Origin of the sequence: Massilia sp. Root133, from assembly GCF_001426525.1 — a bacterium.
Lineage (GTDB): Bacteria > Pseudomonadota > Gammaproteobacteria > Burkholderiales > Burkholderiaceae_D > Telluria > Telluria orientalis.
This window is the reverse complement of sequence record NZ_LMEW01000006.1, coordinates 1-115,343: the sequence shown is the minus strand read 5'-3', so window position 1 is coordinate 115,343 and position 115,343 is coordinate 1. Positions and strand designations below refer to the sequence as shown.

Genomic DNA, 115,343 nt, shown 5'->3' with positions numbered 1-115,343 from the left:
CGTCACGACGCTAAAAGGGGTGTCTGTACGCCCGCTGGTTTTATTGTACGGAGCAGTGCGATCGTTACCACTATGGCTTCTTTACGCTCTGGCATGCCAAAAACATATAAGACGATTCGCACTGCATGTGCTTCAGTAGTTGACCGCGTAATCCTTCGGGAACGCGCGGCCTGCAAAGGCCTTCTTCTGCGTCCAGTCCTGGGCAGGGCTCGTCCAGTAGGAGTCCGTCGCCGGCAAGCCCAGCGCGAGCAGGCTTTCGGAGGCGATGTACATGCTGCCGTTGTTCGAATAGATGTCGGCCAGCTCCGGGTGGTGGCCGACGAAGCCGAGGGTCAGGTAGCCGTCTTTGGTGAAATTCGTCGGGTCCGACCACACGGCCTCGTGCACCGCCTGCATGGCCGCCCTGACCTGCCCTTCCGGCAGGCTGGCCGGCAGCTGCTTGCGCCAGCCCAGCAGCGCGAGCGGCTGGAACACGGCCGTGCGGTACGTGAGCGAGCGCCCGATCGGCGGATACGTGCCCGTCGGCGAAATAAAGCGCTCCAGGTGCTCGCCGTAGCGCTGCATCCGCTTCATGGCCTGGACACGCAGGTCCGCCGGCTTGCCGTTCCAGAACGGCGCGTTGTGCCGCTCCAGCACCTCGAGGATCTCGACCAGCATCGGGTACATCACGTACGAGTTGTAGTAATCGAAGTGGAACGTCTCGCCATCCTTGATCCAGCCGTCGCCCACATACCACTCGTTCACCTTGCGGATCGCGACGTTCGTGCGCATCGGGTCCGCCTGCTCGCCCACCGACAGCAGGAACGCCTCGTTCATCGCCGCGAACAGCATCCAGTTGATGTACGGCGGCTCCACGCGGCGCAGGCCCTTGATCTCGGTGACGATGCGCTGCTTCGTCGTGGCGTCGAGCGGATCCCACAAGGCCTTCGGCGCACGCAGCAGCGCGTTCGTGAAATAGGACGAGTCGACCAGCGCCTGGCCATGCTCGCGCCAGGACAGGTAGTCCGGGCTGCTCGGATCCACGGCATGCGCGTACGACTGCAGCGCGAGCTGGCGCAGGCGCGCGCGCAGGCGGCCTTCCGGCGTCGCGTCGTCGGGCAGCGCCAGCCACGGCGCGATGCCCGCGATGAGCCGGCCGAAGCATTCCAGGTACGCGACCTGCGGGCTGCGGCCGTCCCACGTGGGGCTCAGCTCCAGCGCGAAGCGCTTTTTCAGCTCGCCCTTCGCCATCGCTTCCAGGACCGGCTCGGCCATCCGGCGCAGCAGGTTCAGCATCCACTCGCGGTCGTTCCCCGTGCGTGGCGCCGGCGTGGCCGCGTCGGCGCTCTTCAACCCCATCGCACCGGCGGCGGCCGCGAAGCTGCCCATGAAGTGTCGTCGTTTCATGCGTCTCCTTCGTTGATTATTTGTCCACCACCAGGGTATCGCCCACGTAGGCGCGGAAGTGGCGGATGCGTCCCGGCGTGCCGTCCGGTCCCTGGCGCGGCACGTAGCGCAGGCCGGCCACGTCCATGCTACGTCCCAGGTCGATCACGAGGCGGTGCGGGTACGCGGCCTTGTCGGCCGTGATCCAGTAGTCGCTGTTCTGGCCGTTGATGGCATTCAGCGCGCCGCCGTCTTCCTTCGTCGCTTCCTCGCTGTCGACCCAGGCGATGGTCCAGTTGGACTGGTCCAGCGTCTTGCCGTCCTTGTCCAGCAGCGACAGCTCCGCCACGGCCGCGAACGGCTTGCCGTCGAAGGCGTCGAGCGACTCCAGGCAGAACTGGCGGCCTTTCACGGCCGCGGCAAAGCGCACGTCCTGCGTCTGCGAGCCCGGCGCGAATTCGCCTTCGTGCGCCGGTTTGACGCCATCCAGCTGCACGCGCGCGGTGCTGGGAGGGCGCGGGAAATCGCGCTCGCGATGCAGCTGGTCGAGGATCGGCGTCGTGAGACCCGCGATCGTCGGCGTGCCCTGCCCGCGCGGCCCCGTCAGGTCCAGCACGACGACCTCGTTGCGGCCCTTGCGGATCCACGGTCCCGGCAGGTACATCGTCTGCGTGGGGCCGATGCTCCAGAACCTGCCGAGGCAGCGGCCGTTGATCCAGACGACGCCCTGGCCCCACGCGGACATGTCGAGGAACGTGTCCTCCGTGCGCGCCGCGTCGAAGCCGCCGCGGTAGAACGCGCCGCCCTTGCCGCGGCCCTTCCTGAACGCCAGCTTCGGCAGCACGCCGTCCGCGTCGAAATCGAGCGCGCGGATTTCCCAGTGTTCCAGCGGCTGCGCACTGCCGCCTTTCGGCGTGAACGTGACCGGACCATGAATGCCCTTGCGGTCATGGACCTCGGGGCCGAAGTTCACACGCGCGATCGTGTACAGCAGGATGTCCAGCGTCGCCGGCTTGCTGCGCGCGGGCACGTCGACCTTGTAGCGGCGGTAGCGCGTGTCGAAGGTGCCGAGCTGCTTGCCGTCGAGCGTGATCCACGCCAGGTCGCGCGCACGGGCCACTTCCACGACGCCCGCGGGGCCGGCCGGCAGGGTCACGCGATACGAAACGAGGCCGCGGCTGATGTCGTACTGCTCGATCGGCCGCGGCGAGACGTCCTTGATGACGCGCGCCGGCAGCGCGGACTTCACGGGCACGGATTCGGCCAGCGCGAACGGGGAAATCGTCATCGTCGCCATGCGCGGCGGCGGCTCCGGCAGCTTTTCGCCCGGCGCCAGGAACGGCGTCATCGCCGCGCGGTACGCGTCGAACTTTTCGCCGATCCAGCCCGCCTCGCTGATCGGCGCATCGTAGTCATAGCTCGTCGTATCGGGCCGGAACGGGCGGTCGCAGCCGCCCCACAGGCCGAACGTCGTGCCGCCGTGCGCCATGTACAGGCTGAACGACCCATTCGCCTTCAGCATCGCGGCGATGTCCTTCGTCGCCCCTTCCACGCCGCCGCGGCGGTGCGGCGATCCCCACGTGTCGAACCAGCCGGAGTAGTACTCGCCGCACATGCGCGGACCCTTCTGCACGGCGTCCAGCGCCTTGAAGCCGGCGGCCGGGTCGCTGCCGAAGTTCGCCACCGAGAAAAGTTCCGGAATGTGCGTACGCGCGACGGCGTTCGTCGGATTGCACTGGAACAGCGGCACGTCGAAGCCCGCATCCAGCAGCGCCTGGCGCAGCACGCGCAGATAGCCCACGTCGTCGCCGTAGAAGCCGTACTCGTTCTCGACCTGCACCATCAGGATCGGACCACCGTGCGTGACCTGCTGCGGGCCGAGCACGCGCCCCACCTCCTTCAGCCAGCGCCGCGCCGGCGCCAGATACGCCTCGTCACGCGTGCGCAGGAACGCGTCGCCGTCGTGCTTCAGCAGCCACCACGGCAGGCCGCCCATCTCCCACTCCGCACAGGCGTACGGACCGGGACGCAGGATCACCCACAGGCCTTCCTGCTGCGCGAGCCGGCAGAACTCCGCGGCGTCGCGCTGGGCGGCCCAGTCGTAGCGGCCCTCGCGCCATTCGTGGTAGTTCCAGAACAGGTAGGCGCACACCGTATTGAGGCCCATCGCCTTGATGGTCTTCAGGCGGTGCGCCCAGTACTCGCGCGGCACGCGGGCGAAGTGCATCTCGCCGCAGCGGATCTGGATCGGCTTCCCGTCCAGCAGGAAGTCGTGGTCGCCGATCGCGAAGCGCCGGGAGGCGGCCGCGTGCAGGGTACCCGTGAAAGGCAGCAGGGCCGCGCCCTGCAGCAGGCGGCGGCGTTGGAAACTGATGGTCATGTGGTCGTCGATCGTAAAAATTAGAGCTTGCCGCGCAGGCCGAACTTGATGGTGCGGCCGTCATACTTCGCATAGTCCATGCGGGTGCGGTGGCCGTCGCCGTACTGGCCCGTCGCATCCTCGAAGTAATCGTACGACAGCGTGTTGGTCAGGTTCAGCGCGTCGAGACGCAGTTCCAGGTTCTCGGTCAGCTTGTAGCTGATGGTGCCGTCCAGGTAACCGCGGGCGGCGCGCCAGCGAATCAGGTCGTCGCCATTGTTCTTCGGATTGTCGCCGTGCAGCGAACGGCCCTTGTAGTTGTACGACAGGCGCATCGCCAGGGGGCCGCGCTCGTAGTAGGTCGTGAAGCTGTACGCGTACTTCGGCACCGAGTTGACTTCGATTTCCTTGCCCGCGTTCGTGATCCACTTCTGGCTGTTGAACGGGTCGATGTGCGTGTAGCTGGCCAGCGCGCCCAGGCCCTTGAACGGATCGGGCAAGAAGTTGAAGTCCTGCTGGTACGCGAGCTCGTAGCCTTTCAACGTCTGCTGGCCGGCATTGCCGTAGGTGCGCAACGTCATCGGCAGGTTCGGATCGACGTGGCCGTTCTTGTCCTGGAAGATCGCGCCCAGCGCCGTATCCGGCAGGCCCAGTGCGCCGAACGTGGTCTGCGTCGTGCTCGACACGGTGGCGTCGGTCAGCTCCTTCTTGAAGTACGCGGCCGACAGCAGGCTGCCCGGCTTGAAGTACCACTCCAGGCTCGTGTCGAGGTTCTTCGACTGCTGCGGCTTCAGGTTCGGATTGCCCGCGGTGGCCGTGTTGTCGAACGGATTCGGGATGACGGTCTGCGCGGCGATGATCGACAGCGACGCGCGGCTGATCGTCTTGCCGTACGACGCGCGCCAGATCAGGTCTTCCGTCAGGTCGTACGCGGCGCTGACGGCCGGCAGCACGTTCGTGTACTTGCCGTGTTCCTGGTTCGGCAGGTAGGCGCCGCCCGTGCCCGACTTCTTGTAGTTGTCGATGCCCAGCTTCGTCTGCGCCCAGCGCACGCCGGCGTTGATGCGCAGTTCGCGGGCGAGCACTTCGCCCTTGAAGTCGGACTGCACGAAGCCGGTGGTGACCTTCTCTTCCGCGCCGAAGCTTTGCGCCGGCGTGAAGGCGGCAGGCGTGTTGTAGGCCAGCGGATCGTACGTGGAATACGTGTAGCTGCGCGTGAACGTGCCGAATTGATGCGGCCAGCCGTCGCCCATGTCCAGGTTCGAGATCGGCAGGGCCGACACCATGTTGCTGCGCAGGCCCGCGTCGCCGAACGATTTCAGCTTGGCCACCATGGCGGTCGTGCCGTTGCGCTTCTCGATCGTCTTCGTCGTGTCGACGTACACGAGGCCGCCCTTGAAGTGGCCCGTCCAGCCGCCCCACAGGTCGTAGTCCTGGTCCAGCACGAGGCGCGCCTGGCGGCCCTTGTCCGTCTCGCGCGTCCAGCCGGTGTTGATGTCGAAGCCCGTGAAGTTGGCGGGGTTCGTGTAGTCGACGTTCGACGACATCGACGGGTACACGTGGTCCGAACCGTAGTCGATGGTGGAATCGACGCCGAAGATCTGGCCCGACAGCGTGTCCTGGTAGCTCTTCGCGTCGCTGTTGTTCGCGGACAGCTGGCCGGTCAGCACGGTGCCCTTCTTCACTTCCCAGCGGCCGTTCAGGGCGAGGTAGCCGAACTTCGTCTTGTCCTCGCCGTACGTGACGCCGCTGCTGTACGACGTATTGCCGAAGGTGCCCGTCAACAGGTTCGACGCCGGGTCGATGTGCACGTCCAGCGGCACCAGCCCGTTGTGGCCCGCCTGGCCGGCCGGCGCGTCGCGGTTCGTCGTCTTGCTGTTGCGGATCAGGATGCCGTAATACAGTTCGTCGCGGCTGTTCTTCAGTTGCGAAGCGAGGCCGTCCAGGCTGATATTCAGGCCACCTTCCTTGTACTGCAGCGACGTCACGAGGCCGTCGCGCGTGCGGCGGTTCTGCGAGCCGTAGAAGCGGTAGATACGGGGCAGCAGCGCGTTGTCGACCTGGTCGCGGGTATAGCCGGACAGGTTCGCGCGCGGATCGTCGTAGTCCAGCTGCAGCGCGAAGTTGCCCAGCACGGGCGATGCGCTGCCGCGGCGCGAGCTGTTGTAGCCGCCCGTGGCCTCGAAGCCGGAGCGGTTGTTGACGGCCTTCGAGTGCGACGCGCCGGCGAGGAAGCCCCAGTTGCCCCACGTGTTCGAATACAGCGCGAACAGGTTCGGATCGGTCTTCTCCGACATCGTGTTGTAGGCGGCCGACACGCCGTAGCGGACGGTGCGCTTCGGATTGTCGAACGGGCGCGGCGTCTGCAGGTCGACGACGCCGCCCATGCCGCCTTCCGGCAGTTCGGCCAGCGGGGATTTGTAGAAGTCGACGCGGCCGAACAGTTCGGATGCGAACACGTCGTAGTTGAAGCCGCGCGCCGCGCTGCCGATCGTGCTCGTCGACGTCGTGTTGACCGGCGCGCCGTTCAGCGTGGTCACCGTGTATTCGGTCGGCAGGCCGCGGATCGAGATGCGCTGTCCTTCCGCCGAGCTTTCGTCGCGGTTCAGGATCACGCCGGGCACGCGCTGCAGCGACTCGGCCACGTTCGCCTCGGGGAATTTACCGATGTCCTCGGCGACGATCGAATCGCGCACGCCGATGGCCTGCTGCTTCAGGTTCAGCGCCTTCTGCAGGCTGGAACGGAAGCCCGTCACGACGACGGTGGTCGCGGCGGGCGCGTCGGCCGGCGGCGGTGCCGGCTCGGCGGTCGGAACGGTCGTGGGTGCGGCCGGTGCGGACGCATCCTGTGCCAGGGCCTGGTTCCCATAGGCGGCGGCCAGCGCCACCGGCAGCAGCGTGGCGAGCAACTTCTTGTTCATCTTGTCTCCATTCTTGTGTCGTTATTGGAACATGGGTGCCGGTCTGGGGCACGACTAACGGTGGTCTTTACGCCGGCTGGTGGTCACGTTACCACAAGCGATTATTAAAGAGCAATAGTGCGCTCACGAATCAAATCATCGAACAAGTCATTGTTTTTAAAGGATATACAGCACAGTTTTGACAGATTTTGTGTCGCACAACCACGACAGGCATGCCAAACGGTCATACCTTTGACGAATTTTGTGATGTACGTTGTCTCATTTTTCCGTCAGACTTCGACCCATGCGTAAAGTCAGCAAACTCAGTGAAGTCGCCCGGCTCGCGGGCGTGGCCCCGATCACGGCATCGCGCGCGATCCGCGGCGCAGGTTATGTGTCGGCCGAGACGCGCGAGCGCATCATGGCCGCGGCCGCCCAATTGCATTACACGCCCGATCCGCTGGCGCGCCGCATGCGCGGGGACCGCAGCCGGCTGCTCGGCGTGTTCGTCAACAATTACGGCCCCGTCGTGCTGCACGAGATCATCCGCGCGTTGAGCACGCACGCGCGCGCCCAGGGCTACGACCTGCTGCTGTTCAACGCGGAACGCTTCGACAGTCCGGACCGCATGGCGACGTGCGACCTGCTGGGCAAGCTGTGCGACGGGTTGATGGTCGTGATGCCCGGTGCGGACGACCGCTTCCTGGACGCCATCGAGCGCCAGCAGGTGGCCAGCGTCGTGATCTGCTTCGATGCGCGTCCCCTCGCGGTGCCCGTCGTGGCGGCGGAAAACCGCCTCGGCGCGCGCGTGGCCGTGAACCACCTGCTGGAGCTGGGCCACCGCCGCATCGCCTATATTGCCGGCAATCCGGGCACAGGGCAGAGCGCCGAGCGCGAACGGGGCTACGTCGATGCGCTGCAGGCGGCCGGCATTGCGGCCGACCCGGCGCTCGTCGTCAACGGCGCGTTCGTGCAGCCGGGCGGCTATGCGGCGACGGAACAGCTGCTCGCCCTCCCCGTCCCGCCGACCGCCATCTTCGCCGCGAACGACGAGATGGCGTTCGGCGCCATCGACGCCATCAACAGCCGCGGCTTGAAGGTCCCGCACGACATCTCCGTGATCGGCTTCGACGACATCCCGACCGCCAGCTGCGTGTTCCCGAAGCTGACGACGATGCACCAGCCGTTCGATACGATCGCCGCCTATGCCGTGCGCGAAGTGGTGGGCATGATCGCGGGCCAGATGACCGGCCCCGCGCGCATCGCCTTCCCCGCCAGGCTCACCGTGCGCGATTCGACGGGACCGGCGCCGCAGGCGGCGTCTATGCCGACGACGCCGCGCCGACCCGCCCGCGCGCGGCGCGTGCCAGTGTCCGGAACATGACCAGGCTGGTCCCCGCCAGCAGGCCGCCGACGAGCAGGGTCAGGCCGTAGAAGTGGCCCGTCGCGTCGAGCAGGGGACCGAGCAGGAAGCTCAGCACGATGTTGGACGTGGAGAACAGGAAGCGCTTGGCGCCGTCGAACTGCAGGAAGCGGGCGCGCGGGAACAGCACCATCGGCAGCGAGGCGGACGCCGTGTAATACGTGCCCGCCACGACCGCATGCAGCACGTAGACGATCGCGAAGCTCTGCAGGTCGTGCACGGCGAGGAAGCCGCCGGCGCCCACGCACAGGTACAGCCCCATCGCCCACACCGTCACGCTCGCGGCGCTGTAGCGGTCGACGAGCCAGCCGATCACGGACGACAGCCCGATCGACAAGGTGTACGACAGGGCGAGCAGGCGGCCGAGGGTGGCCTTGTCCATGCCGATCGATTCCGCGTACAGCTGCGAGAACGTATTGAACGGCATGAACGTCAGCTCGGACGCCGTCAGGGCGAAGAACACGAGCAGGAAGTAGCGGTCCGACAGGCATTCGCGCCAATACGCGCGGCCCATCGCGCGCCACGTCACGGCATCCTGGCCATCCACCGACGGCGGGCCATACTCTCCCTCCTTGAGGCGCAGGCACATGAGCATGACGGCGACGCCGAAGAACAGGCCGATGCCGAGGAAGACTTCGCGCAGATGGTGTTCGGTCAGGCGGAAGAACCACAGGTTGAACAGGATGCCGGCGACGAGGCTGACGATGCGAAACGCCGCGTAGAATCGTCCGAGCACGGGGCGCGGCACGATGTCGTTGACGAGCCCCGCGTACAGCGCAAGCGTGACGAGCGCGACGCCTTCGAACACGGTCCAGAACAGGCAGAACCACGCGAGCACGCACGCATCCACGCCGGGCGACAGCGTCCCGAGCACCTGGTCGGTCACGCGGCCGAACGTGGCGCAGTTGCCGAGCGCGATCAGCACGAGCGCGGCGACGGGCGTGATCCCCATCAGGAACGGCAGGCGCCTGCCCCAGCGGCTGCGGAAACGGTCGGAGCGGAAGCCGACGATGGGGACGAGCACGGCGCCCAGCAGCGCCGGCAGCGCGGACACGAGCACCGCGATCATCGTATCGCTGGCGTGGTGCTGGCGCAGCAGTTCCATGACGCCCGGGATGGCCGAGCGGTCGCGGAAAGCGATGGCGAACTCGCCGAACAGCAGCCAGAACATGACGATGGCGAGGCCCGCCGTCGTATAACGCAACGTACCGACGGCGTGGGCGCTTTTGTCTTCCAACATGGACGCGTTTCCCACTAACAAGAGCTAAAGCATCGCCGCAGCTTAAAAAAAGCGCAAGCTTTTAATTTCCCAAAACCGGGGTCTGACCCCGGTTTTGGGAAATTGGCAAAAAAAAAGACCTGCCATCCCTGGGCAGGCCGAACACGGGCACGGTGGCCCGCGAAGGAGAGAAATCAGTGGGTCAGTTTCGCCATTTCGGACGCGACCAGCAGCACCGCGCCCACGCCGAAATGCGCCGTCGAGTTGCGGTCCACCACCTGGCCGGGAATCGCGCGGTCGCCGATCGGCTGTACGTAGCCGACCTTGCCGTCGGCCTGGATCGCGGTGCGGGTCAGGTAGTCCCAGCCCTTCGCCGCCACCGGCAGGTACGTGCCGCGGTCCAGCAGACCGTTGTTGATACCCCACAGCATGCCGTAGGTGAAGAACGCGGTGCCGCTCGTTTCCGGGCCCGGCGCGTGGGCCGGGTCGAGCAGGCTCCGCGTCCAGTAACCCTCCGGCGCCTGGATGCCTTTCAGCGTCTGCGCCATCGCGCGGAAGCGCTCCTCGAACATCGGGCGGTACGGATCGTCGCGCGGCAGGTCCGCGAGCACCTTGGCCAGCGCGGCGAACACCCAGCCGTCGCCGCGCGCCCAGAAGTCCTTCTTGCCGTTCACGCTCTGGTGCTGCGGGTAGACGTAGCGCGCGTCGCGGTAGTACAAATGCGTCTCGGGGTCGTACATCAGGCTGTTCGCGTACTCGAAATACGCGACCATCTTGTCGAGATAGCGCCGGTCGCCCGTCAGGTGGTACATCTTCGTCATCACGGGCATGACCATGTACAGGCCGTCCGCCCACCACCAGTAGTCGACGCGGTCCGTGCCGATCTCGTGGCCCATCACCTCGCGCGCGCGCGCGATGCGGCGCGGGTCCTGCGGGCCGAGGCGGTACAGGTCGATATAGCTCTGGAAGCAGACCTGCCAGTCGCCGAACAGCACGTGGTCGTCCGTCTCGCCGTACGTGAGCTTCCACTCGGCCTTGTTGTCGGACTTGGCGCCCTTCCAGCCGTTGTACTCGGCCCACCGTTCGGAATACTGGCGGTACGCTTCGTTGTGCGTGACCTCGTAGGCCGCCAGGTTGCCCGTGTGGTAGACGGCCACGTTCCAGAACGACCATTCCGTCGGCGGCGTCGTGCGCTGCCAGTAGCCGTTCACCTTGTCGATGACGGCGAGCGCTTCGGCCCGCGTCGGGATCGTGGTGCGCGCCTCGTGTGCCGGGGCGGTGGCGCGCTTTGCGCTCATGCCTGCGCTCATGTCCACGCAGCCGGCCAGCAGGAGCATGCCGCCCGCCAGGATGGCCGCCATCGTTCGCTTCTTCATGTGAATCCTTCAGGTGTCAAGTCGCTATCGCTACGTTCAAGTCGCCGCTGCCGAGCGGCTGCGCGGACGCCAGCCGGATGCGGTACAGCGCGTCGCCCCATTCATGCTTCAGGCCCGCGTCGTCCAGCGCCAGGCGTTCGACGTCGGCACGCAGCGCGCGCGGATCGAACTTCAGGTGCACCGTCCGCCCCCCTGCCACGGGCAGCGCCACGACGCCAGCCTGCGCCGCATCGGGCTTGCGCGGCGTGACGAAGACGAGGGCCACGGGCGCGGGACGGGCCAGCGCGAACGTCTCGCGCAGGTTCACCGTGCCGGCGGCGCGGTCGAGCGCGACGCGCCGTTCCCACGTCCTGATGCCCGCCTCGGGGCCGTACGCGGTTGCCAGGTCCATCGTCATGCCCATATCGTCGACGCGCACCCGGCTCGCGCGGTCGCGCGCATCCCGCCCGACCTGCATCCGGCCGCCCACGAGCGGCAGGTTGTGCCAGCCCGACTGCATGGTCCAGATGGTGTACCGGTCCTTGCTGAACGTCTTCGCCGTATAGGCTTCGACGCCGGGGTCCACGAACACCGGCTGGCCGTCGTGGAACACGATGAAGCTGCCGGAATCGTGGTGGCCGTGGCTGCGCGCGTTCGACGCCGCCTGCGCGGCCAGGAAGAATCCCTGCGCCGAGCCGCCCTGCGCGCGCGCCGTCATCAGGCCGAGGGCGGGATACCAGGACGCGCGCTGCAGGGCGTCGCGGCCTTGGGTCGAACGCATGCGCGCGACCTCCAGCACGTCGGCCACGTCGCGCGCGAGCCGGCCCTGGTCGGACAACGCGATGCCGCGCGCGGGCGCACGGAACGCACCGAACGCGGCCAGGTCGGCGTCCCCCGTGGCGCGGCCGAAGCGGTACAGCAGCGGCGGCGAATGATGCACCTTCGCGTGCGCATCGCCATAGTTCACGTACCAGTCGCCCGCCACGTGCACGTCCAGCACGTAATGGCCCATGCGGCGCACGAACGGGTCGGCCGTGAGATTCACCGCCGCGCCGGTCGCGGAGTCCAGCGCCATCAGGCTGTCGAGGTAGGGACCGGCGGACAGCGTCCAGTAACCGGGGCCCTCTTCGCATGCGCCGTCGTCCGAATAGTCTTCCAGGAAGCCGTCCAGGCAGCGGCAGATCTTCAACGTGGCCGCGATGCGGCGCGCCGGATCCGGCTCCAGCAACAGGTTCGCCTCCAGCCAGCTGGACGCGATCCACGACGTCCAGTTGTTCAGCGGTTCCTTCTTGTCCTTCAGGCCCATCCACTTGAAGTCGTCGCGCGTAAAACCCGGATCGAGGATGCGGCGCTTCACTTCCGCCGCGATGCGCAAGGGGAGCAGCGGCGACACCGCGCGCAACTGCTCGCCCACGAGTTCATGGACATAGGCCAGCGTGACGCCCGTCTCCGCCGCGAACAGGTCGATCACGGGTTCGTCCGCATCGGGCAGGCCGACGCCGCGCTCGAACATGCCGCTGTGGGCCGGCAGGCCCCAGAAGGTTTCCTCGCACACGTGCCAGACGCCGTCCGCGATCGCGTGCAGGTAGCGGCCCTGCCCCTGCACGCATTCGGCCAGCACGAAGCCCGCCAGGCGGCTGCGGCGCTCGAAATAGCGTTGTTCGTAATGCGTGCGGTTGCCGGTTTCCGCGAATTCCAGGAACAGGCTGGCCGGCAGTTGCGGCCACTCGGTGCCCAGCCAGGCGTCGGCGCGGGCGATCAGCGCCGCGGCCACGTCGGCCGGCACCTGCGCCCACGCGGCGCGGTCGCCCGCCCGCGGATACGGATGCCACGCCCCGGGCGGCAACAGGCGGCGGCGCAGCAAGGCCTCGTCGACGACGGCACGCAGGTAGCGCTTGGGCACGCGCGGCGCCGGGGCCGCGCCGCCCTGCTCTCCCGCCGGTCCGGCCGCCGCGCGCAGGCCGGGCGTGCCCAGCAGCGCCAGCGCACCCAGTCCGCGGGTCAGCGCATTCCTTCGGTTCATGTCGTCTCCCTGATGAGTTGTGACAACGTTACCACTCACGTTCGCAAAAGACAATAGGGTTTCGCTCAACCTGGTGGTCGATTCAGAGAGCGCGGTGGGGTGGTAACGATGCCATCGGGGCCGTCAGCCCTTCGGTGCAGGCCCCGTGGAATCGCGGATGACGAGGCGGGCCGGCAGCTCGATGCGGAAGCCCTCGGCCCGGCCGTTGCGCATGGCGTCGACCAGTTCCGCGACGGCGCGCACGGCGATCTCGTTCAGCGGCTGGCGCACGGTGGTGAGCTTGGGGAAGACGACAGCCGCGCGGATCACGTCGTCGAAGCCGACGACGGAGAGATCGTCCGGCACCTTCAGCCCGGCGTCGGAAATGGCGTCCATGGCGCCGAACGCCATCGCGTCGTTGGCGGCGAAGATCGCGGTGGGCGGTGCCGGCAGTTCAAGAAGGGCCTGGGTCTCCGTAAATCCGCTGGCATCGTTGAAATCGCCCTGGCGCAGATAAGCCGGCTCGAGCGCGATGCCGGCCGCGCGCAGCGCATCCTCGTAGCCGCGCTGGCGTTCCTCGCTCTGGCCCGTGAACGACGTACCGGCGATGAAGGCGATGCGGCGGTGGCCCAGCCCGAGCAGGTGCTCGACGGCGCTCTTCGCCGCCATGCGGTTGGAGCCGAGGACGACGGGCAGGTCGATCGGGCGCGCCGCGAAGCTCACCAGCACGCACGGGGCGTGCGCGCGTTCCAGCTTGTCCAGCAGGCCGTCGTTCGCGTCCGGCAGCAGCAGGAGCAGGCCGTCGCACAGCTTGCGCAGCATCTCGGCCGTGCCGGCGCGGCGCGCATCGTCGAAATGGTCGGCGTTGAAGACGATGAGGTCGAAGCCGAGCCGGCGCGCCTCGTCGTTGATGGCGCTGAGCAGCTCGTGCATCACGAGCGAGCGGAAGCCGTTGACGAACACGCCGACGAGGCCCGAGTTCCCGCCCCGCATCTTCTGCGCGAGCATGTCCGGCGTATAGTCCAGCTTCGCGGCCGCCGCGAGCACGCGTTCGCGCGTCTCCTTCGCCACCCGCCCCACGCCGCGCAGCGCGCGCGACGCCGTGATCAGCGATACACCCGCCTCCTCGGCCACTTCCGTCAACGTACTTGTCTTCTGCATTCCGATCCCATTTTCCGCGCCGCCAAGGTCGCACGCCTGCCACGTTACCTAAATCGTTCTGAATAGGCAAGACGGCGCGGGCGCCGCTCAGAACCGGTGGCGCACGCCGAATGCATACGTTCGTGCCCGGCCGGCTCCGGCGAGCCTGTCGGTCTGCGCCACCGCGTACAGGTCGGTGCGCCGCGACAGGAGCCAGTCGTAGCCCGCCGCGCCCGTGTCGCGCCGGGCCGCGGGCGACCCCGGCGAACGGGTCGTCGTGCGCGCCCACGATGCGAGGACGTTGCCGCGGCCCGCGGGCAGCGCCGCACCCGCCTGCCACGTCTTCGCCGCCAGGTCGGGCGCGCTGCCGTCCGCCTTGTCCCAGGACGCGTACAACTTCATGCCGCCCAGGTCGTAGCTGCCGCCGGCGAAATACGTCTTCTGTTCCGAGCGGCCGATCTGCGCGAGGCCGGGTCCGACCCGCACGCGCTGCACGCTGACGGTGGCCGCCACCGGACCGGCGCCGTACGTCAGCGTGGCGTTCAGGTTGTTCGTCGCCGTGCCGGCCCGCGTTTCGCCGAGGCCGGCCATCACGGTCGCCTTCACGCGGCCCATGGATGGCGTGGTGTACGCCACGACGTTGTCCCAGCTCGTGTCGCCCGCCACGGCGCGTCCCATCGGCACGGACCAGATCTGGGCCAGCAGCGGTGCCAGGCGGATCGATCCGCCGAACGGATTCGCCTGCGCCGTCGCGACGAACAGCGGGTTCAGGATGCGCCCGAGCCGGATCTCGCCCGCGGCGCCCTGCAGGCCCACGAAGGCGTTGCGCGCAAACATCGCGTCCGTGGGCGTGCGCCCGGCCGCGCCGGTGTCGACCTGCAGGTAGCCTTCGATGGCGTAGATCGCCTTCATCCCACCCAGGTCCTCGCTGCCGCCCAGGCCCCAGAACGACGTCTGCATGCCGCCGTTGCCGACCATCGTGGTCGCAGGCCCGCCGGCGCTCGTTTCCGAGCGCCCGGCCCACACGTCGAGCACCCCGTACACCTGCACCGCCGACTGCGCACACGCGCCGCGCGCGAGCACGGCCGTCACCGCCAGAACCGCCGCCTTGCCAATCCGTTTCATACCGTCTCCTTGTCATTGATGTGTATTTAGATTATCGTTCGATCACTTAGTTTTGTATACCTGCGGCGCATCGGGCGCGAAAAAACGTCTTAAGCGTTGCAGGAATGCGAAACCGAGGGGAAAATCACAGAACAATTGATGATCGATCTATCACCAACGGAGACAGCAATGACGAATAGAAGACAGTTTCTCGGACAAGGCGCGGGCACGATCGGCGGCATCCTGCTCACCGGCTGCGGCGTGCTGGGCGCCGCGCGCGCGGCCGTGGCGCCGGCGCAACGCGCGCCCGGACGCCCAGTGGGCGCGCCCCGCACGATCGACGTGCACGCGCACTGCGTGATCCCGGCCGCGCTCGCGCTGATGGGCATGGACGTGTACGCGCTGTATCCGCAGACCATGAAGGGCGGCCGCGAATGCGTGATCGTGGTCGACGAACGGATCGCGGCGATGGATGCGCAGGGCGTCGACATGGAGGTGTTGAGCATTAACCCGTTCTGGTACACGCAGGAACGCAACACGTCGGCGCGGATCGTCCGCCTGCAGAACGAAAAGCTGGCGGAACTGTGCGCGGCCCGGCCCGACCGCTTCGCCGCGTTCGCGTCGCTGTCGCTCCAGCATCCCGACCTGGCCGTACGCGAACTGGAATACGCCGTGCGCAAGCTCGGGTTGCGCGGTGCCGCGATCGGCGGCAGCGTGGCCGGCGCCGACTTCGCCGACCCGCGCTTCCATCCCGTGTGGGCGAAGGCGGAAGAACTGGGCGCCGCCCTCTTCGTCCACCCGACGGGTGTGCCGGAACTGGCCAAGCGCTTCGAAGGCAACGGGTGGATGGCGAACGTGATCGGGTATCCGCTGGAGACGACGATCGCCCTGCAGCACATGATCTTCGAAGGGGTGCTCGACAAGTTTCCCGCGCTGAAGATCTGCGCCGCGCATGGCGGCGGCTACGTCGCAGCGTCGGCCGCGCGCATGGACCACGGCTGCTTCGTCAACCCCGGCGCGTGTTCGCACGGGCCGGCGCTCAAGAAGAAGCCGGGCGAGTACGTGAACCAGCTGTATTTCGACAGCCTCGTGTTCACGCCGGAAGCGCTGGGCAATCTCGTGCGCCAGGTCGGCGCGTCGCAGGTCGTGCTCGGGTCCGACCATCCGTTTCCATGGTCCGACAAGCCCGTCGACCACGTGCTGGCCACGCCGGGCCTGACGGACACGGACAAGGCCGCGATCCTGGGCGGCAACGCGCGCCGCCTGCTGGGACTCGCATAACGGATCGAATGCGCGGGCGGCCGCCCGCGCATGCCGCCTAGGCCTTGCGGATGCGTTTCAGCACGGCGGGCGCGCTGTCGAGGAACGCATGGACGTGCTGGTCGATCAGGCGGTCGAGGTCCTTCGGCACCTGCAACCCGTAGACCCATTTGCGCACGCCGACATAGAAGATCGCCGCGTGCAGGCCCCAGATGAATTCGATCTCGTCCTCGTACTGCTGCGGCGTCGGATCGGCGATCTTGTACTGGCGCCGCAGTTCGGCGAGGATCACGTCGAAGATCCGCTCGCGCAGGCGCGCCAGGTAGCGGTTGTTGATGCCTTCGCGCGTGAGGCCGGCAAAGATGAAGATGCGGATCCAGTCGCTCTTCAGGATCACGCGGCCGTACTGCTGGTAGAACTCGAGCAGGCGGTCCGCCAGCGGCCGCGCGCGGTCCCTGAGGATGTCTTCCCAGTCCGGATTCCAGCGCGACAGGTACACCTCCTGGAACACGCGGTCGGCCAGCGCCTCCTTGTTCGGGAAGTAGCGGTACAGCAGCGGTTGCGAGACCCCGATTTCCTTCGCCAGGTCGCGCGTGCTGGCCCCGAAGCCGTACGTGGCGAAGTACTTGATCGCCTTCTGCACGATCAGCTGCTCGCGGTCCTCGCGCGCGAGGCGGCGCGTGCCTTCCGGGGCGGCCGCCGCGCCGGCCGCCTGTTTCGCGCGCGTCTTCTTCTCGATACTCGAACTCATACTGGCCCTTTTCCGTGTGGATCGAGTATAGGGGCTCGGTTATCGTTTGACAACTTAGCCGGCAGCCGCATGCGCGCCTGCCTCGTCGAAACGGGGCGGTACCGCCGTCTCGCGCATGACGGCGTCCGGAGTGCGGTAGCGCTCGGCCATCCGCATCTCGTGCTCGGTGGCCAGCTGCGCCTGCATGTAGGCGCCGAGATGGCGCGCGTGGGCGACGATGCGCATGCCGTACGCCACGCGCTCGCGCGAATAGGCTTCCAGCGCGGGCCCGACCGGCAGCCGCGCCAGCCAGTCCGCCAGCGCCTGCGCGTCGCCCGCCGCCTTGGTCACGCCCATGCCGCAATGGGGCCGCGCGACGAACGCGGCGTCGCCCAGCAGCGCCACCCGCCCGAACGCGAGCCGCGGCGATTCGAGGTCGTAGATCGGCTGGAAGAACGGCTGGGCGGTGCGGGCGACGACTTCCGCGAATTGCGGCGCCAGCGACTGTCCGGCGACGGCACGGATCTCGCGCAGCACCGACCCGGCGATCAGCGGCGGCGGAATCCCCTTTTCGTACACGCGGCCCGCGTCGTCCGTCGACAGGCGCAGCACCTCGGCCTCGTCGGCGGGGCGGTACCACACGAAGTTGTAGCGCCGCCGTCCCGGCTCCATCGCGTTGCCCGCGCCGGCCACGGGATAGCCCAGCATCTGTTCGCGCGGCGGCAGGCAGAAGCCGAAGTGGCCGAACAGGCGCGCGTGCGTTTCCGCGCTGAGGGCGCTCTCGTCGACGAGGCCGCGCCACGCCACGTAGCCGGCGTACCTCGGCTGGACGTCCGGCGCCAGCAGCTGGCGCACGGACGAGCGGATGCCGTCGGCCGCGACCAGCAGGTCGGCCGTCGCGCGCGTCCCGTCGGCGAAGCTGGCCGTCACGCCGTGCTCGTCCTGGTCGACGCCGACGAGGTGCTTGCCGCTGTGGCAGCAGGCGTCCGGCAGGGCCGCGCGCAGCAGCGCATACAGCCGCCCCCACGCCGTGAGGACCTGGGGATGCGCGTGCTCGCCGACCACCCCGCCGTCCCGATCCAGCGTCAGGCGCGACGCGACTTCGACGCCGATGTCCGCGTCGTCGATGCCGAGCGCCGCGAGGACGTCGAACAGTTCCGGATGGGTGACGACGCCGGCGCCGCGTTCCGCCAGCTCCTCGCTCACCCGTTCATACACATTGACCTCCCAGCCCGCGCGCAGCAGCAGGTTGGCCGCGAACAGCCCGCCCAGCGAGCCGCCGATAACGGCCACGGTTCCCTTCGTCATGATCATCTCCTTTGTCGTTGTATCGGATGGGCGGGCGTCAGGCCAGCCCGAGTGCGCGCGCTTCGTCGTGCGGATAATTCAGTTCCACCGTCACGCCGCTGGGGTCCGCGACGAACAGCTGGTACAGCCCGAGCGACGGCACGGTGCGCTCCGTGAACGGCGCGCCACGCGCGGCGAGCCGCGCGCGCATGCCCGCCAGGTCCGTCGCGAGGAAGGCGACATGGTCGACGGCGCCGCTGCCGGTCAATGCCGCCTCCTCCTTGTCGCCCAGGTAGTCCTTCAGTGCCTGCGGATCGTCGCGGTCGATGCCGATGATGTGGACGACGCCAAAGTCGCCCTCGTCGCCGCCCAGGTACAGCCAGATGCCAGGAAACCTGAAGGGAGGACGGAAACCCTCCTTCATGCCGAGCACTTCCGTGTAGAAGCGGCGCGACGCTTCCAGGTCGCCGGTGCGGATCGAATAATGACCCAGTTTACGTATGCCCATCGTCTCCTCCTTCGTGTCGAATGATCGAAATATAGGTGATCAATCGATCATTAGCAAGCCAATTTTTTAGCGAATTCTGTTGACACGCCAAGACTAAGATCCGATTATTGATCACACGATCACTTAAAAACGGAGACATCATGAACCGAACCACCACGCTTGCCGGTGCCGCGTGCATCGCCCTCGCCGCCTGGTGCGCCCCCGCGGGCGCGCAGACGGGCCCGATCAGGATCGGATTGCCGGTGCCCCTCACGGGGCCCTACGGCGCCGAGGCGCAGGACCAGGTGCGCAATGCCGAACTGGCCATCCGCGAATTCAACGACGCCGGCGGCCTGGCCGGGCGCAAGGCCGAGCTGCTCGTGCGCGACGACAAGCTCAACCCGGCGGAAGCCGCGACGCGCGCGCTCGAGCTGATCGAGAAGGACCACGTCGACTTCATCGTGGGCAGCCTGTCGGCGGCCACCCAGCTTGCCGTGAACAATGTGACCAGGCAGCGCAAGGTGCCGTACATCTCGATCAGCCAGTCCGATGCGATCAACGAGGCGGCCGACTTTTCGCGCTACACGTTCCACGAATCGCTGAACCCGCACATGACGACGCAGGCCGTGGGCCGCTATGCGTTCCGGAAGGGGATGCGCATCGCCTTTCTCACGGCCGACTATGCGTACGGCCAGGAGATGACGCGCGGGTTCACCCGCGTGGCGAAGGAAGTCGGCGCGACCGTCGTCGGCGAGATCCGCCATCCGCTCGGCGCCACCGATTACTCGCCCTACCTGCCGCGCCTGATGGCATTGCGCCCCGACGTCGTCGTCTTCAACAACTTCGGACGGGACAACCAGATCTCGATCAAGCAGGCCGGCGAGTTCGGCCTCAAGGGCCGCACGAAGTTCGTGACGCCGGTGCTCACGTACACGTCGCGCGTCGCCGCAGGTGCGCGCGTGTACGACGGCGTCGTGGGCGGCAGCTCCTACTACTGGGCGATCGAGTCGACGACGCCGTCGGCGCGCGCGCTGAACGACCGCTACCGCCGCGCCTACAACGGCGCCGTGCCGTCGGACTACGGCTCGATGGCCTATTCCGCCGTCCGGTCGCTGCTGCAGGCCGTGAAGGCGGCCGGCACGAGCGACACCGAGAAGGTGGTCGACGCGCTCGCGGCGCTGCGCTACGACACCTACAAGGGGCCGCAGTCCTACCGCGCATGCGACCACCAGTCGATGCAGTCGGTGCTCGTGATCCAGTCGAAGGCGGCGCCGCAGGGCTCGCCCGACATCTTCTCCGTGCTGCAGGTCGCTCCCGCGTCGGCCGACGCGCTGCGCAGCTGCGCGGAACTGGGCTTCAAATAAACCGCGGAGGTCGTCATGGATGGCATCACACCACAGCTGGTCGCGCTCCAGCTGTTCACCGGACTGGCGCTCGGCGCGGTCTACGTCCTGCTCGCGGTCGGCCTGTCGCTGATCTTCGGCATGCTCACCGTCGTGAACTTCGCCCACGGCGCATTCTTCATGGTCGGCGCCTATGCCGGCTACGCGCTGTACCAGGTCGTGCCCAATTTCTGGCTCTGCCTCGTGCTCGTGCCCCTCGTCGTCGCCGCATTCGGCATGGCGGTCGAGCGCACGCTGATCCGGCCGTTGTACGGACGCGGCATCGACTATCCGCTGCTGCTCACGTTCGGCCTCGCCTACGTGATGGTCGAAGCCGTGCGCATCGCGTTCGGCAAGCAGGGCTTGCCCGTCGACACGCCGGAACTGCTGCAGGGCTCGGCCGACATCCTCGTCGGCGAATTCCCGCTGTACCGCCTGTTCGTGATCGGCGTGACTGTCCTCGTGCTGGCCGGACTGTGGCTGTTCATCGAAAAGACCTCGTTCGGCCTGATCGTGCGGGCCGGAGCGCGCGACCCGCAGATCGTGCGCATCCTCGGCATCGACGTGGCGCGGGTCTGGCTGATCGTGTTCGGCCTCGGCACGGGCGTCGCCGGCCTCGCCGGCTTCCTCGCCGCGCCCATGCAGGGCATCAGTCCCGAGATGGGCGGCTCGGTGCTGACCGTCGCCTTCGTCGTGACGGTCGTGGGCGGCATGGGATCGCTCGTGGGCGCCATCGTGGCCGGCGTCCTCGTCGGCGTCGTCGAGAGCCTGGCCGTGCTGTTCGTGCCCGAAGCGGCCAAGGTGTCGATGTTCGTCATCATGGCGCTCGTGCTGCTGGTCCGTCCGCAAGGCCTGTTCGGCCGCGCGGGCCTGATGAATTGAGGGAGGAATCATGAATGCACATTCCGATGCGCTGTACGACGTGGCGGCGCCGCGCCGGACGTTCGCGCACATCCGCACGCACCGCGTGCTGGCCAGCGTCCTCGTGCTGCTGGCCCTGCCCTGGCTGATCCCGAACCAGTCGGTGGCGACGAACATCCTGATCTACGGCCTGTACGGGGTCGGGTTCAACCTGGTGTTCGGCTACATGGGCATGCTGTCGTTCGGCCACGCCGCGTTCTTCGGCGTCGGCGCGTACGCGGCCGGCATCCTGATCGCCCAGGCCGGGGCGCCGTGGTGGGCCGCGCTGCCCGCCGCCGTGCTGGTCGCCGGCGTGCTGGCGCTGGCGATGGGATTGCTCGCGATCCGCACGCGCGGCATCTACTTCGCCATGGTCACCCTCGCGCTGGCGCAGTGCGTCTACTTCCTCGTCTACCAGTTCCCGCTGTCGGGCGGCGAAAACGGTTTGCGCGGCGTGAACGTGGCGCAGGTCCATCTGCCCGGCCTGACCGTCGACCTGCTCGATCCGACGGCGAAATACCTGGCGTTCCTCGCCGTCGTGGCGGTGGCGCTGCTCGCCGTCTCGCGCGTGCTGGCGTCGCCGTTCGGCGGTGCCATCGAGGCGATCCGGGAAAACGAGGCGCGCACCCGTGCGTGCGGCTTCAACGTCGAGCACACGAAGCTGATGGCCTTCGTGCTATCCGGCGCCCTGTGCGGTCTCGCGGGCGCGCTCGCCGCGATCCACCTGTCCAGCGTCGCCATCGAGAGCCTGCATTACGAGACGTCGGGTCTCGTCGTCATGATCTGCCTGTTGGGTGGCATGGGGACGTTCTTCGGCCCGTTCGTGGGCGCGGCGCTGTTCCTGCTGATCCAGGACGTGTTCTCGCTGTGGACCGAGCACTGGCAACTGTATGCCGGCGCGATTTTCATGTTCTTCGTGCTGTTCTTCCCGAAAGGCGTATGGGGCACGATCCTGGAGAAGACCCATGGCCGCTGACATCATCCTCCGTACCGAGCGCCTGACCCGCCGCTTCGGCAAGTTCACGGCGCTGAACGACGTCTCCGTCGAATTCGAACGGGGCAAGCTCACCTCGATCATCGGCCCGAACGGCGCCGGCAAGAGCACGTTCTTCAATCTCCTGTCGGGCAGTTTCGCGCCGTCGTCCGGCCGCGTCGTGTTCGACGGGGTCGACGTGTCGCGCCTGCGCCAGCACCATTACGCGCGGGTCGGCGTGGCCAAGTCGTTCCAGATCACGAACGTGTTCCCCGCCTTTACCGCGCTGGAGAACGTGCGCGTCGCGCTGCAGGCCGGCGTCGCGCGCCTGAACTTCTGGGGCCGTCGCGACGCCCTCGGCCTGGAGCCGCGCGCACGCGACCTCCTGCAGCTCGTCGGCATCGCCCAGCACGCGGCGCGCCCGGCGCGCGAGCTGGCGCACGGGCAGCAGCGCGCGCTGGAGATCGCCATCGCCCTCGCGGCCGACCCGAAGCTGCTGCTGATGGACGAACCCACCGCGGGCATGAGTCCGGAAGAGACGCGCACGATGATGGCGCTGATCGAACGGCTCGCGTCCGAGCGCACCCTCGTGCTCGTGGAGCACAAGATGAAGATGGTGATGGGCATCAGCGACCGCATCGTCGTGCTGCACCACGGCGAACTGCTCGCCGCCGGCACGCCCGCCGACATCCGCGCCAACGACGAGGTGCGCCGCGTCTACCTGGGAAAACACTGAGGACATCATGCTCAAGATCGATAAACTGAACGCCTGGTACGGCACCAGCCACATCCTGCAGGACGTCAGCCTGCACGTGGACCGCGGCGAGGTCGTCTCGCTCCTCGGACGCAACGGCGCCGGCAAGACGACGCTGCTCAAGAGCGTCATGGGCCTGCTGAAGAAGACGGCCGGCGCCGTGTCCTTCAAGGGCGCGGACCTGCTGGGGCTCCCCGCCCACGCGCGCTACCGCCACGGGCTGGCCTACGTGCCGGAAGAACGGCGCATCGTGCCGGGCATGACCGTGCTCGAGAACCTCCGCCTCGGGATCATCGCTTCCGGGAAGGCGAAGGACGAACGCGCGATCATCGAACGGATCGCCGCGACCTTCCCGCGCCTGAAGGAAAGGCTGGGCCAGGAAGCCGTGACCATGTCCGGCGGCGAGCAGCAGATGCTCGCCATCGCCCGCGCCACAGCGGCCGGGCCGGACATGATCCTGCTCGACGAGCCGTCGGAAGGCATCATGCCGGTGCTCGTCGACGAAATGTTCGAACTGTTCCTGGCACTCAAGCGCCAGGGGACGACGATCCTGCTGGTGGAACAGAGCGTCGAGACGGCGCTGGGCATTTCCGACCGCGCCTACATCCTCGACCAGGGCGCCATCGTCTACAGCGAACGGGCCGATGCGATGCTGGCCGATCCCGCCATCCAGGAACGCTATTGCGCGGTGTGACTCAGTGCAGGTCCACCCGCGCACGCAGCGCCGGGCCGCCGGCGGCCGGCCGGTTGCGGTCGGCCGCCAGCTTCACGAGCAGCGCCGCCATCGACACGAGGGCCGCCGCGGCCACGACCATGAACACCTGGCCGAACGGCAGCTGGCGCCGCGCCAGCTCCGCCACGAGGAACGAGCCGGCGATGCCGCCGAAGCGGCCGATCCCCAGCATCCACGCGACGCCGGTCGCGCGCCCCTGCGTCGGATAGTACGCGGCCGCCAGCGCGGGCAGCGACGACTGCGCCGTGTTCATCAGCGCGCCGGCGCCGAACACGGTGACTGTCAACAGGCCCACGTTGCCCGCCACCTGGCCGATCAGGAAGACGGCCAGCGCCGTCAGCCCGAAGCCGATGGCGATGACGCGGTTGGCGTCGTAGCGGTCCATCAGCCAGCCGAACAGGATGGCGCCCACGCCGCCCAGCGGGAACAGCGCGGCGATCAGCGTGGCCGTCTGCGCGGGCAGGCCGGCCTCCTTGAACAGGATCGGCATCCAGTTGATCAGCGCATAAAAGATCACGAGGCCCATGAAGTACGCGAGCCACAGCATGAGGGTGCCGACGGCGTACGAGCGCGCGAACAGCACCGTGAAGCCGCCGCCGGTCCGCGCGCCCTGCTCCGCCAGCACGTAGCGCGTGGCGTCGGCGCCCGAGGCGTGGATGCGGCGCAGCACGGCGCGGATCCGCTCCGCCGGCGCGCCGCGCGCGACCATGTGGCGCACGGATTCCGGCAACCTGAGCGCCATCACGAGCAACAGGACGAACGGCGCGATGCCGCCCAGCGCCAGCACGCTGCGCCAGCCCCACTGCGGGATCATCCACGCGGCGAGGAAGCCGCCGCATGCGGCGCCGAGCGGGAAGCCGCAGAACATCGCGTTCGTGATGACGGCGCGGCGCCCGTCCGGACAGAATTCGCTGACCAGGGTGACGGCATTGGGCATCGCCGCGCCCAGGCCGATGCCGGTGACGAAGCGCAGCACGGTCAGGGTGTCGAGGTTGGTGGCGAACGCCGACGCGCCGCACGCCGCGCCGAACACGAGGACGGCCGCGAGCAGCACGATGCGGCGCCCCAGGCGGTCCGCCAGCGGGCCGGCGGCGAGCGCGCCGGCCGCGAGCCCGAACAGCGCGGCGGACAGCACGGGCGCCAGCGCCGGCTTGGCGATGCCCCACTCCTTCAGCAGCGACGGCGCGATGAAGCCGATGGCGGCGGTGTCGAACCCGTCCAGTAGGACGATGAAGAAGCACGTGGCGAACACGAGCCACTGGTACGGCGAGAAGGGATGGCGGTTGATGAATGCCTGGACGTCGAGGTCCTGATGGGTCATGACGGTCTCCATGGTGCCGGCTGTTGCCCGCCGTGTCGATCCAGCTTAACAATGCAGCGTTCGATAGTCAACCGTGTGTGCGATCAACGAACGCCGTTGCGGTTTGCGCAAAGGTGTTGCCGGCCGCCGCCGGATTATCGCCGCGGCCTCGCGCCGCTACAGTGAGGCCACCTTGTCAACGGAGTCTTCCATGTCCCACCTGCTCGCACCCACCCGCCTCGGCGACCTGACGCTGTCGAACCGCATCGCGATGGCCCCCGTCACGCGTGCCCGCTCCGGCGCCGACGGCGTCCCGACCGCCGCCAACGCCGCCTATTATGCGCAGCGCGCAGCGGCCGGCCTGATCGTCAGCGAAGCGACCAATGTGTCGCGCCACTCCGCCGCGTTCGAACTGGCGCCGGGTCTGCACGACGACGCGCAGGTGGCCGGCTGGCGCCGCGTGATGGACGCCGTGCACACGGCCGGCGGCCGCCTGTTCGCGCAGCTGTGGCACAGCGGCCGCGTGAGTTCGTACGCGCTGCTGGATGGCCGCGCGCCGCTGGCGCCGTCCGCCGTCAACGACGACCTGCACCTGCTGCAACCGTACGCCGCGCTGGAAAACGGCTTTTATACGCGCATCGCGGCGTCGCCGTCCCGCGCGATGACCGTGCAGGACATCCACGCGGCCGTCGACGAATTCCGCGTCGCCGCCCGCAACGCCATGCGCGCCGGGATCGACGGCATCGAACTCCACGCCGCCAACGGCTACCTGCCGCACCAGTTCCTGTCGCCGCACACGAACCGCCGCGACGACGCTTTCGGCGGCTCGCTCGCGAACCGCGCGCGCTTCCTCGAACTCGTGCTGCGCGCCGTGCTGGACGAAGTGCCGGCCGGCCGCATCGGCGTGCGCCTGTCGCCGTTCGCCGCCTACAACAACGCCACCGACCCGGCCACGGAAGAGACGTACGCCTACGTCGCCCGGATGCTGGGCGAGGCCGGCATCGGATACCTCCACGCCGCCGATTCGAACGCGTGGGCCGGCGCGCCGGACATGGACCGCATCCTCGCCGTGCTGCGCCCGAACTTCGGCGGCGCCATCATCGCCAACGGCGGCCTCGATCCCGCCGCCGCGGACGCGCTGATCGCATCCGGCATGGCCGACCTGGCCTCGTTCGGCCGCAGCTTCATCGCCAACCCCGACCTCGTCGACCGCATCCGCTGCGGCGGCCCGTACAACACGCCCGACCCGTTCACGTTCTACGGCGGCGGCGTCCATGGTTATCTCGACTACGAACCGCTGGCCGCCTGACCGAAAGGAAGTCGCGCCCGCGCCACGGCGGGCGTAGATTCGCACACATCTCAAGGAGTTTTCATGCACACCCCTGCCAAACACGCACCCGACATCGCGCCGGGCATGATCCGCCTGCTGGCCACCTCCGCCGGCCTGATCGTCGCCAACCTGTATTACGCCCAGACGCTGGTCGGTCCGATCAGCGCCGCGACCGGCCTGTCGCCGGAAGCGGCCGGCCTGATCGTCACCCTGACGCAGGTCGGCTACGCCCTCGGCCTGCTGTTCATCGTCCCGCTGGGCGACCTGCTCGAGAACCGCAAGCTCGTGTTCTCCGCCCTCCTCGCCACGGCCGCGGCGCTGGCCACCGCCGCGTTCAGCACGAACGCGTGGATGTTCCTCGTCGCGTCGCTGGGCATCGGCCTCGGCTCCGTCGCCGCGCAGATCCTCGTGCCGTTCGCGGCGCATTTGTCGCACGAAGCGACGCGCGGCCAGGCCGTCGGCAAGGTCGTCAGCGGCCTGCTGCTGGGGATCATGCTGGCCCGTCCCGCCGCGAGCCTGATCGCGGACCACGCCAGCTGGCACGCCGTGTTCGGCGGCGCCGCCGTCGCGGTGTTCGTCCTCGCCTTCGTCCTGCGCGCGAAACTGCCGCAGCGGGTGCCCGTGCACAGCCTGTCGTACGGCCGCCTGATCGGATCGTTGTGGCACCTGCTCGCGACGACGCCCGTGCTGCGCCGCCGCGCCGCCTACCACGCCGGCCTGTTCGGATCGTTCAGCCTGTTCTGGACCGTCACGCCGCTGATGCTGGAAGGCCCGCAATTCCACCTGTCGCAAACGGGCATCGCGATCTTCGCCCTCGTGGGCATGGCGGGCGCCGTCGCATCGCCGGTGGCGGGACGCCTCGCCGACGCGGGCCATACCCTGATGGCGACGGCCGCCGCGCTCGTCCTCGGCATCGTCGGCTTCGCGCTGCCGCTCTACCAGCCGGAATCGCGCACGCTGGCGCTGGGCATCCTCGTCGCCGCCTCGATCGTTCTGGACATGGCCGTCGCCGCCAACCTCGTGCTGGGCCAGCGCGCCATCTTCGCCCTCGGCGCCGAAGTGCGCAGCCGTTTGAACGGCATTTATTTCGCGCTGTTCTTCGCCGGCGGCGCGCTCGGCTCCGCAGCCGGCGCCTGGGTCTATGCCCACCACGGCTGGCACGCCACCCTGCTGGCCGGCATGGCCTTCCCCGCCGCCGCGCTGCTCGTGTGGTTCGGCGAACTGGCCGGCCGCCGCGCGACCACCGGCGCGACCGCATCATGAGCCCGCGCGCCCTGGTCATCGGCGGCTCGCTCGGCGGGCTGCTGGCAGCGAACACGTTGAAAACCATCGGCTGGAGAGTCGACGTGTTCGAGCGCTCGCCCCACGCGCTCGACAGCCGCGGCGGCGGCATCGTGCTGCAGCCGGACGTGCTGCACGCCTTCCACTTCGCGGGCATCCGGCCCGCCGGCGCGCTGGGCGTGGCGTCGCGCGACCGCATCTACCTCGACCGCGCGGGCGACGTCGTGCGGCGCGACCATCAGCCGCAGACGCAGACGTCATGGAACATGCTGCACGGGACGATGCGGCGCGCGCTGCCCGACGCCTGCATCCATCCGGGCGAGACGCTCGAACGTATCGAGCAGGCGGGCGGCCAGGTGCGCGCGGTGTTCGCCAGCGGCCGCGTGGAGACGGGCGACCTGCTGATCGGCGCGGACGGCGCGCGCTCGACGGTCCGTGCGCTGATGCTGCCGGACGTGGCGCCGCACTACTCGGGCTACGTCGCCTGGCGCGGCCTCGTGCCGGAAGGCGAGCTCGATGCGGCCGGCCGCGCGGTGCTGGACGGCGTGTTCGCGTTCCAGCACGACGAAGGCGAGCAGATGCTGCTCGAATATCTCGTCCCCGGCGAAGACGGTGCCACGGCACCGGGCCAGCGGCGCTGGAACTGGGTGTGGTATCGCAAGGTGCCGCAAGACAGCCTGCCCGCGCTGCTGACCGACCGCACCGGCCGCACGCACACGTTCTCGCTGCCGCCGGGCGCGCTGCCGGATGCCCAGGCGGCCGTGCTGCGTGCCGACGCCCGCGAACTGCTCGCACCGCAGTTCAACGCGCTCGTGCAGAAGACGAAGGAACCGTTCGTGCAGGCGATCCTCGACCTCGCGGTGCCGCGCATGGTATTCGGCCGCGTGCTCCTGCTGGGCGACGCGGCGTTCGTCCCGCGCCCGCACACGGCCGGCGGCGCGGCCAAGGCGGCGGCCAATGCGCTGGCGCTCGCCCAGGCCCTGCAGCGCACCGACCAGCCCATCGAAGCGCGCCTGAAGGACTGGGAAGGCCTGCAGCTGCGCGCCGGCCGCAATCTGGTCGACTGGGGCCGGCGCATGGGCGACGGCATCATGGGTGTGCGGCGAGCAGCAGGCTACACAGGTTCCCCCGCTGGAACGCCGGATCTTTAAAGGCGAGGAAGTCGTCGTTGAAGGTGCCGAACGTCGTCTCGGGACGGTGCTTCAGCCCTTCGTAGAACGTGTCGATGACGGCGTGCGCGAAGCCGTGGCCGCGCGGGTGCGCGGCGAGCACCCTGTCCCGCTCCGCCGCCGGGATGGCGTCCATGCCGCGGCCCACCATGTCCATGCCGGCGCCGGCCTGCACGAGGCGGATTTCCGGATGCATGTGCTCGGGAATGCCGGGCGTCGTGTGCAGCGCGATCGCGAGCCAGACCCGTTCGGCGCTGTGTTCATCGATGCCGTGGTCGCGCAGGAAATCGCGCGCCGCGTTCGCGCCGTCGACCTCGAAGCGCTGCCGGCTGCCGTGGTAATGCGGCGTGATGCCGATGTCGTGGAACATGGCGGCGGCATACAGCAGCTCGGGGTCGAACGCGAGGCCGAGCTTGTCGCCCAGCAGCGCGCCCCACCAATACACGCGGGCCGAGTGCTGGAACAGCATGTCGCTCGCGGTGTCGCGCACGTACTGCGTGATCTCGCGCGCAAGCCGGCTGTCGGGCAAGCTGTTCATTTCGCGGCCGGGAGCACGAGCTTCTGCTCCCCCTCGTCCAGCACGAACACGGCGAGCAGCGTGGCCGGCTTGTCCTTGCTGGCGTTGCGCGTCACCTGGTGGCGGGCGCCCGGATCCTCGTACCAGAACTCGCCCGTGCGGTAGACCTTCGGCGCCGCATCGTCGACGGCGCTGACGATCTCGCCGGACAGCACCTGCGCGTAGATGAACGACGACTTCGGATGCGTGTGGGGCGCCGCTTCCGCGCCGGGCGCGAACGACACCTCCACCGCCACCAGCGCCTTGCCGGGCACGTTCGGCAGCGCGCGGTGGAACAGAGGTTTTACGGTTTCGTGGGCACCGGCCGCGCCGGCCAGCAGCGCCAGACACAAAGCGATCGTGGCTTTCATCGCCGCCTCCTCAGCGCGCGGCCGTCACGGCGGCCGGCTGCGCGCGGAAGCTGATCGCCATGCGGTTGTACGCATTCATCAGGCCGATGGCGATGGTCAGGTCGGCCAGCTGCTGCTGGCTGAACACGGCCGCGGCGGCCGCATAGTCCGCATCCGGCACGCCCGTCTCGGCCACCTGCGTCACCGTCTCGGCCCATGCGAGGGCCGCGCGCTCCGTCGTGTCGAACAGGCTGGCCGCTTCGCGCCACGCCGGCACCAGCACGAGCTTCTCGACGTTGACGCCTTCCTTCAGCAGGTCGCGCGAATGCATGTCGATGCAGTAGGCGCAGCCGTTGATCTGCGAGACGCGCAGGTAGACGAGGTCGACGAGCACCTTCGGCAGGCCGCAGCCCATGATGTGGCCGTACACGCCGCCGAGCGCCTTCATGCCGGCCGGGGTGGCCGCGTTGTAATCCATGCGTTGCGTCATTTTGATTCTCCTGGTTGAACTGGATGAAGACATGATGCGCCGAATGGTGGCCAAAAAACAGTGCCAAGTTTGATCATTTTTAATGTACCATCGGCCATGACCACGCTGTCCATCGGCCTCGACCGGGCCAAAAAAACACCCCTCGCCACGCAGATCTACGCGGCCATCCGCGCCGGCATCGAATCGGGGCAGATTCCAGCCGATGCGAAGCTGCCGTCGTGGCGCGACCTCGCGGCCCAGCTGGGCGTGTCGCGCGGCACCGTGCGCATCGCGTACGAACGCCTCGTCGACGAGCAGCTCGCGACGAGCTTCGGCGCGGCCGGCACCCGCGTCAACGGGCGGCCGGCCACGCCCGGCCTCGCCGGCCATACGCCCGCGCACTTGCCCGATACGTCGCCGATCCCCGAGCTGTTCCCGACCTTCGGCGCGACGCCGCTGCCGTTCCAGATGGGCGTCCCGGCGCAAGACGCGTTCCCCTATAAACTGTGGGCGCGCGTGATGGTGCGCGCGGCCCGGCACACGGCGTCCAGCCCCGTCGGCTACCCGGATCCGCGCGGCGATCCGGACCTGCGGCGCGAAGTCGCGGCCTATCTCGGCATCGCGCGCGGCATCCGCTGCAACCCGTCGCAGGTGCTGATCACGGCGGGCTTCGCCGGCGCGCTGGGGCTCGTCGTGCGCGCGCTCGCGCTGGAAGGCCAGGGCGCGTGGTTCGAAGACCCCGGTTTTCCGCTGACGCGCACCGCCCTGTCGCTCGCGGGCACGAAGGTGACGGCCGTCCCCGTCGACGCCGAGGGCCTGGACGTCGATGCCGGTGTCCGCATGGCCCCGGACGCGCGGCTCGCCGTCGTGACGCCGGGCCAGCAGGCGCCGCTCGGCATGACGATGTCGCTCGCGCGCCGCCGCGCCCTGCTGGACTGGGCGCGCGACAACGGCGCCTGGATCGTCGAGGACGATTACCTCAGCGAGCTGCAGCTGGAAGGCCGCGCGGCGCCGGCGCTCGCGTCGCTCGACGAGGGCGGCCGCGTGCTGCACATCGGGACGTTCAGCAAGACGATCAGCCCCGCGCTGCGCCTCGGCTTCCTCGTCGTGCCGGCCGACCTGGCGCGCCGCTTCGGCGACGTCGCCGCATGCCTCGCGCCGGCGCCCGGCGCGACGACCCAGCGCGCCGTCGCGGACTTCCTGCGGGAGGGCCACTACCTGCGCCACCTGCGCCGCATGAAACGTCTGTATGCGGCGCGGCGCGAAGCCTTGTTGCGCTGCCTGCGCAACGAGGCCGCCGACGTGCTGGACGTGCAGGCGACGGCCGGCATGGCCGTCGTCACGCGCCTGCGCACGGCCGCGTCCGACGTCGACGTGGCCGCGCGCGCCCTGCGGGCCGGCCTCGCGCCCGTGCCGCTGTCGCCCTGGTATGCGCATACGCCCGCCACGCCCGGCCTGCTGCTGGGCGTGACCAATGTCGACGCGCGCCGACTCGTGGCCGATTGCCGCCGGCTGGCGGAACTTGCCGTCATGCCAAAATAATCTACCCGTTGACGTATTTGACAATTGACAAACTGTTGTGCCTTAAGAAATACTTTTCGGCATGATAGAACTGAGTGCGATCCGCAAGACCTACCGCCTGGGCGGCAGCGACATCCACGCCCTGGACGGCATCGACCTGCACGTGGCGCGCGGCGAATTCGTCGCCGTGATGGGCCCGTCCGGCTCCGGCAAGTCGACCCTGCTGAACGTGCTGGGCGGGCTGGATCGCCCGGACAGCGGCCGCTACCGCCTCGCGCAGGACGAGATCAGCGCCCTCGACGACGACGCCGCATCCGACGTGCGCAACCGCCGCATCGGCTTCGTGTTCCAGTCCTTCCACCTGCTGCCGCGCCTGACCGTGCTGGAAAACGTGCTGCTGCCGCAGCGTTATGCGCGCCAGCCCGACCCGCAGGCGGCCGACCGGGCCCGCGCCCTGCTCGAGCGCATCGGCCTGGGCCGGCGTCTCGACCACCTGCCGGGCCAGCTCTCCGGCGGCCAGCTGCAGCGGGCCGCCATCGCGCGCGCGCTGCTGAACGAGCCGGACCTGCTGCTCGCGGACGAACCGACCGGCAACCTCGATTCCAGCAGCGCGGCCGACGTGATGGCCCTGCTGCGCGAACTGCACGCGGGCGGCCAGACGCTCGTGATGGTCACGCACGATCCCGCGATCGCCGCCAGCGCGCAGCGCACCATCCACCTGCGCGACGGCCGCGTCGCGGGCCAGCCATGAAGCGCCTGGTCCCGCTCCTGGCCTTCGTCGCCATCGCCGCCACGGCCGCGGACACCCGCCCGGTCCTGATCACTGGCGAAGTGGAAGCGCTTGATTCGCAGACGATCTTCGTGCCGCCGTCGAACGCGTCGCCGATCGTCGTGCGCAGCTTCCTCGCCGAGGGCACGCAGGTCAGGAAGGGCGACATCGTGCTGCGGATCGACTCCGCCAGCACGACCAATATCGACCAGCTCCGGATGGACCGCGAACGCGCCCGCGCGAAGGCGGACAGCGAGACGGCCACGCTGGAAGTCGCGGCCATCGAGGCGGAGAAAGCGCTGGTCAACGCCCAGGCGCTGCTTGCCAAGGCCAGGGTCGACGCGGCGCTGCCGAAGCAGCAGATCATGGCGCTCGACTACGACCGCTACCAGGCGGCGCTGGGCCAGGCCACGCGCGACCTCGCGATCAAGCAGGACAACCTGAAGAACGCCCGCGCGGCCGTCGCCCGCCGCAAGGAGGATGGCGCGCTCGAAGTGAAGAAACTGCAGATCAACGAGGCGTTCCAGCTCGCCCAGGTGGCGCAGTCGGAAGTGCGCGCCACGCGCGACGGCATCGTCGTCCACGGCTACAGCCCCTTCAACGGCGAGCGCATGGACGAGGGCTCCACGGCCTGGCCGGGCAACGCGGCCGGCACGGTGCTCGGCGACGGCCACATGGTCGTCACGGCCTGGGTGCTGGAAGCGGACCGCCCGTATCTGCGCGACGGCCAGGCCGTCGCCCTGCGCTTCGACGCGCTGCCGGACGTCGTCGTGGCCGGGAAGCTGGCCGGGATCACGAGCGCGCCGGAAGCGCGGCCGCGCTGGGGCATCGGCCGCTATTTCCGGGCCCGGATCGCCCTGCCCGACGACCATGGCCTGCCGCTCGTCGCGGGGATGAGCGTGCAGGTGGAGCCGCTGGCGCCCGGCGCCGCGGCCGCGGGCGTCCGCCAGGCGAAGGCCGCCGCCCCCGCCGCGCTGGCGATCGAAGGCGAGATCGCGTCGCGCCGGACCATGCCGGTGTCGCCGCCGACCATCCCGCATGTCTGGAACTACAAGCTGGCGTTCCTCGCGCCGGAAGGCTCGATGGTACAGGCCGGGCAGCCCATTGCCGTGTTCGAATCCACCGATGTGATGAACCAGCTGATCTCGCTGCAAGGCACGCTGAAGGAACGCGAGCGGGCGCTGGACAAGCTGCAGCTGGACCAGGCCGAGGCCGACCGCGCCGGCGTGCTGGCGCAGGCCGAGGCGCAGAGCAATGCCGAGAAGGCCGCGCGCAAGGCGACCATGCCGAAGGAACTCATCCGCCGCGTCGACTACGACAAGCTCGTGATCGACCGCGCCGAAAAAGCGCAGCTGGCGACGCTGGCGCAGGCCCAGTACGAGGCACAGCGGCGCGCGCGCCAGGCCGAGCGCGCCGGCCTGCAGTCCGACGCGGCGCAGTTGCGGGCCAAGATCGCCTCCCTCGTCAAGGGCCAGGCGGCGTTGACCGTCCTGGCGCCGCGGCGGGGCCTGGTCCTGCACCGCATCGGCTTCAACGGCGAGAAGTTCGCCATCGGCAGCCAGGTCTGGGTAGGCCTGTCGGTCGCGACCCTGGCCGATCCGGACCAGTTGGGCGTCAACGCCCGCGTCCCGGAAGCGCAGGCGGCGGGCGTGCGGAAGGGCCAGGCGGCGCGCGTCGTCGTGGCCGGTACGCGGCAGACACTGGCCGCGCACGTGACGGGCCTGGGACGCGCCTTCCACAGCAAATCGGCGGCGCAGGCGGTCGTCATCCGCGACGTCGAGCTGGAATTCGACGCGCCCGCGAAGGACTTGAAGCCCGGCGCCGCCGTCCAGGTGGAACTGCTGCCGGGCGTCGACCGCCGCGTCGCGGCCATCCGACCATGAGATTTCCCATGCCACGCCTGTCTACCTTCGTCGCCGTACTGGCGGCCCTGCTGTCCGGTTGCGGCGGCGCGTCGGCGCCGGCCGGCGGCCCCGTCGAAACGCTGGCGCCGCGCGCGTGGACCGAAACGCTGGAAGCGGACGGCGAGATCCAGGCTGCCGCCAACACGCCGCTGACGGTGCCGGGCAGCGGCTGGTCGAGCCGCGTGCTGGTGGACATGGTCGCGGACGGCAGCACCGTCACGAAAGGCCAGGTCGTGGCCCGCTTCGACGCCCCGCAGGCGCGCGCGGACCTGTCGCAGGCCGACCTCGAACTGCTGCGCAAGGCGCTGGCCGAGGAGGCGAATCGCCAGAATGCGGCCGTCGAGAAAGGCGTGCTGGCCGGCGACCGCGCGAAGCTCGAGGACGACCTGGGCCTCGCGCGCCGCTATGCGGGCGTCGACCTGTCCGTCTTCGCCCGCAACACGATCCTCGATGCGCTGGCCGACGTCGGTTTCCTCACCAAGAAGCGCACCTACCTGGACTGGAAAGGCGGCCAGGCGCAGGCCCGCGCCGCCGCGCAGGACGCCGTGCTCCACTCGCAGCGCGACAGCGTGGCGCAGAACGCGGCACAGCAGCGCAGGAGCCTGGACGCGCTGGAACTGGTGGCGCCGCACGACGGCGTGTTCCTGCTGGCCGCGCGCTGGGACGGCGCCAAGCCGCAGGTCGGCGCCAACCAGATGGCGGGCGAGCCGTTCGGCGCCCTGCCCGACCTCGACAAGCTCGTCGCCCACTTCAGCGTGGCCGAGGGCCAGGCCTACGGACTCAAGCCGGGCCTGCCCGTGCGCGTGCGCCTGGCCGGCACGGGCACAGAACTGGACCTCACGGTGACGCGGGTCGGCAGCAGCGCCAGCGTCGTCTCACCCGAGTCGCCCGTCAAGTACAGCGATTTCGACGCCGCCATCGGCACCGACACGGCGCGCAAGCTGGGACTGAAGCCAGGCCAGGCGCTGCACGGCACGGTGCACCTCGTGACGCAGGCGGCGGCGCTGACGGTGCCGAACATCGCGCTCGTGCAGGACGGCGCCGCCTACGCGGTGTACACGGCCGACGCGGGCCGCGCCGTGAAGCACAAGGTCGAACTGGGCCGGCGCGGCCCGGTGCGCAGCGAAATCAGGAGCGGTCTCGCGTCCGGCGCGCAGATCATTCTCCTTCCTCCGAAAGCCGACAAGTCATGAACCGTGCGCTCCTGCTCGAAGCCGTCGCCGAACTGAAGCGCCGCAAACTGCGCACCGGCCTCACCCTGCTCGGCATGATCTTCGGCGTGGGCGCCATCGTCGCCATGCTGGCCGTGGGCGAAGGCAGCAAACGCGAGGCGCTGCGCCTCGTCGCGGAGCTGGGTCTGAACAACGTCATCGTCGAGAGCAAGGGCAACACCGACGAACAGTTGAAGGACATCCGCACCCGCTCGCTGGGCCTGTCCGCGGCCGATGCCGCGGCGGCGCTGTCCGTCGTGCCCGGCGCACGGTCGGTGGCGCTGAAAAAGGAGATCAAGGTCGACCAGCTGATCGTCGCCGACCGCGTCGTGAGCGGGCGCGCGTTCGCCGTGTCGCCGGCGTATGCGGACCATGGCGGCCTGCAGCTCAAGGTCGGACGCTGGCTGCAGCCATCCGACGGCGCGACGCTGGCCCCGGTCTGCGTGCTGGGCGCGCGCCTCGCGCACACGCTGTTCGGCGCGGATCCGGCCGTCGGCCAGCGCGTCAAGGTCAACCACGTGTGGCTGCAAGTGGTGGGCGTGCTGGCCGACCGCACGCCCAGCAAGGCGGAGTTCGAAGGCGTCAAGCTGGGCCTGGACGACGAGCGCCTGTTCGTGCCGTGGGAAACGGCCCGCGCGCGCTTCGGCTTCCGCCGCATCGAGGACGAGGTGGACGGCATCAGCGTGCGCCTGGACGGCCAGGTCGCGCCGGACGACGCGGCGCGCGTGCTGCAGGCGGTCATCCAGCAGCGCCATGGCGGCGTCGACGACACGAACCTCATCGTGCCCATGGGCCTGTACCGCCAGAACCAGCAGACGCAGCGCATCTTCACGATCGTCATGAGTTCGATCGCGGCCGTGTCGCTGCTCGTGGGCGGCATCGGCATCATGAACATCATGCTGGCCAACGTGCTGGAGCGCCGGCGCGAAGTGGGCCTGAAGCGCGCACTGGGCGCGCGCCGCCGCGACGTGGTGGAACAATTCCTGGCCGAGGCGCTCGTGATCGCCGTCAGCGGCGCCGTGCTCGGCCTCGTGCTGGGCGCCGTGGCCGCGTACAGCATCGCCGCGCTGGCCGGATGGTCGGTGGCGTGGTCGCCGGTGAGCCTGCTGCTCGCCGTGCTGGCGTGCGTGGCGGTCGGGCTCGGGTTCGGCGTCTACCCCGCGCGCCAGGCGGCGGCGCTCGACCCGATCGCCGCGCTGCGCAGCGACGGCTGACGGTCAATCCATGTGAAACACGGGCTCCATCATCGCCCAGTGCTCGCCTTCGGCCCGGCTGGCCAGCGGCGCCTGGCACGGGCTGCAGAAGGTCCACCAGCGCTGCGTTTCCGGATCGGCCGCGATATGCGCCATGTCGGCGTCGAAATCGGTGCCGTGGTATTCCCAATAGCCGAACAACAGGTTTTCCGGCTCGCGCAGGAAGATCGTGTAGTTGCGCACGTTGGCCTCGAGGAGGCGGGCCAGCACCTGCGGCCACACGGCGGCGTGCAGCGCTTTGTATTCGGCGATCTTTTCCGGATTGACGCCGATGACCATTCCCATTCTTTGCATGTAGAGCTCCTCAATCGATACGATAGAAACGCAGGGCATTCAGCCCGAACACGGCAAGCCGGTCGGCACCGGCCAGTCCCTCCAGCAGGGACGCGCAGGCGGCGAGCCAGCGCGCATAATCGGCGGCCAGGTTCAGCACCGGCCAGTCGCTGCCCCAGATCAGGCGGCGCGGCCCGAAGCACGCGAGCAGGTGGTCGACGTACGGCCGCAGGCGGTCGACGTCCCAGTCGGCGCCCGCTTCGGTGACGAGCCCGGACAGCTTGCAGCTCACCTGCGGCAGCGCGGCCAGGCGTGCGATGTCGGTGCGCCACGGCTCCAGCACGCCCGCGGCGATCAACGGCTTGGCGCCGTGGTCGATCACGATGGGCAGGTCGGGATGCCGCTGCGCGAACGCGAGCAGCGCGGGCAGATGGCGCGGCAGGACCAGCGCGTCGAAACTCAGGCCATGGCGCAGCATGGCGTCGACGGCGGGCGCCAGCGCGGGATCGGCTATCCAGTCGTCGTCGGCGAGATCCTGCAGCATGGGCCGCAAGCCCTTGAGCAGCGGGTCGGCCGCAAGCGCGGCGATGCGCGCCGGCGCGTCGGGCGCCTTCAGGTCCACCCAGCCGACCACGCCGCCGATGAACGGGTGAGCATGGGCCAGGCCGAGCATGAAGCGCGTATCGTCCTCGTTGGGCATCGACTGCACGAGCACCGTCCGCGCGACGCCGTGCCGCGCGAGCGTCGGCGCCAGGTCGGGCGGGAAGAAATCGCGGTAGATGGCGGCCAGGTCCGGCGGCGGCCAAGCGCCGTTGCGGTCGGCCAGCCGCCAGAAGTGTTGATGGGCGTCGACAAGCATCATGCTCCCTCCCGCGCCCGCGGGAGCGTCAGCCCGGGTGCGCCTTCATTTCTCTGACTCGGATCGATTGCAGCAAGGTGCTGCGTGCGGAACTCAGGTGGACACGCATCGCCTCGCGCGCGCCCGCGACGTCGCGCCGCGCCAGCGCCCGCAGGATGTCCAGGTGCTCGTGCACCGCGTACTCGTTGCGCACCATTTCCTGCGACTTGTCCCACTGGTAGTGGTAGTGGAACACGAGCGACACGAGATCGAAGAAGCCCTGCGCGAAGCGGTTGTCCAGTTGCCCCATCAGGAACGCGTGGAAATCGCGGTCGAGCGCAGGAAAATCCTTGTGGTGCGTCGGCATGACGGAGCCCAGCCGCTCGTGCCGCGCGATCAGTTGCTGCAGCTCCGCGAAGGCCGGCGAATCCGGCGGCAGCGCGGCGAAGCGGTCGATCGCGGCGAACTCGAACATCTGGCGCACATCCGCCAGCTCCATCGCGAACGAGCGGTCGAACGCGCACAGGCGCCAGCCGCCGCGCGGCTTCTTTTCGATCAGGCCCGAGTGCGAGAAGCCGATCAGGAATTCGCGCACGCTGATCGTGCTCGTGCCGGCCGCGCGCGCCAGTTCCGTTTCCGAGAACTCGGCGCCGGGCGGCAGGTCGCTGTGGTAGATGCGCTCCATCAGCACTTCGCGGATGCGGTCCGCGCCCGTGCGCAGCTCGTCCAGGTCGAAGTAGTCCGTGCGGACGGGCTTGCGCAGCAGCCGGCGTTCCTTCAGGTCGCTGATCAGGCCGCACTCGTGGAAGTGCGCCAGCGCGCTGCGGATCGCCGTGCGGCTGCCCTCGCCCAGTTCGGCCATGTGCTGCTCGGTCGGCAGCGCTTCGCCGACCCCCACGTGGTCGGCGATGTATTGCAGCAGCAGGTTCGCGCTGCGCTTGAAGATGGTTGGAGGTCGGGCCATGAAGTCCGGAGTCGAGAAGGCCGGGTGGACAATCCCCCATTCTACCGGAACTCGCCGCCGCGCTGGGAAGCGACATCGTTCAAACCTCGACGATGGCCTTGATCACGCCGCTGGCCGGATCCATCCAGCGCGGCAGCGTGTCGATGAACTCGTCCAGCGTGGCGCGGTGCGTGTTCATCGCGCGCGTCGGCACCAGGCCCGCCTTCATCGCCGCGAGCACCTCGCGGAAATCGTCCACGGTCGCGTTGCGGCTGCCGAGCAGGGTCGTCTCGCGCTTGTGGAATTCCGGATCGGCGAACGAGATCCGTTCCGGCACGATCGACACGAGCACGTACGTGCCGCCGTGCGCGACGAAGTCCAGGCCCCGCTCCATCGCCTTGATGTTGCCGGTGGCGTCGAACACGGCGTCGAAGAAGTCGCCGCCCGTGATGGCGCGCAGCGCCTCGACGTCGCCCTCGCCCGCCGTCACCGTGTGCGCGACCTTCAATACGTCGCGGCAGAAGCCGAGGCGGTCGTCGCGCGCGTCCAGCACCGTCACCTGCGCGCCGTTCAGCGCCGCGAACAGCGCGACGGCCACGCCGATCGGCCCCGCCCCGACGACGAGCACGCGCTGGCCCGCCGCGACGGCGCCACGGCGTACCGCGTGCAAGCCGATGGCAAGGAATTCCACCATCGCGGCATCGTCGAGCGAAATGCCGTCCGTCTTGAGGACGAACTGCGCCGGCACGGCAAGATATTCGGCCAACCCGCCGTCGCGGTGCACGCCCAGCACCTGGATCCGCGTGCAGCAGTTCGTCTTGCCCTTGCGGCAGGCGACGCAGTCGCCGCACGACAGGTACGGCATCACGAGCACCTCGTCGCCCGGCGCAAGGCCGGAGTCTCCGGGCGCCGTGGCCACTTCGCCGGACAGTTCATGTCCCATCACGCGCGGATACGCGAGGAACGGCTGCGTGCCGCGGAAGATGTGCATGTCCGTGCCGCACACGCCGATGCGGCGTACGCGCAGCAGCACCTCACCCGGACCGGCCTCCGGCACCGGCTTGAAACCCAGCTGCAGGTCGCCGGGGGATTCGCATACTACGCACTTCATCTGACTCATGTCGTTGCCTTTCGTTTTGTATTCTATAAATTTAAAACATTTATAGTCGTAAAGCAATCGAAAACCACCATTCGCGCGTATGAAATTGAATAGCCGGCGCGGCCGCGCCGGCGCAGAAGGTCAGGCCAGGCAGTCCGGCCCGATGTCGCGCACGGATTGCACGCCCGTCAGGACCATGCTGGTCCGGATGTCTTTTTCGAGGATGGCGAGCAGGTTGCGCACGCCGGCCGCGCCGCCCGTCGCGAGCGCGTAGATGAAGGCGCGTCCGATCAGGACGCCGTCCGCGCCCAGCGCCAGCAGGCGGACGACGTCCAGGCCCGTGCGCACGCCGGAGTCGGCGAAGATCGTCAGGTCGCCCTTCACTGCCGCCGCGATGGACGGCAGCGCCTTCGCCGTGGACAGCGCACCGTCCAGCTGGCGCCCGCCGTGGTTCGAGACGACGATCCCGTCCGCGCCGAACGCCTTCGCGTCGCGCGCATCGCCGGCGTCGAGGATGCCCTTGATGACCATGGGGCCCTGCCATTCGTCGCGGATCCACTGCAGGTCGCTCCAGCTGATGCCCGGATCGAAGTTGGCGGCCAGCCAGCCGATATAGTCCGCGAGGCCCGTCGCGTGGCCGCGATACGCGGAGATGTTGCCCAGGTCGTGCGGCCGGCCGAACAGCCCGACGTCGAACGCCCAGCGCGGATGCAGCATCGCCTGCAGCACGCGGCGCAACGGGCCGTGGCGGCCGCTCATGCCGGAATGCGCGTCGCGGTAGCGCGCGCCCGGCACCGGCATGTCGACGGTGAACACGAGCGTGTCGATGTTCAGCTCGCGCGCGCGGCGCAGGTAGTCGCGCATGAAGCCGCGGTCCTTCAGGACGTACAGCTGGCACCACAGCGGCTGCGACGATTGCGCCGCCACCTCGGCCAGCGGGCACACCGAGACGGTGGACTGGATGAACGGGATATTGCGTTCCGCCGCCACGCGGGCCGCCTGCACCTCGCCGCGGCGCGCATACATGCCGGCGAGCCCGATCGGGGCCAGGGCCAGCGGCAGGCCGCGCTTCACGCCGAACCACTCGGTCGACAGGTCCAGCGTTTCCGATCCCTTCAGCACGCGCTGGCGCAGGCTCACGGCCTGCAGATCGTCCACGTTGTGACGCAACGTCGACTCGGTGCCGGAGCCGCCGTCGAGGTAATGGAACAGGAACGGCGGCAAGCGGCGGCGCGCCGCCTCGCGATAGTCGGTGGCGGAGGAAATGATCATCGGACGGCTTTACGTGTTCAGGGTGATGAAGCCGCCGTCGATCGGATAATCGGTTCCCGTGATGAAGGCAGCTTCGTTGCTGCACAAGTATAGCGCGAGCGCGGCCACTTCGTCCGGCCTGCCCATGCGGCCGATGGGTTGCGTCTTCGACAGCTGCTCGAACATCTCCGCTTCCCGGCCCGGATAATTCCGCGCCAAAAAGCCGTCCACGAACGGCGTGTGCACGCGGCCCGGCGAGATCGAATTGCAGCGGATGCCATCCTGCAGGTAGTCTTTCGCGACCGACAGGGTCATCGCCATCACGGCGCCCTTCGCCGTGGAATACGCGAAGCGCTCCTTGATGCCGACCGAGCCCGCCACCGACGCCATATTGACGATGACGCCGCCGCCGTTCGCGCGCAGTTGCGGGATTGCGGCGTGCAGGCAGTTGTAGACGCCCTTCACGTTCACGCTCATGACACGGTCGAAGTCTTCTTCACTCGTCGTGTCGGCCTTGCCGATGTGGGCGATGCCGGCGTTGTTGACGAGGATGTCGAACGGGCCGATCGCGGCCATCAGTGCTTCCACGTCGGCCTGGCGCGACACGTCGCAGGCGTGCGAGGTGACGCGGCCGGCCTCCTCGCGGATTTCGCGCACCACCTGCAGGCAGGCGGCGTCGCTCAGGTCGACCACGTGGACATGCGCCCCCTGGCGCGCGAACAGATGGGCGATCGCCTTGCCGATGCCGCTGCCGCCGCCCGTGATGACGGCCCTCTTGTCGTTCAATTCAAACACGTTTCGTGACTCCCATGGAAGATGGCGTGACGCGGGCTTCGCGGCTGGCCTGCCGCAGCGAGGATCGCGCGAACCAGGCGATGACGACGAAGCACAGCAGCGGCACCGCATAGCCGTACTGCACGTTGTGCGTCACGTCGCTGACGAAGCCGAACAGCAGCGGCAGCAGCGCGCCGCCCACGATGGCCATGATGATCAGGCCGCTGCCCATGTCGGCGTGGTGGCCGGCGCCCTGCAGGCCCAGCGAGAAAATGGTGGGGAACATGATCGACATGAAGAACGCGATGCCGATCACGGCCGCGAGGCTGGCGACGCCGGTCGCGACCATCGCCACCGCCGCGAGCACCGTGCACGCCAGCGCGTACATCCACAGCAGCCGCGCCGGCGCCACGACGCGCATCAGGCCCGTGCCGACGAAGCGGCCGACCATGAACGCCATGCCGCAGCCCCACCCGAGGTAGTCCGCCGCCGTCACGGGCGACACGCCCGCCGACCGCGTGGCGTACAGGATGAAGAAGCTGAACACGCACACCTGCGCGCCCACGTAGAAGAACTGGGCGATCGCGCCGCGGCGGATCGACGGCACGGCCAGCGCCTCGCCGAGCGAGCTCTTGGCCGGCGCATTGTCCGACCGGCCGCCGACTTCCGGCAGCTTCAGGAACCAGAACACGACGGCGATGGCGAGGATGACGAGCCCCAGCATCATGTACGGCCCCTTCACGCTAGCCGCTTCCGCCGCCAGTGCCGCCTGGCGCGCCGCTTCCGGCATCGCGGCGAGCTGCGCGTCGTCGGCGCCATGCACGAGGATCAGGCGCGCGCCGATGATCGGCGCCAGCGTGGCGGCGAGGCCGTTGAACGACTGCGCGAGGTTGATGCGCTGGGCCGCGCGGTCCGGCCGGCCCAGCAGGGTCACGTACGGATTGGCGGCCGTCTCCAGGATCGTCAGGCCGCACGCGATGGTGAACAGCGCGGCCAGGAACACGATGTATTGCTGCGTGTTCGCGGCCGGGATGAACATCAGCGAACCCGTGGCGAACAGCAGCAGGCCGCAGATGATCGCCGCCTTGTAGCCCGCGCGGCGGATCAGGAGGCCCGCCGGCAGCGCCATCACGAAATAGGCGATGAACACGGCCGAATCCACCAGCGCCGACTCCAGCACGGTCAGGCTGAACGACCGCCGCAGGTGCGGGATCAGGATCGGGTCGAGATTATGGACGAACCCCCACATGAAAAACAGTGTGGTGATCATCACGAGGGAAAACCGGTACTGCCGCGTCGAGGGGTCCGTCATGTCTGCAATGTCTCCGCTTAGTCTCCGCATTGGCGCTTGGTGCGCCTTGTATTCACAAACGATCAGCCGTCGATCAGCGCCTCGTTCCACGCGTGGACGGTCTGCTCCTGCTCGCCCAGGCCTTCGATGCCGAGCTTCATGCGGTCGCCCGGTTCCAGGTAGACCGGATCCGGCTTCTGGCCGAGGCCCACGCCCGGCGGGGTGCCGGTGCTGATCACGTCGCCCGGCTGCAGCGTCATGAAACGGCTGATGTAGCTCACCAGGTGCGCGACCGTGAACACCATCGTGCGGGTATTGCCCGTCTGGTAGCGCTTGCCGTTCACTTCCAGCCACATGTCCAGGTTCTGCGGATCGGGCACTTCGTCGGTCGTCACGAGCCATGGGCCGACGGGGCCGAACGTGTCGCAGCCCTTGCCCTTGTCCCACTGGCCGCCCCGCTCCAGCTGGTATTCGCGTTCGGACAGGTCGTTCACGACGCAGTAGCCGGCCACGTAGTCGAGGGCGTTCGCTTCGTCGACATAGCGCGCGCGCTTGCCGATGACGACACCGAGCTCCACTTCCCAGTCGCTCTTGACGGAACCGCGCGGCAGCACGACGGGGTCGTTGCAGCCGATGATCGAACTGGTCGCCTTCGTGAACAGCACGGGTTCCGCCGGCACGGCCATGCCCGATTCGGCCGCGTGGTCCGAATAGTTCAGGCCCACGCAAATCAGCTTGCCGATGTCGGCGACGACGGGCGCGTAGCGGACCGGCTGTTCCACGACGGGCAGGCGGCTCGGATCGACGTCGGACAGGCGGGCGATCGCGCCGGCGGCCAGCTGGGCCGAGGTCAGGTCGGGCAGCACGCCGGACAGGTCGCGGATCACGCCGTCGGCGTCCATCAGGCCAGGTTTCTCGGCGCCCTTCGGGCCGAATCGCAGCAGTTTCATGGTATTCCTTTGTTACGGTGATATTGAAAGATCAAGCCGCCGGGACGGGCGCGGCCGGGTCCAGCAGGCCGGCATCCTTCAGCGCGGTCCACAGGCCGGCCGGCAGCGGCTGGGAAAACCAGTGCGCGTTGCGGCGCAGCTGGTCGATGTTCTGGGCGCCGGGGATGCATGACACGACGGCCGGATGGGCCATCGGGAATTGCAGCGCGGCGGACGGCAGCGGCACGTCGAAGTCGCGGCAGACGGCGGCGATGGCGCGCACCCGCTCCACGACGGCCGCCGGGGCGTCCTCGTAGTTGAATTTGTTCGTGCCCGCCAGGATGCCGGAGTTGAACGGCCCGCCGATCACGACGCGCGTCCCCTCCCGCGCGCAGCGGTCCATCAGCGGCGCGAGCGACGCCTGTTCCAGCAGGGTGTAGCGCCCGGCCAGCAGCACGCAGTCGAGCGCGCACACGTCCATGGCGTCGGCGATCACTTCCCACTCGTTGACGCCGAGGCCGAAGCCCTTGATCGCGCCCTCGTCGCGCAACTGCGCCAGCGCGCGGAAGCCCCCGCCCTCGGTCAGCTGCTTCCAGTAGTGCGCATGGCGTTCGCCGTGGGTGACGCGGCCGATGTCGTGCACGTACAATATGTCGACGCGGTCCAGGCCGAGGCGCTGCAGGCTGTCATCGTGCGAGCGCATGATGCCGTCGTGCGTGTAGTCGTAGTGCGGCCGGAACGGCAGCGGCGCCGCCCACCCGCATTCGCCCGGCTGCACGCCCGGATCGGGCCACATCAGGCGCCCGACCTTGGTGCTGATCACGTACTCGCCGCGCGGCCGCGATCGCAGCGCCGCGCCCAGGCGGTGTTCGGACAGGGTAAAACCGTAGTACGGCGCCGTGTCGAAATAGCGGATGCCCAGGTCCCAGGCGGCGTCGACGAGCGCGTACGCGTCCGCTTCCGCCATCGGGTCGAACAGCCCGCCGAGTTGCGCGCAGCCTAAACCCAGTCGCGTGACGTTCATCTCAGGCTGCCTCATATCAAGCTGCCTTCAAGGGCAGGCAGCGCGGCCCGATCGGCTCGAACTGCTTGTACGTGAGGATGAATTCCTGGTGGCCCAGGTCTTCCGATTTCGTGCACTCGCCATTCGCCACGCGGGCGACGAGGTCGACGATTTCGTCGCCGACTTCCTCGATGCTCGCATGACCCGTGAGGATGCGGCCCGCGTTGACGTCCATGTCGTCCGCCAGCCGTTCATACGTCGCCGGGTTCGCGCACACCTTGATGACGGGAGAAATGGCCGAGCCGACCACGGACCCGCGGCCCGTCGTAAACAGCGTGACGTGCGCGCCGCACGCGATCAGTTCCACGATCTCGGCGTTGTCCGAGATGTTTGGGAAACCGAAGCGCGGCTCGCCGTCCGGCACCACGTCCAGCAGGTACAGCCCGCCGGTGGGCGGCTGGTCGCCCGGCTTGATGATCCCGCTGATCGGCGACGCGCCGCTTTTCGCGTATGCGCCCAGCGACTTTTCTTCCAGCGTCGTCAGCCCGCCGTCCGCGTTGCCCGGCGCGAAACTGCCGTGGCCCATGATCGTGTAGTAGCGCGACGCCTTCTCGACCGTCCTGACGATCTCGTCGCCCAGTTCCGGCGTGACGGCGCGGCGCTTCATGTGGAATTCGCAGCCGACCAGTTCACCGGTCTCCTCGAACACGCAGGCGCTGCCCGCGGCGATCAACCGGTCGAACGCCGCGCCGACGGCCGGATTGGCCGTGATGCCGCTGGTGCTGTCGGAACCGCCGCAGATCGTCGCCACGACCAGTTCGTCGAGGCGCATCGGCACGCGCTCCTGGCGCGCCAGGTCCTCGACGGCCCATTGCACCCATTCGACGCCGCTTTTCACGCCCGAGCGCGTGCCGCCGACGTCCTGGATCGTGACCGTGTGGACGGGCCGGCCGCTGTCGGCGACGGCTTGCGCGACACCGTTCTTGTCGAAGCTCTCGCAGCCGAGCGACACGAGCAGCGCGGCACCCACGTTCGGGTGCGTCAGCACGCGGCGCATGATCGTGTCGGCGTATTCGTTCGGGTAGCAGCCGGGGAAGCCGATCAGGTGCACGGGCTGGCCGGGAAACGCATTCACGATCAGCCGCGCGACGTGGTGCGCGCATTCCACGAGATAGGCGACGACGACGACGTTGCGGATGCCCTTGCGCCCGTCCGCGCGCGGATAACCGGCCAGGGCGGTCAGGGTGATGTCGGTGGAGGTGGTCATGGTGCTTTGCTTCCGATGAAATGATGGCCGTCCTGGTCGAGCGTGAAGGTCGGGATGTAGTCGCTTTCCAGGTTGTGGGTGTGGATGTGCGCGCCGATGGCGACGGGCACCGTGGCCGTGCCGATGATGGCGCCGTAGCGCAGCACCTTGTCGCCCGGGGCCAGGTCGCGCCGCGCGACCTTGTGGCCGAGGCGGACGTCGCCGGGCAGCGCAATCTCGCGGCCGTCGATGACGACCGTGGCGCCGGCCTTGAGGTCGACGCGCGCGATGAGGCAGTTATCCTCGCGCGACATGAGCAGCAGGCTGCCCGCCTGCGCTGGGGTGGTGCTGGACATGACGATCCTTTGCGGCTGGTAACGCCCACAATTGTATTCTATAAATTCAAAACATACGACTGTTTACCATGCTGCACCGCAGCATCCCCAACTACGCTTCCGCCGCGGCCTGGGCCAGCGCCACGAACGCATCGACGAGCGGGCCGCCGCCCTCGGCATGGCGCGCGAGCAGCATCGCCGTGGTGGCGTCCGGGTCGGCGAGCGGCCGGTAGACGACACCTTCCATGTGGATACCTTCGAATGAGCTGGGCAGCACGGAAATGCCGCAGCCGGCGGCGACGAGGCCGATGATCGTCGACGGCTCGCCCGCCTCCATCGCGATGTGCGGCGTGAAACCCGCGGCGCGGCACAGGTCGAAGATCTGGTGGTAGATGCCGGTGCCCGTCTTCTCGGGGAAGACGACGAACGCCTGGTCGGCCAGGTCCTTCACCGCGATGTGCTTGTTCCGCGCCAGCGGCGCGTCGGCCGGCAGCACGAGCAGCAGCGGATCCTGGCGCAGCATCGTCAGCGCGACCGCGCGCGGCAGCGGCATGGGGCCCGGCCGCACGAAGCCCACGTCCAGTTCGCGCGCCTCGATCTTCGCGAGCTGCGGCTGCGTGGGAATCTCGAGGAACGTCAGCCGCACGCCCGGATACTGCTGGCGGTAGCGCCGCACGACGCGCGCGAACAGCGGCGTGAACGGCGTGGAAAACGTGAACCCGACGCGCAGCTCGCCCGCTTCCCCCAGGTGCGCGCGGCGCGCCGTCTGCTTGGCCTGTTCGGACAGCGCCAGCATGCGCCGCGCGTCGGCGAGGAACAGCCGCCCCGCTTCCGTCAGCAGCACACGCCGCCGGTTACGCTCGAACAGCCGCGCGCCGATCTCGTGTTCCAGCGCCTGGATCTGCTGGCTCAGCGGCGGCTGGCCGATGTGCAGCCGCTCGGCGGCGCGCGTAAAGCTCAGCTCCTCCGCCACGGCCACGAAGTAACGCAGGTGCCTGAGTTCCATCTTATATTTTCAAACGATAAGTAACGCCACAAATATATATTGGACAGTCGTATCCCGCAATCCTACGATGGCCCCATGACGAATCGTACCAACCGCGCCCTGTTCTTCGGCGGCTTTTCCTGCTTCGCCCTGCTGTATTGCGTGCAGCCGCTGATGCCCCTGCTGGCGCACGATTTCGGGCTCACGCCCGCGCAAAGCAGCCTGTCGCTGTCGCTTTCGACGGGCGCGCTGGCCGTGTCGCTGCTGTTCTCGTCCGTCCTCTCCGACCGGCTGGGCCGCAAGACCATGATGGTCGTGGCGCTCGTCGTGGCCGCGCTGATGACGGTGCTGGCCGCGAGCGCGCGCACGTATCCGCAGCTGCTGGCGGCGCGCACTCTTCTCGGCTTCGCACTGGGCGGCATGCCGGCCGTCGCGATGGCTTACCTGAGCGAGGAAATCGAGCCGGCGTCGCTCGGCGTGTCGATGGGCCTGTACATCAGCGGCAACGCGTTCGGCGGCATGGTCGGCCGGGTGCTGGCGGCCGTGCTGTCCGACTTCGTGTCGTGGCGCGCCGCGTTCGCCGTGATGGGCGTCGCGGGCCTGCTGGCGGCGTGGGAATTCTGGCGCAGCCTGCCGGCGTCGCGCAACTTCCGGCCGTCGTCGGGCGGCGTGCCGGCGCTGCTGCACGGCCTGCGCGGCCACTTCGGCGACGCCGGCCTGCCCTGGCTGTTCGCGCTGTCGTTCCTGCTGATGGGCTGCTTCGTGAGCGTGTACAACGTGATCGGCTTCCGGCTGCTGGGCGCCCCGTTCGGGCTGCGCCAGAGCGTGGTCGGCGGGATCTCGCTGCTGTATTTGCTGGGCATCTTCAGTTCGGTCTGGGCCGGCCGCCGCGCCGACCGCCTGGGCCGGCGCCACGTGCTGTGGACCGTGATGGGCACGATGCTGGCGGGCCTGCTGCTGACCATGGCCCACAACGTCGCCGTCATCGTGGCCGGCATGGCGGTGTTCACGTTCGGCTTCTTCGCGTCGCACTCGATCGCCAGCAGCTGGGTGGGCCGGCGCGCCCGCACGCAGCAGGCGCTCGCCTCCGCGCTGTACCTGTGCTTCTATTATCTCGGCTCCAGCCTCGTGGGCTGGCTGTGCGGCGTGCTGTGGGAACACGGCGGCTGGGGCGGCGTCGTGGCGCTGCTGGGCGTGCTGCTGGGCGCCGCCGTGCTGATCGCGCTGCGCCTGCGCCGGCTGGAACCGGTCGGGCAGGCGCTGGCGCCGGCGTGACGATCCGCCCCCTGCCCCGGTCGGGCGGATGGCGCCGGGCTGTTACGATAGCGAACCGTCACCCTGGACCGCTACCGTCATGTTCACCCGCATCCACCACGCCGCGATCATCTGCGCGGACTACGCACGATCCCGCCACTTCTACGTGGAGGTGCTGGGCTTGCGCATCGTCGCCGAAAACTACCGCGCGCAACGCGACTCCTGGAAGCTGGACCTGGCACTGCCGGACGGCGCCCAGGTCGAGTTGTTCTCGTTCCCGAACGCGCCCGCACGCCCGTCGTATCCGGAAGCGTGCGGCCTGCGGCACCTCGCGTTCGCGGTCGACGACCTGGAGGCCTGCAAGCAGCATCTCGAAGCGCACGGCGTCGCCGTGGAACCGGTACGCACGGACGAATTCACGGGCAGGCGCTATACCTTCTTCGCCGACCCGGACGGCTTGCCGCTGGAGCTGTACGAGACCTGATCCCCGCCCGCGCAGCTACAGGTAATGCGCCCCGCCCTGCCAGACCAGCTGCAGCCCGGTCACGAGCAGGCAGGCCTGCGAAATCCGGTAGAACCACACGAGGTTGATCCGGCCCTGCAGCCAGATGCCCAGCTTCACGCCCAGCGGCACGAGCGGCGCCAGCACGAAGCTCGTGCCGAGGTTGTCGAGCGACAGCTGGCCCAGCCACGCGTACGGGAGCAGCTTGACCGCGTTGACGGCCGCGAAGAACACGCTGATGGTGGCGACGTAGCGCACCTTGTCCATCCGCTGCGGCAGCAGGTAGACCATGGCGGGCGGTCCGCCGGCATGGGCGAGGAAACTGGTCAGGCCCGAGACCGCGGACCAGAACATGCCTTTCGCCACCGAGGGGCCGGCCTGGCGCTGGTGCGCCGCCAGGCCCAGCACGTTGTTGACGGTGAAGGCCACCGCGATGCTCCCGATCAGGATGCGGATGACGTCCTCGCCCAGCATGCCGAACGTGAGGAAGCCCGCGACGATCCCGAGCAGGGCGCCGGGCAGCATGATGCGCAGCGTCGGCTGATCCCACTTGCCGAAATAGGCCCCCAGGCCGACGAGATCCATCAGGCACAGCACCGGCAGCAGGATCGCGGCCGCCTGGACGGGCGAGATCGCCAGCGCCATCAGCGGCACGCCCACGCCGCCCAGCACGCCCCCGAAGCCCCCTTTCGAGATGCCGGTCAACAGGACGGCCGGCACGGCGACGGCATAGAACAAGGGGTCGGCGATCAGCATGACAACGTTCGTATGGTTGCGGGACGTGCACGATACCACCTCGGCCGGCTGGGCTGTGGACTTGGCAAGCTGTCAAGCCTCATTTTATTAGCTATGTATCAACTACCCGACACGCCACCCAAAAGCTTGAGATTGATCATATTCTTTTGTTAATTCGAATTGATCGACATCGGAGGCAATCCCATGACCAAGCTGTTTCGAATCGCGTGCGCTGTCGCTGCCCTCGCCGGTGCGTCAGGATGCTCGGGCGTTCGCGTGTACGATGGCCCACGGGAGAACGATGCCATGACGGGCATTCCGTTCTACATCAAGAAGCCCGTGCTGGTGCATGAGACGACGCGCGTGGAAACGGACTGGAAGATCCGCTTCTCCATTGCGCTCAACGACAACCCCAAATCGACGCTCGACTATCCGCCCGATGGCGACGTTCTCGTTCACTGCGTCGACCGCGATCGCCTGAAAAAGGCCGTACGGGAGATCGTCGACGAGGTGCAGAAGGAAACGACACTGGAAGGAACGCGCCTGGCCATCGCGAGCAGGACCAGCCGGCTGGAGAATCTCGCCCCCGCCGATGCGTGCGACGAAGTGGTCGCCAATACGGTAAAGACCGAGATGCGGGTGGACGGCAAACCGCACTACATCAAGAACGTCATTCCGCTGTTCGGGTCCGGCAGCGCCACCTTCAAGTTCAATGCGGACGGCACGCTCACCGAAGCGACGAACTCGATCACCGACAACACGGCATCGACGCTGCTCGGCCTGCTTCCAATAAAAGAGAAACTCATCTCGCAATGGAAGGTCAATACGACGCCAGCCGACGCTGCATTCGTCAAGGATTCGCGGAACAGGAAAAAGGCGGAAGTCCTGGTCAGCGTGATCGTCACGCTCACACCCGTCCAGAAAGTCTATGTGCTGCGCGCCGAAGAAGCGTCGTCCGGCGCGCTTCCGGCATCATTCCCTCCGCTTACCCTCGCCGATGCGACAGCGGGCGGCAATCGCGTCCAGTTGGTATCGGTGGGAACGCCCGGCGACAAGCAGGCGGACAAGGCCGACCCGAAATCGTTCAAGATCCAGGGTTCGATTACGCCGCCCGCAACCACGGCAGAATAGGCCGAAGTCATTCCGGCAGCGCCGCCACCAGCTGCCGGATCAGGTTCTTCACGGCGGGCGCGCCTTCGCTGCGGCGGAAGATGGCGGCCAGTTCCGACGTGACGGGCTCCCCGGCCAGCGGCTTGTAGACCACGTCCGGCAGCACCAGCGTCGTGGCCACCACGTCGGGGACGACCGCGACGCCCTTGCGCAACGATACCTCGGTCAGCACCGTCAGCAGATTGCCCGGCGCCGAGACGATGCGCGGCTCGAAGCGTCCGCGCCGTCCCACTTCGCGCGTACCGAGGTCCTGTTCGGGCACGACGAAATCGTCGTCCTCCAGCGCCTGCGCGTCGACCGCGGCGGCGCCGGCCAGGCGGTGGCTGGCCGGCAGCGCGATGCAGAAGCGGTTGCGCTGCAGGACGTGGACGCGCAATTCGTCCGGGAGCGCCATCGGCAGGCGCACGAAGCCGATATCGACATGGCCCTCCGCGACGAGGCCCGGCAGCCGCCCCATCGGCTGTTCGTTCGCCTGCAGCTGGACATCGGGCCACTCGGTGCGAAAGCGCCGCATCTGCCGTTGCAGGATGCCGGCCAGGGCGGCGGAGCCCACATAGCCGATCACGATCCTGCCGAGCTCGCCGCGACCGGCGCGGCGGCCGACACCGACGGCCTGGTCGAACCGCAGCAGGCTGGCGCGCGCCTGCTCGAGGAACAGCTCGCCGGCCGCGGTCAGGCCCACGCTGCGCTTGGTCCGCTGCAGCAGCCGCGCCTGGAGCGCCCGCTCGATTTCCTGGATCTGCACGGTCAGCGTGGACGGGGCGATGCCCAGCCGTTCGGCGGCGCGCGCGAAATGCAATTCTTCGGCCACCGCCACGAAATAGCGGAAATGTCGCAGCTCCATCCGTCTCCAGGCATGAGTATTCGATGAAAGCGAATTATTTCACGTTTTGCCGTTAATGAACGAAATTACCGGCTGCGGTGTAATGCAGTTTTCACCGACCTCAGGAGCCCGAGCGATGCCCGCCGATTCCCCGCCACGCCCCTCGTCGATGCCCCTGCTGCTGACGGCCTCGCTGGGCTGCGCCGTCACGGTCCTCGACACGAACGTGGTCGGGATCGTCCTGCCGACCATCGCGCGCGAGCTCGCCGCGACGTTCGCCGACATCGAATGGGTCGTCAGCGCCTACCTGCTGTGCTTCGCGGCCCTGCTCCTGCCCGCTGGCGCCATCGCCGACCGGGCCGGGCGCAAGCGCGTGCTGCTGCTGGGCCTCGCCATCTTCGCCGCGGCCTCCCTCGCGTGCGGCGCAGCCCCCGGCGCGCGGACGCTCTACCTCGCCCGCGCCGCCCAGGGCGTCGGCGCGGCCTTCCTGCTGGCGCCGTCGCTGGCCGTGATCGGCCATGCGTTCCACGGCGAGCGGGAGCGCGCCCGCGTGTGGGCATTCTGGGGCACGATCATGGGCCTGACGATGGTGTGTTCGCCGCTGATCGGCGGCGTCATCAGCCGCTGGCTCGGCTGGCGCTGGGCGTTTTTCGTCAACCTGCCCGTGTGTGCCGGGCTGGCGCTCGCCGTCCTGCGCCACGTGCCGGAGTCGCGCGGCGCGGCGCAGCGGACGCTCGACGTGCCGGGAATCGTCCTGTTCGCGGCGGCCATGTTCGCCTTCACGTGGACCCTGATCTCCGGCCCCGCCGAGGGCTGGACCAGCCTGGCCGTGCTGGCGCGCGCCGCGGCCGCGCTGGCCCTGTTCGCGCTGTTCGTCGCCACCGAGCGCCGGGGACGCGCGCCGATGCTCGACCTGTCCCTGTTCGCGCAGCGGCGGTTCGTCGGCGCCGTCGCGGCCATGCTGGCCTACGCGTCCTGCGCCCAGGTGATGGCCTCCCTGCTGCCGCTCTACCTGCAGAATGCGCGCGGCGCCACGGCGCTGGAAGCCGGCGTCGGCATGCTCCCCTTCGCCCTCGCGATGCTGCTGCTGCCGATGGCCGGACGGCGCCTGGCCGCATTCATGCCGGGCTACCGGATCCTCACGCTCGGCCTGATGGTCGTCGCGGCCGGAAACCTCGTCATGATGTGGGCGGCGCAGATGCCGGGCAACCGGCTGCTGGACGGTATCGGCATGGCGATCCTCGGCGCGGGCGGGGGCCTGCTGAACGGCGAGACGCAGAAGGCGATCATGGGCACCGTCCCGCCGGAACGGGCCGGCATGGCCTCCGGCATCAGCACCACGTCACGCTTCTGCGGCATCCTGCTGGGCTTCGCCGGCATCGGCGCCGTGCTGGCGAGCGGCACGCGCGCGGCCCTGCTGGCCGGCGTGTCGCAAGCCGGCGCGACGATCGCACCGGACCTGGTCGAACGGGTGATCGCGGGCGACGCCGGGGCCCTGCCGGCCGGGCTGGCCGGGCTGCTGCGGCGCAGTGTCGAATCCGGGTTTGCGCATGGCTTCCTGGCGGCCGGCATTGCGGCGGCGGGGGCCGCTGCCATCGTGCATGGATGCATGCATGACAGGGCCCGGTCGCTACCTCAGGCGCTGCCGCGCCGGAGCAGCGAATAACCCACGTCCACGACCGGCGCCGCGGACGCATCACCCCGCGCCTTGTTCAGTAACAACGAGACCGCCTCCCTGGCGATCGCGCTGCCATCGATGACTATCGTCGTCAGCGCGGGTTCGAGTTCGCTCACCAGGCTCGAATTGCCGAACCCGACCACGGCGACATCGCGGGGCACCCGGAGGTTGCGCAGCCGCGCTTCGACGATGACGCCGAGCGCCATCCAGTCCGAAGAACACACGATGACATCCGTGTCCCGTTCCGACGCGAGCACGTGCGCGAGCGCCGCGCGTCCTTGCGTCACGCTGGTCGGCGGTTCGTAACACCCGAACGGCGGCGCCCGCCGCCCGGCTTCGAGAAAGCAGGCCGCCAGTCCCCGGTGCCGGGCGGAAGCGCGGATCCCGGTTGCGGTGGCCACGAACGGCCTGCGATAGCCGGATTCGATCAGGAAGCGGCCAATCTCGCGACCGACGGCCTCGTGCGAAAACCCGACGGCCATATCGATCGGGTCCGCCGGCAAGTCCCAGGTCTCGATGATCGGAATATGGCTCTTCGACAAAATCTCGCGCAGGTCGTCCGACTCGATCACACCGGTCACGATCACGCCGGATGGACGATGCCCGACCATCGACCCGACCAGGTCCGCCAGGTGTTCGTCGTGCAGGCCGGTCTGGCCGATCATCACATGGAAGCCTTCGGCGGCCAGCCGGTCCGTCAGGGCCTGGATCGTGGCCGAAAAAATGGATTGCTCGATCGTCGGCACCAGGAGCCCGATGATCCGGCTTTTCTGCGACGCCAGGCCGCCGGCGATCAGGTTCGGGTAATAACCGAGGCGCGCGGCCGCCTCCTTGACACGCTGCGCCGTCTGCAGGCTCACGCGCCCCGGATTGCTGAACGCGCGCGACGCGGACGCCATCGACACGCCCGCCTCCGCCGCCACGCGCTCCAGCGTGGACACAGCGCCGGTCGGGCGGCGCTTTCTCGGGTGGTTGTCTGATTGATCGTTCATGCGCTCCTCGGGCGTGCCAGCAGGAGTCTAGCGCATTTGCCCCCGCCGAACCGCCTCATCAAAAAAGTATACTTATAAAAAATAATAGATATACTTTCATAACCAATGGAAAGCGCTTTCCGAATTCGCAATAAAACAATACAAGGAGACATGGTGATGAAGAAATTGTCGTTCCAGGCATCGTCGCTGGCGGTGCTGGTTGCCTCGTCGGTATCGGCTGTCCATGCGCAGGACCAGGATCCGAACAAGGTCGTCGTGACGGGCAGCCGCATCCGGGGCGTGGCGCCGGTCGGCTCGAGCCTGATCCAGGTCGGTATCGACGACATCAAGAAATCCGGCGCGATGACCACGGCCGACCTCCTGAAGGAGATTCCGCAGGTCACCTCGATGGGCTTCAACGCCGAGGGGTCGCTCGGTGCCGCCGCGGCGGCGAACATCACGCGCGCCACCGCCCCGAACCTGCGCGGCATCGGTCCCCAGGCCACCCTGACGCTGCTGGACGGCCAGCGCGTCCCTGCCGCGGGCACGATGGGCAACATCGTCGATCCGTCGTTCCTGCCGCCGCTGACCTTGCAACGGATCGAAGTCATCGCGGACGGCGCTTCCGCGGTGTACGGCTCGGACGCGGTGGCGGGCGTGATCAACCTGATCCCCCGCAAGCGGTTCCAGGGCCTGGAAACGATGGTCCGCGCGGGCCATGCGGACGGCTACCATGACGCCCAGGCCGGGGCGATCGCCGGCAAGGCCTGGGGCGACGGTTCGGTCTTCGTGTCGTTCGACTTTGCGCACAACACCGGCATGCAGAACAACGGCCGGGACTTCATCGGGAGCGACCGGCGCCGTCTCGGCGGGGCCGACGCACGCCCGAGCACCTGCGCGCCGGGTACGCTTTCGTACGGCGGCACGACCTACCCCCTGGGCAATGGCACCGGCCAGGGCGTGCTCCTTGCCAACCTGGCGGGCGGTCCGGCGAATCGTTGCGAGACCACGCCCTGGACCACGCTGATTCCCGAAACCGATCGCGGGAGCGTCTTCGGTTACGCGGAACAGAAGCTGGCCGACTCGATGAAGGTGTATGCCCAGGCATTCTATTATTCCCGCCGGTCGGAATCGGCGCGGGCGCTGTACACGATCACGAACTACACGGTCCCGAAGACCAACGCGTTCTATCCGGCCGACGCCAGCGCGAGCGCCACGCCCCTGCTGGCCAGCTATTCGTTCAGCGACGTGCTGGGCCCGGACTTCGCGAAGGTGACGAGCAAGGTCATGCAGTTCCAGACCGGTCTCGACGGCGATCTTGGCAACTACCATTACAAGGTGTCCGCCTCCACCGGGATGGGCGGCGACAAGGAAGAAAACCGCGCGGCACTGAGCAATTACGCCCTCGCCCAGGCCATGGCCAGCTCCAATCCGGCCACCGCATTGAACGTGTTCGGCGGTCCGCAGGCAAACTCGCGCGCGCTCGTGCAGCAACTGGCGACGGGCCAATCGATCATTCGCGGCAATACGCACCTGAGCACGTTCGTCGCGGGCATCGACGGCCCGTTGTTCGCGCTGCCCGGCGGCGAGGTGCGTGCGGCCGTCGGCGCCGAAGTGCGCAGGGAAGCGTCGGACGCCTATTTCTCGAACAACGCCAACAGCCGGACGAGCACGACGCCCGTGATCCTGGCCAGCGACATCGCGCGCACGATCAAGGCGGTCTACGGCGAAGTGCTCGTGCCCGTGATCGGGGCCGGCAACCGGCTGCCGCTGGTCGCGCAGCTCGACCTGTCGCTCGCCGGCCGCTGGGAAAAGTACAGCGACGTCGGCACGACCACCAATCCGAAAGTGGGCGTGAACTGGAAACCCGTCGACGACGTGCTCGTGCATGCGTCGTACGGCACCTCGTTCCGCGCGCCGTGGCTGTCCGAATCGAATCCCAACGCGTCCGGGTCCGGCGTCTATATCGGCCAGCAGACGGTGCCGGGCCGCGGACTCGTGCCGACCGTGACGCTGGGCGGCGGCAATCCCGACCTGCGGCCGGAAAAAGCGCGGACCAAGTCGCTCGGCATCGACTATGCCCCGTCCTCGATGCGGGGCCTGAAGGCCGGCCTGACGTATTTCGATATCTCGTACGACAACCAGATCGTCGACGGCTTCGGATTGCAGGGGAACTACCTGCTCGATCCCGTCACCTACGCGAAATACGTCGCCTACCCAGGCGCGCCCAATTACGCCGCACTGAAGAATCTCGTCGAGAGCTCTCCCTTCACGACGCCCGGCACGATCAACTACACCAACGCCGCGATCATGGACGCCCGCCGCACCAATACCGCCGCGGTGAAGGTCGATGGCCTGGATCTCGCGGTGAGCAACGTATGGCGCCTCGACGATGGGCTCACGTTCACCCTGCGCGGCAATCTGACGCACTACCTCAAGTACGACGAAGCGCCGAACGCCAAGGTCTTCCTCGACCGTAACAACCTGATCGCTTACCCGGCCAGGAATTCCGGTCGCGTCAGCGGCGCCTGGAAGCGCGGCGGCATGTCGGCGCAACTCGCCGCCAATTACACGAACAGCTATCGCAACAACCTCTCCACCCTGAGGCCGACGGTCGGCGCCTATACGACGGTGGACATGGATCTGGCCTACAGCTTCGCAAGCGACACGGCGCTGGACGGCATCCGCGTGTCCCTGAATGCCCGCAACCTGTTCGACAAGGCGCCACCGGCGGCCGATTACGGCAACGGTTACGACCCGTCGAAAGCAAGTGCCCTGGGACGCATCGTGGCCCTCACGGTCGACAAGGCTTGGTAAGGAAAAAACCATGAACGATTTCGATCCCACCCTGCCGGAAACCCTGGAGACGCCGTACGCACTGTACCGCGAGCTGCGCGCCCGCTGCCCGGTCGCCCATACGGACGAACTGGGCGGCTTCTGGGCGTTGACGCGCCACGAGGACGTCGCCCGGGCCGCCGCCGACCACGCGACCTATACGACCACCATGCAGAACGTCGTGCCCAGGGTCGCGGCGTCCGGACGGCGCCCGCCCCTGCACCTGGATCCGCCCGACCACACGCCCTACCGCAAGGCGATCACGCCGCTCCTCGCCGGCAAGCGCGTCGACCGGCTGCGGCCCTACATCGAACGTCTCTGCAACGAGCTGCTCGATCCCCTGGTGGCGCAGGGCGGCGGCGACATGTGCGGCGACTACGCGTCCGTCGTGCCGATCCGCGTCTTCGCCGAATGGATGAATTTGCCGCTCGAACAGGCCGAATGGCTGGCGGACGTGGCGCGCAAGTATGCCCGCGCAGTCGGCATGTCCGACCCGGAAGCGACGAAGGACAACAGTGCGCTGCTCTACGACCTGGCGGTGCACCTGCTGGACGATCGCAAGGCGCATCCGCGCGACCCGGAGGACGACGTGACGGCCGCGCTGCTGGCCGTGCGGGTGGATGGCGCGGCGCTGCCCGACGACATGATCGTCGGCACGATCCGGCAGGTGCTGGTGGTCGGCATCATCGCGCCGCAGATCGTGTTCGGCGCAATGGTGGTCCACCTGGCGAACGACCTGGATCTCCAGGACCGCCTGCGCACGGACCGCACTGCGATCGCGCCGGCGGTCGAGGAATTCCTGCGCCTGTACACGCCCTACCGCGGCTTCGCACGTACCGCCACGCGCGACGTCACCCTGCATGGCGTGACGATTCCCGCGGGCGAGGCGATCGCCCTGGTCTACGCGTCGGCCAATCGCGATGCCGCCGTGTTCGACGACGCCGAGACGTTCCGGCTCGACCGCCCGAACATGAAGGACTCCGTCGCCTTCGGACGCGGGCCCCACATGTGCCCGGGTGCCGGCCTGGCCCGGCTGCAATTGGCCGTCGCGCTGGAAGCGCTGCTCGGCCGCACGACCCGCTTCACGCTCGACGGACAGGTGGTTCCGGCCCGCATGCCGGAAATCGGTCCCGTGGCGGTGCCCGTCGCATTCGCAGGGAGGGCCGCATGAAACGGTTGTCGATCGAGTGGCTTTTGCTGATCTACTTTCTCGCATACGCGCCGTATGCCGTGTTGACGAAGCTGATCACGAGTCCCAAGAGCGGCGTCGTGAGCCGTCCGCTGTCCGGTCTCGAAACACTGCCGGTCGCGCTGACGCTCAGCAGCGCCCTGCTCGTCGTGTTCATCTGGCGCTCGGGCTGGTGGCGGGCGGCGACGCCGATGCGCAGTCTGGGCGGGTTCCCCGGCGCGACCGGCGCCACCGCCCTCGCCGGGGTCGGCGCCACCTTGCTGCTCGTGTCGGTGCCGCTCTCGTACACCTTTGCCGGCGTGAGCATCCCGTTCGTGCAGCTGCTGATGCGCGGGGACATCATCATCATCGCGCCGGTCGTCGACCTCCTGTGCGGCCGCAAGGTCCGCTGGTACTCGTGGGTCGCGTTCGCGCTCGTGTTGACGGGCCTTGCGGTCAACGTGACGGCGCGCGACGGTTTCCATCTACCTCCCCTGCTCGTGCTGATCGTCGTCCTGTACACGATCGGCTACTTCATCCGCCTGTTCGTCATGACCCGGATCGCGAAGAATGCCGACCCGGCGGCGACCCAGCGCTATTTCGTCGAAGAGCGGGTGGTGTCGATTCCCCTGTCGCTCCTGGTGCTGGCCGTCATCGCCCTCGCCGTCCCGGGTCCGCAGGGCGAACAGGTGCATGCCGGCTTCACGCGCGCATGGTCGTCCGACGCCATCTGGCTGCTGGTCATCCAGTCGCTGGCGCTGTTCGTCATTTCCGTCGTATCCGCCCTGATCCTGCTCGACAAGCACGAGAACACGTATTGCGTGCCGCTCGAACGTTCGGCATCGATCATCGCGGGCGTCGTCGCATCGTACGTGCTGGCGATCGGTTTCGGACTGCCTTATCCGACCCGGGCCGAACTGCTCGGTGCCGCCCTGCTGGCGATCGCCGTCGTCGTGCTCTCCCTCGGACCGCGTCTCGGCCAGCCGCGCGTCATCTTCATGAACCAACCGGATTCCAGACCATGAAGCGACTCCTGACTTTCCTGCTGGCGGCCGTGCCGCTGGCGTCAAGCGCGGCCGAGGCGCCGCGCCATCTCGAAGGGCGCCTGTCCAGCGGCGCCACCTGGGTATTCGACGTGCCGGCCGCATGGAACGGCAAGCTCCTGCTGTTCAGCCACGGCTATGCGCGCGGTCCGGACAACCCGGCCCGCAACGTCGCCGGCGCCGAAAAAGAGGCGCTGCTGGCGGCCGGCTACGCCTTGGCCGGTTCTTCTTACGCGCGCACCGGTTGGGCCGTGGAGGATGCGATCCCGGACCAGCTGGCGACGCTCGACGCCTTCGCCGCCGCGGTCGGCAAGCCCGCACGCACCTATGCCTGGGGCAGTTCGATGGGCGGCCTGGTCACCATCGCCCTGGTCGAGCGCGCGCCGGCACGCTTCGACGGCGCGCTCGCGATGTGCGCCTCCGCCGGCGGCACGGTCGGCATGATGAACGCGGCACTCGACGGGCCGTGGGTACTGCGTACGCTGGCCGCGCCGGACGCGCCGCTGCCGGTGCTGTTGACGAGTTCGGGCGAGCAGATGCGCAAGGACCTCGCCGCCTGGCGGGCGCTGCTCGATGCGCAACAGGCCACGCCCGCGGGACGCGCACGCATCGCGCTGGCTGCGACGCTGGCGCAGGTGCCGGGGTGGACGCCGCAACCCGCCGATGACGCCGCCCGAGTACGCCTGCTGGCCGAGGGCTTCCTGCCCGCGACGATGCTGCCGCGCGAGGAGCAGACGCAGCGCGCCGGCGGCAATGCGTCCTGGAATACCGGGATCGACTATGCCGTCCTGCTGGAACGTTCGGGCCAGTCGGATTTCGTGCGCCGGATGTACGCCGCCGCCGGGCTGGATCTCGGCGCGGACCTGGCCCGGCTGGCCAGCGCGCCGCGCGTCGCGGCCGACGACCGCGCGGTAGATTACATGCGCCGGTTCTACGCGCCGACCGGGAAGGTCGCCGCGCCGGTCCTGCTGCTGCAGGCGGCCAATGACCCGGTGACGCTGGTCGAGATGACCGGCGACTACGCGCAGCGCGTACGCGCGCGCAGCGGCGACGGCATGGTGCGCGCGGCCTATCTGGGCCAGACCGGCCATTGCAACTTCACGCCGGACCAGACGCTCGGCGCGATCGACGCGCTGGTACGGCGCAGCGAGAGCGGCCAGTGGCACGTGGCGCTGCCGCGCCAGGTCGACTACCGGCCAGCCCCTTTCCTGCGCCACTGGCCCGACTGATCGATTACCTCGAGGAGACATGCATGCGCAATTCGCTTCACACCTTCGCACTGACGCTCACCCTCGGCGCCGGCGCCGCGCTCGCCGCGCCGGCGGGCAGCGGCCCGTGGCCGGCCATCATGGAAGCAGACGCCGGCCTGCCGACCCACACGGTCTACCGGCCGGCCCGGCTGCCGGCTGACCCACTGCCGATCGTCGCCTTTGCCAACGGCGGCTGCGAGAATGCCGGCAACCGCTTTGGTCCGTTCCTGACGGAGATCGCGTCGCATGGCTACCTGGTCGTCGCGATCGGCCCGATCGTGCCGGCCGGTCAGGCACGCGTCCCACCGGCGCCGGGGTCACCGGCCGCCGCGCATCCGGAGCTGGCGGGCAGCACCTCGCTCGCGCCGGGATCGACACGGCCGTCGCCCACCTACGCGGCCCAGCTCATCCAGGCGATCGACTGGGCGCTCGCGGAGAACGCCCGTCCCGGCAGCCCGTATCAAGGCAAGCTCGATCGCTCCCGCATCGCCGTGATGGGGCAGTCCTGCGGCGGCCTGCAGGCGATCGATGCGGCCCACGATCCGCGCGTGCGCACGCTCGCGGTGCTGAACAGCGGCGTCTTCCCCGCACCCGGCCGCAGTTGGGAGATCGCCGCAGCGCATGCGGACATCGCGGACCTGGCGACCCTGCACGGCAGCGTGCTGTACCTGACGGGCGATCCGCAGGACGCCGCCTTCCCGCAGTCGGAAGACAACTACGCGCGCACGAACCACATCCCCGCGGTGCGGCTCTGGCGCGAGAACACGCCGCACATGGGCACCTACCGCGAAGAGAACGGCGGCGCCTTCGGCACGGTGGTTGTCGCGTGGCTCGACTGGCAGCTCAAGGGGAACCGGGAGGCGGCGCACCAGTTCCTGGGCGCCGGCTGCGACCTGTGCACACGGCCGGAATGGCATGTGCAGAGCAAGGGGTTTTGACGACGTCAGCGTCCGGTGGCTGCGTAAGGACCGACCACCACGCCCACGAATCCGCCCGCCTTCTGCGTCGACAGGAAGCGGATATCCAGCTTGTCGGCCAGGGTCGTCGTCGTATCCCCGTCGCGGTAGCGGTAGCTGGCTTCGCCGCCGTTCATGTCCATGACGAGTTCGACCCGTTTGGACGCGACCGGCTTGCTGGCGACCAGCGTCTCCTTGCCGCTCTCCGTCTTGTACAGGGCCACCACGTTCTTGCCGGCGCTGCGCGTCAGGCCGAGGAACACGTGGTTGTCGTCGTTCTGCATGGCGACGAGGCCGGCACGGTCGCCATCGTGTTGCGGCACGAAGTCGACGACGGTCGATACGGTGGCGACGTGATGCTGCTGGCGCCGGCCGACGAAGGCGGGCACGCCGCGCAGGTCGCCCAGCGGCGCGCCGGCACGCAGCGCCAGTGCGCCGCGTTCGACGGTGTACAGCGGCGCACGCGGAATGCGGATGCCGATCCAGGCGGACGACAGCGGACCGTCGAATTCGTCCACGTACGCGAAGTTGCCGTTGGTGGGCACCGGCGCGGGCGGTTGCGCCGGCAAGGCGGGCTTCGCGACGGCATACGGTACCGTCTTGCCCTGCTCCAGGATCAGCGGCCAGCCATCTTTCCAGTCGACCGGCAGCATGAAGGTTTCGCGCCCGATGTTAAAGAAGTTGCCCGGGTAAGGCCGCGTCGCCAGGAAGACGGCCCACCACTGCCCGTTCTGCGTCTGGACGAAATCGGCGTGGCCGGCCGTGGTGACGGGATGCGGACGTTTCGGATCCAGGTCGCGCTGCGTCAGGATCGGATTGACGGGCCCCGGCGCATAGGGTCCCGTGACGGTGTCGGACCGGAGCACGACTTCGGAGTGGTTGTCGGCCGTCCCGCCTTCGGCACAGATGAGGTAGTAGTGGCCATCCTTCTTGAAGATGTGCGGGCCCTCGATCCAGATCGGCCGCTTGTCGGGCGCCACGCCGCCGTCGACGAGGACTTTCGGCTTGCCGGCGAACTGCAGCGTGCGCGGGTCCAGCTCCGCGATCCAGATCGCCCGATGGCCGTCGTAGCGCGGCTTGCCTTCCGGGGCATTGTTGTACACGACATAGAGCTTGCCGTCATCCCAGACGAGGGATGGATCGATGCCTTGCAAGCCCCGGATCGTGACCGGCTGCGACCACGGACCGGCCGGATCCTTCGCCGTGATGACGAAGTTCCCCGTGCCGCCCGGGCAGCTCGAACACGTGGTGACGATATAGAACGTGCCGTCGTGGTACGAGATGTCCGGGGCATAAATGCCCTGCGACGCGCGCACGCCGGTGAAATCGACCTGGCCGGGGCGGTCGAGCGCGTTGCCGACCTGCGTCCAGTTGACGAGATCCTTGGAGCGGAAGACGGGGAGTCCCGGGAAATTCGTGAACGAGGAATTCACCAGGTAATAATCGTCGCCCACGCGCGTGATCGACGGGTCGGGGTAATAGCCGCTCAGGATCGGGTTGACGAACTCGCCGGCACGCGGTTGGACGTTTTCCTGGGCCCGGCCCTGGTAGGAAAAACGCTCGAAGCGCGCGACGGGCGCGTCTGCTGCAACTGCCGGCGCCATGGAAGAGGCGGCACCCAGGGCCAGTGCGCCCAGGAGGAACATGGCCCGTGCGGAATATTTTTTCATGTGGATCGAGCTCCCGATGGTGGACCAGCCTGGTGCGCTGTTCCGGTTCTTGCGTGGGGGCCACTCTATGTCAACTAATTATCCAAAACCAATGCTTTGTTTGGATCAATTAATACATAAACGGTATTGATCAGGCAGCCTGACGGCCCACGGCGTCCGCTGGCCGCTCCGCCGAGCCGATGTCATGATGGCGCTCGCGCTGCGTGTGGCACAGGGACTACGCATCGGCTTGTTCGGTCGGACCGGAGGCCGGCCGGAGACCGCATAACATGTATGCGTTATACTTGTCTGGACCATGCGCCTGACATCCTTCACCGACTATACGTTGCGTACGCTGCTTCATCTCGGTGGCCACCGGGACCGGCTCGTCACCATCCAGGAAATCGCCGACCTGCACGGCATATCGCGGAACCACCTGATGAAAGTCGTGTTCGAACTGGGCCGCAGCGGCGTCATCGAGACCGTCCGGGGGCGCTACGGCGGTTTTCGCCTGGCGCATGCGCCGAAGGACATCAACCTCGGCGACGTCATCCGCAATAGCGAAACCGACTTCTACATGGCCGAATGTTTCGATCCGGTCGGCGTGCCCTGCGGACTGACCGGCGCCTGCCGCCTGAAGGGCGTCCTGCAGGATGCGACGGCCGCGTATCTCGCCACGCTCGACCGCCATACGCTGGCCGACCTCCTGCCGGAACCGCCGCCGCGCGAGACCCCGATCAAGGTGCATCGTAAAAAGACCGTCCGCTGACGGCGCGCCGGTATCGACGCCGCGACGAAGATACCAGACGGCGTAGAGCCCGACATTCATCGCCGGGTCGGCATGCAGGATCTGGAGGCCGTATTTGCCGGGCTTACGCAGGCGGATGGGCGGCCTCGATCGCCGGATAGAACTCGGCGTCTTCGCGCTTCATGCGTTCGAACAGCACGCGCAGGACGCGGTTCGCGTCGGCACGAAAGCCTTCGGGATTGGCTTCGACACGGTCCGCGAGATTCCACCGGTTAGCGAACTCGAAATACGCGCCGGCGATGCCGTCCATCTCGCGCTGGTAACGTTCCCCCAGTCTGGCGAGCCTGGGATTCGCGTCGCTCGCGAGCCCCGGATAGAGCACACTGTCTTCGACCTTGAGGTGGAGCTTCACAGTGCCGCTCAGCTTGATGATGTGCGCGGCGATGTGCGCGGCGTTCTCCACGATCCCGCCTTGCGTCGCCTCGCGCAGGCGCGCGATGCCGTCAAGGATGGCGATGTGCTGGGCTTTGAATTTGTCGATGTTCATGACCGGTCGAGGTTGTCGGAATAGCTCAAGTTTAAGGCGTTTCCTCTAAACATGCAAATGATATACATCTTTAACACCAACGTCGATCCGGCGATTGTTTCTTCATGACTCCATTCTCTCAACAATAGAGCCTCTACAAAAAACCGGGGCGTTCATTCGCCGATGTTCGTCATCCCGAAGATCGATCGCATCTTCATCGATGGGATTTCCGAAGACAGGAAACTCGCCGGAACTCTGGAGGCCATTGTGCAGTTAGCCAGAAAAATGCACTTGAGCACTGTGCCGAAGAGATTGAAACGAAAGCGCAGCTGGATTTTGTTCAGAGCCTCGGTTGTAACGTCGGTCAGGGATTTTATTTTAGCGCCGCAATGAGAAATATCGATGCCGCACAAGAAGCTTCGAGCGCAGAAAGGTGAGTAACGAGGCGCTGCTTGTCGCAGCCTGAAGGCCTTTTTCCTGTCCACCCATTCATCCCGGTTCGCTTATTAGTTTGCCAGGCGCTTCGAGTGCCTGATTGCACCCTCATGTTCTTTCGGAGGCATGCGCGTTCAATCGTCGAAACCGCGAATCCACAGAGTCACCTTGCAGACAATTGGACCAACATATTTTTGGAAACAATAATTAAAAAGAAATTCATTGGGAGGGCCTTGTCCGGTTTGTGCGCTGCGCACGCGTTTGCGGAATCGTCGACTACATTTTTCGGCGCAATCGATATGGCGATTCGCCATATTCAATATTCCCAGCTTGGCGGCTCAGCCACGTCGGGCGGCAGAAGCACCGGCGAGGAAATCGGCATTCGTCATAACTTTTTTGTTGAGATTGGCCGTCCATTCAAAACCCCGGGCCGAGGCGAGGATATCGCCTCCAATCGGTTTATACCGGCGACTCCAATCTCAAACACTCTATAACATTTCCCCCGCAAGCTAACAATCATCCCGGATCAAAACGCACAGATCAATCTACAATTGGTATCCATGCGATTCAATATATGTATTGAATCGAGATCATCTCCTGCGAGAGTGTGGGAATTCGCTGACACATCGCAATGACGAGTGTTGCATGTTAGCGCACAACATTTTTTGATAGCGAGCACCCTTCTCGCGTCCTTACAGGGCGTTACGCCTGCGGATTCAAATATTGTATTGACTGAATCAAAATTAGGATTGGCATTTTATTAAAGCGAAAAGATACCGTTATATGGCGCCGGCGCGAACACGCTCTATTCCGCCGGAACAAAAAAATATTCAATAAACGGAGATAAGCTTGAAAAACCATAAGACACCATGCCATTCCCGCCGTCGAGCCGGATCCAGCGTTTTTACGCTGACGATGCTGGCGGCACTCATTTCAAACGCCTACGCACAATCCGCGTCCGAATCGGATAAAACCGCCGGCAAGGAGAATGTCGAGAAAGTCACCGTGACGGGTTATCGCAGTTCGCTGGCCCTGTCCGCGAACGAAAAGCGCGAAAACATCGGCCTGAGCGATACCGTGTTTTCGGAAGACATGGGCAAGTTCCCCGATCCGAACATCGCAGACGCGTTGTCGCGCGTACCCGGTGTGACGGTCACGCGGGCGTCGATCGATGGCGAGGGCATGAACGTCTCGATCCGCGGCATGGGCCCGGCCTTTACCCGGGTGCTGCTGAACGGTGCGCCGATGGCGTCCGCGTCGGCGGGCAGCTGGGGCGGCAATATCAGCGCCAACCGCGAAGTCGACATGGACTTTCTTCCGTCGGAGCTGTTCCGCAGCGCGACGGTGTACAAGAGCCAGCAAGCCAGCGTCATCGAGGGCGGCATCGCCGGCACCGTGGACATGCGCAGCGTCCGGCCATTCGATAAAGCCGGCTTCCGGTCGGCCTTTACGCTCAGCGGCAACTACCGCGACAGGGACAAGAAACCGGGTACGACGGGTTCGGCCCTGATCAGCAATACGTGGAACACCAGCAGGTTCGGCAAATTCGGGATCCTGGGCGGCGTGGCCTGGGGCATGACGAAGTACCGTACCGACGCATTTGACACGGTCGACATGCGGAATCTCCAGTTGAAATCGTTCCAGGCCAATGCCTCGGACAATCCGAACAGCACGGGGGGCGGATCGCAATCGACACCGGACAAGGTGCCGGCAGGCCTGCCTTTGAACCTGTTGCCGAATTACGCCCGTTCGGTCCTCGTCCCTGGCGCGACGATCGACCGGGCGATGTTATTGGCGCTCAACCCGGGGGCGACCATCCAGCAGATCGACAATGGACTGATGGGCCGCCTGGGCCGGCACCAGGTATTCGAAGGCCAACGCCGCCGCGCGGGCGAAGTGATCAGCGTTCAATGGCAGCCGAACGAAGACTGGAACCTTTACTTCGACACGGTGTTCGCGCAGAAGCGGAATGAGATGGAATGGCAGGCAATGAACGTGGGTACCCGCGCAAACACGCCTATCCCCATCGGCATGGAATTCGACCGCAGCGATTGCACGATCGGCTGCGTCATTACGAAAGCGACCCTGGCCAACACGTTCTGGGGACTGGAATACCGTCCGGATATCGACAAGACCAAGTTCCGTAGCCTTAACCCCGGCTTCGAATGGCGCCCGAGCGACAAGTGGACGATCGACGGCGCATTCAACTACACGCTGAGCAAGTTTTCCCGTGACATGCCGCAGGTTAAGGTTGCGACGATGGCCGCACCGTCCGTCATTACCTACGACAACACGACACCGGGTCAGCCGCCTACGTTCACGGGCAACCTGAATCCCAACGACCCAAGCAACTTCGGCTGGTACCAGGCCGGCCAGGGCATGTCGGGCCTGGTCATGGATTTGTATGAACGCAGCAATTCGACCCGCGGCACGCGCCTGAACGTCAAATGGGGTGACGACGACTTCAGTATCAAGGTCGGCGGCACGTATGACGATATCGAGCGGCGTTACCGCAGCTACACGGTCGCCGATGCGTGGGCCAACGTTACTTGCGGCAACAACCTCAACTATACGTTCTTCGGTCCCAACACCCAGATCCAGAACCCCGGTTGCGACGGACGGTATGCCCCTGGGCCGATGACGAATGCCGCCACCGCGTATCCGGGCTACGGTACGGGTTCTTCAGCCGGCCAGACCACGCCGCTGGCGTACCTCGGCTCCCTCGTCCCGAATGGTGCACTTGTAAATTACCTGCAGCCGACGGACCATGGTTTCATCACCCTAGACTGGAACAAGTTCGCCAAAGACACCAATTACCAATATTTCCGCGACAATATTTACAAGGGTTTCTTTAGCGGCAGTGGCGGCTACATCCGTGAAGCGGTGGGTGGCGCCTATGCCGAAACGAATGGCCGACTGAACGTGTATGGTCGTACCCTGCGCTTCAACGCCGGCGTCCGCTATGCCCGAACGAGACAAACGATCGGCGACCTCGCGGCCACTGCCGATCCTCGCAACGCGACGCTGCAAAACGGCGGCCTCTATCCATCCGTTGCAACCTGGTCGTACGAAACCGTGACTTACCACAACCTGCTGCCGTCGGCGACGCTCGCCTATAACATCACGCCGAAGATGATTGCCCGGATCGCGGCGTCGAAATCGATGACGCGGGCGAATCCCGCCGACCTGCGCCAGACCAGGCTCTCCATCGGCGACCAGGGGGCGCGCCAGGGCAGCATCACCAATCCGGATCTCAAACCGTTCCTGGCCAATAACCTGGATCTGGGTCTGGAATACTATATGTCGCGCGACTCCTATGTTGCCTTGGGCGCGTTTGCGAAGGACATCGTCGACCGTCCCGGTACGCATATCGTGCAGTACTCGCTCGCCCAGCTGAACCAGATCTATGGCACGGTCGGCCTGACGGCAGCGCAACAGCAATCCGTCGATGCGAGCGGTGGTCCGGACAAGCATCTGGTCGAGATCACCGAGCCCTACAACATCGCGACGAAGCTGAAGATTCGGGGTCTCGAACTCACCTGGCAGCAGGCATTGGATATGTTGCCGGTGAAAGGCTTCGGCTTCACCGGTAACTTTACCTACACCAAGCAGAAAGACGAGACCCCGAATGCGCCGCCCGTCTCTGGTGTGCCGCCACGCACCAACAACCTGACCGTGTATTACGAACGTAACGGTGTGAACATGCGCGTGACGCGCCAGTACCAGGCATCGACGGTCGTCAACGTCAACACCGGCCTGACGGTACCAGGAGGCGCCTATGCCTACAGTACGGGGCGCCAACAAGTGGACTTGTCTGCGGGCATGAACCTGCAGAAGGTATTTGGTTTCGGTTACAACACCGACCTGACGTTGAGTGTATGGAACGTGAACAACGCGATCAGCCAGACCTACACGCAATTCAACGGCGCCGTGTTCAACCAGAATATCCCTGGCCGCAGCTATACGCTGTCACTGCGTAGTACCTTCTAACATGTTCTACCGCCCCGCAGTCGCGGGGCGGCGTCCGACTGTCTCCGCACGATGTCAAGGCTCATACTGGATCGCTCTACACCCGGAGCCCGTCCCTCGCGCACCGCCCGCACGTGCCGAAGAAGCGCATGTATCGCCAGGCCCGCCATGTCGGCAATTGGATATGCCAGCGTCGTCAGTTCGGGCCAGTTCGATGTGGCGATCGTGGTGTTACCAAAACCCGTAACAGTCAGATCGCTGGGGACATTCAAGCCGCGACGAAACGCGAGCGCGACTGCCGCAGCAGCCATGTTGTCGCTGCTCGCGAAAATCGCCGTTGGACGTTCCGATAAATCGAGTAATCGTTGTGCCGCATCCAGGCCTGATCGGTAAGTGAAGTCACCGGACACAACCAGATGATCCGACACATCCGCCCCGTTTTCGCTGATGGCACGACGATATCCTTCCAGGCGACGTATGCCGACAATATTATCCCTGGGTCCGGATATGAAGCCGATACGATGATGGCCGAGACGAATCAAGTGGCTTGTCATTTTGTATGCCGCCTCGCGATCGTCGCCATAAAAGGCGCTGACATGCTCGTCGGTCAATGCGGAGCCAACCACTACGGAAGGAATATCCACTTCGCGGAAGGCACTTGTTACCATATCTTCCGTGTAGGGTGATGGCAAGAAGATCATTCCGTCGACCCGTATGTCTTTGGTGACGACCAGATTCACATTATTGACGACAGATTGATCAAGGAGATTCAGCAGAAATTCGCTCAGGAAACGGGAATCCTGGTTGTGAACGACACCGATCCGGACAGTTCTGGAACCGGCCAGAATGCGCGCCTGATCATTCGGCGCGTAGTGCAGTGCCTCGAGCGCAGCGACGACCTTGCGCCGCGTACGCTCACTCACTGCCGACTCCCCGTTCATGGTTCTCCATACGCTCATGACAGAGACGCCAGCGAATCTCGCGACGTCGGCAAGCGTGGGAATTCCGCCGCGTTCAAAACTTCGGCACGTATCGTCGATCCGATATTTCTTCATGGTTTCGAACCCAGGAACGTTTCGTGGGGCTCTGCGCGCTACCACAAGCAACGATATGTCAAAAAAATGCCCTGTCTGCCTTTCAGCGAACAGGGCATTCATACCCGATTCCGGGCGAGAAGAGACGAGAAACTGAGTTACCAAACCATATTACAGCAAAGCACCGAATAACCTGATTCAAATCGTATTCTTGTCGATACAACGAATGAATGGAGTGAAATCCCGTATTGGACTGGTCAATGGACAGGTCGGGGGCGGCGCAGTACCTTGCAGAAAATCTGCACAAAAAATACCATTATTGTATTTCACAATACAATAAATGCATGGATTAGTATTGATAACTGCACTACCCTGATTATGATCGGACCAAACGGCATCCCCCCTGGCCCGATCTGTTTTTTTAATACGCCAACCGGTACACCGTGCCCGCGTACGGCAGGCCTTTCTTGGAGAAGCCAAAATAGACAAGCTTGCCAATCTTCATGTCGGCTGACTCATGATTTAAGGAATAAATCGATGTTCGAATTAAGTCAGCTCCGTTGCTTCGTTGCCGTGGCCGAGGAATTACATTTCAGCCGTGCCGCGGAAAGGTTGAATATGACTCAACCTCCCCTCAGCCGCCAAATCAGGCTTTTGGAACACCACGTTGGCGCGCAACTTCTCGAACGAAATAGCAGAGTAGTACGCCTTACCGCCGCCGGAAAGGCGTTTTTACCCGAGGCAACGCAGATTTTGCGCTTCTCGGAGCAGGCCTCTCTTAAAGCGCGTCGTGTCGCAAAGGGCGAGCAAGGGGCGCTGACGATCGGATTCACGTCCGCTTCCGGATATAGCCTGCTTCCTGAAGTGGTACGCCGATTACGGAGTTTCCGTCCCGGCATTGCACTTTCGCTCAAAGAACTGGTCAGTACAAGCCAGGTCGAAGCGTTGAATGCCAGACAATTGGACATTGGCCTGATGCGCCCTCACCTTTTGAATAACGAGCTTGAAAGCAAGGTGCTACTCAGCGAACGTCTCATGCTGGCCGTGCCTGCGGAAACCATTGATGAATGGCCAAAAGAGCCGACCCTCGATTGCATTCACGGAAAACCTTTCGTCATGTATTCACCACAGGAAGCCAGGCCGTTTTATCACATGCTCAACGCCCGCTTTCAAAAAGCAGGCGTGATTCCGGACATCGTCGAGCATGTCGGCCAGGTCCACACGATGCTGGCGCTCGTGCGAGCCGGACTTGGCGCCGCATTGATTGCCGAAAGTGCAACGAGCCTGCAATTCAATAACGTTGCTTTTCTTCGGATACAAACGGAGCCTGTCGAAACGATCGGCGTCTGGCGGCGGGACAACGACAATCCCGCACTCAGTCTTTTTCTGGAAGAAGTCTTGCCATCGTTTGGAGAGGATGAATAGCCGCGGCCACCATTCAATTAGTGGATCAATCAAGTCATTGATTGATTTGGACAGAATAAGTTAGAAGTATAAGATCGTTTCAGCTTGTCAACGTTATCGAAAACTTCCAGCTTACTCATGAATAGTGCCGTCAAGAATGCTCCCGTCGTAACCGATCTGCGCGTCGTACCTGTTGCCGGCAAGGACAGTATGCTGCTGAACCTGAGCGGCGCCCATGGCCCGTGGTTCACACGCAACGTCATTATCCTGACCGACAGCAGCGGCAACACGGGCCTCGGAGAGGTACCCGGCGGCGAGAGCATCCGCCGCACGATCGACGACGCGCGCCCGCTCGTGGTCGGCAAATCGCTTGGCGAGTACAACAGCGTGCTGGGCGCCATGCGGACAGCGTTCGCGGACCGCGACGCCGGCGGTCGGGGCACCCAGACCTATGATCTGCGTACGGCCATCCACGCGGTAACCGGCGTCGAATCGGCGTTATTGGACTTGCTGGGCCAGTTTCTGGACGTTCCGGTCGCGGCCCTGCTGGGAGACGGCATTCAACGCGACGCCGTCGACATGCTCGGCTACCTGTTTTATATCGGCGACCGTGACCGGACAACGCTGGGTTACCGCTCGGAGCCCGATGGCGAGGATGCCTGGCTGCGTCTGCGTAACCAGCCGGCCATGACCCCCGACGCAGTCGTGAAGCTTGCGGAGGCGGCCCATGCCCGCTATGGCTTCAATGATTTCAAGCTCAAGGGCGGTGTGTTTTCCGCCAACGAAGAGATGGACGCCGCGATCGCCTTGCATGAACGGTTTCCAGATGCCCGCGTCACGCTCGATCCAAACGGGGCATGGTCGCTGAGCGAGGCCATCCGGGTCTGCCGCGACCAGGGCAACGTGCTCGCCTATGCCGAGGATCCGTGCGGCGCCGAGAACGGCTTTTCGGGACGTGAAGTCATGGCGGAATTCCGGCGCGCAACGGGTCTGCCGACCGCGACCAACATGATCGCGACCGATTTCCGCCAGATGGCGCATTCGATCCAGCTGCAGTCCGTCGATATCCCGCTGGCGGATCCCCATTTCTGGACGATGCAGGGATCCGTTCGTGTCGCCCAGTTGTGCCAGATGTTCGGACTGACCTGGGGATCGCACTCGAACAATCATTTCGATATTTCGCTCGCGATGTTCACCCATGTGGGCGCAGCCGCCCCTGGCAAGGTCACCGCAATCGACACGCACTGGATCTGGCAGGACGGCCAACGCCTGACGAAGGAACCCCTGAAGATCGAGGGAGGCGCGGTACGGCTGCCGCAAAAACCGGGGCTCGGGATCGACATCGATATGGTCGAGCTTGAAAAAGCCCATCAGGATTACAAGAACCTGGGGACGGGAGTCCGCGACGACGCGGCCGCAATGCAATTCCTGATCCCCGGCTGGAAATTCGATAACAAGCGCCCCTGCATGTTGCGTTGATTCCAGCAAGCGCCGGCGATCCTCAACCCACGTTCCGCATGCCGCGAATCGAACGGTTGCGTTATCACGCGTCGCCGCCAACATTTGTATTTTTTATTCGTTCATAAAAATAAACTTTGGAGACTCTATGAACAGCAGCAAGAATCGTTCACGACACAACGCCCATACGGGCACCCGCATCCTGCAACTCACCATCCTGGCAAGCATGGTGTCCACCGCCTATGCCCAGGAAGCGGCGCCGACGGCGCCCCAGACGGTGACCGTGACGGGTTACCGCGCCTCGCTGGCCTCCTCCGCGCGCGACAAGCGCGAAGCCACCGGCTTCCAGGACTCCATCTTCGCCGAAGACATCGGCAAGTTCCCCGACACGAATATCGCCGAATCGCTGAATCGCATCCCGGGCGTCCAGGTATCGCGTGAAATCACGGGCGAAGGCGTCAACGTCCAGATCCGCGGTCTCGGTACGAGCTTCACGAAAGTACTGTTGAACGGCGCGCCCGTCGCCGTGGCGTCGACCGGCACGACCGACGCCCAGAGTTCGAACCGCGAGGTCGACCTCGACCTGCTGCCGACGGACCTGTTCACCAAGCTCACTGTCAGCAAGAGCCCGACGGCGTCGATGCTGGAAGGTGGCGCCGCCGGGGTCGTCGACATGCGCAGCGCGCGACCGTTCGACCACAAGGGCGACTTCAATTCGTTCAACGTCGTCGGCACGCGCAGCCAGGTGGCGGGTAAATGGGGCAACCGGGGTTCGCTGGTATCGAGCCGCACCTGGGACAACACCTGGGGCCTGCTGGGTGGCATTGCCTGGGGCAGCACCAAGGTCCATACGACCGGCTACGAGACCATCGGCTACACGAACCCGAATCTCACGGCCGCACAAAACAACAGCCCGACGCGCAACAATACCGGCGGCGGCAACTTCACGATTCCGGCCACCGTACCGTCCAATGCGGGTAACGGATTGACGCCGGGCGCCCCCATCGACCAGGCGTTCCTGCTCGCCCATAACCCGGGCCTGACCATCCAGCAAATCGACAACGCCCTGATTCCGCGCCTGGGGCGCAGCATGGCCGAGTACGGCGACAAGGGCAAGATCACCGCCGTCCTGTCCGGCGAATACCGGCCGAGCGACAGCCTGCACTTTTATGTCGACTCGATGTTCAGCGAAAAACACAATACGCTGGAGCGCACGGACACGTCCTGGGTCGGCCGCAACGGCGCCGTCATTCCGCTCAACATGAAAGTGTCGGGTGGCGACTGCGCCAATGGCTGCGTGGTGGAAAGCGGCACGTTCGCCAATGCCCAGTACTTCCTCGAGTATCGTCCCTATAACGAACGTGTACGCCTGATCGGCGTGAACCCCGGCTTCGAATGGAAACTGTCCGACAAACTGAAGATGGACGGCCAGGTGAACTACACGCGCTCGACCTTCACGCGCCAGTCGCCCACCGTCGGTCCCGTCACGGCACAGAATTCGGGCACGACCATCGATTATCAGAACGGCGCGCTCCCGAGCATTACCAGCAACGTCGACACCTATGATCCGGCCAGCTGGGTCCTCAATACCTCGCAGGGCGGTCGCGTCAGCATCAATGCCGAAGAGCGCATGACCAGGACGCAAGGCGTGCGGTCGTCCCTGACGTGGGGCGACAAGGCCTTCAGCATCAAGGGCGGCTTCGCGTATGACGACATCATGCGCCGCATTACCGCGCGCGACAACACGACGGCATGGCAGAACCTGGTCTGCGCCAACTCGGCCAATTGCCAGGGCCCCGGTTCGCTCGGCCTGGGCATTGCCAACTACCTGGTCCAGGGTCCGGACAACCTGCTGTCGGTCGACTTCAACCGCTTTGCGGCCGCCACCGGTTACGATGCCCTGCTGCAGTCCGCGCCCGTCGCGGGCTCCTCCAACACGGGCGCCAGCACGGGTTATATCGACGAGAAGACGACCGGCCTGTTCCTCCAGGTCGACGGTACGGTGCCTGTATTCGACCGTTCGCTGCGTTACGACGCGGGTGTGCGCTACGTGCGTACCAAGCAGAATGTCGGCGCCTACAACTCCACGGTGGACCCGCGCAACGCGACCCTGCCCGCGGGAAGCACGCCTTTCCCGAACATCAGCCAATGGGTCTATATCGACAAGACCTACAACAATACGCTGCCCTCGGCCAGCCTGGCCTACGACCTCGCCAAGAACCTGGTGCTGCGCGCGTCGGTATCGCGCAGCATGACCCGTGCAAACCCGGATGCGCTGCGCCCCGGCATCAACTTCTCGTCGCCGTCGGCCGATACCGCGACGCTGGGCAGCCCGGATCTGAAACCGTATATCTCGGATAACTTCGATTTCGGCGTCGAGTATTACATGGGGCGCGAGGGCTATCTGTCGGCCACGGTCTTCCAGAAAAACCTGAACGGGTTCACGTTGAACCAGAACGTGACGGTGCCGTTCAGCGCCCTGGCCGCCTACGGCATCACGTACAGCAACCTGACGCCGACCCAGCAGGGCTCGCTCGATGCGCGCGGCGGCCAGAACGCCGCGACGATCGTCACGACGTCGCAGCGCAACGCCTCGGGTCTGCTGAAGGTGCAAGGGCTCGAGCTGGGCTGGGTGCAGCCGCTCGACAAGCTGCTGCCGTGGCGCGGTTTCGGCTTCTCGGAAACGCTCACCATGATCAACCAGAAGGCGAGCGGCGAAGGCTCCGCGGGCTTCGTCGCACTGGGTGTGCCGAAGAAGAGCAACAACTTCCAGGTCTACTACGAAAACCATGGTTTGCTGGCACGCCTGTCGCACACGTATTCGCAGGGCAGCCAGAATTCCGGTCCGAACCAGAACGGCATCACGAACGCAGCATTGTTCGGCGATGATTTCAAACAGCTCGACTTCTCGTCGCAGGTCGACCTGGCGGAAATCATGGACCGCGACAACTATCCCACGCTGACGCTCGACGTCGTGAACCTGACGAACACGACGCGCCGTGCCTACTTCCAGTACCCGAACGCGACGTACACCAGCTACAAGCCGGGACGTACCCTGGCCGTCGGATTGCGCATGAAGTTCTGATGACCATGCCGTCGCGGTGGCCTGGCAGTCCCGCCGCGACAAGACCGTGCATTGCTCCCTCCTGGCTCTCGGGAGTTTGATCGCTCTGCTCACGCGGAGCGATTTTTTTCAATGTGCGAACGACGCATCAGTGTTTTTGATAGAGGGAATCATGCAACACATGTCCGTATTCAAGCGGCGGTTTGCCACGTTCTGGCAAATCGCCTTCGTTCTTGTCATGTCGCTGGGGACGCCGTGGGCCTGCGCGGCGCCGAGTCTCGGTCTCGGCGTCCAGCTCGTTTCTGCAACCCCGAGCGCAAACAGTATCCCGCTCGTGAGTGACGGCAATGCCGCCCCGCTGTACGTGGACAAGGCGGACCACTGGGGCGTCATGCGTGCGGCAACCGACCTGCAAGGCGACATCGACAAGGTCACGGGCGCGAAACCCGCGCTGTCGACCGCGACCGCCAATACACGCACCGCCGTCATCATCGGGACGCTGGGCCACAGCGCGCTCGTCGATGCATTGGTCAGTGCCGGCAAACTCGACGTGAAAGCGATGCGCGGCAAATGGGAATCCTTCGTGATTGCCAACGTCGCCAATCCGATGCCCGGCGTCGAGCGTGCGCTCGTCATTGCCGGCAGCGACAAACGGGGCACGATCTACGGCATTTACGAGATCTCGGAACAAATCGGTGTGTCACCGTGGTACTGGTGGGCCGACGTCCCCGTGAAGAAGGCCAGCGCGCTGTTCGTACGTGCGGGCGCCTGGGTCCAGGGCCCGCCGGCCGTGAAATACCGCGGCATCTTCATCAATGACGAGGAGCCGGCGCTGGGCAAGTGGTCGCGCGAAAAATTCGGCGGCGGGAATTCGAAGATGTACACGCACATGTTCGAGCTGCTGCTGCGCCTGCGCGCCAATTACCTGTGGCCCGCCATGTGGACGAATGCCTTCAACGAGGACGATCCGGACAATCCCCGGCTTGCCGACGCCTACGGCATTGTGATGGGCACGAGCCACCACGAACCGATGGTGCGCTCCCACCACGAATGGCTCGCGCACCGCCGTGACTATGGCAATGGCGAATGGAACTATGCGACGAACGAAGACGGCCTCAAACGCTTCTTCCGCGACGGCATCCGGCGCAACAAGGCCTACGAAAGCATCGTGACCATGGGCATGCGCGGCGATGGCGATACGGCGATGCCGGATGCGGGCGGTCTCGAGGCCAACAAGAAGCTCATCGAGAAAATCATCCACGACCAGCAGCAGATCCTCACCGAAGAGATGGGCGTCGACCAGCGGCAAGTGCCGCAGCTGTGGGCGTTGTTCACCGAGGTCCAGAAGTATTACGACGCGGGGCTCAAGGTCCCCGACAACGTCACCCTCCTGTTCACGGACGACAACGTCGGCAACCTGCGCCGACTGCCGACGCCGGCGGAGCGCAAGCGCAGCGGCGGTTCGGGCATCTACTTCCACATGGACATGAATGGCGGCCCGTTCTCGTACAAGTGGCTCAACAGCAATCCGCTGCCCAAGATCTGGGAGCAAATGAATCTCGCCCAAGAATACGGTGCGAACCAGATCTGGATCGCCAATGTCGGCGACCTCAAGCCGCTGGAAGTGCCGATCGAGTTCTTTCTCCGCCTTGCGTGGAACCCCAAAGGCATGGGCAAGGACGATATCGCCGGCTGGACGCAACGCTGGGCCGAACGCGAATTCGGGCCGCAGCACGCCGCGGAAATCGCCGACCTGGTCGCGAAATACGCGAAATACAATGCCTGGCGCAAACCGGAGCTGGTGCGGCCCGATACGTTCAGCCTGGTCAATTACCGCGAGGCCGAACGGGTGTCCGAAGCGTGGAACGCGCTGGCGAAACGCGCCACGCTGCTGAAAACCTCGATTCCCGCGGACCAGCAGGACGCGTATTACGAACTCGTGCTGCACCCTATCCTGGCGCTCTCGAATTACATCGATCTTCAGATTGCAGCAGGCCGCAACCATCTGTACGCCAAACAGGGACGCTACGCCGCGAACACGCAGGCCGAGCGCGTCCGCGCGCTGTTCAAGCGCGACCAGGACCTGTCGGATTTTTATAACACGCAGGTGGCGGGCGGCAAATGGAATCACATGATGGACCAGACCCACATCGGCTACCGCGACTGGCGTTCTCCACCCGAAAACGTCATGCCGGCGACCTCCTCCGTCCCCGCCGGCGCCGCGGGTGAATTCGGTGTCGCCATCGACGGTTCCGACCAGGCCTGGCCGGGCGGCGCCGACGTGCCGACCCTGCCCTCCTTCGATTCCATCAACAAGCAGCGCTCGTATATCGACGTGTTCTCGAAAGACGGGCGCCCGCCGCGCTTCACCGTCGACGCCGACAAACCATGGGTCAAGCTGTCGCAGGCGCCCGCGCCCGACGGAAGCAACGACCAGCGCATCTGGGTCGATATCGACTGGACCCGCGTTCCGGTCGGGTCTGCACAACTGGGGCAAATCACGGTCAGCGAAGGCAACCAGCGCGTCGTCGTGCGGTCGTACGCGACCATCGCCGTCGGCGACGAGACCAGGGCGGCGGCCGGCGCGTTCGGCGGCCAGACCGGCCCTATCGCGTTCGATGCCCAGGATGCCGTGCGCAACATCCCTGGCAAATATGCCCGCTGGGAGTGGTTGCCCGACTATGGACGGGGCCCGGGCGCGATGACCGTGTTTCCGGTCACGGCACGTACCGCACCGTTTGCCGACTCGCCGCGTCTCGAATACCCGGTCTATTTTGCGTCGGCCGGCACCTGGCAGGTCGATCTGGTGACGGCACCCACGCTGGACAATTATCCGGGACGCGAGTTGGCCGTCGCCGTTGCCATCGACGACGACACGCCGCAGGTCGCTCGGGTCTTCACACCGACGACGCGAGCGGACCAGACGTTCCTTGGAAAATATCACTACAAAAATACGTCCGAGAATGCACGTACCATGCGCTTCACTGTGAAGGTGCCCGGTCCCGGCAAATACGACCTGAAGATCATCATGGTCGACCCGACGATCGTCGTGCAGAAAATCGTCCTGTACGATAGCGCCCTGCCCGACAGTTATTTCGGGCCGCCGTCGACCCCACGCAATCCGCCTGCCCACTGAGCGATTGATCACCCACCGATGAGGACCTGACATGAACCTGCGTTACTTTGCCGTCGCCGTTGCCGCCTGCTGGGGGGCCTGCCTCCCGGCGTATGCCGAGAACCCGATTATCCAGACCAATTTCACGGCGGATCCTGCGCCATTGGTGCACGGCGACACGGTGTATCTCTACACCTCGCACGACGAAGACGATGCGCAAGGTTTCAAGATGCGCGACTGGAAGTTGTACACGTCGAAAGACATGGTCAACTGGACCGATCGCGGGACGTTCGCCGATCTCTCGATCTTTGCCTGGGCCAACCAGGACAACGACGCCTGGGCGCCGCAAGTCGTGGAACGCAACGGCAAGTTCTACCTGTACGCGCCGGTCACGGTCAGCGGCTCGCCCCGCAACGTGATCGGCGTGGCGGTCGCCGACAGCCCGCTGGGTCCGTTCAAGGATCCGCTGGGGCGTCCGCTGATCGATCGGGGTGAAGGCTATTTCGATCCGACCGTGCTGATCGACGACGACGGGCAAGCCTACCTGTACTGGGGAAATCCGAACCTCTGGTATGTCAGGCTCAACAAGGACATGACCTCCTACTCGGGCAAGATCGAACGGATCGATGCGAAACCCAAAAACTACCAGGAAGGCCCGTGGGTCTACAAACGGAGCGGCAAATACTACCTGGCCTATGCCTCCACGTGCTGTTCGGAAGGCATCGGCTACGCGATGAGCGACACGCCGACCGGTCCCTGGGAATACAAGGGCCAGATCATGGATCCGACCACCGAGTCGACGGGCAACCATCCCGGCATCGTCGATTTCAAGGGCAAGTCCTACGTGTTCGGCTTCAGTTACCGGCTGAACTTCGCGGAAACGCCATTGCACCGGGAGCGACGCTCCGTCTCGGTCACCGATTTCAGCTATCGGCCGGACGGCACGATCCCGACGCAGCCATTCTGGAACACGACGGGCGTCAAACAGATCCAGCCCCTGTCTCCCTATCAGCGGGTCGAAGCCGAAACCATCGCATGGGAATCCCGGGTGAAGCGGGATTGGGACCGTCCTTTCGACTGGGTGGCCGGGGTCAGGACGGCGAAGAATCCGCGTGGCGGGATGGTCGTGTACCCGGTCGGCCCGCGCGCTTACGTGAAAGTGGCCGGGGTCGATTTCGGCGCGCGCGGGCCGCGCACGTTCAAGGCGAGCGTGGCCAGCGCCAACCCGGGTGGCCACATCGACGTCCGGGCCGGATCGCCACAGGGCACGCTGGTCGCAAGCGTGGACGTTCCCGCCACCGGCGGCCCGGACACATGGAAGGAACTGGCCGTGCCGGCGTCCGGCGTCGCCGGTGTGCAGGATGTGTACCTCGTCTTCAATGCCAACGGACGCCATGTCAGTTTCAACGTCGATTACTGGCAATTCGAATAGGCCTCGATGCCCAGGCAAGATTGCATTGCCTGGGCACTGCGCGCTTGCTAGCCTGGACAAGAAAGCGACGATACGGCGTGCGTATTGCTAGACCAGCTTGTAATACTGCTCCCATTCCTTGCGCGGCGGCATGCCGGCCAGTAGAGCGTTTGCCAGCTTGTGGTTGGTGATCTGTTTCGTCGCAGGATCGAAGACGAGCCTGGCGTTGACCCGCTGGGCGATCACGCCGAGCCCCATCGTCTGGCACAGCGGCCCAGCGACGGCGAAGCGCGAGCGGCAGGTTTCCTCGCCCATGCAGGCCTTCAGGAAATTGGCGAAGTGGTTCGACGGGCTCCTCGGCACGGCGGGCAGCGCGATATCCCGCGCGGCGTCGCCGAGGATCTGGAGCTCCGAGCCATGCGAACCGCCCTTGAAGGTCAGGCCGTCGCCGTAGATAACCTTCCCGGGCGGAAGCACGGCGCCGGTGGCGCTGCCTTTCGATGGCGGCGGCACGCTCGGATCGACGACGCCGGCCCCGAAGTTCTTCGGCAGCGGCGGCAGATTGTTCACGCCGTCGTACCAGGTCAGTTCCAGCGGCGGCAGCGCGCCGCGTTGCGGGAACCGGAACGCCAGCGTCGACGCCTGCGGGAAGATGAAGGGGCTGTGCCCTTCCAGCCGCACGGCTTCGACTTCGGTCGGCAGGCCAAGCTGCAGGAACTCGTGCGCGGTATCGAAGATATGCGCGCCCCAGTCGCCCAGCGCGCCGTTGCCGTAGTCGAACCAGGAACGCCAGTCGCCGTTGACGTAGCCGCGATTGAAATTATGGTAAGGGCCGGTCGCGGTCCAGACGTCCCAGTCCAGCGTTTCCGGCACCGGTTGCCGCGGCAGATATCCGGACACCGCCATGCCGTGCCAGCGGCGCGGATTGTTCATGAACGCCGTGATGGCGCGCACGTTCTTGATGATGCCGGCGTCGACCCACGACTTGAACTGGAAATAATTGGCCTCCGAATGGCCCTGGTTGCCCATCTGGGCAGCCACCTTGTACTTGCGCTCGGCCGCCATCATCATGTCGATTTCGCGGAAGCTTTGCCCCATCGGTTTCTCGCAATAGACATGTTTTCCCTGCGACATGGCGAGCATCGCGATCGGGAAATGCGAGAAATCGGGCGTGCCGACGCTGACCGCCTCGAATTCCTTGCCCATCCTGTCGAACATGCGGCGAAAATCCTGGAAGCGCGGCACGTCGGGGAACATATTGAGGATCTCGACGGTATGCGGCGCGCCCATGTCGACGTCGCACAAGGCCACGACGTTCGCGAGCCCCGTTGCGTGCAGCGCCTTGATGACCTGGGCTGCGCGATTGCCGATGCCGACGCAGGCCAGGTTGACTTTGCCATTGGATGCCTTCGCCTGTGCCAGCATCGGCGTGGCCATCGCGGCCAGGGCGCCCTTGACGATCGTACGGCGACGGGTAGAGAAAAGCGGCTGCGACATGGTGTCTCCTTGTAGTAGTCGGTTGTCGTTATTGATAGCTGCCGGGCCAGGCGATCTCGCGGCCCTCGTCCATTGCCGCCTGTCCCATCAGCGCGGCGATCCCGGAACGGTAGGCGTGCTCGATCATGTGCGGCATCCGCTGGCCCAGGCGGATCGCGTTGGCGAAGGCGGCCATCGACAGCTCGGTGCCGTCGCCGCCGCCCAGTTCGTGCCGCAGTGATTGCCCGACCTCGCCGGACTTCGCTTCCGGCTTCCAGCTCGGCGCACCGATAGCGACCGTTGCGGCCCTGCCCTCCTCGATTTGCCTGACGAGTGCCGCGACGGCGGGCGCAGGAGGTGGCTCCTCCGTGTAAAACTTGCCGCTCTCGCCTTCGATCGTTCCCCTGGGTCCCATGATCTGGATTTCCAGCCCGTGGTGACGGTTGCTGGTGAGCGCGTCGTAGACCAGGGTGACGCCGTCGCGGTAGCGAAACAGCACGTTGACGTTGTCGTACACGTCGCGCCCGTCCTTCCAGTGATTGACGCTGCCGTAGCCGACACAGGACAGCGGTGCGGCGTCGAGATACCAGTTGGCGACCTGCAGGTGATGCGACGCCAGCTCCGTCAGCAGGCCGCCCGAGGTGGCGCGGTACAGCCGCCAGTTCAGCTTGCGCTCCAGGCGCGGGTCGGGCACCGGACGGCGCCAGTCGTTGTTGCGGTGCCAGCTGGCGCGGATCTGGGTGATCGGCCCGATGTGCCCGGCGCGCACCAGTTCGTGCGCGTGCAGGAAGGTGGCGCTGAACAGCCGCTGGTGACCGACCTGGAACACCCGCGGGCTGGCGTTCGCCGCCCGCGCGATCGCCTTGCATTCGTCGACCGTGAGCGCCAGGCTCTTTTCGCAAAACACGTGCTTGTCGGCCGCGAACGCGGCGAGGCAGATCGGCGCGTGCTGATGCAGCGGCGTGGCAATCACCACGCCGTCGATCCCCGGCATCGCCAGCAGCTTGCGGTAATCGCTGAACGCCTTCGGCTTGCCGCCTGCCGCCGCCATGGCCTCGGCCAGGTGCGGCGGATAGTCGTCGCACAATGCCGCGACTTCGACGCCCGGCGTGCGCAACAGGTATTGCAACAGCAGGCTGCCGCGCGACCCGGTGCCGATCACCCCGATGCGCACCCGGTCCGAGGCCGCATCGCCTGCCGGCTGGGCGCGCAGCGGCGCCATCCACGGCAGTCCGCTCAGCAACGAAGAGCTTGCCACCACGCCCGCCACGCGCGCCAGGAAACGCCGCCGCTCCTGCGCCTCGTGGCGAATGTCGTCAAGAGGATTACTGCTCATATCGCCATTCCTTTTCTACGCGCCAGGCCCCGCCCGCCAGGCCATAGTCGAACGCCACGGCCTGCGCGTCCCGGTAGCGGCGCAGCACCTCCGCACGGCGCGCTGCCGGGAGCACGAACAGGGCGGTCGACAACGCCTCGGCGTCCGCGGCGCCCGGGCAGGCGACGGACACGGTCCTGCAGCCGGTCACCGCCTGGCCGTTCGCCGGATCGATGATGTGGGTTTCGCCAGGACGATTGCCCGACGTGGACATCGCACCGTCGCGCAAGTCGAACCGGTGCAACGACGTCCCGGGTTCGAACATGTGCTCGACGCCGACCTGCCAGCAGACGCCCGCGGGATGGCTGCCGATCACGGCCACCGAACTTTCCCCGAAACTGAGAAAGGCCTGTTCGACGTGCCGATCCAGCAGGAACTGCCTGATCAGGTCGAGGGCGATCCCCTTGCCGATACCGCCCAGGTCGAGTTGCAACCCCGGCTCGGTGAAGCGTACGGTATGGGCATCAGGATCCACGTCCAGGTGGTGCATGCCATGGCCGGGACGGCCTGCGCCCTGGGCGATGTCGAATGCGCCCCCGGTCAGCCGGTGATGCCGCATGCAGGCGTCCAGGACCGTCCACAAGGCATCGTTCACCGGGACGGCCCCTCGGGCGGCGTGCCGGTTGAGCACTGCCAGGTCGCCATCGGGCGAGAAGCGGCTCATGATCGATTCCTGTTCGCGCAGCAGTCGCTGCACCTCGTCCGCAAGCCGCGCGCCGGCCTGGTCTGCCGTGGACGGCAAGACCATGCTCAGCCGAGTGTTCATCGACGCGAAGGTCCGGTGAAACATCGGGTCGCTTATTTGCCGTGGAGGTCGCGGATCAGGATATGGCGGAACGCAACCTCGTCGCCGTGATCCTGCAGGAGGATGTGCCCGTCGGCCCATTCGCCGAACCCGGGGATGTCGCGAAACTTGCTGGCCGCGACGGCTTCGCGAAAGGCGGCCGAGCCGCGCTCGAATTCCACGGTCTTCCTGCCGTTCAGCCAGAACGTGACGGTATTCCCTTGCGACAGTATCCGCACGTGATTCCATTGGCCGATCGGCGCAGGGACCTTGTCCTTTGCGGCCGGAATGAGGTCGTACAGCGAACCGATGGTCCGGTTGCCGTTGCGTCCCAATTTGGCGTCGGGATGACGCTCATCGTCCAGCAACTGGAACTCGAGGCCGATCGCCGAACCCACCGCGGCCGGCTTGCCCGTCACTTTGTCGATCGGTGCCAGATTCGGCTGGGTGAAGATCTTGACCCCGCTGTTCGCGCCGGGCGTGAGCCGCGCATCCAGCGTGAGCTCGAAATCGGCATAGCGCTTGCGGGTGATGATGTCGCCGCCGCCGCGCGATTCCTCGCCACCTTTCCCCGCCATCGTCAGCAGGCCGTCGCAGGTCCGCCATCCATGTTCCGGGAACCTGTCCGATTTCACGCTGCGCCAGGCGTCGGTGGAGGTGCCGTCCCATAAAACGGTCCAGCCTTCCGCTTTTTGCTGGGGCGTCAGCGCCATGGCCGCCCTGGTGGCAGCACATGGCCCGGGTTGCGCCTGAGCGAAAGGCGAGGCGGAAAACATCGTGGCGGCGAGAATGGCCGCGAACATTCGGTAGCGAGGCATTACAGTCTCCATGTGTACGAAACGCTGAACAGCAGGCCGCCAGCACAACATGTGGAAACCCGCAATCGATTCCCTACCCGGATAACGGAATAAATGACAAGACGCTATCCACGGGCGCATTTGTCAATACCAAGGATTCGATGTAATCCCGAGTTAATGCACCACGATGCTGACCGGCACTCATTCATTCACTCTATTTCAATAAAATAGTTAGAACCAATGTTTTGTGTATATCGATTGGTTCAAAAAAGGTATTGGTGATGACCTTTAAATGACAAATGAGTCGAATTCGGCTGCCGCGAATTACGGCGTCCGGAAACAGCGGCAGCGGCCCTGCTGATCAATCACGTGGCAGGCATGATCGGCCTGGTCGCCTTCCCGTCTGCTGGACCTCGAGCAGGCCGGGCTGACCGTGACAATTATCACGCTGACATGCACTTGCTCGACTTGATACAAGAAGAAGTGTGCGCAGGATCAGGCTGCGCGGCCGGAACGCTCCGGCCGAACTGCGTGCTCGGGAGGGAGCGGTTCAGACGGGTGTTTCTGCCCCGGCGTTGTCGGCAGGCTGTTCCTGCTCCGGCTGCTGGGCGGCGAGCATCCGGAATGACTTCGGCGTACAGCCGAATTCTTCCTTGAACAGCTTGTTGAAATATGGAACATTCGAGTAGCCAACCAAATACGCGATTTCCGACACGGCGGCGCTGCTTTTCTGAGTCAGCAGCCTGGATGCCTCAGTCAGCCGCAGTTTATTCACGTAAGCGGTGAAGGTCATGCCAAGTTCGGATTTCAGCACTTCATTGATTTTGTAGCGGTTCGCGCCGGTCCCTGCCGCCACGGCTTCGAGATCCAGTTTGGGGTCGGTATAAGTGCTGGCGATATACCGCAAGACCGATGCTTTTTCCTTGTCCTTGTACGGTTCCAGGGTTAGCTGGCGATAGGCGACCAGGGGCAAATTGGTCTTCATTTTTGTATCCACGCTGGCCAACAGCGCGCGCGAATGCGCCAGGAAAAACCACACACCAAATGCCACCCAGCCACCCAGGACAATGACCGCCAGCGCGGCCAGGTAGCGGTAATCCCGGCCATGCAATGTCAGTTCGCTGATCTCGATATACCCGTCGACATTGCGTGGCGTGGCCATACTGGTGCCAAACAGGATTTTCGCGACCTTGTCCAGTTCATAGCCCTGGCGCGCCAGGTCCAGCTTCATCGCAGGAAACCACCATTCGGGAACCAGCAGCCGGGCCAGGTCGAGCGTCACCGGCATGCCCTGTTCATTACACGAAAAATACGTTCTAGGTGGACGGTAAGTCTCGAACTGGCCTGGCTTGGAGATTTTTTCGTCGAAGGTGGACATCTCGAACGTCACCGACGTGGCCGGCGCACATTTGGCAACGAAGGTAATGGTGCGGAACCTCGACCAATCCTGGAGAATCGGCCGCCCTTTGTCGTCCCTGAAGGTCAGGTCGGCGGCGGCAAAAGGATACGCAGCCGCATCCTTGAGCTTGAAGTCGAACCGCAGCCGGTCGCGCGACATGTCGTGCAAGCGCACCGACGACGCTCCACCAGTCGCCACATCGGAATATGTTCCGTAATGCCAGCGGGAGCTGCCATTTTGCACCGGCAACAGCGTTTGTGTCGGATAGGTCCGATAAACAAAAACCACCGCCACCAGCGCGTCCACGAGAAGCAGGACAATCAGCGCCAGCAGGGCCTTCTTATAGAACTCTTGCATATAGGTAGGGGCCTGAACTGTCTCGGCGCCGCAGGTGTCGACGGCTACGATCCCGGCATCATAACAGGCGGTATATGGACAGTCCCAGCTATTTTTGCAGCGGGCCGTGTTCACGCCAACCGGCCGCAAGTCTTCCTGTCGCCCCAGTGGACGGCGTTGGCGATGCCTGCCTGGGCGCCTGCGCGGCGCCCGCGCCGTCGAGGTGCAGGCTGGCGGTCAGGGCGCGGACGGCACGAATGTGACGATAACGCGTCCGTAACGCGTCAGCGCCGGACTGCCCTTGTCGATCACCTTGACGATGAAGTGGGCGGTCTCCGTCTTGCTGACCACGGGCGCCTGCCCCCAAACGGTATGATGGTTTTCCGCATACCCCAGCTTGATCTCCTGCCTGTAGCTGCCCGCTTCGGGATACTGAAACCACAGGTAGCTCAAGCTGTCTCCATCGGGGTCGGAACTGCCGGCCGCGCTCAGCATGAAGCCCTCGCCGGATTTGACGGTCAGCCGATCGCCCGGCGTCAGCTTTACGACTGGCGGATGATTCGCCTCCTTGTACGGCTTGGTGGTCCACTCCATTCGAGCTGCGAAATCGTTCTGGAAGTCTTTGCGCCAGCGCCAGATGGTGGTCCGGTACCCGGTGGAGACCTTGTCGTGGGGGCGCACGGCGCGGCCAAATTCGCTGTGTACCATCGGCCTGTAACTATCCACTGCGTTGGTCCAGATGGCATGCGGCTCTTGTAATACAGGGACGTTGCCGGTAAAGCCTTCCGGATCGGTATCTTTCAACGCAGGCGTGTAGAACTCGTAGCGTCCACCCCAGCCGCCCCAGTCCGGATGCTCGGGTGCGTTCAGGCCGTTCGGTATCAAGGACAGGAAGGATGGCGTATCGCCCTCGACGCCAAAAGAAACATCCGGATACACCGCACCCAGCGGCCCATGACCCTGTTGAATATGCGCGGCGATCCAGTCGTTGCTCACTTCCGTGCTGTCGAAGCCAGGCTCGGTCGCGTGCATCCCGGTCCAGGTGCCATTGCCATACCCGCCGGGGCTGACGATATAAAACAGATCGGGAAACTGGCTGCGTATCCAGAAACCGGAGTCGTCCTGATCAGAGATCGTGTAGACGCGCAACTTCTTCACCAGGTGACCGACCTCCTCCGGTGGCTTGTCGTGTCTGATCCGATACAACGCTTGAGCGAGCGTATTGGCACCGCCCCAGACCGCAACCCAGAGGGGACGCGTATCATTTTTCTCCAAGGCCTTGATGATGGCGTCCGACCCCGGCGAGTCCTTGCCGTCGCCGACACCTTGCATGCCGTAGACTTGCGAGCCGGCGCGCACCACGGCGTTGAGTGCCTGCGCTTTCGGAAACCCTGGTTCGTGCTTCAACAAGTTGGGTTGTACCCGGCCATAGGCGTCGACGATCGCATGGATGGACTCCGGGGCAATGCGCGACTTCTGATGCGTGGACGTCGTGGCGACGATCCCTTCGATATCGATCTGGTTCGCGTATAGAAGCAAGCGTACGAGCGACTGGCTGTCATCGGGATCGGCCTCGATATCGGTGAGGACAATCAGGCGTTGTCCGGGTTCGGCAGCGCCAAGGGCAGGCACGCAAACCAGAAAGGCCGTCAGCATCGCTGTCATTGAAAGTAATCGCATCATCTCTGTTTTGCTTTGTATTGAATCGGGGCCTGTCTCGCTGGCCGGGCTGTGTGCAGGACCGGAACTGAACCCGCCCAAACGAAACGGCCCGGCGAAGAACGCGCCGAGCCGGACCGCATCCGCTACAAGCCACTCACGTCATGCGGATGTGCGTGTGGCAGCTTACCGCTTTGCGCCCTTCACCAGCGCATCGAGCAGGTCCGGGTCGAGGACTGCGTTATTGCGGCCCCGATCGATCAGGCCGCCCACATCCCAATAGAACGGTAACAAGCCATGGCCCGCTGCCGACCTGGTGACGTAGTTGATATAGTAGACGCGCGACTTCTTATGCAGGGCCAGTGCATCGCCCGTCAGATTGGTGCGCAGCATTGCGGCATACTCGCCGAGCACGACCGGAATGCCCTTGTCGACAAACTGCTGCCTGACCTTCGAGAACTGCTCATCGACATAAGCCTCTTCCATCTGGTCGGCATTGTGGGCGGTGTCCGTGGTCGAATGATTGTCCTTGCCCCAGTAATAGAATGCATGGCCCCACCATTCATCTTTTTCCATTAAAGTAAATTGCCACGGGTAGAAATGTACCTCATACATCAGCTTATTGCTGACAGTATCGGTCGGCATGGCGGTCCACATCGTCGCTGATTTATCGATGTCCACGGCCGGTCCCTGCACCACCAGGACACGGTAGGCATTCTTGCCGCCCGTGGCGCGCACCGCATCGATGAAGGTCTGGTGGTAGGACATGAGCACTGGCATCTGGTTGGGCGTATCGACAGCCGGCTCGTTGGCGCCGGCAAATATCAAATGCTCGTCGAAGTCGCGCATTTGCGTGGCAATCTGGGTCCAGAACGCCTTTTGTTTCTCGTTGACGGCCACTTGCTTGTCGGGCTGAACATTTCTTTCGAGCCAACCACCATCCCAGTGGATGTTCATGAGCACATACATCTGGTTGTCGACGCAATATTTGACGACTTGCTTGACGCGGTCCATCCACGCCTGGTCGATCTTGCCGGTCTGTTGGTTGGCGTACTGATCCCAGGCAACCGGGAGCCGGATGGCGTTGAATCCGTCCGCCTTGGCCGCCTTGATCAGCGCCTCGGTGACCGGGGGATTGCCCCAGGCGGTTTCTCCGCCGGTCGCCTCCATCGTGTTGCCAATATTTAACCCCAAACGAATCTTGCTGGCAAGCTGGACAGCGGTGCTGCCCATGCCGGTAGCATCGGGCGCGATCGGATTCTGGTTGTAATCGGGAAAGAGACCCGCGGCCGGCGTTGTTGGAGCCGGCGTTGTCGGAACCGGCGTCGGCTGGGCTGGCGTGGTTGGCGCTGGCGTCGTTGCGGTTGGCGTCGTTGGCGCCGACGCCGCAGGCTTCGTGCTGGCCGCGCCGCCGCCACAGCCAACGTTTAATGACAGGATTCCAACTAATATCAGTAGACGGCTGAGCTTCAAAATAACCTCGAAATATTCATGCTGACAAAATTACCCGTTGGCCTCGAATATTTTTCCGGCCAAGCGCCAACATACCGAGGTCCGCACCACGGCCGTTATCGCTTCCCCCGAAATTGCTAGCAAAAAGCGAAAAATTGCACAACTTGGGGATTTACAGCTACGGCTTGGGCGAGCGGATCGTCAGGCTGCGTAAGTCCGATAACAGGACGCTGTCGACGTCGCGTGCCCGCGCAAGCCGCCGCCGCCGCAGGGCGAATGCAAGGAAGTGCAGTATCAATGCGATTTTCTGCACCTTGTAAATGTCTTCACCGCTAGCGTAATTTCGGTCCTTACTCTTCCCGAACCCCTGGGATAGACTTCGCCGGTTTGCTGGACCGGCGCGCCAGCTGTGGCGCCGGTGGACGCATGCGTCATGGCGGCCTTCTTCAGCACTGATGCATCGACGCGCCAAAAAACATACGACTTTCATGGATACCACTGAGTGAACATCATCAAACATAGCCTCGCCGTTCTCGGCCTGATCGCGGCACCGGCTTTTGCCGCCAACCAAGTCAGCATCAGCATCGACGCCAGTCGACCCGGCCCTGTCATCAGCAAGAACGTCTACGGCCAGTTCGCCGAGCAGCTCGGCACTGGCATCTACGGAGGCATGTGGGTCGGCACGAAGTCGAACATCCCCAACACCCGTGGCTGGCGCAATGACGTCGTCGGCGCGCTCAAGGCGTTGCATGTGCCGCTGGTGCGCTGGCCGGGCGGCTGCTTCGCCGACACCTACCATTGGCGCGATGGCGTCGGTCCGCAGGACAAGCGCCCGAGCAACATCAGCGATGGGCGCGTAGAGGAGATCAACGCCGTCGGCACCCACGAATTCTTCGACCTGATCGACATGCTGGGCGCCGACGCCTACATCAACGGCAACGTCGGTACCGGCAGCGTGCAGGAGATGGCCGATTGGGTCGAGTACATGACGGCGGACGGCGGCTCGCCCCTGGCCAGGCTGCGCGCCCGGAACGGGCATGCAAAGCCGTTCAAAGTCGCCTACTTCGGTATCGGCAATGAGTTGTGGGGCTGCGGCGGCAACTTGAAGCCCGACTACTACGCGAACCTGTACAGTAATTACTTCAAAGTCGCCTACTTCGGTATCGGCAATGAGTTGTGGGGCTGCGGCGGCAACTTGAAGCCCGACTACTACGCGAACCTGTACAGTAATTACGAGAATTTCCTGAGGGCGCCCGGAAATTCGAGGCCGAAGATGATTGCCAGCGGCGGCAGTGGTTTCGACACCGCCTGGACCGACGTCCTGAGCAAGGAACTGAAAGGCCGAACGGTGGGGATCAGCGTCCACCAGTACACCATCGCGGGCACCACCTGGGAGGGCAAGGGCAAGGACCTCGGCTTCAAGGAAGACGAGTGGATCTCGACCCTCGCCAATACCTTGAAAATGGATCAGCTTATCAAGGATCACGTGGCCGTACTGGACAAGCACGATCCCGAGAAGAAGATCGGGCTGATGATCGACGAGTGGGGCACCTGGTATGACGAAGCGGGTGCCAGAAGCGCCTTGTTCCAGCAGAATTCCCTGCGCGACGCGCTCGTGGCGGCGCTCAACTTCCACATCTTCCATGCTCACGCGGAGCGGGTCCCCATGACCACGATCGCCCAAATGGTCAATGTCCTGCAGGCGATGATCCTGACTGACAAGGAGAAGATGGTCCTGACCCCGACCTACTACACGTTCCAGATGTATGTGCCGTTCCAGGATGCCAGGTCGCTGCCGCTGGCAATCAAGGACAACACGAGCTACACCATGGGCGCAACGACCATTCCGGGGGTGAGCGCATCGGCGTCGCTTGCCAAGGACGGCAAGGTGTATCTGGCACTGGTCAACACCGATCCGCACAAGGCGGTCGATGTCGCCGTCGACGTCGCCGGCGCGAAGGTAAATGCTGCGGCCGGCAAGGTACTGACCTCGGCCGCGATGGATGCGCACAACACGTTCCAGAATCCGCAGGTCATCAAGCCGGCAGCGTTCAGCGCGCGTGCCGCGGGCGGCAAACTATCGATCAAGGTGCCCGCAAAGGCCGTGATGGTGGTCGCGCTGGAGGAGTAGACGCCGCGCGCACAAGGGCATGGTCGCCCATCCCGAACAGGAGCGGCGGCAGCTCGCCGCTCCCGCAACGGACGCCGCAAGGGCGTCAAACGTCAATCAATCGACCTTGTATTCGGAAACGTATGCGTTCAACACCGGAATCCAGTTTGCCCCCGCCCGCAACCGAAGGGCAGCCGTCGTTGCGGCCCGAGAAACGGCGCTACGCGTTGGGTGTCGTGCTGCTCATCCATCTTGCCTTGCTGATCGCCATGCTGCTGTCGCCCGCGCGCCGTCCCGCGCCTCCACCGCCGCGCGCCCTGGAAACGGCCCTGATCGAAGAGAAAGTACCGGAAGAAAAGATTCCCGAACCTGCGCCCGCCAACATCGCCCCACCCACCCTCGCGCCGCCGCCCCTTCTCGTCCCGCCGCCGCTGCCAGTGCCCGACGTCGTGCCCGACGCAGTCCGGGCTCCGGCTCCGGTTCCCGCTCCGGCTCCCGCTCCGGCGCCTGCTCCGGCCCCGGCGCCGGCCGCGCCCCCCGTCCCGGCCCCACTCGCGAAGGAGGTCGTGGCCAGCGCGCCTCCCAAGCTGTTCGAGGAATGCGCCGAAGCGTCGGATCGGCATATGGTCGCCGACGTATATCGCCTCGCTGCCGGCAACCAATCGGTGTACGACATGCGCGGGCGTAAGCCGATCAAGCGCGTTTGCCTGGCCCAACTCGATATCGTGCCGCGCTCCTTCCGCGAAGGCTTTCCCGGTATGGGCTCGACGATCGAATGGTTCGGTCTGGATATTCGCTTTACCGTCAATATCGCCGAAACCGCCACCTGGGAGCTGATGCTGCTGGCCGACGATGGTGCCGTTCTCAGCATCGACGATGAAAACGTGATCGACAACGACGGCATCCACGCCCCGACACCCGTGGCGACCAGGATCAAGCTGGAGAAGGGCTTGCACAATTTCCGCCTGCGCTACTTCCAGGGTCCGGGCCCGGATCTTGCGCTGATGCTTGCGTGGAAAAAGCCCGGCGCGGCCGATTACAGCTATTTGCCGCGCAGCCTGATAGGGCGGCCGCCAGCCGGCACGCTGCCGCCGATCCGCCAGAAGGAATAATCAGGGCAGCGCCACGTTCCACACCTCACTTCCGACATTCATGAAAAAGACACACCGCCCCGCTCTCGTTCTCTTGTCCGTACTGGCGTCGCTGCCCGCGGCGTCATTCGCGCACAACCCGATTATTCAAACGATGTATACGGCCGATCCGGCACCCATGGTCCATCAGGGCACGCTCTACCTGTTTTCCAGCCACGACCAGGATGTCGGCGAAAAAAACAACTTCAACATGAAGGACTGGGTGCTCGCCACGACGACGGACATGGTGAACTGGACCCAGCATGGCGCGATCGCCTCCCTGCGGGATTTCGCCTGGGCCGCCAAGGAGATTTCCGGCTGGGACGGTTTTGATAATGGCGCCTGGGCGCCCCAGGTGATCGAGAGGGATGGCAAATGGTATCTCTACGCCCCGGTGCAAGGCCGGGGCATCGGCGTGCTGGTGGCCGACAATCCCCTCGGCCCGTACACCGATCCCATCAAGAAACCACTGATCGCCGGCCACGCCGGCGGCCTGTACGACAGCATCGATCCGACCGTCTACATCGACGACAAAGGCCAGGCCTATCTCGCCTGGGGCAATCCGAATCTGTGGTCGGTGAAGCTGAACAAGGACATGATTTCCTACGACACGAGCGTCGGGGAGAATGGCATCATTCGCCATCCGATGACCGTCAAGGCGCTGGGCGAGCGCAATCCTCCGGACACGCAAGGCACGACGCTTCCGAAGCGCGCCTTGCGCGGCACGTCCTACGAAGAAGGTCCCTGGCTCTATCAGCGCAAGAATCTCGCCTACCTGTTTTTTGCAGGTGGTCCCATCCCCGAGCATCTCGCCTACGCCACCGGCCCCACACCGGAAGGCCCGTGGACCTACGGCGGCGTCGTCATGACCCCGCAAAGTGCGTTCACCAACCACCCGGGCGTGGTCGATTTCAAGGGCAAGACCTACCTCTTCTACCACAACGCCGCGCTTCCGGGAGGCGACGGTTTCAAGCGTTCCGTGGCCGTCGATGAGTTGAAGTTCAACCCGGACGGCTCGGTCCCGATGGTGCAACCGACCAGGGAAGGCCCGGCACCGGTCGCCACCCTCGATCCCTACCAGCGCGTCGAAGCCGAGACCATTGCGTGGTCGTCCGGTGTCAAGATCGAACCCAGCAGCGCCGGCGGCCAGAATGTACGAAACATCCACGACGGGGCCTACATCCAGGTGCGCAATGTCGATTTCGGCGCGCCCGGCGCGCGCGCCTTCATGGCCAGCCTCTCCAGCACGGCCAAGCCGAAGCAGGCCACCGGGGCGACGATCGAGATTCGTTTGGGCAAGCTCGACGGCCAGCTGATCGGCACGCTGCCGGTCTCGGGAACCGGCGGCCAATGGAAGCGACAGTCCACCCGCATCTCGGGCGCCTCCGGCGTCCAGGATGTCTACTTCGTGTTCCGCGGTGCGGCCGGCGAAGAACTGTTCAAGTTCGATTACTGGCAATTCGCGCACCACGACCTGCCCGCAGACCGCGCCTCCGGCACGTCCCGGCCCGGCCCGGCGGTGAAGGCGGATCGTGCCCATAATCCCGTGATCTGGGCCGACGTTCCGGACATCGCAGTCATCCGGGTCGGCAAAACCTACTACATGAGCAGCACGACGATGCACATGAGCCCGGGCCTCCCGATCATGAAGTCGACGGACCTGGTCAACTGGAGCATGGCCTCGTACGCCTATGACACCCTGGCCGACAACAAAGCCTTCCGCCTCGAAAACGGCAAGAACGCCTACGGTGAGGGCTCCTGGGCCAGCAGCCTGCGTTACCACGACGGCATGTTCTATGCCTCGACATTCTCCGCCACCGCCGGAGGACGCACCCACATCTTCGCCACGCGCAATCCGGAGCGCGGCCCGTGGAAAGAAACGAGTTTCGAGCCTGCGCTGGGTGACCACAGCCTGTTTTTCGACGACGACGGTCGTGTCTACATGGTGTTCGGGGGCGGCCGCATCTCGCTCAGGGAGCTGAAACCCGATCTCACTGGCTTCAAGCCCGGCGGCGTCAACAAGGTCATCATCGAAAACGTCAACGCCCTCTTCGGCGCCGACCATGGCGGGCTCAAAGCCGAGGGCTCGCAGCTTTCCAAGATCAACGGCCGCTACTACCTCTTCAACATCGCCTCGCCCAAGACCCGCTGGGCACGCACCGTCATCGTCCACCGCGCCGACAAGATCGACGGTCCCTACGAGGGCCGCATCGCGCTCGATGATCGCGGTATCGCCCAGGGCGGCCTCATCGACACCCCGGAAGGCAAATGGTATGCCTATCTTTTCAAGGACAACGGCGCCGTCGGTCGCGTCCCCTACCTCGTGCCCGTGACCTGGCAGGACGGCTGGCCCGTGCTCGGCCAGGACGGCGAGGTGCCCATGACGCTCGACATCCCCGCCGGCCGACAGGGCCGCTCGGGCGCATCCGGCATCGTCGCCTCCGACGAATTCGACCGCTCGCCCGGCGCCCCCGCCCTGCCCCTCGCCTGGCAATGGAATCACAATCCCGAGCCGCGTAACTGGTCGCTCACCAAGCGCCCCGGCTACCTGAGCTTCGTCACCAGCCGGGTCGATTCCAGCCTGCCCGAGGCCAGGAATACCCTCACCCAGCGCACCTTTGGCCCTGACAGTTTCGCCACCACCAGCATCGACGTGAGCGGCATGAAAGACGGCGACTGGACCGGCCTTGCCGCCTTTCAGAAAAAATACGGCTTTGTTGGCGTAAAGATGAGCGACGGCGCCAGGTCGCTCGTCATGGTGAGCGCCGACTCCGGCCAGCCCGAGGAGGTCGCCTCCATTCCCCTTTCCCGCAAAACCGTTCACCTCAAGGTCGAATGCGAATTCCAGTCCGCGCCTGACGATGCCCGTTTCGGCGTCGACGAGAATGGCGCCCAGAGCTATGGCATACCGGGGGCGCCTGAAGTCGCCCGCTTCTCCTACAGCCTCGACGGCAAATCCTGGACCCCGATCGGGCGTCCCTCGCGCCTTACCTACACCTTCCCGCACTTCATGGGTTACCGCTACGCGCTCTTCTATTATTCGACGCAGACCGCCGGCGGCCGCGTCGACTTCGACTACTACCGGATCGGTCAAAGCGGGGGCTCCCGCTGACCGCGTCCGGCGGAAGGCATTATCGCGCCGGCTCGCGCGCGTCCTTTTTGCATGCATCCCGGAATGCCTTCGGGGTGCATTGGTATTCTTGCTTGAAGAGCTTGATGAAATACGAGGAGTTTCTGTAGCCGACCGAATAGGCAATTTCTGCAATACTGGCACCGGTGTTTTCCACCAACAGGCGCGCTGCTTCGGTCAATCTGAGCTTGTTCACGTAACCGATGAAGGTGTAGCCTGTTTCCGCCTTTAATATGTCGTTGACCTTATTGCGGTTGACACCGGTTTCCGTCACCACGGTCTCCAGGTCCAGTCCTGGATCCGCATAACGCGTCGCCAGCAATCGCAGAATGGCGGATTTTCCTTTTTCCCGGTGTGTCTCCAGCGCCAGCTGCTGGTACGCCACCAGCGGCACGTCCTTCTGCATCCGCGCATGAAGGTCATTGGCCAACACCACGGCGTACTGCCTGACGAACCAGAACCCGAAACCAGCCCAGGCGACCGTCAGGAAGGCGGCGAGAAAATACAGGTAGCCATATTTCCGCTCGTGCAATTCGATGTTCGCGATTTCGATACGCGACGGGATGCCGACGCCGCTGGCGGTGCTGGTGCCCACCTCGATCTGCGCAACCTTGGCCAGCGAGTAGCCCAGGTCGGATGGGTTGAGCTTGTTCGAGTCGACCCACCATTGCGGAACAGTCAAATGCGCCAGATCGAGTTCGGCATGAGCCCCGTCCTGATCGCAGTTAATGTATGCCGACGGCGAACGGTAGGTCATCAGATCATCCACTCTGGACAGCTTGTCATCGAAGGTGGCCAGGCTGATCCGGATGGTACCGGCGGGGAGGCAGCGTGCCTCGACACTGATCTTGTCGAATCTGGACCAGTCGAGCAATGCCGGTTTGCCGTTGCTGTCTCTGAAGAGCAGGCCGCTCGATACATAGGGTCTGGAGCTGCTGCCTGACAGGACGAACTCCATGATCAGGCGCGCGGCATCGACTCGCGCATCCAGGCTGGTTGTCGCGCCGTTGCCTTTGTGCGTTCGCAACTGCCAGGAAAAATCTGCCTGCCCAAACAACGGGACGCGGTGATGGCTGCGGCTGACGCAAACATACCCGGTCAGTGTACTGATACCGAGAAGCAGGACCAGCCGGACCAATGCTTTTGAATATAGCGGGTGCATGTCAATGAAGGTGGCAGGCCCGACAGTGGCGAACCGGTGGCCTGGCGGTCAAGCCGCATACAAGCGAATAAAGCCGGTCCGCACCGGGCCCGGCTTGTCGACGCGAAGGCAGGGGCGGCCCCGCAAGCGGGGCCGCCTTTTCCTTTAGTACGTGTAACGCAGGCTCAGGCGGAAGCTGCGGCCCGGCTCGAACCAGGCGCGGGGCATGTTGCCGATGCCTTGCTGCTGCGTCTGGCGCACGACCATATCCGTCAGGTTGCTCGCCGAGAAGTTGCCCGAGATGTGCTCGTTGAACCTGTAGTCCACGCCAAAGTCCAGCTGGCCCGTCGCTTCCTGCCAGGTCGGCAGGCCGTAGCCCACGTCCGTCGGCGCCGTGCCGCCGTTCGCGGCGGCGCGGTCCGGATCGGCACTCGTGGCGTTGTCGCCGCCCGTGCCGTTCGCACCCACGCCCTGCAGGAACCGGCTGCGCCAGCTATAGGCCAGACGTGCCGACAGCGGACCGCGGTCATACAGGAACATGAGGTTGTACGCGTTCTTCGACAGGTACAGGATCGGCAACGACGTGAACGGCAGGCCGTTGGTGTCGCAGCCGTACAGGCTCAGCGAGCTGTTGTTGAACGATCCGTTCGCCGGGCAATACTTCTGGGTGAACGGATGGTACAGGTCCTGCTTGCTGTCGATGTACGTGTAGTTCGCCGAGATGCCGAAGCCCTTGGCCCAGTCCGGCAGTATGCGGTCCAGCCCCGGTACATTGTTGAAGTAAGTCTGGCCCGCCAGTTCCAGGCCCGTCACCGAACCCTTTGCGACGTTGTCCGGCCCCGTGATCAGGAACGCCTGGTCGTTGCCCGCCAGGCTCTTGTAGGTCCTGGTGAATGCCGTGTTCAAGATGATGTCACGCACATTCTTGCGGAACACGGCCATGGTCAGCGACGAACCGTTGCCCGGATACCATTCGAGCGTCCAGTCGAAGTTGTTGGAGCGGACCGGCTTCAGCTTGGCGTTACCCCGGTCGTTGCCCGTGTAGCTGATGCTCTTGATGGTGCCCGCCTCGGCGCCGGTGCCCGACGTGATGTTCTGGTTCAGGTTGATGTACTCGTTCAGGTTGTCGAACGGCGGACGGTACATCGACTTGGCGAACGCGAAACGGGTTTGCAGCTTGTCCGTCAGGTCGGCCTTCAGGTTCAGGCTGGGCAGCACGTCGACGTACTGCTGCGACGCATTCACCGGATCCTTGATCGCGGCGAAGCGCGGGATCACATCCGACGCGTTCGAGCCATACGTCGGATTGAAGATCGTGAAGCCGTGGGACTCGCTGCGCGTGTGGATCACACGCACGCCGAGGTTGCCCTCGACGGGGAAACGCAAGTTGTCGAAGCCGAAACGCAGTTGGCCGTAGGCGGCTTCGGTGCGTTCCTGCTGGCTGCTGGTCTGGGCCGGATCGTCGTTGTAGGCCAGCGGTTTCCAGCCGCCATCCGCGGTCGAGCAATCATTGTTGGTGCCATAGTATGCGTTGCCGTCCTGGCACTGCATCTGCAGGGCCGGGATGAGTTTCGCATTATTGGCCAGGTTCCGGACGAAGGCCGGGTCCGGAACGACCATCATTGGCACCTGGGGAATCTTGCCATTGAAGAAAGTCGGGAACGTATACGAGGACGTTTGCACCAGGTTGCCGTAGCGCGGATCGCTGAAGTAACTGACGTTGGGGCGTGCTTGCCAACCCTTGTCCGCGAGCAGAGGCAGAGTGCCCGGCACCTTTGTCGCGTTGACGGACCATGGCTCGGCAATGCTCTTCCAGCCGCCGATGCCACCGGAGGCGTCGGAGCGGACCGCCGTACGCTTGGTGAGGCGCACGCCAAAGCGCAGGTCGCGCAGCACGTCGTCGTCGAAGTGGAAACGCGCGTCCGTCTTCCAGGCATACAGGTCGCCCCTGGCCTTGGTCATCGACGGCATCATGAAGCTCATGTAGTAGTTGTCGCGATTCGCCAGGAAGGCGCGGTCATTGTCGTCGAACGTCACCTTCGGCAGACTGCCCGACAAGTCGATGCCCAGGTTCGGCACGAACGTGCCCAAGGTCATGACGTTGCCCTCGCCGCTGTTCGTCGCATGCACCCACTGCAAGTCGCTCTGGATGGCCCAGCGGTCGTTGATGTTCCACTTGAAGTTCCAGGCGATCTCGCGCGTCTGCGATTTGCTGGTGTCGAAGCCGGTGTCGGACTGGTAACCCAGGCCACCGGCCGCGAAGCTGTTCGCGCCCACGCCGCCGATCGGGTAAGTGTAGAGGCCTTTCTGCAAGATGCCGTTCTGGTTGAAAACCGGATCGAGCGGCTTGACCAGGTACGGCGACTCGACGGCCGTAAACGTGGCGTTCTCGGTGTTGGCCGACCTGTAACCGGTATGGAAGTACGTCAGTGCCGATTCCATGCCGTTGTTCTTCCACTGCAGCGCGCCATAGACACCTGCACGGTCGACCTGGCTCGTATTGGTGCGGAAAGACGCGGACTTCGGGATCCAGACGGTCTGGCTGTCAACGATGTCGGTGCGTGGGAAATACGCATCCACCTGAACCGTATCGTTGTGGGAATTGGTGCGGTTGGCAGACAGGTCGATCAACGCGCCCCATTGCCCGGTGCGGGTATTCCACCGCTTCGACACCAGGGCCGACAGGCCCGGCGACTTCTTGCTGCCCAGGGCGTTGTAGTTGCCGTTCACCGACAGGGCGACCTTGCCGTCCTTGTAGTCGAATGGCAGCGCGGTACGCAGATCCACCTGACCGCTGACGCCGCCTTCGACCAGCTCGGCGGGCGGATTCTTGTGCACGACCACTGCGGACATGAGTTCCGGCGGGATGTCGCCCCAGCTCAGCTCACGGCCCGGATAGCCGGCCGAGAACGATTCGCGGCCGTTCAGCGTGGACGAACCCCAGGTCAGGCCACGCACCGAAATGCCCGAACCTTCGACCGAGAAGTGTTCCGGGTCGCCGCGCGAACGGTTGCGGTCGATCGTCACGCCCGCGACGCGCTGCAGCACTTCGGTGATCGACTTGTCCGGCAGTTTGCCGGCCTCTTCCGCAACGACGGCATCGACGACTTCCTCGGCGTTCTGCTTGAGTTTTTGCGCCGACTGCATGGCGGCGCGCTGTCCGCTCACGACCACCGTCTGCGTAGGCGGGTCGCCGGCCGGCGCCGTTTGCGCATGCGCCGCGCCGCCCCAGGCCAGTGCGGCCTGCGCCACCGCCAACGACAGCGCGGTCATCTTGATCGGTTTCCTCACGATCTTCGTCTCAATTCTTGTCATTATTTATATCCTTTTATTAAATACCTTGGTCGCCGTCCGCGGTCATTGGAAGGTGATGGGGCCGGTCAGCGTGAGTTGGGTCGAGTAGGTCAGCTTGTCCGTACCCGCGGTCGCCATCGAGGCGTTCGCGCTCACTGCGGAGAATTCGACTTGCGCGATCGGGTAATCCTGCAACTCGGTCCAGAGGTCGAGTCCCGTCAGGCCGCACGATTCCGCAATCGTGAACTTGTCCTTGAGATCGACGCTGTAGCTCGTGGCGGCTGCAGCGGTCGGCATTACCGTCGCGTGCAGCTTCACGTTGCAGGCCTTGCCGTCCTTGACGGCGAAGTGGCCGAGGTACAGGTTGATATCGACCCCGTTGTTGCCGTTGCCGAACCATTCAGGGTTCTGCGCGAGCTTGAACTTCAGGGCCGTCTGGGCATCGATCCGTGCGCCAGCGGGCGTGTCGCCGTTCTCGACGAGCTTCGCCAGGCCACCCGCGAGCAGCTTGACGCCCATGTAGCCACCCAGTCCATTGCCGGAATCCGGCTGGATGTTGTAGTACCAGGTGAAGCTGCTGCCGTCGGTGGGCACGGTGCGGCCGCACCAGTTCGTGGCACACCACCAACCGTCCGCGCTGCTGCCGGCGTAGGTCTCGATGCTGCCCGACTCATTGGTCTGGTCGGTGCTCTTGTAGCCGCTCAGGAACGTCAGCGCATCCGCTTGCGCGGTGCCGATCGGGATGCTCCGGACAACCGTGCCGGGGGCATAGATATCATCGACGACCTGCGCCGTGATCTTGCACAGCCCGTTGTCGACCTTGGTCATCGTGTTGCCGCTGACCGTGCAGACCGTGGGCGTGCTGGACGTAAAGGTAACGGCTTTGCCGGCAATGCTGGTCGTGGCGACCAGCGGAACCGGCGTCGAATCCAGCGGTAGCGCCCCTGGATTGCGGAAGATCACCGTCTGCGACCGTTTGGGGATGCCGAAAATCTGGTTTTCCGAGGCGGGGGTGTAGCCGTTGCCACCCGCCTGGTTTGCGGTCACCGAGCACTCGCCCGCTTTGATCAGCGACAGCGTAGCGCCGTTGACGGTGCAGATATCCGGCGTATTCGACGTGAAGGTCACCTCGCCACCTCCGCTCGCCGTCGCCGTCAGCTGGACGGTCGCGACCTCGGGCGGGGCGGCGAGCGTCGGTCCGCCCACGAATGGGAACGAAATGGATTGCGCCTTCGCGCCGTCGCTCGAACCGCCGCCGCCGCTGCAGCCGGCCAACAACATGCCGCAGGCCAGTCCGACTGCCGTCAGCTGGAATCTCATGGTTTGTCTCCTCATTGGAATCTTCCTTTCTTTTTTGTTTGCTGAAGTTGCTCGGCACCGGCTGCGCCGATGACAAGAAAAGATTGCTCCCTGCCCGCTTCGCTCGACATTCGCGGCAGGGAGGTTGGTACTGGTCAAGGATGAACGGACTGGCAGAGCGTCGCCGGCGTTATGAAATCGTTTTCAAAAACGCGAAAAAAAACAGCGCGCCATGATGTACGCCGGGACGGCGAAAGGTTTGCGGACCGGTTGCTGCTGCATGCAATGAGCCTGAGGTGCACGTCTTGTCTCCCTGCTTTTATTATCGATACCGGTCAACCAGCTGCTTCGATGGCGCCGTATCGACATATCTTGATCTTTATATATTTGAAACAATTGCCCCCGTGCTGGGCCGCTCCGAAAAAAGGGGCAGCCAAAGCTGCCCCATAAAACCGCTGCGGAAACCCGCCACGGAGGAGAGCGAACGTGTGTGAAGCCCAGGATCGTCTGCGGCCGGGAGGCGGTTGCGGAGCCCAACCCATGTGTGAAGCATAGGCCGTCCCTCATGGGCAACGATATCGCCGGTAATCGAATTTCTTGCACTCCGCAGAAATTGCAAGGAATGTCAGCTAGAGTAAAAATCGGCCGTGACGGGTGGCGTCGGTCAGGCAAGCGGGCCGGAAGAATTGGCTGCCACGCCTCAGGCCGCTCGTGGAACCAGGGAGCGGATGACCGGCGCGCCCCGCATCGACTTTGTTGCATTTAAGAAATATCGCGTGGATGCGGTGGACTGGAGCGCCGACCACCTGCCTGCCCGGGATGCCCGGCTCGAAGAAATACATTGCCTGCCGCTGCTCCAAAAGCTGCCACGCAGGCATGCGCGCGAGGGGGGACGATCTGGATCGACTGGACCGGCCAGCATATGCCGGGGCCATGCTCGACACGGCAGCGACTTCATCACGTGCAAGATGGCGAAGGGACTCGATGCACGCGGCCTGACGACACCGGCGCTCCGGTTGCAAGCTGCGGTTCAGATCGAAAGACCGCTGCGGCACGTTTGCGGTGCCGCAGCGGTCATTGGCGGCGTCTGGGACGTATGACTCAGTTGGTGTAGATCAGACCGCGGCCGGCGCCACTGAAGTAGACGCGCCCGTAGGTGTTCCAGTCGCCCGCCATCGCGCCGATGCCGCCGTACTGGTGCGCATCATCGTTGAAGCGCGCCCAGGTCGCACCACCATCGTCGGAGTGGTACAAGCCCCATACGCCATTCATCGTACCCACGACGTAGATCGCGGCCGAGTACGGGCTGCCCGCCTGTGCCTTGCCCAGGGCGATCACGCTGGCGCCATGCAGTTGGCCCCGCGCGCCGTCGTCACCGACCGTCGCGAAGCCGTTCAGCCTGGTCCAGGTCGACCCCGAATTGGTCGAGTGGTATACGGCGTTGCCGTCGGCCAGCCAGAGGTCACCCTCGACGTTCGGGTTGACCACCATCGACGTGAGATCAAAGGCGTTGCGATACAGGTTCGCCGACACCGAGCCCTGGCTCAGCGTGAAGCTGTGGCCGCCATCGGTCGAGACGTAGACCTTGCCCGCCGGCCCCCAGAATGCGCCCCCCGAATCGTAGGCATAGACCTTGTTCGGATTCTTCCGGTCGACGACCAGGCGATAGCCGTTAGCCCAGCCGCCGGGGTTTGCCGGCGCCGGCAGGTTGGTCGCGGTCCAGCTCGCGCCATTGTTCGTGGTATAGGATGGCACCGAGCCGGACGGCGCCCAGATCACGTTGTTGCGCGACGTGGTCACGATACTCCCGTTGTCGGAATCGTTCGCTGCCGCGCCCGCAGGCAGGGTCGCGAAGTTCGACCACGAGTTGCCGGCGTCGCCGGACCAGAAGCCGAAGACGCTTTTTGGTTGAGTTGCGTTGTTGAGGCCGGCACCGACGATGTAATTCGGATCAGACCACAGCACGTCCGCGTAGTTGCCGTTGTTCCAATCAGCGAGAGGGCCCCTGGTCGGCGTCGTCGCGAGGTCGGTCTGGACCCATGTCCCGATGTCGCCTGCGCTGTTGACGAACTTGTACGGCGCGCCGGCCGGCGGCGTGACGACGGCCAGGGTGGCGGTCTCCTCGAGGTTGTTGTTCGGGAAATCCCAGCTCGGCGTGGCCGACGACGCGTTCCAGGTTTCCCAGACGCCGCCGCCGGTGACGTGCATGATGTGGTCGCGGTTGGCCGGGTCGATCTCGATGTCGTCGATCCAGCCCCAGAACTGTCCGCCGTAATGCAGCATGCCGCCCGCGATTTCGCGCCAGGTGCTGCCGCCGTTGTCGGACAGCTGGACGACAGGACCGGCGGCGCTCCAGGTCCCGGTCACGGCCAGCGCGATACGGGCCGTCGAGCCGGTGCCGTACACGGACACACCGCCGTAGCCGCCGCCGGTCGTGATGCTGGAGAGCTGGGTCCAGGACTCATTGCCGGCCACGCCACCGAACTTGTAGAGGTAGCCGGGACCGCCGGCGCCCTCGCCGGCGTTCTGGTTGAATACCACATAGTACATGCCGTCGCTGGTACGCACCATGTGCGGGACGTAGTAACCGGACACGTTCGACGGGACCGACACCGGCGTCCACGAAAAGCCGCCGTTGACGGACTTGTACAGGATCGAGGTCAGGCCCGCCACCTGGCCGTAGTCCGGCGCGACCGCGGCATACATGATCCAGGTCGTCTGGCCGCCACCCACGTTCGAGTTGTCGAACATGATCTGCTCGACGCCCTTCACGGGGCCGATCGCCTGGATCTGGGCGCCCGTGAGCACGGTGCTCGACAGACCCGTCTGGGTCCACGTCTGACCCGAGTTCGTGCTTTTCCACAGGCCGGCCGTGCGCGAGGCGTAGAACATCGTCGACGGATTGGTGGGATCGAGCTTCAGGCGTTCGCCGATGGCCCGGCCGCCTTCATTGCCACCCACCGGGAAAGGCAGGTCGTAGTGCGTCCAGGTGAGGCCGCGGTTGCTGGAGGCATAGATACGGCCGTTGATCGGGTTGCCGCCGCCGTCTTTCGTATACACGCCGGTGACCAGGTAGACGAGCTGGTCGTTGGCCGGATCGAGGGCAATGCTTTCGACGCCGTGAAACTCGCTCTCGCCCCCGCTGAAACCGATACCGTCGGTGATGGGCGTCCACGACCCGTTTGAATCATTCCAGCGGTAGGCGCCGCCGATGTCGGTGCGTGCGTACATGAGGCCCGCGGTCGTCGGATGGTAGACGAGGCCGGTGACGTAGCCGCCACCGGCCCACTTCACGCTCGTATAACTGGTGGCCGAGCCGGTGGTGGCGGCGAGGACCGGTGCGGTGCCGGACGCGCCGGGGGTCGTGCTGCCCCCGCTGCAACCGGCAAGAAGCGCCGCGACCAGCGTCGGGACGATGAAATTATGCTTCCGAAACATATTGTCTCCTCAAACAGGATTGGCTTGACGTTTTCCGGTAGCGAACGTAGCTCCGCCGCGCAGGCCGGCGCCACAATCGTTGCGGAAGTCAGCTTCAAAAAACGCCTGGTTCAACGCACCTACTGGATAGACGTAACGCCGCTGTTCAGCGCCACGTCGGCCTTGCTGCAATCCCCGCTATCCAGGCCGGCCCGGGCGGCACTGAGCCTGAAGCTCAGGATCACGTCGCGCACGCTGCATCCCAGCTCCTGGCGAAACACGGCGTCGAGCGTAGAGCGCGACACGCCCACGTATTGGGCCACCTGTTCGGTCCTGATGCCCTGGCACGCATACTGGCGGATGAAGTGGCGCGCGCGCATCACGTTCGGATGCTTGATCAGCTGGTACTGGCTGGACGCGTGCACGTTTATGCCGGCCGGCGGCACCACGATCGGCGTCTGCGGCGGGCACACCCCGTGCAGCATCTGCCCCATTAGGCGGGCGGCCGCGCGCCCGATATCCTGCGCGCCCTGGATCACGGAACTGAGCGGTATGCGGGTGAGCCTGCGCACCAGCGGGTCGTTGTCGATGCCGATGATCGCCACCTGTTCCGGCACTTCGATGTTGGCGATAATGCAGGCCTGTATGAGCTGGCGTGCACGCGCGTCCGTGACGGCGATGATGCCAACCGGTTTGGGCAAACGGCGCAACCAGTCAATCTGCCCCTGGACCGCCTCGTTCCACGAATGGACGCTGGTTTCGCAGCCACGGAATATCTCCGCTTCAAGGCGGTCGCCCTGCATCAGGCTGCGGAAGGCATGCTCGCGCTCCTGCGCCCAGCGGTTTTCCGCGGTGGCGGGAACGCTGAACATGGCGAAACGCTGCAGGCCGACATCGATCAGATGCTGATGTGCCAGTTCGATCAGCTTGATATTGTCGGTCGCGACGTAGGGCACACCGGCCGGGTAATTGGACGGGTCGGCATAGGAACCGCCAATTGCGACCACCGGTACGCTACAGCGCGACAACGCTTCTGCCACGGCTGGATCGTCAAAGTTGGCGATAACGCCGTCGCCCTGCCAGTGCTCGATGCCCGCAAGGCGCAATCGGAAATCTTCTTCCAGGAAGATATCCCAGGCCGCCCCCGTACTTCCAAAATAGGCGGCAATGCCGGCAATGACTTCGTAATCGAATATCTTGTTCGCGTTGAATAACAGTGCGATCCGCTGTACTTTCGTCGTGTCCATTTTATTTGTGTGTTTGGAAAACATTTCCGAAACCTCAGCAGGCCGATTCCCAGCATCGGCTGGGTGCCGGATTCGGGCACCATGGCGAACGGAAGACGGTCGCGGAATCGGGCCCGTGTGTGAAACATAGGCCGTTCCGCATGGGCACCGATATCGCTGTCAAGCGAATCTCTTGCAAACCGCAGAAATTGCAAGCGATGTCAGCCACAGTAGAAATCGGCCGTGGCGGCCGGCGACATGGAGACTGGCAGGGGTGGGATGACCGCGCCTCGCGGTCCAGGATGGCAGCGGTTCAGCCGCCATGTTCAGGCGCGTGGTTGCGACGGAGCGCTATCGGCGGGCTGTTCCTGCTACGGCTGCTGGGATCCAGCTGCCTCGACCAATTTTCACTGTGGTTAAGATTGCTTGCAATTTCTGCGGATTGCTAGAAATTCGATTGCCGCCGATATCGTTGTCCACGACGGATTGCCTATGCTTCAGGCCCAGGCCAGGTTCCGCTACCGCCCACGGTCCCGGACGCAAAATAGGCGGCCAATGCCCGACCTTGCAATTGCGGCGGTCACGGCAAGCGTGCTGGCCGCCCACACGAACGCAAACTTTCAAACATCCGCATAATGATAGGAATCAAGATGAACACCAAACGCACGGCGCAGCTCGTGTTAGGCGTCTTGCTGGGTGCCGCCGCCTACGGCACTAGCTGGGCTCAAAAGGCCGAGGGCCTGGCCAGCACCCCGCAAATGGGCTGGAACAGCTGGAACAAATTCGCCTGCGAAATCGACGAGCGCCTGATCCGCGAGACCGCCGACGCCATGGTCAAGCAGGGCTTGAAGGACGCCGGCTTCCAGTACGTGAACATCGACGATTGCTGGCAAGGCCAGCGTGACGCCGACGGCAATATCCAGCCCGACCCCAAGCGCTTCCCATCCGGCATGAAGGCGCTGGCGGACTATGTACATGGCAAGGGACTCAAGCTGGGCATCTACTCGGACGCCGGCGCGACCACCTGCGGCGGCCGTCCCGGCAGCCGCGGCCACGAGTATCAGGATGCGCGGACCTATGCCAGCTGGGACATCGATTACGTCAAGTACGATTGGTGCAACACCCCGAGCATGAACGCTGAAGCGGCCTACACCACGATGCGCGACGCGATCGCCAAGGCGGGCCGTCCGATGCTCTTCAGCTTGTGCGAATGGGGCATGAGCAAGCCCTGGGAGTGGGCCGGCCAGGTCGGCCATTCGTGGCGCACCACACCCGATATCTATAATTGCTTCGACTGCGAATTCAGTCCCGGCCTCTCGACCGGTCTGGGCGTGCTGCGCATCCTCGACAAGCAAGCAGGCCTGCGCAAGTTCGCAGGGCCCGGCCACTGGAACGATATGGACATGCTCGAAGTGGGCAACGGCATGAGCGAGGATGAAGACCGCGCCCATCTGTCGATCTGGGCCATGATGGCCTCGCCCCTCATCCTGGGCAACGACCTGCGCTCCATGTCCGAGTCGACCCGCCGCATCCTGACCAACCCCGGCGTGATCGCGGTGAACCAGGACAAGCTGGGTGTGCAGGCGCTGCGCGTCCTTGCCGACGGTCCGCTGGAAGTCTATGCCAAGCCGCTCGACGGCGGCCAGTGGGCACTGATGTTCCTGAACCGCTCCAACCAGCCTGCCGACGTTCACCACGACTGGAAGAAGCAAGTCCTGATCGATGACCTGAACAACCGGTCAGCCGATTTCAAGCAGACGGTCTACCGCTGGTCCGACCTGTGGAGCAAGAAGACGGGCGACACCAGCGCCAAACTGGAAGCGCGGCTGGCGCCGCACAGCGTGCTGATGCTGCTCTTGACGGGCCCTGCGAAACCATAGGGCGTGGAAGCGGAGCCCGCGCCGGGCGGATGCGCCGGACCAGCAGGACAAGGTGCTGGCGTCCGACGCGCGGGCACCTGACGCATGAGCCCACGCCGCCCAGGTTCCATCATGGACCCGGCGCGGGGCGTCGTACCGTCTGCGGTCGTCCGGCGACAAGAACCACTCTGGCGTCGGACATGCCGCTGCGGACCTTCAGCCACGCGTTGATCCGCTTGACCTCGTCCGCACGCGGCATGCGCCGGCAAGTCGCGCTGAGGAAAGGCACGGGCGCCGCGCCGTCGGCGCCGTCCTGCGCGGCCTTGCCCACGAGGACCTCGCCGCACTGCGGATACTGCGCCTCGAATTCACGCGTCACCGCGCCGGCCTGCGCCACCCATCCCTGCTGGGCCGTCACCTGGCGGCGCAAGGCCTCGATCGTGGCATCCTTGTCCTGCAGCGCGTCCTGGTTGTTGCGCACGATGTCGGCCAGGATGTCGGCCTTCAGGCTGCCGACGTCGATCTTCTGGCTTTCGACGTGCGGCACCTCGCCCTGGTGCACGAACAGGCGCGCGTTCGCCAGGCCGGCGGATGCCAGCTTCTGCCCGATCGCCTTGATCGCGGTGCCGGCCAGCGGCGTGCCGATCAGGGTGACTTCGATGTCGTGCGTGCCGGGCGCGACGCGGGTCTCGAGCACGTGCACCGTCGCCGCGTTGAACTCCTTGCGCACGAACTCGCGCGCGCGGCTGCCGAAGACCTCGTTGTCGACGAGACGCGCCGCCAGCCAGATGCTTGGCAGCGCGGTGAGCAGGACGACCGCCAGCAACGCCCGCTTGACGCGGCGCTCCTTGACCGGGTCGATGAATTTCCGGTGCGGCAGACGGAGGAAGTCGATGACGATCACGGCCGCGAATGCGATGAACACGCAGTTGATCGAGAACAGGTAGAAGGCGCCGCCGAACACCGACCAGTTCTCGTTGGCAAGGCCGTAGCCGGCCGTGCACAACGGCGGCATCAGCGCCGTCGCGATGGCCACGCCGGGGATCACGTTCGATTTTTCGCGTCGCGTCTGCCCGATGATGCCGGCCAGGCCGCCCGCCAGCGCGATCAGGACGTCCCACAGCGAGGGTGTCGTCCGCGCCAGCAGTTCCGACTGCGCTTCGGCCAGCGGCGTGACGAGGAAATACAGTGTCGACGTCCCCAGGCTGATCGTGGCGGCGATGCCGAGGTTGGCGAGCGCGCGGCGGATCAGCGCGAAGTCGAGGATGCCGATCCCGTAGCCGAACCCGACGATCGGCCCCATCAACGGCGACACCAGCATGGCGCCGATGATCACGGCGGTCGAGTTGGTATTCAGGCCGACGGACGCGATCAGGATCGCCAGCATCAGGATCCACAGGGTCGCGCCCTGCAGCTCCACGCCGGCGCGGATGGCGCGGTCGATCTCGGCGTCGTCCGCCTTGTCGTCGTGGAGGCTGAAACGGTGGGCGATGGCGGCGCGCAGCGATGGCGGCGGGGGTTGGGTGTCGGGTGCGTTCATGAAATCGGTGGACGACGGAGGATAACCGGAGAATTTTCGCCCACGCGTCGCATTTGTCCAAACATTTCTTGCGGCGATGCATCAAATCGTTGCACGATTGCCGCCCTGGTTACAATCTCGGCAAGTGCGGACTCAGCCGCGCGCTGCGAGCCGGTTTCTGGCCAGCCATGCACGCACCCGGTTGGCGTCGGCCGCACGGGAAAATTTTCCCTGGGCGTCGAGGAATACCATGACCGTCGGCCGGCCCGCGACGGTGGCGTGCAGGACCATGCAACGGCCCGCCTCCGAGATATAGCCTGTCTTCTGCAGCCGGATCTTCCAGCGCCGGCTGGCCGTCAGCCGGTTCGTGTTGTGGTAGACGGTACGCTGCCGGCCCTGGCGGATCGTGAACTGCCGGTCCGTCGAATAGCGCCGTATGAGCGCATGACGTTCGGCGGCGACGACGAGCCGGGCCAGGTCTTCCGGCGTGGAGACGTTGGCGCTCGACAGGCCGGTCGGCTCCACATAGCGCGTACGCCGCATGCCCAGCGCCCGGGCCTTGGCATTCATGGCAGCGACGAATGCCTTCGTTCCACCCGGGTAGTGCCGTCCGAGGGCCGACGCCGCGCGGTTCTCCGAACTCATCAGCGCAATGTGCAGCATGGCCGCGCGCGACAGGCGCGTGCCGACGCGCAGCCGCGACGACGAGTATTTGAGACGGTCGACGTCCGCATTCGTCACCTTCAACATTTCCGCCATGTCCTGCCTCGCTTCCAGCACGACCAGGGCCGTCATGAGCTTGGTCAGCGACGCGATGGGCATCACGGCCTGTGCATTCTTCCCGTACAGGACCGCCTTCGTCTTCGGATCGAGGATGAGGACGGCACTGGACTTCAGCGCCACCATCCTGGCCACCTTGGCGGCGCGGGCGTGGCGCGCCTGGGCGGTGTGGAACGGCACTGACAGGCACGCCAGCGCCAGCAAGAGAGAGGCAAGGAATTTCATATCGCCGGATCGGCAGTTGGGTGAACCCGGCCATGATAGGCAGGCCGACTTAGCAAACCCTTAGCCCGCGGCGCGGGCTAAGGGTTTGCTAAGTGAGGCCCACTATCCTTGCGCTCGTCACGCGATCGGGGAAGGAAGTCGAACATGGTTGGATGGATCCCGCCGCAGCGCTTCGCCGCCGCGCGGCCGGGCAGCATGAGGATCGGACTCGAGTGGATGGTGCTCGACCACGAGACGTACGATCTGCATCCCGCGGCCCCCGCCATCGCGCTCCGGCTGGGCGGGCAGGACGCGGCCTGGGCGGCCACGCCGGAAAGCGACGCGGCGACACTCGACCTGGCCACGTCGGCGCTGGACGGCTACTGCGCGCTGGCGGACGCGCTCGAAGACATGCGGTGCCGCGTGCGGCGGGCCGCCCGCTCGGTCGGGGCCGCGGTCGCGGGCGGCGGTTCCCATCCGGTCCGGACGGGCGGACGGCAACGCAACCATGCCGCGGGCTTCGGCATGCACGTCCAGATCGGTGCGCCGGGCGCCGACGAGGCGGTGCGCATCGGCGCCTGGCTGAACCAGCGCGCGCCACTGTTCATCGCGCTGTCCGCAAGCTCGCCGTACTGGCATGGGCAGGACTCGGGCTTTTGCAGCGCACGCAACAACGTGGCCGCGACGTTCCAGGGCAGCGGCATCATGCCGCCCGCGCTGCGCAGCTGGCAGGATGTCGTGCAGCATGTCGCGCGCCTCGTGGAATACGGCCTCGCCACGCGCGTCGAGGACGTCGACTGGGACGTCCGTCCGGATCCCGGACACGGGGCGGTCGAGCTTTGCGCGCTCGACGCGCCCTTGCATCCGGCCTATGCCGCGGCCCTCGCCTGCTACGCGCGCGAGTTGTGCGTCGAAGTCGCGGAACGTCCCGGCAGCTGGCCCTGCCGGCGGGCCGCCGACGTGTATCCATGGAACCGCTTCAACGCCACGCGGCGCGGCGTGCTGGGCGAGTGGATCGACCCGTGCACGCGGAAGAAACACAGCATCGCCCACGTGGTGCGAAACGACCTCGCCCGCCTGGCGGCACGCTCGGACGATCCGGACTTCCCGGCCGCGTGCGTATTGATCGATGAGCTGCTGCATAATGGTGGGCAGGCACGCTGGCTGACCGCGCACATGGCCGCCGGCGCCCGGCCGGCTGACCTGGCGCGGCTGGCGAGCACGATGTTCGACAGCCCGGTGGTGGCCGCATGGAAAGTGGAACGATGAGAGTATTGCTGGTGGAAGACGATCCCATGATCGGCAGCGTCGTGCAGCATGCGCTGCGCGACGCCAGCTACGCGGCCGACTGGGTATGCGACGGCGAAGCGGCGCTGACGGCGCTGCTGGTGCATGAGTACGCGCTGGTCCTGCTGGACCTGAACCTGCCCCGCATGGACGGCATGGAGGTGCTGCGCCGCATCCGCGCGGCGCACAACGGCGTTCCGGTGCTGGTGCTGACGGCGCGGGAAACGACGGAAGACCGCGTGGCCGGCCTCGACGGCGGCGCGGACGACTATCTCGTCAAGCCGTTCGCGATGAGCGAACTGCTGGCGCGCATGCGCGCGCTGAGCCGCCGCGCCGAGGGTACGGGCAGCACCGTGCTGGGCAACGGCATCGTCGAACTCGATCCCGCGACCCACGAGGCGCGCGCCGGCACGACGGCCGTGCGCCTGACGGCGCGCGAATTCCCCCTGCTGCAGGCGCTGCTCGTACGGCCAGGCGCCATCCTCTCCCGCCTGGAACTCGAACACAGGGTCTACGGCTGGAACGAAGAGGTCGAGAGCAACGCGATCGAGTTCCTGATCCATTCGATCCGCAAGAAGCTGGGCAGCGACATCATCAAGAACGTCCGGGGCGTCGGATGGATGGTCGCGAAGGGCCGTTGACGGCGTCGTTGCGCTTCAGGCTGTCGCTGTGGATCTCGGCGGCCATCCTGGTCGGCGCCGCCGTCGCCGGCCTCTACTCCTACATGGCCGCCACCGCCGAGGCGCACCGCGGCCAGGACACGCAGCTGCGCCAGGTCGGCTACCTCATCAGCAGACTGGACGCCGTGCCGACATCGCCGATGGCGCGCGAAAACGTGGGCGACGTCGATTTCGACGCCCGCCTGGTCGTGCGTTTCATCGACGCGCCCGGCACGCGCATTCCCGAACCGGAAAGGCCCCCGCGTTTCGGCCCGTCCCTGCCCGACGGGTTGCAGACGGTTGCCATCGGCGACGAAACCTGGCGCGTCTTCGTCCGCACCAACGCGAAAGGCGTACGCGTCGCCGTCGCGCAGCAGACGGCGGTCCGCGACGCCGCGGCCCGCTCGAGCGCCCTGCGCACCGTGATGCCCATCCTGTTCCTCGGTCCGGTCCTCATCCTGCTGGCGGCGCTGCTGGTGCGTACGATGTTCCTGCCCCTGCAAAGGCTGGCCGTACAGCTCGGCAAGCGCCGCGACCACGACTTGCGGGAACTGGACCGGACGCCGCTCCCGTCCGAGGTGTGGCCTTTCGTCAGCGAGATCAACAAGCTGATCGCCCGCACCGCGCGCGCGCTGGCGCTGCAGCGGCGCTTCATCGCGGACGCGGCGCATGAACTGCGTTCGCCGATGACGGCCATGTCGCTGCAGGCGGAACGCCTGGCGGCGACCGAGATGCCGTGCGAGGCTCGCGCCAGGCTCGACGCGCTGTCGGCGGGCCTGGCACGCACGCGCATCCTGCTCGACCAGTTGCTGACGCTGGCACGCTCCCAGGAGGGCGGCGGCGAGCCGTTGACGCAGGTACCGTTGCAGAAGGCGATCCAGGAAGCCTTCGAGGACCTCGTGCCGCTGGCGGAGGCCAAGGCGATCGATCTCGGAATGGTAGGCGATGCCGATGCGTCGGTTACGGGGCGCGCCATGGACATCCGGATCCTCGTCAAGAATCTCGTCGACAATGCGATCCGCTACACGCCGGAGGGCGGACGCATCGACATCCGCGTGACCGCCGCGAGCGACCGCATCGTTCTCGACGTCGACGACACGGGACCGGGCATCGTCCCCGCCGAGCGCGAGCGCGTGTTCGATCCGTTCTACCGCGTGCTCGGCAGCGGCGAGATCGGTTCGGGCCTGGGGCTCGCGATCACGGCGTCGATCGTCGACCGGATCGGCGCGACCATCTCGCTGCTCGACCGGCCGGACGGCGAGCGGGGGCTGCGCGCCCGCGTGATCTTCCGTTCTTCCGACATTACGCCAAGCTAGCCATAGATAACTTTGCTATTGGATTCCTGCTTCGCCGGGACCGGATTCGCCCTGCGCTCGCGCGTGGGGCCAGCGCCTTCCCCTCCACAGGCAGATGCGGTAGAACTCACCGTCATGTTTCTTGGATTGATCGCGGCGTTCACGTCGCGGTCGTGGGATGCCCCACAACCCGGGCATGTCCAGTGACGCACATCGAGGACGAGCTCGCCCAGCCGGTATCCACAGCCTGAGCACAGCTTGCTGCTTGGGAACCAGCGATCGGCCAGCACGATCCGTCCGCCACGCCAGGCCGCCTCGTACTCGAGGTGGCGGCGCAGCTCGTAAAAGCCCATGGCGGCAATGGCCCGCCAGATGCCGGTTGCCCAGCACGCCTTTGACGTTGAGGTCCTCGATACCGACCTGACGGCCATTTGCGGCGCATTCCTGGTGACCTCTAGCATCCAGGGAAACTGCTCGCGCTTGATGCTGTTGAGTAGACGCCGCACCCCCGCTTCGGAAGGCTTGGGCAGCGTCGGATCGGTTTGCAGGCTTCGTACTGTTTCCGCCACTCGCTCAATGCCCAGTTATAGGCGAAACGGGCCGTGCCGGCCGCGCGCGCACAGTAGGTCGCCGGCAACTTGTTCGAGTCCAGCCTGATGCGGTGCGCTACGAGCATTGCTCTTGCTCTGGTGTTGGTCGAGACGTCGGGAGGTTTGGTAGCCGTGCTGAAAGGAACAAACTTACGTGTTTTGCTTAAGATCGCAGAGAACTTGCTAAGTGCCGAACGAGCTGTTGCAACCCCCGCCGGTGTGCATGGCCAGGCCAACAGTGAAGCACGCGCGGCAGTACCACCTGAGAAACAGCGGTCGAGATGACTTCCAGGGACTATGTTCTGGCGAATCCCCCCGCAGGACGTACAAGCGTCCTGCTCGCCTGTTCTGTTCCAGAAAAGAAAAAGCCCCATTTTGAACTGACCCCATAAAGTTGGACGGTTTAGTTCCCTAGGCAGCCAAGGCCTGGGCCCTGTACTGAACAGGGCTCAGGCCTTTTAGTTTGAGCTTGAT

Annotated in this window: 90 protein-coding genes; 40 read left to right on the top strand and 50 right to left on the bottom strand. The window is 65.7% G+C overall.

The features are described from left to right. Window positions 1–132: 132 nt before the first annotated feature. From ASD28_RS07180 to ASD28_RS07170, 3 genes are read right to left on the bottom strand one after another with little or no spacing between them, the layout of a single operon-like run. The gene (locus ASD28_RS07180; RefSeq protein WP_056125810.1) at window positions 133–1,386 is read right to left on the bottom strand and encodes a DUF2264 domain-containing protein; all 1,254 of its coding nucleotides are present in this window, start codon (window positions 1,384–1,386) and stop codon (window positions 133–135) included. A gap of 16 nt (window positions 1,387–1,402) precedes the next feature. Beyond that, a complete protein-coding gene (locus ASD28_RS07175) occupies window positions 1,403–3,745 on the bottom strand; it encodes a beta-galactosidase (protein ID WP_056125807.1) in 2,343 nt (780 codons plus the stop codon). Between the two features lie 20 nt (window positions 3,746–3,765). Then, window positions 3,766–6,645, bottom strand: coding sequence for a TonB-dependent receptor (locus ASD28_RS07170; RefSeq protein ID WP_056125805.1), 2,880 nt, complete (start codon window positions 6,643–6,645; stop codon window positions 3,766–3,768). 283 nt (window positions 6,646–6,928) lie between these two features. Between ASD28_RS07170 and ASD28_RS07165 the strand changes: the two genes are divergently transcribed. After that, complete coding sequence (locus ASD28_RS07165; protein ID WP_056125803.1) at window positions 6,929–8,008, top strand: LacI family DNA-binding transcriptional regulator; 1,080 nt, start codon at window positions 6,929–6,931, stop codon at window positions 8,006–8,008. Here ASD28_RS07165 and ASD28_RS07160 read toward each other — a convergent pair. From ASD28_RS07160 to ASD28_RS07140, 5 genes are all read right to left on the bottom strand, one after another. Next, the gene (locus ASD28_RS07160) at window positions 7,947–9,287 is read right to left on the bottom strand and encodes an MFS transporter (RefSeq protein ID WP_056125802.1); all 1,341 of its coding nucleotides are present in this window, start codon (window positions 9,285–9,287) and stop codon (window positions 7,947–7,949) included. The genes ASD28_RS07165 and ASD28_RS07160 overlap by 62 nt on opposite strands. Window positions 9,288–9,460: 173 nt before the next feature. After that, window positions 9,461–10,642: a glycoside hydrolase family 88 protein gene (locus ASD28_RS07155; protein WP_229412105.1), complete on the bottom strand. Its 1,182-nt coding sequence runs from the start codon at window positions 10,640–10,642 to the stop codon at window positions 9,461–9,463. Window positions 10,643–10,658: 16 nt separating this feature from the next. After that, a complete protein-coding gene (locus tag ASD28_RS07150; protein ID WP_056125800.1) occupies window positions 10,659–12,644 on the bottom strand; it encodes a heparinase II/III family protein in 1,986 nt (661 codons plus the stop codon). Window positions 12,645–12,767: 123 nt separating this feature from the next. Continuing rightward, complete coding sequence (locus ASD28_RS07145) at window positions 12,768–13,784, bottom strand: LacI family DNA-binding transcriptional regulator (protein WP_056125799.1); 1,017 nt, start codon at window positions 13,782–13,784, stop codon at window positions 12,768–12,770. An 87-nt stretch (window positions 13,785–13,871) separates the two neighbouring features. After that, window positions 13,872–14,888, bottom strand: coding sequence for a porin (locus ASD28_RS07140; RefSeq protein ID WP_056125796.1), 1,017 nt, complete (start codon window positions 14,886–14,888; stop codon window positions 13,872–13,874). Between the two features lie 168 nt (window positions 14,889–15,056). On the opposite strand from ASD28_RS07140, the gene ASD28_RS07135 reads away from it, so the two are divergent. Next, on the top strand, window positions 15,057–16,148 hold the full coding sequence (locus ASD28_RS07135) for an amidohydrolase family protein (protein ID WP_056125794.1): 1,092 nt from the start codon (window positions 15,057–15,059) through the stop codon (window positions 16,146–16,148). 37 nt (window positions 16,149–16,185) lie between these two features. Here ASD28_RS07135 and ASD28_RS07130 read toward each other — a convergent pair whose 3' ends face one another. Genes ASD28_RS07130 through ASD28_RS07120 form a run of 3 tightly spaced genes read right to left on the bottom strand, consistent with a single transcriptional unit; the run spans window position 16,186 to window position 18,652 of the window. After that, window positions 16,186–16,878 (bottom strand): TetR/AcrR family transcriptional regulator, encoded by a 693-nt coding sequence (locus ASD28_RS07130; protein ID WP_056125793.1) that lies wholly within the window; start codon window positions 16,876–16,878, stop codon window positions 16,186–16,188. 54 nt (window positions 16,879–16,932) lie between these two features. Continuing rightward, on the bottom strand, window positions 16,933–18,165 hold the full coding sequence (locus ASD28_RS07125; protein ID WP_056125940.1) for an FAD binding domain-containing protein: 1,233 nt from the start codon (window positions 18,163–18,165) through the stop codon (window positions 16,933–16,935). Between the two features lie 37 nt (window positions 18,166–18,202). Then, the gene (locus ASD28_RS07120; RefSeq protein WP_056125791.1) at window positions 18,203–18,652 is read right to left on the bottom strand and encodes a VOC family protein; all 450 of its coding nucleotides are present in this window, start codon (window positions 18,650–18,652) and stop codon (window positions 18,203–18,205) included. A 140-nt stretch (window positions 18,653–18,792) separates the two neighbouring features. On the opposite strand from ASD28_RS07120, the gene ASD28_RS07115 reads away from it, so the two are divergent. Genes ASD28_RS07115 through ASD28_RS07095 form a run of 5 tightly spaced genes read left to right on the top strand, consistent with a single transcriptional unit; the run spans window position 18,793 to window position 23,334 of the window. Beyond that, window positions 18,793–19,995 (top strand): ABC transporter substrate-binding protein, encoded by a 1,203-nt coding sequence (locus ASD28_RS07115; RefSeq protein WP_056125789.1) that lies wholly within the window; start codon window positions 18,793–18,795, stop codon window positions 19,993–19,995. Window positions 19,996–20,019: 24 nt separating this feature from the next. Then, the gene (locus ASD28_RS07110; protein ID WP_200948834.1) at window positions 20,020–20,895 is read left to right on the top strand and encodes a branched-chain amino acid ABC transporter permease; all 876 of its coding nucleotides are present in this window, start codon (window positions 20,020–20,022) and stop codon (window positions 20,893–20,895) included. 10 nt (window positions 20,896–20,905) lie between these two features. Further along, window positions 20,906–21,889 (top strand): branched-chain amino acid ABC transporter permease, encoded by a 984-nt coding sequence (locus tag ASD28_RS07105; protein WP_082577244.1) that lies wholly within the window; start codon window positions 20,906–20,908, stop codon window positions 21,887–21,889. Next, window positions 21,879–22,622: an ABC transporter ATP-binding protein gene (locus ASD28_RS07100; RefSeq protein WP_056125785.1), complete on the top strand. Its 744-nt coding sequence runs from the start codon at window positions 21,879–21,881 to the stop codon at window positions 22,620–22,622. The genes ASD28_RS07105 and ASD28_RS07100 overlap by 11 nt, the downstream gene beginning before the upstream one ends. 7 nt (window positions 22,623–22,629) lie before the next feature. After that, the gene (locus ASD28_RS07095; protein ID WP_056125783.1) at window positions 22,630–23,334 is read left to right on the top strand and encodes an ABC transporter ATP-binding protein; all 705 of its coding nucleotides are present in this window, start codon (window positions 22,630–22,632) and stop codon (window positions 23,332–23,334) included. A 1-nt stretch (window position 23,335) separates the two neighbouring features. Here the strand turns inward: ASD28_RS07095 and ASD28_RS07090 are convergent, their stop codons facing one another. Then, the gene (locus ASD28_RS07090; protein WP_056125779.1) at window positions 23,336–24,694 is read right to left on the bottom strand and encodes an MFS transporter; all 1,359 of its coding nucleotides are present in this window, start codon (window positions 24,692–24,694) and stop codon (window positions 23,336–23,338) included. A gap of 190 nt (window positions 24,695–24,884) precedes the next feature. On the opposite strand from ASD28_RS07090, the gene ASD28_RS07085 reads away from it, so the two are divergent. The 3 genes from ASD28_RS07085 (at window position 24,885) to ASD28_RS07075 (ending at window position 28,435) form a co-directional block, all read left to right on the top strand. Next, window positions 24,885–25,982: an alkene reductase gene (locus ASD28_RS07085; RefSeq protein ID WP_056125777.1), complete on the top strand. Its 1,098-nt coding sequence runs from the start codon at window positions 24,885–24,887 to the stop codon at window positions 25,980–25,982. 63 nt (window positions 25,983–26,045) lie between these two features. After that, complete coding sequence (locus ASD28_RS07080) at window positions 26,046–27,266, top strand: MFS transporter (protein ID WP_056125774.1); 1,221 nt, start codon at window positions 26,046–26,048, stop codon at window positions 27,264–27,266. Further along, window positions 27,263–28,435, top strand: a complete 1,173-nt coding sequence (locus ASD28_RS07075; RefSeq protein ID WP_056125772.1) for an FAD binding domain-containing protein — start codon at window positions 27,263–27,265, stop codon at window positions 28,433–28,435. The genes ASD28_RS07080 and ASD28_RS07075 overlap by 4 nt, the downstream gene beginning before the upstream one ends. Here the strand turns inward: ASD28_RS07075 and ASD28_RS07070 are convergent. Genes ASD28_RS07070 through ASD28_RS07060 form a run of 3 tightly spaced genes read right to left on the bottom strand, consistent with a single transcriptional unit; the run spans window position 28,374 to window position 29,849 of the window. Further along, window positions 28,374–28,991 carry an HD domain-containing protein gene (locus ASD28_RS07070; protein ID WP_056125769.1) on the bottom strand — a complete coding sequence of 206 codons (618 nt, stop codon included), beginning with the start codon at window positions 28,989–28,991 and terminating at the stop codon, window positions 28,374–28,376. The genes ASD28_RS07075 and ASD28_RS07070 overlap by 62 nt on opposite strands. Next, window positions 28,988–29,380: a cupin domain-containing protein gene (locus ASD28_RS07065; RefSeq protein ID WP_056125767.1), complete on the bottom strand. Its 393-nt coding sequence runs from the start codon at window positions 29,378–29,380 to the stop codon at window positions 28,988–28,990. Before ASD28_RS07065 ends, ASD28_RS07070 begins: the two co-directional genes overlap by 4 nt. A 10-nt stretch (window positions 29,381–29,390) precedes the next feature. Beyond that, entirely contained in the window at window positions 29,391–29,849 is a 459-nt protein-coding gene (locus ASD28_RS07060; RefSeq protein ID WP_056125765.1) for a carboxymuconolactone decarboxylase family protein, read from the bottom strand. Between the two features lie 96 nt (window positions 29,850–29,945). Between ASD28_RS07060 and ASD28_RS07055 the strand changes: the two genes are divergently transcribed. From ASD28_RS07055 to ASD28_RS07035, 5 genes are all read left to right on the top strand, one after another. Beyond that, entirely contained in the window at window positions 29,946–31,370 is a 1,425-nt protein-coding gene (locus tag ASD28_RS07055) for a PLP-dependent aminotransferase family protein (RefSeq protein ID WP_056125763.1), read from the top strand. Between the two features lie 61 nt (window positions 31,371–31,431). Continuing rightward, entirely contained in the window at window positions 31,432–32,100 is a 669-nt protein-coding gene (locus ASD28_RS07050; RefSeq protein WP_056125761.1) for an ABC transporter ATP-binding protein, read from the top strand. After that, window positions 32,097–34,001, top strand: a complete 1,905-nt coding sequence (locus ASD28_RS07045) for an HlyD family secretion protein (RefSeq protein WP_056125759.1) — start codon at window positions 32,097–32,099, stop codon at window positions 33,999–34,001. Before ASD28_RS07050 ends, ASD28_RS07045 begins: the two co-directional genes overlap by 4 nt. An 8-nt stretch (window positions 34,002–34,009) precedes the next feature. After that, window positions 34,010–35,215, top strand: coding sequence for a secretion protein HlyD (locus tag ASD28_RS07040; RefSeq protein WP_082577245.1), 1,206 nt, complete (start codon window positions 34,010–34,012; stop codon window positions 35,213–35,215). Next, entirely contained in the window at window positions 35,212–36,447 is a 1,236-nt protein-coding gene (locus ASD28_RS07035; protein ID WP_056125754.1) for an ABC transporter permease, read from the top strand. Before ASD28_RS07040 ends, ASD28_RS07035 begins: the two co-directional genes overlap by 4 nt. Window positions 36,448–36,450: 3 nt before the next feature. On the opposite strand, the gene ASD28_RS07030 is transcribed toward ASD28_RS07035, so the two are convergent. The 12 genes from ASD28_RS07030 to ASD28_RS06975 all read right to left on the bottom strand — a co-directional run bounded on the left by ASD28_RS07030 (window position 36,451) and on the right by ASD28_RS06975 (window position 47,474). Then, the gene (locus tag ASD28_RS07030; RefSeq protein WP_056125752.1) at window positions 36,451–36,780 is read right to left on the bottom strand and encodes an L-rhamnose mutarotase; all 330 of its coding nucleotides are present in this window, start codon (window positions 36,778–36,780) and stop codon (window positions 36,451–36,453) included. Window positions 36,781–36,790: 10 nt separating this feature from the next. Continuing rightward, entirely contained in the window at window positions 36,791–37,621 is an 831-nt protein-coding gene (locus tag ASD28_RS07025) for an amidohydrolase family protein (protein ID WP_200948816.1), read from the bottom strand. A gap of 25 nt (window positions 37,622–37,646) precedes the next feature. Next, window positions 37,647–38,561: a GntR family transcriptional regulator gene (locus ASD28_RS07020; RefSeq protein ID WP_056125751.1), complete on the bottom strand. Its 915-nt coding sequence runs from the start codon at window positions 38,559–38,561 to the stop codon at window positions 37,647–37,649. Between the two features lie 79 nt (window positions 38,562–38,640). After that, window positions 38,641–39,651 (bottom strand): zinc-binding alcohol dehydrogenase family protein, encoded by a 1,011-nt coding sequence (locus ASD28_RS07015; RefSeq protein WP_056125750.1) that lies wholly within the window; start codon window positions 39,649–39,651, stop codon window positions 38,641–38,643. A 129-nt stretch (window positions 39,652–39,780) separates the two neighbouring features. Beyond that, window positions 39,781–40,911 (bottom strand): FMN-dependent L-lactate dehydrogenase LldD, encoded by a 1,131-nt coding sequence (gene lldD, locus ASD28_RS07010; protein ID WP_056125748.1) that lies wholly within the window; start codon window positions 40,909–40,911, stop codon window positions 39,781–39,783. 9 nt (window positions 40,912–40,920) lie between these two features. Continuing rightward, window positions 40,921–41,685 carry an SDR family NAD(P)-dependent oxidoreductase gene (locus ASD28_RS07005; protein ID WP_056125746.1) on the bottom strand — a complete coding sequence of 255 codons (765 nt, stop codon included), beginning with the start codon at window positions 41,683–41,685 and terminating at the stop codon, window positions 40,921–40,923. Next, window positions 41,678–42,976, bottom strand: coding sequence for an L-fucose:H+ symporter permease (gene fucP / locus ASD28_RS07000; protein ID WP_056125745.1), 1,299 nt, complete (start codon window positions 42,974–42,976; stop codon window positions 41,678–41,680). The genes ASD28_RS07005 and fucP overlap by 8 nt, the downstream gene beginning before the upstream one ends. A 62-nt stretch (window positions 42,977–43,038) precedes the next feature. Further along, on the bottom strand, window positions 43,039–43,905 hold the full coding sequence (locus ASD28_RS06995) for a fumarylacetoacetate hydrolase family protein (RefSeq protein WP_056125743.1): 867 nt from the start codon (window positions 43,903–43,905) through the stop codon (window positions 43,039–43,041). Between the two features lie 31 nt (window positions 43,906–43,936). Further along, on the bottom strand, window positions 43,937–44,908 hold the full coding sequence (locus ASD28_RS06990) for an aldo/keto reductase (protein WP_229412106.1): 972 nt from the start codon (window positions 44,906–44,908) through the stop codon (window positions 43,937–43,939). 16 nt (window positions 44,909–44,924) lie between these two features. Further along, window positions 44,925–46,154: a UxaA family hydrolase gene (locus tag ASD28_RS06985; protein ID WP_056125738.1), complete on the bottom strand. Its 1,230-nt coding sequence runs from the start codon at window positions 46,152–46,154 to the stop codon at window positions 44,925–44,927. Then, on the bottom strand, window positions 46,151–46,489 hold the full coding sequence (locus tag ASD28_RS06980; protein ID WP_056125736.1) for a UxaA family hydrolase: 339 nt from the start codon (window positions 46,487–46,489) through the stop codon (window positions 46,151–46,153). The genes ASD28_RS06985 and ASD28_RS06980 overlap by 4 nt, the downstream gene beginning before the upstream one ends. Before the next feature lie 91 nt (window positions 46,490–46,580). Then, window positions 46,581–47,474 (bottom strand): LysR substrate-binding domain-containing protein, encoded by an 894-nt coding sequence (locus ASD28_RS06975; protein ID WP_056125735.1) that lies wholly within the window; start codon window positions 47,472–47,474, stop codon window positions 46,581–46,583. A 75-nt stretch (window positions 47,475–47,549) separates the two neighbouring features. Here ASD28_RS06975 and ASD28_RS06970 point away from each other — a divergent pair, with 75 nt between their 5' ends. Together ASD28_RS06970 and ASD28_RS06965 are read left to right on the top strand one after the other, a co-directional pair. Next, entirely contained in the window at window positions 47,550–48,728 is a 1,179-nt protein-coding gene (locus tag ASD28_RS06970; RefSeq protein WP_056125733.1) for an MFS transporter, read from the top strand. Window positions 48,729–48,807: 79 nt separating this feature from the next. Further along, window positions 48,808–49,191 carry a VOC family protein gene (locus tag ASD28_RS06965; RefSeq protein WP_056125731.1) on the top strand — a complete coding sequence of 128 codons (384 nt, stop codon included), beginning with the start codon at window positions 48,808–48,810 and terminating at the stop codon, window positions 49,189–49,191. Between the two features lie 15 nt (window positions 49,192–49,206). Here ASD28_RS06965 and ASD28_RS06960 read toward each other — a convergent pair whose 3' ends face one another. Then, the gene (locus ASD28_RS06960) at window positions 49,207–49,965 is read right to left on the bottom strand and encodes a sulfite exporter TauE/SafE family protein (RefSeq protein WP_056125729.1); all 759 of its coding nucleotides are present in this window, start codon (window positions 49,963–49,965) and stop codon (window positions 49,207–49,209) included. Between the two features lie 183 nt (window positions 49,966–50,148). Between ASD28_RS06960 and ASD28_RS06955 the strand changes: the two genes are divergently transcribed. Beyond that, a complete protein-coding gene (locus ASD28_RS06955; protein WP_156403765.1) occupies window positions 50,149–51,075 on the top strand; it encodes a hypothetical protein in 927 nt (308 codons plus the stop codon). A 7-nt stretch (window positions 51,076–51,082) separates the two neighbouring features. Here the strand turns inward: ASD28_RS06955 and ASD28_RS06950 are convergent, their stop codons facing one another. After that, window positions 51,083–51,958: a LysR substrate-binding domain-containing protein gene (locus ASD28_RS06950; protein ID WP_056125725.1), complete on the bottom strand. Its 876-nt coding sequence runs from the start codon at window positions 51,956–51,958 to the stop codon at window positions 51,083–51,085. A 115-nt stretch (window positions 51,959–52,073) separates the two neighbouring features. Between ASD28_RS06950 and ASD28_RS06945 the strand changes: the two genes are divergently transcribed. Further along, a complete protein-coding gene (locus tag ASD28_RS06945) occupies window positions 52,074–53,603 on the top strand; it encodes an MFS transporter (protein ID WP_056125724.1) in 1,530 nt (509 codons plus the stop codon). Here ASD28_RS06945 and ASD28_RS06940 read toward each other — a convergent pair. Next, the gene (locus ASD28_RS06940) at window positions 53,573–54,607 is read right to left on the bottom strand and encodes a LacI family DNA-binding transcriptional regulator (RefSeq protein ID WP_056125721.1); all 1,035 of its coding nucleotides are present in this window, start codon (window positions 54,605–54,607) and stop codon (window positions 53,573–53,575) included. The genes ASD28_RS06945 and ASD28_RS06940 overlap by 31 nt on opposite strands. Window positions 54,608–54,763: 156 nt before the next feature. Between ASD28_RS06940 and ASD28_RS06935 the strand changes: the two genes are divergently transcribed. From ASD28_RS06935 to ASD28_RS06915, 5 genes are read left to right on the top strand one after another with little or no spacing between them, the layout of a single operon-like run. Continuing rightward, window positions 54,764–57,403: a TonB-dependent receptor domain-containing protein gene (locus ASD28_RS06935; protein WP_162252923.1), complete on the top strand. Its 2,640-nt coding sequence runs from the start codon at window positions 54,764–54,766 to the stop codon at window positions 57,401–57,403. Between the two features lie 10 nt (window positions 57,404–57,413). Next, the gene (locus ASD28_RS06930; RefSeq protein ID WP_056125716.1) at window positions 57,414–58,592 is read left to right on the top strand and encodes a cytochrome P450; all 1,179 of its coding nucleotides are present in this window, start codon (window positions 57,414–57,416) and stop codon (window positions 58,590–58,592) included. Beyond that, the gene (locus tag ASD28_RS06925; RefSeq protein WP_056125714.1) at window positions 58,589–59,614 is read left to right on the top strand and encodes a hypothetical protein; all 1,026 of its coding nucleotides are present in this window, start codon (window positions 58,589–58,591) and stop codon (window positions 59,612–59,614) included. The genes ASD28_RS06930 and ASD28_RS06925 overlap by 4 nt, the downstream gene beginning before the upstream one ends. Further along, entirely contained in the window at window positions 59,611–60,861 is a 1,251-nt protein-coding gene (locus ASD28_RS06920; protein WP_056125712.1) for a prolyl oligopeptidase family serine peptidase, read from the top strand. The genes ASD28_RS06925 and ASD28_RS06920 overlap by 4 nt, the downstream gene beginning before the upstream one ends. 23 nt (window positions 60,862–60,884) lie before the next feature. Continuing rightward, window positions 60,885–61,820, top strand: a complete 936-nt coding sequence (locus ASD28_RS06915) for a hypothetical protein (protein ID WP_056125710.1) — start codon at window positions 60,885–60,887, stop codon at window positions 61,818–61,820. A 5-nt stretch (window positions 61,821–61,825) separates the two neighbouring features. Here the strand turns inward: ASD28_RS06915 and ASD28_RS06910 are convergent, their stop codons facing one another. Continuing rightward, on the bottom strand, window positions 61,826–63,508 hold the full coding sequence (locus tag ASD28_RS06910; protein ID WP_082577248.1) for a glycoside hydrolase family 43 protein: 1,683 nt from the start codon (window positions 63,506–63,508) through the stop codon (window positions 61,826–61,828). Window positions 63,509–63,803: 295 nt separating this feature from the next. Between ASD28_RS06910 and ASD28_RS06905 the strand changes: the two genes are divergently transcribed. Continuing rightward, the gene (locus ASD28_RS06905; protein WP_056125707.1) at window positions 63,804–64,256 is read left to right on the top strand and encodes an Rrf2 family transcriptional regulator; all 453 of its coding nucleotides are present in this window, start codon (window positions 63,804–63,806) and stop codon (window positions 64,254–64,256) included. A gap of 103 nt (window positions 64,257–64,359) precedes the next feature. Here ASD28_RS06905 and ASD28_RS06900 read toward each other — a convergent pair whose 3' ends face one another. Further along, entirely contained in the window at window positions 64,360–64,782 is a 423-nt protein-coding gene (locus ASD28_RS06900) for a hemerythrin domain-containing protein (RefSeq protein WP_056125705.1), read from the bottom strand. Between the two features lie 290 nt (window positions 64,783–65,072). Here ASD28_RS06900 and ASD28_RS33310 point away from each other — a divergent pair, with 290 nt between their 5' ends. Together ASD28_RS33310 and ASD28_RS06890 are read left to right on the top strand one after the other, a co-directional pair. Then, window positions 65,073–65,198, top strand: coding sequence for a hypothetical protein (locus ASD28_RS33310; protein ID WP_371831790.1), 126 nt, complete (start codon window positions 65,073–65,075; stop codon window positions 65,196–65,198). A gap of 847 nt (window positions 65,199–66,045) precedes the next feature. Next, complete coding sequence (locus tag ASD28_RS06890) at window positions 66,046–69,186, top strand: TonB-dependent receptor (protein WP_156403766.1); 3,141 nt, start codon at window positions 66,046–66,048, stop codon at window positions 69,184–69,186. Here the strand turns inward: ASD28_RS06890 and ASD28_RS06885 are convergent. Continuing rightward, a complete protein-coding gene (locus ASD28_RS06885; protein WP_229412108.1) occupies window positions 69,183–70,322 on the bottom strand; it encodes a LacI family DNA-binding transcriptional regulator in 1,140 nt (379 codons plus the stop codon). The two genes, ASD28_RS06890 and ASD28_RS06885, sit on opposite strands and share 4 nt — an antisense overlap. A 414-nt stretch (window positions 70,323–70,736) precedes the next feature. Here ASD28_RS06885 and ASD28_RS06880 point away from each other — a divergent pair, with 414 nt between their 5' ends. From ASD28_RS06880 to ASD28_RS06860, 5 genes are all read left to right on the top strand, one after another. Beyond that, complete coding sequence (locus ASD28_RS06880) at window positions 70,737–71,624, top strand: LysR family transcriptional regulator (protein WP_056125698.1); 888 nt, start codon at window positions 70,737–70,739, stop codon at window positions 71,622–71,624. Between the two features lie 117 nt (window positions 71,625–71,741). After that, a complete protein-coding gene (gene gudD / locus ASD28_RS06875) occupies window positions 71,742–73,082 on the top strand; it encodes a glucarate dehydratase (RefSeq protein ID WP_056125696.1) in 1,341 nt (446 codons plus the stop codon). Between the two features lie 127 nt (window positions 73,083–73,209). Further along, on the top strand, window positions 73,210–76,146 hold the full coding sequence (locus ASD28_RS06870) for a TonB-dependent receptor (protein ID WP_056125694.1): 2,937 nt from the start codon (window positions 73,210–73,212) through the stop codon (window positions 76,144–76,146). A 151-nt stretch (window positions 76,147–76,297) separates the two neighbouring features. After that, complete coding sequence (locus ASD28_RS06865; protein WP_156403767.1) at window positions 76,298–79,261, top strand: glycosyl hydrolase 115 family protein; 2,964 nt, start codon at window positions 76,298–76,300, stop codon at window positions 79,259–79,261. A gap of 31 nt (window positions 79,262–79,292) precedes the next feature. Beyond that, a complete protein-coding gene (locus ASD28_RS06860) occupies window positions 79,293–80,672 on the top strand; it encodes a glycoside hydrolase family 43 protein (RefSeq protein WP_056125693.1) in 1,380 nt (459 codons plus the stop codon). Between the two features lie 87 nt (window positions 80,673–80,759). On the opposite strand, the gene ASD28_RS06855 is transcribed toward ASD28_RS06860, so the two are convergent. The 7 genes from ASD28_RS06855 to ASD28_RS06825 form a co-directional block, all read right to left on the bottom strand. After that, the gene (locus tag ASD28_RS06855) at window positions 80,760–82,148 is read right to left on the bottom strand and encodes a Gfo/Idh/MocA family protein (RefSeq protein ID WP_056125690.1); all 1,389 of its coding nucleotides are present in this window, start codon (window positions 82,146–82,148) and stop codon (window positions 80,760–80,762) included. Window positions 82,149–82,176: 28 nt separating this feature from the next. Then, a complete protein-coding gene (locus ASD28_RS06850; RefSeq protein ID WP_056125688.1) occupies window positions 82,177–83,463 on the bottom strand; it encodes a Gfo/Idh/MocA family protein in 1,287 nt (428 codons plus the stop codon). Continuing rightward, window positions 83,453–84,292, bottom strand: coding sequence for an FAD:protein FMN transferase (locus tag ASD28_RS06845; protein WP_162252922.1), 840 nt, complete (start codon window positions 84,290–84,292; stop codon window positions 83,453–83,455). Before ASD28_RS06845 ends, ASD28_RS06850 begins: the two co-directional genes overlap by 11 nt. An 8-nt stretch (window positions 84,293–84,300) precedes the next feature. Next, entirely contained in the window at window positions 84,301–85,089 is a 789-nt protein-coding gene (locus ASD28_RS06840; protein WP_162252921.1) for a DUF1080 domain-containing protein, read from the bottom strand. A 544-nt stretch (window positions 85,090–85,633) separates the two neighbouring features. Continuing rightward, a complete protein-coding gene (locus ASD28_RS06835; protein WP_156650890.1) occupies window positions 85,634–86,953 on the bottom strand; it encodes a helix-turn-helix transcriptional regulator in 1,320 nt (439 codons plus the stop codon). 102 nt (window positions 86,954–87,055) lie between these two features. Beyond that, a complete protein-coding gene (locus tag ASD28_RS06830) occupies window positions 87,056–88,501 on the bottom strand; it encodes a nucleoside hydrolase-like domain-containing protein (RefSeq protein WP_056125683.1) in 1,446 nt (481 codons plus the stop codon). Window positions 88,502–88,663: 162 nt separating this feature from the next. After that, on the bottom strand, window positions 88,664–89,950 hold the full coding sequence (locus ASD28_RS06825) for a glycoside hydrolase family 5 protein (RefSeq protein ID WP_200948822.1): 1,287 nt from the start codon (window positions 89,948–89,950) through the stop codon (window positions 88,664–88,666). Window positions 89,951–90,431: 481 nt separating this feature from the next. Here ASD28_RS06825 and ASD28_RS06820 point away from each other — a divergent pair, with 481 nt between their 5' ends. The 3 genes from ASD28_RS06820 (at window position 90,432) to ASD28_RS32415 (ending at window position 96,281) form a co-directional block, all read left to right on the top strand. Beyond that, window positions 90,432–92,060, top strand: a complete 1,629-nt coding sequence (locus ASD28_RS06820) for an alpha-N-arabinofuranosidase (RefSeq protein WP_056125678.1) — start codon at window positions 90,432–90,434, stop codon at window positions 92,058–92,060. A 122-nt stretch (window positions 92,061–92,182) separates the two neighbouring features. Then, window positions 92,183–93,151 carry a PA14 domain-containing protein gene (locus ASD28_RS30905; protein WP_156403769.1) on the top strand — a complete coding sequence of 323 codons (969 nt, stop codon included), beginning with the start codon at window positions 92,183–92,185 and terminating at the stop codon, window positions 93,149–93,151. Between the two features lie 40 nt (window positions 93,152–93,191). Continuing rightward, window positions 93,192–96,281 carry a family 43 glycosylhydrolase gene (locus ASD28_RS32415; RefSeq protein WP_200948828.1) on the top strand — a complete coding sequence of 1,030 codons (3,090 nt, stop codon included), beginning with the start codon at window positions 93,192–93,194 and terminating at the stop codon, window positions 96,279–96,281. Window positions 96,282–96,300: 19 nt separating this feature from the next. Here ASD28_RS32415 and ASD28_RS06800 read toward each other — a convergent pair whose 3' ends face one another. The 3 genes from ASD28_RS06800 to ASD28_RS06790 form a co-directional block, all read right to left on the bottom strand. Then, a complete protein-coding gene (locus ASD28_RS06800) occupies window positions 96,301–97,461 on the bottom strand; it encodes an AraC family transcriptional regulator (RefSeq protein ID WP_082577251.1) in 1,161 nt (386 codons plus the stop codon). Window positions 97,462–97,605: 144 nt separating this feature from the next. Beyond that, on the bottom strand, window positions 97,606–100,755 hold the full coding sequence (locus tag ASD28_RS06795) for a TonB-dependent receptor (protein WP_082577252.1): 3,150 nt from the start codon (window positions 100,753–100,755) through the stop codon (window positions 97,606–97,608). Between the two features lie 42 nt (window positions 100,756–100,797). Next, window positions 100,798–102,054, bottom strand: coding sequence for a hypothetical protein (locus ASD28_RS06790; RefSeq protein ID WP_056125668.1), 1,257 nt, complete (start codon window positions 102,052–102,054; stop codon window positions 100,798–100,800). Window positions 102,055–102,761: 707 nt separating this feature from the next. Between ASD28_RS06790 and ASD28_RS31680 the strand changes: the two genes are divergently transcribed. Then, window positions 102,762–103,133, top strand: a complete 372-nt coding sequence (locus ASD28_RS31680; RefSeq protein WP_156403770.1) for a hypothetical protein — start codon at window positions 102,762–102,764, stop codon at window positions 103,131–103,133. 1 nt (window position 103,134) lies between these two features. On the opposite strand, the gene ASD28_RS06785 is transcribed toward ASD28_RS31680, so the two are convergent. Both ASD28_RS06785 and ASD28_RS06780 read right to left on the bottom strand, forming a co-directional pair. After that, window positions 103,135–105,471 (bottom strand): dockerin, encoded by a 2,337-nt coding sequence (locus tag ASD28_RS06785; RefSeq protein ID WP_082577253.1) that lies wholly within the window; start codon window positions 105,469–105,471, stop codon window positions 103,135–103,137. Between the two features lie 119 nt (window positions 105,472–105,590). Further along, window positions 105,591–106,721 carry a substrate-binding domain-containing protein gene (locus ASD28_RS06780; protein ID WP_229412109.1) on the bottom strand — a complete coding sequence of 377 codons (1,131 nt, stop codon included), beginning with the start codon at window positions 106,719–106,721 and terminating at the stop codon, window positions 105,591–105,593. Between the two features lie 605 nt (window positions 106,722–107,326). Between ASD28_RS06780 and ASD28_RS06775 the strand changes: the two genes are divergently transcribed. Further along, entirely contained in the window at window positions 107,327–108,556 is a 1,230-nt protein-coding gene (locus ASD28_RS06775) for a glycoside hydrolase family 27 protein (RefSeq protein ID WP_082577255.1), read from the top strand. Between the two features lie 109 nt (window positions 108,557–108,665). Here ASD28_RS06775 and ASD28_RS06770 read toward each other — a convergent pair whose 3' ends face one another. Next, entirely contained in the window at window positions 108,666–110,075 is a 1,410-nt protein-coding gene (locus ASD28_RS06770; protein ID WP_056125666.1) for a DUF389 domain-containing protein, read from the bottom strand. Window positions 110,076–110,207: 132 nt separating this feature from the next. Beyond that, window positions 110,208–111,059, bottom strand: a complete 852-nt coding sequence (gene pbpG, locus ASD28_RS06765; protein ID WP_056125664.1) for a D-alanyl-D-alanine endopeptidase — start codon at window positions 111,057–111,059, stop codon at window positions 110,208–110,210. A 144-nt stretch (window positions 111,060–111,203) separates the two neighbouring features. On the opposite strand from pbpG, the gene ASD28_RS06760 reads away from it, so the two are divergent. From ASD28_RS06760 to ASD28_RS06750, 3 genes are read left to right on the top strand one after another with little or no spacing between them, the layout of a single operon-like run. Next, entirely contained in the window at window positions 111,204–112,307 is a 1,104-nt protein-coding gene (locus tag ASD28_RS06760; RefSeq protein WP_056125662.1) for a glutamate-cysteine ligase family protein, read from the top strand. Then, window positions 112,304–112,966, top strand: coding sequence for a response regulator transcription factor (locus ASD28_RS06755; RefSeq protein WP_056125660.1), 663 nt, complete (start codon window positions 112,304–112,306; stop codon window positions 112,964–112,966). The genes ASD28_RS06760 and ASD28_RS06755 overlap by 4 nt, the downstream gene beginning before the upstream one ends. Next, window positions 112,942–114,300: an ATP-binding protein gene (locus tag ASD28_RS06750; RefSeq protein WP_082577256.1), complete on the top strand. Its 1,359-nt coding sequence runs from the start codon at window positions 112,942–112,944 to the stop codon at window positions 114,298–114,300. Before ASD28_RS06755 ends, ASD28_RS06750 begins: the two co-directional genes overlap by 25 nt. Here the strand turns inward: ASD28_RS06750 and ASD28_RS30895 are convergent. From ASD28_RS30895 to ASD28_RS33305, 3 genes are read right to left on the bottom strand one after another with little or no spacing between them, the layout of a single operon-like run. Next, window positions 114,297–114,848, bottom strand: a complete 552-nt coding sequence (locus ASD28_RS30895; protein WP_229412110.1) for a transposase — start codon at window positions 114,846–114,848, stop codon at window positions 114,297–114,299. The genes ASD28_RS06750 and ASD28_RS30895 overlap by 4 nt on opposite strands. Next, a complete protein-coding gene (locus tag ASD28_RS33160) occupies window positions 114,734–115,243 on the bottom strand; it encodes a helix-turn-helix domain-containing protein (RefSeq protein WP_307167532.1) in 510 nt (169 codons plus the stop codon). Before ASD28_RS33160 ends, ASD28_RS30895 begins: the two co-directional genes overlap by 115 nt. Window positions 115,244–115,280: 37 nt before the next feature. Then, window positions 115,281–115,343: an IS3 family transposase gene (locus ASD28_RS33305; protein ID WP_373994854.1), complete on the bottom strand. Its 63-nt coding sequence runs from the start codon at window positions 115,341–115,343 to the stop codon at window positions 115,281–115,283.

Excerpts from the sequence above, each read along its gene's own strand:
- ASD28_RS07180 (WP_056125810.1), bottom strand. The coding sequence starts at position 1,386 with ATGAAACGACGACACTTCATGGGCAGCTTCGCGGCCGCCGCCGGTGCG.
- ASD28_RS07175 (WP_056125807.1), bottom strand. The coding sequence starts at position 3,745 with ATGACCATCAGTTTCCAACGCCGCCGCCTGCTGCAGGGCGCGGCCCTG.
- ASD28_RS07170 (WP_056125805.1), bottom strand. The coding sequence starts at position 6,645 with ATGAACAAGAAGTTGCTCGCCACGCTGCTGCCGGTGGCGCTGGCCGCC.
- ASD28_RS07165 (WP_056125803.1), top strand. The coding sequence starts at position 6,929 with ATGCGTAAAGTCAGCAAACTCAGTGAAGTCGCCCGGCTCGCGGGCGTG.
- ASD28_RS07160 (WP_056125802.1), bottom strand. The coding sequence starts at position 9,287 with ATGTTGGAAGACAAAAGCGCCCACGCCGTCGGTACGTTGCGTTATACG.
- ASD28_RS07155 (WP_229412105.1), bottom strand. The coding sequence starts at position 10,642 with ATGAAGAAGCGAACGATGGCGGCCATCCTGGCGGGCGGCATGCTCCTG.
- ASD28_RS07150 (WP_056125800.1), bottom strand. The coding sequence starts at position 12,644 with ATGAACCGAAGGAATGCGCTGACCCGCGGACTGGGTGCGCTGGCGCTG.
- ASD28_RS07145 (WP_056125799.1), bottom strand. The coding sequence starts at position 13,784 with ATGCAGAAGACAAGTACGTTGACGGAAGTGGCCGAGGAGGCGGGTGTA.
- ASD28_RS07140 (WP_056125796.1), bottom strand. The coding sequence starts at position 14,888 with ATGAAACGGATTGGCAAGGCGGCGGTTCTGGCGGTGACGGCCGTGCTC.
- ASD28_RS07135 (WP_056125794.1), top strand. The coding sequence starts at position 15,057 with ATGACGAATAGAAGACAGTTTCTCGGACAAGGCGCGGGCACGATCGGC.
- ASD28_RS07130 (WP_056125793.1), bottom strand. The coding sequence starts at position 16,878 with ATGAGTTCGAGTATCGAGAAGAAGACGCGCGCGAAACAGGCGGCCGGC.
- ASD28_RS07125 (WP_056125940.1), bottom strand. The coding sequence starts at position 18,165 with ATGACGAAGGGAACCGTGGCCGTTATCGGCGGCTCGCTGGGCGGGCTG.
- ASD28_RS07120 (WP_056125791.1), bottom strand. The coding sequence starts at position 18,652 with ATGGGCATACGTAAACTGGGTCATTATTCGATCCGCACCGGCGACCTG.
- ASD28_RS07115 (WP_056125789.1), top strand. The coding sequence starts at position 18,793 with ATGAACCGAACCACCACGCTTGCCGGTGCCGCGTGCATCGCCCTCGCC.
- ASD28_RS07105 (WP_082577244.1), top strand. The coding sequence starts at position 20,906 with ATGAATGCACATTCCGATGCGCTGTACGACGTGGCGGCGCCGCGCCGG.
- ASD28_RS07100 (WP_056125785.1), top strand. The coding sequence starts at position 21,879 with ATGGCCGCTGACATCATCCTCCGTACCGAGCGCCTGACCCGCCGCTTC.
- ASD28_RS07095 (WP_056125783.1), top strand. The coding sequence starts at position 22,630 with ATGCTCAAGATCGATAAACTGAACGCCTGGTACGGCACCAGCCACATC.
- ASD28_RS07090 (WP_056125779.1), bottom strand. The coding sequence starts at position 24,694 with ATGACCCATCAGGACCTCGACGTCCAGGCATTCATCAACCGCCATCCC.
- ASD28_RS07085 (WP_056125777.1), top strand. The coding sequence starts at position 24,885 with ATGTCCCACCTGCTCGCACCCACCCGCCTCGGCGACCTGACGCTGTCG.
- ASD28_RS07080 (WP_056125774.1), top strand. The coding sequence starts at position 26,046 with ATGCACACCCCTGCCAAACACGCACCCGACATCGCGCCGGGCATGATC.
- ASD28_RS07075 (WP_056125772.1), top strand. The coding sequence starts at position 27,263 with ATGAGCCCGCGCGCCCTGGTCATCGGCGGCTCGCTCGGCGGGCTGCTG.
- ASD28_RS07070 (WP_056125769.1), bottom strand. The coding sequence starts at position 28,991 with ATGAACAGCTTGCCCGACAGCCGGCTTGCGCGCGAGATCACGCAGTAC.
- ASD28_RS07065 (WP_056125767.1), bottom strand. The coding sequence starts at position 29,380 with ATGAAAGCCACGATCGCTTTGTGTCTGGCGCTGCTGGCCGGCGCGGCC.
- ASD28_RS07060 (WP_056125765.1), bottom strand. The coding sequence starts at position 29,849 with ATGACGCAACGCATGGATTACAACGCGGCCACCCCGGCCGGCATGAAG.
- ASD28_RS07055 (WP_056125763.1), top strand. The coding sequence starts at position 29,946 with ATGACCACGCTGTCCATCGGCCTCGACCGGGCCAAAAAAACACCCCTC.
- ASD28_RS07050 (WP_056125761.1), top strand. The coding sequence starts at position 31,432 with ATGATAGAACTGAGTGCGATCCGCAAGACCTACCGCCTGGGCGGCAGC.
- ASD28_RS07045 (WP_056125759.1), top strand. The coding sequence starts at position 32,097 with ATGAAGCGCCTGGTCCCGCTCCTGGCCTTCGTCGCCATCGCCGCCACG.
- ASD28_RS07040 (WP_082577245.1), top strand. The coding sequence starts at position 34,010 with ATGCCACGCCTGTCTACCTTCGTCGCCGTACTGGCGGCCCTGCTGTCC.
- ASD28_RS07035 (WP_056125754.1), top strand. The coding sequence starts at position 35,212 with ATGAACCGTGCGCTCCTGCTCGAAGCCGTCGCCGAACTGAAGCGCCGC.
- ASD28_RS07030 (WP_056125752.1), bottom strand. The coding sequence starts at position 36,780 with ATGCAAAGAATGGGAATGGTCATCGGCGTCAATCCGGAAAAGATCGCC.
- ASD28_RS07025 (WP_200948816.1), bottom strand. The coding sequence starts at position 37,621 with ATGATGCTTGTCGACGCCCATCAACACTTCTGGCGGCTGGCCGACCGC.
- ASD28_RS07020 (WP_056125751.1), bottom strand. The coding sequence starts at position 38,561 with ATGGCCCGACCTCCAACCATCTTCAAGCGCAGCGCGAACCTGCTGCTG.
- ASD28_RS07015 (WP_056125750.1), bottom strand. The coding sequence starts at position 39,651 with ATGAAGTGCGTAGTATGCGAATCCCCCGGCGACCTGCAGCTGGGTTTC.
- lldD (WP_056125748.1), bottom strand. The coding sequence starts at position 40,911 with ATGATCATTTCCTCCGCCACCGACTATCGCGAGGCGGCGCGCCGCCGC.
- fucP (WP_056125745.1), bottom strand. The coding sequence starts at position 42,976 with ATGACGGACCCCTCGACGCGGCAGTACCGGTTTTCCCTCGTGATGATC.
- ASD28_RS06995 (WP_056125743.1), bottom strand. The coding sequence starts at position 43,905 with ATGAAACTGCTGCGATTCGGCCCGAAGGGCGCCGAGAAACCTGGCCTG.
- ASD28_RS06990 (WP_229412106.1), bottom strand. The coding sequence starts at position 44,908 with ATGAACGTCACGCGACTGGGTTTAGGCTGCGCGCAACTCGGCGGGCTG.
- ASD28_RS06985 (WP_056125738.1), bottom strand. The coding sequence starts at position 46,154 with ATGACCACCTCCACCGACATCACCCTGACCGCCCTGGCCGGTTATCCG.
- ASD28_RS06980 (WP_056125736.1), bottom strand. The coding sequence starts at position 46,489 with ATGTCCAGCACCACCCCAGCGCAGGCGGGCAGCCTGCTGCTCATGTCG.
- ASD28_RS06975 (WP_056125735.1), bottom strand. The coding sequence starts at position 47,474 with ATGGAACTCAGGCACCTGCGTTACTTCGTGGCCGTGGCGGAGGAGCTG.
- ASD28_RS06970 (WP_056125733.1), top strand. The coding sequence starts at position 47,550 with ATGACGAATCGTACCAACCGCGCCCTGTTCTTCGGCGGCTTTTCCTGC.
- ASD28_RS06965 (WP_056125731.1), top strand. The coding sequence starts at position 48,808 with ATGTTCACCCGCATCCACCACGCCGCGATCATCTGCGCGGACTACGCA.
- ASD28_RS06960 (WP_056125729.1), bottom strand. The coding sequence starts at position 49,965 with ATGCTGATCGCCGACCCCTTGTTCTATGCCGTCGCCGTGCCGGCCGTC.
- ASD28_RS06955 (WP_156403765.1), top strand. The coding sequence starts at position 50,149 with ATGACCAAGCTGTTTCGAATCGCGTGCGCTGTCGCTGCCCTCGCCGGT.
- ASD28_RS06950 (WP_056125725.1), bottom strand. The coding sequence starts at position 51,958 with ATGGAGCTGCGACATTTCCGCTATTTCGTGGCGGTGGCCGAAGAATTG.
- ASD28_RS06945 (WP_056125724.1), top strand. The coding sequence starts at position 52,074 with ATGCCCGCCGATTCCCCGCCACGCCCCTCGTCGATGCCCCTGCTGCTG.
- ASD28_RS06940 (WP_056125721.1), bottom strand. The coding sequence starts at position 54,607 with ATGAACGATCAATCAGACAACCACCCGAGAAAGCGCCGCCCGACCGGC.
- ASD28_RS06935 (WP_162252923.1), top strand. The coding sequence starts at position 54,764 with ATGAAGAAATTGTCGTTCCAGGCATCGTCGCTGGCGGTGCTGGTTGCC.
- ASD28_RS06930 (WP_056125716.1), top strand. The coding sequence starts at position 57,414 with ATGAACGATTTCGATCCCACCCTGCCGGAAACCCTGGAGACGCCGTAC.
- ASD28_RS06925 (WP_056125714.1), top strand. The coding sequence starts at position 58,589 with ATGAAACGGTTGTCGATCGAGTGGCTTTTGCTGATCTACTTTCTCGCA.
- ASD28_RS06920 (WP_056125712.1), top strand. The coding sequence starts at position 59,611 with ATGAAGCGACTCCTGACTTTCCTGCTGGCGGCCGTGCCGCTGGCGTCA.
- ASD28_RS06915 (WP_056125710.1), top strand. The coding sequence starts at position 60,885 with ATGCGCAATTCGCTTCACACCTTCGCACTGACGCTCACCCTCGGCGCC.
- ASD28_RS06910 (WP_082577248.1), bottom strand. The coding sequence starts at position 63,508 with ATGAAAAAATATTCCGCACGGGCCATGTTCCTCCTGGGCGCACTGGCC.
- ASD28_RS06905 (WP_056125707.1), top strand. The coding sequence starts at position 63,804 with ATGCGCCTGACATCCTTCACCGACTATACGTTGCGTACGCTGCTTCAT.
- ASD28_RS06900 (WP_056125705.1), bottom strand. The coding sequence starts at position 64,782 with ATGAACATCGACAAATTCAAAGCCCAGCACATCGCCATCCTTGACGGC.
- ASD28_RS06885 (WP_229412108.1), bottom strand. The coding sequence starts at position 70,322 with ATGAATGCCCTGTTCGCTGAAAGGCAGACAGGGCATTTTTTTGACATA.
- ASD28_RS06880 (WP_056125698.1), top strand. The coding sequence starts at position 70,737 with ATGTTCGAATTAAGTCAGCTCCGTTGCTTCGTTGCCGTGGCCGAGGAA.
- gudD (WP_056125696.1), top strand. The coding sequence starts at position 71,742 with ATGAATAGTGCCGTCAAGAATGCTCCCGTCGTAACCGATCTGCGCGTC.
- ASD28_RS06870 (WP_056125694.1), top strand. The coding sequence starts at position 73,210 with ATGAACAGCAGCAAGAATCGTTCACGACACAACGCCCATACGGGCACC.
- ASD28_RS06865 (WP_156403767.1), top strand. The coding sequence starts at position 76,298 with ATGCAACACATGTCCGTATTCAAGCGGCGGTTTGCCACGTTCTGGCAA.
- ASD28_RS06860 (WP_056125693.1), top strand. The coding sequence starts at position 79,293 with ATGAACCTGCGTTACTTTGCCGTCGCCGTTGCCGCCTGCTGGGGGGCC.
- ASD28_RS06855 (WP_056125690.1), bottom strand. The coding sequence starts at position 82,148 with ATGTCGCAGCCGCTTTTCTCTACCCGTCGCCGTACGATCGTCAAGGGC.
- ASD28_RS06850 (WP_056125688.1), bottom strand. The coding sequence starts at position 83,463 with ATGAGCAGTAATCCTCTTGACGACATTCGCCACGAGGCGCAGGAGCGG.
- ASD28_RS06845 (WP_162252922.1), bottom strand. The coding sequence starts at position 84,292 with ATGTTTCACCGGACCTTCGCGTCGATGAACACTCGGCTGAGCATGGTC.
- ASD28_RS06840 (WP_162252921.1), bottom strand. The coding sequence starts at position 85,089 with ATGTTCGCGGCCATTCTCGCCGCCACGATGTTTTCCGCCTCGCCTTTC.
- ASD28_RS06830 (WP_056125683.1), bottom strand. The coding sequence starts at position 88,501 with ATGATGCGATTACTTTCAATGACAGCGATGCTGACGGCCTTTCTGGTT.
- ASD28_RS30905 (WP_156403769.1), top strand. The coding sequence starts at position 92,183 with ATGCGTTCAACACCGGAATCCAGTTTGCCCCCGCCCGCAACCGAAGGG.
- ASD28_RS32415 (WP_200948828.1), top strand. The coding sequence starts at position 93,192 with ATGAAAAAGACACACCGCCCCGCTCTCGTTCTCTTGTCCGTACTGGCG.
- ASD28_RS06800 (WP_082577251.1), bottom strand. The coding sequence starts at position 97,461 with ATGCACCCGCTATATTCAAAAGCATTGGTCCGGCTGGTCCTGCTTCTC.
- ASD28_RS06795 (WP_082577252.1), bottom strand. The coding sequence starts at position 100,755 with ATGACAAGAATTGAGACGAAGATCGTGAGGAAACCGATCAAGATGACC.
- ASD28_RS06790 (WP_056125668.1), bottom strand. The coding sequence starts at position 102,054 with ATGAGATTCCAGCTGACGGCAGTCGGACTGGCCTGCGGCATGTTGTTG.
- ASD28_RS31680 (WP_156403770.1), top strand. The coding sequence starts at position 102,762 with ATGACCGGCGCGCCCCGCATCGACTTTGTTGCATTTAAGAAATATCGC.
- ASD28_RS06785 (WP_082577253.1), bottom strand. The coding sequence starts at position 105,471 with ATGTTTCGGAAGCATAATTTCATCGTCCCGACGCTGGTCGCGGCGCTT.
- ASD28_RS06780 (WP_229412109.1), bottom strand. The coding sequence starts at position 106,721 with ATGTTTTCCAAACACACAAATAAAATGGACACGACGAAAGTACAGCGG.
- ASD28_RS06775 (WP_082577255.1), top strand. The coding sequence starts at position 107,327 with ATGAACACCAAACGCACGGCGCAGCTCGTGTTAGGCGTCTTGCTGGGT.
- ASD28_RS06770 (WP_056125666.1), bottom strand. The coding sequence starts at position 110,075 with ATGAACGCACCCGACACCCAACCCCCGCCGCCATCGCTGCGCGCCGCC.
- pbpG (WP_056125664.1), bottom strand. The coding sequence starts at position 111,059 with ATGAAATTCCTTGCCTCTCTCTTGCTGGCGCTGGCGTGCCTGTCAGTG.
- ASD28_RS06760 (WP_056125662.1), top strand. The coding sequence starts at position 111,204 with ATGGTTGGATGGATCCCGCCGCAGCGCTTCGCCGCCGCGCGGCCGGGC.
- ASD28_RS06755 (WP_056125660.1), top strand. The coding sequence starts at position 112,304 with ATGAGAGTATTGCTGGTGGAAGACGATCCCATGATCGGCAGCGTCGTG.
- ASD28_RS06750 (WP_082577256.1), top strand. The coding sequence starts at position 112,942 with ATGGATGGTCGCGAAGGGCCGTTGACGGCGTCGTTGCGCTTCAGGCTG.
- ASD28_RS33160 (WP_307167532.1), bottom strand. The coding sequence starts at position 115,243 with ATGGGGCTTTTTCTTTTCTGGAACAGAACAGGCGAGCAGGACGCTTGT.